The sequence below is a fragment of the Paraburkholderia adhaesiva genome, assembly GCF_021390575.1.
GTDB classification, from domain to species: Bacteria; Pseudomonadota; Gammaproteobacteria; order Burkholderiales; family Burkholderiaceae; genus Paraburkholderia; species Paraburkholderia adhaesiva.
The window spans coordinates 1-115343 of the sequence record NZ_JAJEJQ010000005.1; the positions used below are offsets into that span (position 1 = coordinate 1).

The window sequence follows — 115343 nt, forward strand, 5'->3', positions numbered from 1 at the left end:
TCCCGCTCATGGCGGTCGTGTTGGTCCAGATCCGCACGTGCCCGGTAATGCCCTCGCCAAACTGCTGCATGTCGGCGGCCAGCCGCTCCACCTGCTCCTGAACGAGCCGCGCATGACGCATGAAGCACTCGCCTGCCGGCGTGGGTGTCATGCCCTGGCTGGTCCGGTGCAGCAGCCGGAAGCCCAGGCCATCCTCGAGGTTCTTCAGACGGTTGCTCGCGGCGGGCGCCGACAGGTGGCAGCGGGTCGCGGCCCGGGCGAGATTGGCCGTCTCACCCAGCGCCGTGAGCAGTCGCAGATCGACAAAATCGAAATGCATGGAGGCAGCCGCGCTTATGCGGTGACGTTGGTTTGCGCGGCGGCTTCGTTCTCAGGGATCTTTCCCGAGACAACCTCCAGCGTCAGCCCGCCTGGCTCGACCTTGAGAAGCCCCAGTGCGACGCACAGGGCGATCATCACGCAGGCGACCATGGCCACCACGCCAGAGACACCGAAGTGCGTGTACAGCAGCACGGCCAGATAGGGTGTGCACATCGATGCAGCCCGCCCGCTGACGCCGGCGACGCCCGTGCCTCGCAGACGGTGCGTAGTCGGGAAAAGCTCCGGGATATAGACGAACAGGCCCAGCGTGCAAACCGTATAGAGCGCCGTCACGAGCGCAAACCCCATCACCGAGATCTCGACAGGCTCGCGCATCTGAACGTAGATGTAGCCGAGAACAATGGAGACGAGCGAGCTGATGATCAGGGCCTTGCGGCGGCCCAGGCGGTCAGCGATCGCGTAACCGACGACGGCACCCGCCGGCGCGCCGAACGACATGAGCACAACGAAGCCGAGCGAGCGCGTGATGCTCAGGCCTTCGTTGATGAAGAACGTCGGCAGCCACGCGACAAAACCATAGAGCGAAACGTTGACGGCAACCGCGGTGAGCGCCGCCACGCCGGTGCGGCCGATCATGCCCGGGGCAAACAGCGCGGAGAGCGGTGCGGCCGGCGTCTCGTGATCGTGAACCCCGGTGACGGCCGGCAGGTCACGGCGGGTATGGCGACGCACCTCCTCCTCGATCGCAGCGACCGTGCGTTCCGCCTCTTCACTGCGGCCGACCGTTTCGAGCCAGCGCGGCGATTCGGGCATGCGGTGACGGAGCACCCAGACGATCAGCGCCCCCACCCCCGCGATGGCGAACATGTAGCGCCAGCCGAGATGCGGAATGACCCAGTAGCCGATTGCCGTGGCGGCAAGCAGACCCGAGTTGGTAATGAGGGCCAGCAGCGAAGTCCAGCGGCCGCGGCTCGACGGCGGCACGAATTCACACAGCGTGCCGGCTGCGACAACGAGTTCGGCGCCGAGGCCGACGCCCATCACGAAGCGCAGCAGGATCAGCCAGTCAATGCTGGGCACGAAGGCGGCGATGAACGACGCTCCGCCGAAGATGGCCAGATTGGCCTGATACGAAAACCGTCGCCCGAAGCGGTCACCGAGATAGCCCGCGAGGCCGGCGCCGATCATCATGCCAAGGAATGTCGCCGAGAGAAAAAAAGACCCCGTGCGCATGTCGGTAAAGCCTGCCTTGACCATCGCGGCAAGCGCACCATTGGCCAGGTAGATGTCGAAGGCATCCAGGAAGGCCCCCGCGCTGATCAGCCCGAGGATCTTCCAGTGAAACCGGCTGATGGGCAGGCGGTCAAGACGGGCCCCGGAATTGACGATGGCCATGGTGTCTCCAATGTTCTGTCCGGCCAGGGAGAGAATCCTTCGGAATACGTGACGATGTATTCGACGGAATCCTCATCAACCGAACGCGGTTATAGATATCTGGAGACTGCCCGCAATGCAGGGTGCAGGGAATTCTTATTTCTGGAATGCGCAATTCCATCCAGACTAATGCCCCGCGCAATGGCCCGGCATTGTCAGGAAAATGATAATTCTCCCGTAAATCAAGGCGTTTTTTTCATCATCTGCATGACAAAAAAATGCCGCCCGGAAAGGCGGCAAAGAGGGGAGGCACTGCTATGGAACACCTTTTAACGTCACATTAGTCTGGCGCCAGCTCCTTTAGCAGCGCGAGCTTCTGGTTGGCCTCGAGAAAGGCCGACACCGGCATCACCCGCATCATCTCGTCGAGTGCGTTCAGCACCTCGCCAAACAGGACGTAGGTAGCGTCATCCACACGAAAAGCCCCGACTTCTGTCACCGCGTCGCGGCATCGTTCGAACCCGGCAATGGCGTCTGCAAATAACTGCCCCATATCCGCACGACGATCTTTTCCACTCATGGCACGCGCGAGGAAAATCGCCTCGTCGATCACGATGGCATGAAATGGCTCTACCGTGCCACGACGCGCCATCTCCAGCGCGAGATGGTTTGTGGTGGATATCCTGTTGCGCGTGACTGCATTGAGCGGAAGCAGCATGCTCTTCGTGCGAGGCATCCGGCTCTGTCGCAAGGCTGGCATCGGCGCTGTTGAATGAGAGGTAATCTCGTTCTTCAAGACGTTCCCGAAAGAACGGTTACGGCTTCAACGCCGCGGTCGCGATGATCTCCACGCGAATGTCCGGCGACGCCAGCGCGGCTTCGCAGGTCGCCCGAGCCGGTGCTTTCCCCTTCGGTACCCACTCTTCCCACGCCGCATTCATCAGCGCGAAATCGCGGGCCATGTCGGCCACCCAGATCTGTACGGTCAGCAGACGCTCGCGGTCGGTGCCCGCCATTTCCAGATAGCTGTCGAGCTGCTGCAGGATGTTTGCCGTTTGAACGCCTGCATCGCCATTACGCGCGGTGGCCGTAAGGCCGGCCACATAGACCGTCCCGTTGTGGATCACCACGCGCGAGAGGCGCGGCCCGGTTTCAAGACGTTGAATATCGCTCATTGTTTTCATCTCCCTGATTGAATGACCTGTCGTCGCAGCGGTCGTGCCGGGCTGCCCGCTAGTGCAGGATCTTCGCCAGAAAATCCTTCGCGCGATCCGACTTCGGGCTCGCAAAGAAGGCTTCCTTCTGATCGTCCTCGACGATGGCGCCCTTGTCCATGAAGATCACCCTGTGTGCGACCTTCTTTGCAAAGCCCATTTCGTGGGTCACGCACATCATCGTCATCCCTTCCTGCGCGAGCTCCACCATCACGTCGAGTACCTCGTTGATCATCTCCGGATCGAGCGCGGAGGTCGGCTCGTCGAACAGCATGGCAATCGGGTCCATCGACAGGGCGCGCGCGATGGCGACGCGCTGCTGCTGGCCACCCGATAGCTGGCCCGGGAACTTGTCCGCATGTGCGCGCAGTCCCACGCGCTCGAGGAGCTTGAGCCCCTTGTCCGTTGCTTCATCCCTGCTTCGGCCCAGTACCTTGATCTGCGCGAGGGTGAGGTTTTCGGTGATCGACAGATGCGGAAACAGTTCGAAGTGCTGGAACACCATGCCGACCTTCGAGCGCAGTTTCGGGAGATTGGTCTTCCTGTCGCCCACCGACTGATCGTTGACGAGGATTTCCCCCTGCTGGAATGGCTCAAGCCCGTTGACGGTCTTGATGAGCGTGGACTTGCCCGAACCCGACGGGCCGCACACAACCACCACCTCGCCCTTCTTCACCTCGGTCGTACAGTCGGTGAGCACCTGGAACTGGCCGTACCACTTCGATACGTTCTTGATGGAAATCATCTTGCAACCCTTCTCTGGAGACCTTTGGCAAAGCTCGATGCAACGAGGCAAATCACGAAATAGCCGGCGCCTGCGAACAGGACCATCTCAACCGTCGTACCGTCACGGTCGCCGATATTGGTGGCCGTACGGAAAAAGTCCGCGAGGCTGATCACATAGACGAGCGAAGTGTCCTGGAACAGCGCGATCGCCTGCGTAAGCAGAAGCGGCACCATCGCCCGAAACGCCTGCGGCAGCACGACGAAGCGCATCGCCTGCCCGTAGCTCATGCCGAGCGCGAACGAGGCGTTGACCTGCCCGCGGGGTATCGCCTGGATACCGGCGCGGATGATCTCCGAGTAGTAAGCCGCCTCGAAGAGGGAAAACGCGACCAGTCCCGATGCCAGCCGTACGTCGACATCAGGAGAGAGGCCGAGCACGTTCTGCAGCACCTGCGGCACGATCAGGAAGAACCACAGCAGAACCATCACGAGCGGGATCGAACGGAACACCGTTACATAGCCCTTCGCGAACCATGCAAGCGGTTTGACGCCAGACAGGCGCATGAGGGCGATCAGCGTGCCCCAGAGAATGCCAACGACGATGGCGCACAGCGTGATCTTGAAGGTGACGACCGCGCCGGTCCACAGTGTCGGCAGCGCGTTGGGAATGCCGCTCCAGTCGAAGTGATGCATCACTTGCCTCCGATATAGCCGGGCAGCCGGGTTCTTGACTCGACCCAGCGCATGAGCGCCATGACGACGAGATTGATGAGCACGTACGCGAGCGTGACCGAGATAAACGATTCGTAGGTCTGCGCGGTGTAGTCGACCAGCTGGCGTGCCTGCGCGGACAGATCGAGCAGGCCGATCGTCGAGGCGACGGCCGAGTTCTTGAAGATGTTCAGAAACTCGGATGTCAGCGGCGGCACGATGACGCGATACGCCACCGGAAGCAGCACGTAGCGGTACGTCTGCCACTGCGTGAACCCCATCGCGAGTCCCGCGGCACGCTGGCCGCGCGGCAACGTATTGATGCCGGAGCGAACCTGTTCACACACCCGCGCGCCGGTGAAAAGCCCCAGGCAGATGATCGATGACGAGTAGAACTGCGCGTCAGGTGGCAACTGCTTGTACCAGAGGCCGATCGATGAGGGCGCCAGATCCGGTATGACCAGATACCAGATGAAGAACTGCACGATGAGCGGGATATTGCGGAACACGGCGACGTAGACGGTACCGGCTCCTGCGGCCCATCTGTTCGGCACCGTGCGCAGCACGCCGAAGAAGGATCCGACGATGAACGCGAGTACCCAGGCCGCGAGTGACACGGTGATCGTCACCCAGAAGCCCGAGATGAGCCAGCCGAGATACGTCGTGGGCTCGCCCGTCGATACCGGACTGAACAGGATGCCCCAGTTCCAGTGATAGGACATGATGGTAAAAGTCTCCCCGCATGGGTGCCGGAGTCAGGCTGCTGATCTTCCCAGCGACCTTCTCCGGCTTCCGGGCGTTGGTGGTTATGAATTACCGGGCGGTGAAGCACAGGGACCGCAGCGCCCTGCCGGCCGTCCCTGCTCCGCGTCTTGCCGAAACGCTTAGTCGAGCGCCTGATCGTTCGGATGGGCGAACAGTGCCTTGTTCTCGGCCGACAGCGGATAGTCGAGATTGATGCCCTTGGGCGCGATCGGCTGGGTGAACCACTTCGTGTAGAGCTGCGCCGCTTCGCCCGACGTCTGCATGTTGGCAATGACGCGGTCTGCGAGCTTCTTGAAGACGGGGTCATCCTTGCGCACCATGCAGCCGTAGACTTCGGACATCGGCGGCGTACCGGTGACCACGTAGTCCTGCGGGTCCTTCTCGTTGGCCCGCGCGCCGTACAGAAGCGGCTCGTCGTTCACATAGGCTGCCGCCCGGCCGGTCTTGAGCATCAGGAAGGAATCCGCATGGTCCTTCGCGAAGATGAGCTGCATGTTCATCTTCTTCGTGTTGTTCATCTCACGCAGCAGGCGGTCTTCCGACGTGCCCGCGGTGGTCACCACGGTCTTGCCCGCGAGATCGGAGAAGTCCTTGATGCCCGAGTCCTTCTTCGTGATCAGGCGCACGCCATACTGGAAGAAGCTGTTCGTGAAGGCGACCTGATTGGCGCGCTCCTTCGTGTGCGTGGTCGATCCACACTCGATATCGATCGTGCCGTTCTGAAGCACGGGAATGCGATTCTGCGACGTGATCGGCGTTTCCTTGACGGTCAGGGTGCTGAGCTTGAGCTCCTTCTTGACCTCATCGACGATGCGCAGCGCGATTGCCTGCGAGTAGCCGACCGTGTGCTGCTGGCTGTCGTAGTAGGAAAACGGCACCGACGACTCGCGGATGCCCAGCGAGATGACGCCCGTATTCTTGATTTTCTGCAGCGTGGGACTCGTCTCCTGCGCCTGCGCGCTGGAGAAAAGTGCGCATCCCGTCGCGATCACCGACAGCATTGCCAGACGTTTCATGGTGTCTCCTTGGTTTGATGGGGCGACGCACGATGCGCCGACCGGGTTATTTCAACCTGCGAAAAGCGATACTTCCTTGTCCTACGACAACCGGTTCAACGAATAGACGCTCGCATCAACCGACGTCTGCCGTCCATGCAGTACCTCGGCCAGCAGTTTCGCGGTGCCGCACGCGAGCGTGAAACCCAGTGCCCCATGCCCCGTGTTCAGCCAGAAATTGCTGAATTTCGTGGCGCCCACGAGTGGCTTGCTGTCGGGCGTTGCTGGCCGGTGCCCACACCAGGTTTCGGCATTCGCATAGTCAGCAGCAAAGGGGAAGATCTCTTTCACGTGACGAGTCAACGTTGCGAGCCGCGCCTCGCGTTGCGACTCATCCGCCCCCGTGATTTCCACCATGCCAGCGATGCGCAACTGTTCTCCCAGCCGCGCGTACACCACCTTGCGGTGCAGGTCCGTGACATTGATCCCCGGTGACCGGTCCGGAATCGCGGCGGCCGTCAGGCTGTAGCCCGTCAGCGGATAGATCGGCAGGCGCAAACCCAACCCTTCAGCGAGATCAACGCTGGCCGTTCCAGCCGAGAGAACAAATGCGTCTGCGCGGATATCGCCCTGCTCGATTCGCGCGGCAACGATCTGTCTTCCCTGCCTCACCCAGCCGAGCACGCGGGTGCCGGTCATGATCCTGACGTGGTACCGATCGCGCAGCACATTCGCGAGCGCATTGCAAAAGCGCAGGCAATCACCTGCTTCTTCCGATGGCGTATGAATGCCGCCAACGATCGACGTCGGCGCAAAGTCCAATGACGGTTCAATCTCGATACAACCGCGGCGATCGAGCGCCGACTGGCTGGCGCCGCCCTCCGCGAGCAGGTCAACTTTCCTGCGGGCGAGTTCGAATTCGTGGGCGTCACGGTAGACGACGAGCTTGCCGTTCTGCACGTGGTCGAACTCGATCTTCTCCTGCCCGACAAGCTCATGCAGGGCCGCACGGCTCAATGCGCCGAGCTGGAGCAGCTCCAGCGCAGTCCTGTTGCTCGTCGCCGTGCGGCAGGCTCGCAGAAACGCCATGCACCAGCGCCACTGTTTCATGTCGGGACGCGGCACATAGCGCAGCGCCGAGTCACTGCTGAGGAGCCACGCCGGCAGATGCGGAAGCACGGAAGGGTCGGCCAGCGGTGCCACGTAGCTGTAGCTCAGCTGTGCACCATTTGCATGGCTGGCCCCCTGCGCGACATCGTCCCCACTCTCCAGAACCGTCACGTCATGGCCTTCGCGAGCGAGAAAATACGCTCCGGTCAAGCCCACAACGCCCGCACCCACGATACATACCTGCATATGCGACCAGCCTTCCTTCGTGAACCGTAACTGGTCAAAGTGTGCGTGCGCAACCATCCCCTCGCAAATGAATTGAGTTGGGAGTGCATAACCCCACGTTATGCGCAAATCGGGAATGTGGGCCCTGATTTCGAGATAGCATGACTACCCATGTTCTCGACGCACGCGCGCAGCATATCGACGAATGCCTTACCGGCGTTGGATTCCAGCTCACCGTCGCGCCACAGCGCATAGACGCCCATGGAGAGTGTCGGAAGAACGGGCCGGACAGAGACCTGGTCCGCACCCATGCGCGCGCTCAGCTCATCGATCAATGTCAGGCCGACGCCCCTTGCGGCCAGCGCACGCGCAACGTACCAGGTCTGGGCTTCGATCGAGGCAACGTGCCCGTCCAGCCCCAGCGTTTCAAGCTCCCGTCGAATGAACTCGCCAAGCGGATCCACGCTGCCGATGCTGATCCAGTCGCGCGTGACCACCTCCTCCATCCCGATCGGTTCAGTGCTGTCGTCTCCAGGTGGTCCGACGCAGACGAGCGCGGTGCGGCCCAGTTCGACCGCTGTGATTCCCGGACTTCTGGGCGGCTCGACGCCAACACCGATATCGAGATCCCTTGTGAAAAGCGCCGTGATCAGTTCGGTCGTGTGACGGGTCTGGATCCTGAGCGAGACCTCGGGATGCGAAAGGCGGAATTGCTGGACCGCCTCGGGGATCAGGCTCACGCCGAGACTCGGCAGGCACCCGACGCGCAGATAGCCCTGGGGCTGCGATGCCAGATTGCGCGCGAGGTTTCGAAGGCTCTCGATATTGGACTGGAGCTTGTGGGATTCGGCAAAGAGGATTTCGGCTTCACGCGTAGGCACAAGCCTGTTGTTGGTGCGCTTGAACAAGGCAAACCCGAGGCCGTGCTCGGTCTGCGCGAGTGCCTTGCTCATGGCGGGTTGCGAAATGCACATCAGTTCGGCAGCCCGAGAAATCGATCCCGTGCGCATGATCGCAAGCAGGATCTCGATATGTCTCAATCGCACGCTGTTTGTCCCCGGTTACTGGTTTCTCGCCGGCGGAAAGATGTATGGCGAGGCAGCCGATGATGGGGCGAGCTTTTCCATCCTGATCATCATCGCGCGGTCGATTTCCTGGCATTCACCCTGAACTTGCGCCATGATCGCGGCGGCGTCGCACGAGATACGCAACAGGTCTTCGGTGTGAACCTTCGGCATGTAGGGGCTTGCTGCAAGCGCTGTGGCATTGCTGGCGATGTCTGCCAGGGCCGCTGCGACACTGCCGCGATGTTCAGCCAGAAAAAGGAGCAGGTCCTCGAGTACCTTGATCTGGTCGCGCAATTTCGCCACCGTGGACTCGTGATTCGTCTCGTTCTTTTGCATGGTGCGTGATCTCGTCAAGCTTGAAGCGGCCAGGGAAGCACATGGACGATGAGCCGGGTGGTTCGCACCGACAGCCTGTGGCGCATCGTCTCACCCATAGGGACTAGCACGGGCTCGTTGCAGTGAGCACGTCGTTGACGAACACCGGCGATGGGCGCATTCGAGTGACAGGTGACGTTGTGATGCAAGGCGTGTCCTCCAGTGAACGGAAAACATGCCCGCAACCAGAGGCACTGCGAGGGGTGAGCGGGCACGAGGCAGGGCTGGAAAACCGGCGCAACACCAAACCGGCAGGTCCGAAGACCTCCCTACCACGACCCGCCCATTGACGAAACCAACAGACGTGCAGCGATAGCCGCACGCCCTTGCGGGCGTGCGGGGTGTTGCGTAACCAGGTTTCCAGGCCTGGTGCCGGTGTTTCCGGCAGATGCCAACCGCGAACAGCATGACGGCGAGCATGCCTATGCTACCGCCAAATGCGCGCCCGATCGCGGCATTTGACGTAGTTTAACTCTTTGGTGACAAATGTCTGAGCGGGTCGGCCTGACGGGGCTTCCGAGGGTGATTTTCCATATATGGAAAAATAAATCCGTCCAGGAAAATTTGTTGACCCACGAAAAAACTGCCGCTTATAGTCCTCCTCACACGCCGTGACCTGTCACGTCGAACTGAACGGAGAACGCCTACGTGCAGCACTACGAAAATTTCATCGATAACGAATTCACCGGGTCTGCAACGCAGTCCCGTATCGAGGTCATCAATCCCGCTACCGGGCAGGCTGTCGCGCTCGTTGATACGGCCAGTCCGGAAGATGCGAACCGGGCCGCGCGTCAGGCCGCTGGGGCACAGAAGTCGTGGCGCCGTCTGCCCGCTGCCGAACGGGCCAAGGTCCTGCACCGGCTTGCTGATGCACTCGTGGAACGGGCTGACCGGATCGGCGCGGCTCTCGCACTCGAATCCGGCAAGAGTCCCGCGCATGCGCGCGCTGAAGTCATCTACGCAGCGGAAGTCACGCGCTATCACGCCGAATGGGCACGCCGCATCACCGGCGAAATCATCCCGAGCGACAACCCCAACGAAAACCTTCTGCTCTATCGCGAGCCCATCGGGGTTGTCGTCTGTCTCATCCCGTTCAACTCCCCCGTGTACACGCTGATGCGCAAGCTTGCCCCGGCGCTCATCACCGGCAACACGGTGATCGTGCGCCCGAGCAGCTATACGCCGTGCTCGGCGATGGAGATTGCACACGCAGTCGTGCAGGCGAATGTGCCAGCCGGTGTGATCAACATCATGGCGATGAGCCACATGGTGGCCGAGCAGATCTGCACGCACCCCGCTGTCGGCATGATCACCCTTACCGGCAGCGTCGGCGCCGGCCGCAAGGTGCTCGAATACTCGCAGGTCAATATCGCAAAGGTGGCGCTCGAGCTGGGTGGCAAGACCCCGGCGATCATCGAGCCCGATGCCAACCTTGAACAGGCGGCCGCCGATATCGTCCGCTCGAAGACGACGAACTGTGGACAGCTCTGTACCGCCGTCGAGCGTGTCTATGTGCACGAAGAAATCGCGCCGAAGTTCATCGGCCTGCTGCGCAATCGCATGCGCGAACGCCAGTGGGGCGACCGCAGCAAGAATCACGACTGGATGGGGCCGCTGATTCACGAGAATGCGCGCCTGCATATCCACCAGATGGTCGAGCGCGCCATCGACGACGGCGCTGTCCTTGAATGCGGCGGTGTGATCCCGGATGGCAAGGGCTTCTTCTATCCGCCGACCCTGCTTACCGGGTGTCGCCAGGATATGGAGATCGTCCAGGAAGAAGTCTTCGGACCGGTGCTCGCCGTCGTCACCTACCGCACGCTCGACGAGGCGCTGGAGATGGCCAACGATCACCAGTTTGGACTCGCCTCGATGATCTACAGCGAAAACCATCGCACCATCATGCGCGTCGCCAACGAGATCGAGGCGGGCGAATGCTACGTGAACCGCGTGCCTGATGACCCATACCAGGGCCATCACTCGGGCTGGAAACGATCAGGCATTGGCGGCGACGATGGCCAGCACGGCATGCTCGCCTTCACGCAGACGCGCCTCGTGGTTGCGACCTGGTAAGCACACGACCTGGAAAAAGACACAGGAACAGGACAAATCCTGACTGGAAAGCTGCGCGGGGCGTAACACGGATTGACGTGGCCCCGCCAACGCTACATATGAACCCCTGCAAGCCGCGAATACATTTCGGATTGCTTACTAGCTGGAGAGCGCCAGACCCGGAACACGAAGAATACGCCGAGATAGTCATGCAGTACCGGTGAGACACACCGCGCATCGAGCAATAAAAATTGGAGACATCATGACTGTAACAATCGAATCCCCGGAGCAGACACTGGCGGATACATCCGCCCCCTCCCCGTTAGTCCGCTATTTTCAGCTGGCCGTGCTGACACTCGCCGCCGGCGCGCTGTATCCGCTGCTCTACCTGCGGCAGAATTTTGAAAACACGCTGCTGCAGGCGTTCCACATCACTGCCGACCAGCTCGGCGAGCTCTACTCGGTGCTGGGCATCGTCTATGTGGTCACCTACATCCCGAGTGGATGGCTCGCCGACCGCGTAAGCTCGCGCTGGCTCGTCGTGTTTTCGCTCGGCGCCGTGGGCCTGCTCGGCCTGTGGTTCGCCACCTACCCCGATCCGTCGATGCTGCGCTGGATTTTCCTCGGCTGGGGTGTGGCCGGCGGCCTGACCTTCTGGTCGGCGATCCTGCGCGCCGTCAAGCTGCTCGGCACCGACCGCGAGCAGGGCCGCTTCTTCGGCATCCTCGACGGCGGCCGCGGGCTCACGGAAGCGGTACTCGCTTCGATCGCCGTGGCGATCTTCGCGCACTACGCGAGCGAAACGCCGCAACATTCCCTGCAGCCCGTGATCCACATGTACGCGTACACATGCCTGGGCATCGGCGTGCTTGCCGGGCTGATCCTGCCGAGCGACCGGAACCGCACGCGTGAATCCGGTGTAGCGGCACAGGGCGGCAGCGCGCTTGGCGACTTCATCATGCTGATCCGTATTCCTGAGATCTGGCTCATCAGCCTCATCGTGCTGGCAGGTTATCAGCTGTTGTGGGCGACGTTCTCGTTCTCCAGTTACATCCAGGAGCACTTCTCGGCTTCTGCCGTGCTCGCCGGTGAGCTGACCGTCATCAAGCTGTGGATGCGGCCCATCGGTGCCATTGGCGGTGGGTTCCTCGGCGACCGCTTCTCCAATGTGAAGGTGCTGGGTTTCGGCATGCTCGCCGCGGCTATTGCATGGATGCTGTTTGTTCTCGTGCCCGCCTCGGTTCCCATGTGGCTGCTGGCCTGCTGCATCGTGCTTCTCGGGCTGATGACGTACTCGGTGCACGGCCTGTACTGGGCCATCATCGACCGCTGCCATGTGCCGGCACGCGTGACCGGCCTTGCGATCGGGATCATCTCGATGATCGGTCTTTCGCCCGACGTCTTCCTGCCGATGATCAACTCGGCGATCTCGCACCAGTTTCCGGGCGTGCTCGGTACGCAGCTCTACTTCGTCTATATCGGCGCCTGCTGTCTGGTCGGCAGTGGCTTGACCTGGGTATTCGCGAAGCGTACGGAGCACTACCGCTTCCCGGGCCGGTAATCTTGCGCGACACCACTCTCACACGAAAGACCCATGAAAATTACCTCGCTTGAAACCTATGTTGTTGCCGTGCCGCCGCCCTACATTGGCGGGCGCTACTGGATCTTTGTAAAACTCAAGACGGCCTGCGGTATCGAGGGCGTTGGCGAAGTCTACGCGGCGAGCTTTCACCCCTCCGTGATGGAAGCGGCGATCGGCGACGTGTACCAGCGGTACCTCGAAAACCACGATCCGCACCACGTCGAGCGCTTCTTCCGCGAAGCGTATTCGAGCGGCTTCACGCAGCGGCCCGACATCAGCATGATGGGGATCGTCAGCGGCCTGGAAATGGCGTGCTGGGACATCATCGGCAAGGCTGCCAACCGGCCTGTCTATGACCTGATCGGCGGCAAGGTGAACGAGCGCCTGCGCTCCTATACGTACCTGTATCCGAAGAACGAGGACGGCACGTACAGCCACGACTACGAGGACATCGAGCCGTCCGTGCGTTGCGCCGAGGAATACGTGAAGCAGGGCTTCACGGCGATCAAGTTCGATCCGGCCGGACCCTACACGGCGTACTGTGGCCACCAGCTCAGCCTCGACCTGCTCGAGCAGTCGGCGATGTTCTGCAAGCGCCTGCGTGAGGCGGTGGGCACGAAATGCGATCTCATCTTCGGCACGCATGGCCAGATGACGCCGTCGGCCGCCGTGCGGCTCGCGCGCTACATCGAGCCCTACGATCCCCTGTGGTTCGAGGAGCCGGTGCCGCCGGGCCAGTCCGAGGCAATGGGGCGCGTCGCGCAGAAGACCAGCATTCCGATCGCCACCGGCGAGCGCCTGACCACCAAATACGAGTTCTTCGACGTGCTGCGCAACAACGCCGCGTCGATCCTGCAGATGAACCTGGGACGCGTGGGCGGGATTCTCGAAGCCAAGAAGATCGCGAGCCTGGCTGAAGTGCATTACGCGCAGATAGCGCCGCACCTCTACAACGGCCCGATCGGCGCGGCAGCCAGCATCCAGCTCGGCGTGGCCTCGCCCAACTTCCTGATCCAGGAAAGCATCATGCGCTGGGAGGGTTTCCACGCCGAGATCCTCAAGAAGCCGATCCGCTGGGAAGACGGCTACATCATCCCGCCGACGGAGCCGGGCCTCGGCGTCGAACTCAACATGGAAGTCGTCAAGGCCAACATGCCGTACACAAGCCGCCGCCTGCATCTGACCGTCTCGACGCAACCGTTCGACGTGAAGGGGTTTTCCGACAGCTGGAAGGCGCGCTACGCAGAAGACAAGGAATAGCAGAAATGGATGCAACCACCTTCGATTACATCATCGTCGGGGCCGGCTCCGCCGGCTGCATCCTCGCCGATCGTCTGAGCGAATCGGGGAAGTATCGGGTGCTGCTGCTCGAGGCGGGCAGCGCGGACAAATCGATGTGGCTGCGCATGCCGCTCGGGTTCGCGAAACTCTTCTACCACCCGAAATACAACTGGCGCTATCAGACCGAACCGCAGCGTGAACTGGCTGGCCAGCGCGTTTATACGCCGCGTGGCAAGGTGCTGGGCGGCTCGGGCGCAATCAACGCGATGATCTACGTGCGTGGCCAGCAACAGGATTTCGATGACTGGGTCGCACAGGGCAATTCCGGCTGGGGCTGGGACGACGTGCTGCCCTGGTTCAAGCGGCTGGAGTCGCACCACGCGGGCGATACCGAATGGCACAGCAGCAGCGGCAAGATCCGCATCACGCGCGACACCGTGCATCCGATCTGCGAGTCGTTTTTCGAGGCTTGCACCGCGCTCGGCCATCGCTCCAATGACGACTTCAATGGCGCCCGGCTCGAGGGCTTCGGCGTTTATGACATCAACACGCGCGACGGGCAACGGGACTCGTCATGCACGGCCTACCTGCACCCGGCAATGAAGCGTTCGAATGTGGTCGTGCAGACGGACGCCCTCGTGGAACGCGTCCTGTTCGACCGCGAGCGGAAAGCCACTGGCGTGAATGTCCTGATCAAGGGGCACCGGCAGCACTTCGCCGCGCGCCGGGAAGTCATCCTCTCGGCCGGCGCGGTGGAGTCGCCGAAGCTGCTGCAGTGTTCGGGCGTGGGCGACGCGCAACTCCTGCAACGGCATCAGATACCGGTGATTCACCACAGTCCGGCTGTGGGCCAGAACCTGCAGGACCACCTGTGTGCGTCTTACTACTATCGCGCGAACTGCCCGACCGTGAATGACGAGGTACGCCGCCTCCCCCAGCAGGCGCGGGCCATGCTCCAGTACCTGTTCCGCCGCAAGGGAATATTCGCGACGACCGTCAAGGCGGGTGGCTTCCTGCGTACCAGTCACACGGAAAAAGCACCCAACGTGCAGCTGTACTTCAATCCGCTTTCGTATGTCCTGCCGGAATCAGGCGGCATGCCGCGGGTTGAGCCGTACTCGGGCTACACGATCTTTTTTGCGCCGTGCAGACCGACCAGCCGCGGCACGATCGAGCTGACCAGCGCCGACATTCACGCGGCGCCCCGCATCGATCCCAACTACCTGTCGACCGAACACGATCAGGCCGAAGCGATCGCCGGCAGCAGGCTCGTACGCGAGCTCGCGGCAACGCCCTGGCTCAAACGGGTGACGGCGGAAGAAGTCCGTCCGGCAGGGACCGTTTCCGACGACGCCAGCATGCTGCAGTTCTTCCGCGAGCAGAGTGGCTCGATCTACCACCTCTGTGGTTCGTGCGCGATGGGTAGCGATACGCAACGCTCGGTGGTGAACAGCCAGCTGCAGGTGCATGGCATGACGAACCTGCGCGTGGTGGACGCCTCGGTGTTTCCGAACATCACCTCGGGCAACATCAACGCGCCCACGATGATGGTGGCGGAAAAGGCGGCAGACTTGATCCTGGAGCGTGCTGCCGCCTGAAACAGCCTGCAGGAGACAATTTTTACAGGTTTGAAGACAATGAAAAAAGACTTAAAGAAATATAATTTCGTAGTACTGACTGCATTGCTCGCAGGGTCGCCCGTAGCCAGTCATGCGCAGAGCAGCGTGACGCTGTACGGGATCATCGACGGAGGCGTCACGTACGTGAGCAACTCTGGCGGCGCCCACGTCGTGAAGTTTGATGATGGCGTGTCGTGGGGCAACCGGTGGGGGCTGAAAGGTACCGAGGATCTTGGTGGCGGCCTGTCGGCGGTATTCGTGCTCGAAAACGGGTTCCACCTCGGCAACGGTGCGCTGGCCCAGGGCGGTGCCGAATTCGGGCGTCAGGCATATGTCGGCCTGAGCAATGCCTGGGGCACGCTGTCGCTGGGCGACCAGTACGACATGACGCGGGAAATCATGTCGAACTACAACATCTCCGGCTGGGCAAGTGGCTACGCCATTCACCAGGGCGACTTCGACCGCCTGAACGGGGACCGTCTGCCGAGCTCCATCAAGTTCATGTCGAAGGAGTTTGCGGGCTTCATGTTCGGCGGCGTGTACTCGTTTGGCGGGGTGGCGGGCGACTTTCACCAGAAAAGCGCATGGAGCGCGGGCGCACACTACGCAAACGGCGGCTTCACGATCGGTACCGCCTACACCCAGTTGAACGACCCGTTTGGCCTCTACGCCTTCGATCCGTATGCGATGATCGGCACCAGCACGTTCCTCGGACAGCCGACGGTCAGCTTGAATCCGTCGACGGGTGCCATCACCGACCTGTACTCGAGCACGCCCTTCCCCGTCGACAAGCAGGGAACCTTCGGCGTCGGTTCGAGCTACCAGCTCGGCACGGTCACGCTGATGGGCAACTTCACGTACACGACGATCAAGGGACTCGGTCAGACGTCGCACATGAAGGTGGCCGAAGGTGGCGCGAACTGGCAGGTCACGCCGGCGTTCAGTGCGATCGGCGGGTACCAGTACACGAACTTCGAGGGCCATCACTGGAACCAGCTCTCGGCGGGCCTGCACTATCTGCTCTCCAAGCGCACCGACGTCTATCTGTCGGCTGATTGGCTGAAGGCCTCGCGGGGCGTCGACGCGGTGATCGGCTACAGCTTCACGCCGTCGACAACCTCGACCCAGGCCGACGTACGCATCGGGATGCGTCACTCATTCTAGGTCCGAGGAGCAAAGCCGTTACAATTGACGCCGATGAAACTGATCGAGTCCCCTCCGCCCGAAAAGTCAAAGGCGCCTGCTGTAGACGGTGCCTTTGACATCATGCAGGCGCTCGTCCAGTCGACCTACCCGCTCTCGCTCACCGAGATTGCGGACCGCGTGAACATGCCGGTGGCGAGCTGCCACCGGATCATCAACGCGTTGCTGCGCCGCGGGCTGGTCGTGCAGGATCTGCAGCGCAGAAAGTCCTATTGCATGGGAGCGACGCTATTCCAGATGGCGTCGGCCGCGTATTTCCAGCAGCCCATCGTGCCGCTTTTCCACTCGATTGCCGACGTCCTGAAAAACGAACTGCACCAGGCGGTCAATCTCAGCGTGCTCGCAGGCTCGCATACGCTCGTGGTCGCGCACGTGCCGTGGCCGTTCGCGCAGAGCCATGGCATCTACGTCGGACTCTCGAATGTCCTGCACCGGACGGCGGCCGGCAAGGCGATGATGAGCATGCATCCGCTGGCAATCCAGAAACAGTACTGGGAAACGTATATCGCGGATAGCGGGCAGGAGCTGGAAGCGTGGTTGCACGAACTGGCCGAAGTCAAGCGCGTCGGCTATGCGCTGACGCAAACGGAAACGCTGGCTGGCGTCTTCACGCTTGCCGCCCCTGTACTGAACCGGCGGGGCGAGCCGCTCGCCGCGATGGCCGTGTGCTTCGATACGCAGCGCGACATCCGCGCGATGGCCACGCCGCTGATCCAGGCGACGTGGCAGTTGTCCGCGCGTCTCGGCTAGAAGGTCGGTATCGCACCATCAGGACCCTTCGGCGGTTTCAGACAGTTCGGGTGTCGTTGACAACTCGTCGCACAGCGTCGTCACGAACGCTGTCAAGGCAGGGTCATCGACGTTCACAAATGGGCGGCGTGTGCCACTGACAAGGGGTTCCGACACATCGAACCGAAGCACGGGTTGGCGAACAACTGGCATTGCCGGTATATCGCTCTGCGTCTGCTCGACGGCCCGTGGCGAGGAACCGCCCCGCCTTCCTTTTTTTCAATTTTCATTCCGGGTGGCAAAACGAATTCGCATCACCTGGCATCGAAAGCCGGTAATAGTTCACGCGCGCAATTGGGCGCTGATAGACCTGGTGCTCAATCGCTCCTGCTGCAAGGAGTTCATCTATTGCATGCCTGACGTCCGTCGTTGGCTGCCCCGTTACATGGCTGATCGACCGGAACGGTAACTGCACGTACCGTTCGAACCACAGTATCTGGACGACAGCCAGCGCCGCTATCAATGCCTGACTCGATACACCGAGGCTCGCGAGTCGCCTGATCAGCGCCCGCTTTTCTGTTGGCAGATGTGCGCACGAATCCCACAAACTTTGCAGCGGAGCCGGTTGGTTCATGCCATGTACCTCGCAGTTCCATTGGTAGTTGAGCGATCCGCGCGCCTGAGGGCCTTATAGGGATATGGCGGACAGCTACTGCTGTACGATAGTCGCCTCAAACTTCCCACCATCGGGTGTCCAGGACGCTTTCCCGTATATGTCAGTGGTACCGGTTATTACGCGCCCATTGGCCAGCCGTATGCGATAGGGCTTATTCGCGTCGACGCCCCCGCGCCTCTCATTGGCAAACGTAAAACGTCTGTCCTCTTTCCCACTGTGTGCGCCCATGCTAATCAGCAGTTCGCGCTGTTCTGCCAGCGCATTGAGTTCCAGAGATTCTGCGTTTTCGTTATCGGGAGATATATAGTTCAGGATCGTCGCTCCGTAGCGGTTCGGCGCATTCAGTGGCAATCCCGCATTTACCAGGGCCGGAATTACCTCCGTCAACTTCGCATTCAATCCGAGATAGGGCAGCAAGGTATTGCCTTCCGCATCACGCCAACGAGCATCGGCGCCGTGCGAAAGTAGTAGTTTGACCATTTTTTCGCTGGAAGCATACGCAAGCGGTGGTCGACCGTCCCGCGCGACGGGCCGCAACGTTGCACCTTTCTTGAACAGCGCAGCCGCGATGTCCGCCTGGTCTGCGAAGATTGCTTCTTCGAGAGCAGTCTTTCCGTCAGCATCTTCGGCATTCAGATGTATGCCGGGTGAGTTCGCAATGAGTTCTACAAGGGGAACGCTCGCGCTCGAAACCGCTTCTATCAACGGTGCAGATTCCACATTGTTGGGCGCCCGATTGAGATTCGCACCATGTTTGATGAGGGCAATCGCCAAATTTGGATTCTTGCCTATGATCGCAAGATGAAGAAGGCTGACATTGTCGGATTCAGCGTTGCCTGGCAGACCCGAGACAAATAACCTTTCGAGCACCGGTAATGCCTTTGAATCGTAGTCTTTTGGAGCTGATGATGAATCGGCGCTCACCAGCCTCGCGGCCATGTCCGTCACGTCTGACCTATCGGCGCGACCCGCTAACCACTCTGCATTATCGTACCTGTAATTGTACTGTGCGGTATTAAAAGCATCTTTGATCGAACATCCAGCCGGCGGCACTGGCCAGACCTCAGTCAGGAGGAAGTGCAATCCTGCCGGGTCGCTATAGTCGGCGGCCCGACACAGCACCTCACCAGATTGGGACAACGCTGAACGCAATAGAGGACTCGATTTCAGCAGCTTTCGCGCGAGACTAACGTCACTGGGCCGTCTGGGTTGCGGTTTAACCGACTCGGAATCGGGATTTTTCCCCAATGCAGATTCAAATTCGGCCACAGCTTTTTCGGTCGGCGCTGCTGCTTGCTCTGCTGCACGTTGTTGCGCCTCCTGCGCAGCGTGTACCGGTGCCATGATGCGAGCCTTGTATGGCCAGAAGTATGTGTAAAAACTCTGGACTCTGGCGGTGCACTGCGCTTTGGTCGGACGCGTTTGGTCAATCGCTTTGGTCCTCGCGGCCTGCAAGATGCCGGCGAGATCTTTAAGATAGTGCTGGACCTGCGGATCGTCATGCGCGACTTGCTCATTGAGTTCAAATTGCGGATTGCCAGTCTGTCGCGCGAGGTCTTGCCGGATCTGTTCGTTGAAGGCAGCATCGTATTGGCGAAGCTGGAAGTCCTCTTCGAAGTGGTAGAACTGCTCACAGGACTCCAATTTCTGGTGCCATGTTCCGTACTGTTGCGCGTCTGAACGGACTGTATCGACTGAAAGCGGCATCGCGCTGGCTGATGTTACTGCAAGTGCTGCAGCCAGACTTATCAAACCGCGTGACGAGAAGCGGACAAACTTTTGTAACACCATATCGTCCTCAAGGAGGTAGGCGCGAAACCCGTTATGTTTATTCACTGTCGAGGGCCGTGGTTGAATGTCCCACTAACGACAATCACGCCATCGGGAAGTGTGCGAAACAGAATATTGTTGCCCTTGAGTGTCATGCCAGACCCGTTTCGCAAGTGTAAATAGGAGAGCACGCCCCCACCGACGAAGTGCAACGTATGTGACGTCGTATCATGTACATGCGCGACATGGTGGCTCAACACGCGCGACAGATCTTCAATCTGGACGCGCCGGATGAAAGGCAGATTTCCATTGATACTGCCCGATTCCGAAACGAGAAACTTGTCACCGTCCGGTCCTTCGACCAGGTGACTGCCATCCGGAAAATCCGTTCGCACTGCACCGGGGATATGGACCACGGATTCTTCCGGAAAATCGGGCGGCGACCCGGCACCGGTGTTGCGCGATGAATCAGGTTTGTCGTTCATGGCTCGGTCTCTGGAAGGCTACGCCTTGCCTCTGGCGCTGCCGCAACGACCGGCCGGATCGTTGGCACCAGATCGTCGTTCGACTTTGCATTGATCGGCATGGGCGGCATCCAGCGTACGACAGGCTTCGGATTCTGCCGGGGACCGCGCAGGAAGGTATGCCAATGGGCTCCACGCACGTGTGGAATCGGACTGGCATTAGTATTTCCGCTTTTGGTCACCGGACGTACCTCGCCGGCGACCGCACGCCGCAGTGCTGCGCCAAGACGCACGCCGACATCCCACGGTGTCTGTCGTTCAGCGGGAAACATCCGCATGCCCTTCTTTGTTCGGCGTGGCACGGGACGTGTTGGCTGGCGAGTGCCATCTCCCACTTCCGCTGCTTCACTGGAGAGGTAAAGCAGCAGTGAGATCACGCCGGGCACAATGTGGTGCAGCGTGTTCAATTCCAGTCCGTCGATCGCCATGCCAGCGGCAGCGCGTCTGAAATAGACCGCCTCGAGCGATTCCTCGATCGTATCCTGGCCGAGCCGGATCGAAACGCCCGAGACACAGTTTTCCGCATGATCGAGATGCCCCACCAGGGTGAGTGCTTCTCCTCCGTCGGGAAGGCTGCCCACCTGCGCGAAGACACCAAGCAACGGTTCATTCGTCCAGCGCAGCCCTGGCGTTTCGATATAGACGGTCCACTCAGGCAGGCGCGAGAGCAGCCCCGTTGGCAATTTGCCCTCCATGGGCGTCGCGATCAGCGCGTCGAGAAGGGTGCGGTCGAACCGGTAAATGCCTTGGGTTGCGCGCCAGCCCGCGAGGGTGGCCAGCATGTTGACCGTTGGCCCTGGCACGGTACCAACCGTAACGCCGGCCTGAACCATCTCCTCGAGCACTTCATCGAGCACTGGCAGCACTGCATTGAACGGCAGGTACCAGTGCTCGGGCAAGTCCGCTGTGCCGTCCAGGCAGCTTGCACGCAACCGGTCAAGCCGTGGCCAGATATCCGGGAAATGCAGACCCACGCGCCGCAGACACTCAGCCGGGTTCGTTGTGACAGCCGCGGCCAGAGGATTCGCGGCCGGCGCCTGAATGCGGGGCCAGGCATCAGGCGTAATAAACAGGCGCGCGATTTTCACTGTGCGGGCCGCGTCTTTTGTGTTTCGCCGTCGGCTACGAGATCGTTGCCGACAAGTTCGAGCTTGAGCGGATCGTCTGCCGATAGCTTTTTCTTCGCAATCACGCGACGCCAGGTTGTACTGCCTGTTGCATCACGAAAAAACGCGACGACCGCGACATACTGGGTATCCGCCTTCATGGGCTGCGTGACATTCACCGCCCCGCCGGGGGAGACGACGACGCTGGCCATATCCTGGAGATCCTGGGCGAGCACAGTACGATCGTCATTGAGGAGATCATCGTACGACGCTGCATCAAATCCCTTGTGGTCCTTGAGCTGGTAGATGCGCACGGCGACCGAGAACGGTTGCGTACCCGAAGTACTGTTCAACGATGAGCGTGCACTCAGGTCAACGTTCAGCGTCTTGACCGTCTTGTGGAATACCGCGTTGTACGCACTCGCGGTGCCATCCGACACGGACTGCCACGCACCACACGCCGACAGCGTGAGGCACAAGCCTGCTGTGGCCACTACAGAAAATATCCGCACGGTTCCTCCGTGATTCAAGAGTTCAGCGAGTCGTAGCGACCCAGATTGATCGTCACCGTCTGGTTGGCCGCGGGCGTCAGCAGCGCGGTCCAGGCCAGACGCGGCCGGTGCACGCCAGCTGGCGCGGCACCGCCTGTTAACGCGAGGGTGGGCGCCGCAGAGGCAGGAATCTCCATGCGCAATACCGCGTCAGCCTTATCGCCGAGGTAAAGGCCCACGAGGCGCATCAGATCCTGATGCAGTACCTCGCCCGGCAGCAGCGCGTGTGTCTGGGCGGTATCCAATGGACGAATCGTCACGAGTATTGCCTGCGAACGGTCAAGCACACGGGAACCGAGCACGTGACCATCACCCAGACCGCTTGGAGCGGGAGCGTTTGCCCTGCGGGCACGTGGTTTTGCGGTAAGCCCCTGCTGGTGTTCAACCGGCGTCCACTGTGCGTAGAACTCACGTACGGTAACGGCAGCACCATTGAGCAGGTGGGCCACAACGCCTTGCACCCCCTCGGCCGGTCGTGTGCGCTGCATGAGGAGCCCCACCAGCGCCAGAAGTCGCGACGGCGCCAGCCCCGATTTGCCGGCCGGATCGCCGATACCGAATCCTGCGAGAGACAGGAGATATCTTGAGATTTCGTCGGTACCACCGGGGCGGAAATTGACCGGGTAGTGGTACTTGAGCCAAGCGCGATAGAGAAGCGTGACGATGCGATGGTTGAAGATGTCGAGAAAGGCTGTTGCCTTCTCGTACCCTTCCCGCCGCAGCACGATGTCGTCGATCAGGTGTGGCGGCATCGCCGCGTCGACGCCGTACAGGCCAAGAAAGGTGGTCTGTACCGATGGCGGCGCATCCTCGTTCTCGTCATCGAACGCGACGCCCGCAACTTCGGAGGTGGGAAAGCCCACACGCGCGCGCGGCTGGAACCGCACCGGTTCATGTTCCGGTGTGTCCTGTGTCCCGAAACCTGGTTTGTCCGGCGTCTGCAGTTCGAGCAGGCGCAGCAGTTGAAGCACGTTCATCTGCGGCGCAGCGGACAGGAGCGCACGAACCAGCGGCGCAAGCTTTGGCCGGCGTGCATGGACGTTGCCGCGCATGGCATCCATCCCGCTCATAGCGGCGCCCTGTCGGACTTGCTGGCCGGCCACTCGATGCGCTCCTGTGTCGGGACGCTGACGATCACGAGCTGCGTGAAGAGATTCACGTCGGCATAGAGCTCAAAAAAGCGGTGCAGCATCTCACCGAAGAGCATCATGTCGCCCTCACCGGCAAATGCGTGACTGTCGAGCGTCACCTCGATCTGCACGCCGCGCTCCACGGCGCCCTGCATGACCTTGCGCAAGCCCTTGCGCGTCACCTTCTGGATACCATTGAGCCGTCGCCGGTTCATCTCGCCATCGGTCCAGTCGTAGAGACCGAGCGTGCCGCGCAGTACTTCCGCATCAAGCAGCGACAGGTAGTTCGGCGTCAGGTGGGAAAGGATGCGCCACTGGAAGCGGTCGCCGGTAGGCGGATGGAGCGGCAGCGTAGGCGAAACGAGGTTGCGTACACGCGCGACGTTCGAGATGCCCTTGCCCATTTCGTTGATGCCGGCTTCGCGCAGGCCCTTGCGCGGCAGCATGCCGTTCGTACCCGTGACGCGCAGCGACAGCGTTTCACGCGGCAATTCCTCGGCGTTTTCCCATGCGTGGCCTCCCAGCACCAGCCACGTTTCGTAGAGTCCCTTCACGCCTTGCTGCACGCGCGTATGGTAGTAGCGCTCGGGCGCGTCGTGCCGGAGCATGCCGCCGCGGTGCTTGAAGCTCGAGAACGGCACGTATTCGACACGATCGCCTGTAACATGATCGTGCGCGTCAACCGCGTCAACCGAGTAGGTTTCGACGTGCTCGCCGTGACGCAGCCGTGGCCGCACGACATACGACGTTGCGTGATGGTCGACACGGATCGGCTCCGCGTCCATGCGGAACAGGTTGATGATCGGCGTGCAATACAACCGGATGTTTTTTTCCGAAAAACGCAGATCGGCGGGATAGGTCTTGTTCAGTACCACTTCGATCTCGAACTCGGTCACGCTCGGCGCGAGGGACGCGAGATCGATGCCGTGAAGATCAACGAAAAGGAACTTCTCGGGGAAGCTGAAATATTCGAGGAGCAACTGATAGCCGCCGAAGGCGTTATCCGGCTTGGGCCACAACCGCTCCTCGGATGCAAATCCTGCTGTCGCGAAGTAGGCGTCGGGCAGCGATTTCGGCTCGCCATCGCGCACGGAAGGTAGCCGCAACAGGATGTCGTCAACGTGACGTGTCAGTGCCAGATGCAGGGCCATCACCACCGGCCGGTCTGCGTTCAGATACAGCCTCAGGTGCGGAACATTCAGCGTGTTCTGCCGTGACTGGGCTTCGATATGAAAAGTCAGGCGGATGGTCGAGCGTCCGTCTTCGCGCATTCCGGCACTGGCCGACTTCAGATGCAGCGGCAACAGGTCGACCGGCCACGTCGTGCGGTAGGTGCAGCGGGTGCCTTCCTGACCAATGGGATCGGAGCGCACCTCGATACCGGCCGGAATCGTTTCGCGTTTCTGCAGTGTGCCAAAGTCCGGTTCGAGCTCAAGGATGGAGAGCGATGGCAGCGTGCGCAGATAGTGCGGCCACAGCAGGCTCACCAGCGCCTCGGTGATTTCCGGCAATTCGTCGTCGATTTTTTGGCGCAGGCGGCCAACCAGAAACGCGAAACCTTCGAATAGCCGCTCGACGTAGGGGTCGCGCTCGCCCACGCGCTCGAGATTGAGCATGCGTGCGCGATCCGGATGGGTATTCGCAAACTCCCGACCGGCTTCGGTCAGGTAGCGCATCTCGGCTTCGTAATAGCGCAGCGTGGAATCGTCGTTCATGCAATGTTTCCTGACTTGTCTTTCTACAGAACGGCGATGGCTCGTGCAGGATTGAGCACGGTCATTTCGTTGCCGAGCTTTTCAATCTGCCGGGAGATGGCCGGTTTGTCGGCATCCTTGCGATTCATTGATGCCTTGAGGGTTTTGAGCAGGTGGTGCTTGACCTCGAATGTCAGCGACGGCTCCCATCCGGCGAGCCGGAACTGCGGACCTCCGGTATCCAGCTCGGTCAGCAGGCGAACGCAGATCTCCGGACGTCCCGCGCCATCCGCGACACGCGCCATGACCCAGCGTTGCAGGTAGCGTTGGCGGTCAGTGCGGATTCCGGGCAGTCCGTCAATCCAGGCAAAGGCCGCTTCGATACCCTGTGACTGTGCGAGTTCGCGCGCCTGCTCCTCCATTTCCTGCCAGTTCGCGACCGCGCCATCTTCATCGTCTGTCGAGACGGGCAATGCAGCGAGTGCTTCACCCTGGTCGAGGTTGCGCACGACCGCATGGCTCGCAATCCACTCGAGCGTTGCGTCGTCGGCGAACGGCGTGCCGTCATTGAAGGCAAGCTTCTGGATACCCGGAAGGCGCTCGAGGAAAAGCGCGAAGTCCGTACGCAGGATGTCGCGCCACTCCGTGTACGGCGACCCCGCATGGTCAAGTGCGACGTGCTGGAAATACTGCAGGTCTAGCCACAGGTGATTGACGCCTTCCATGTACGCGCCTTCCACTCGTTCGAGCAGTTCCGGCCATTGCTTCTGCAGGACGAGGCGCTTGAACTGCTGACGCAGCTCGGCCCGCGGCGGTGCGAGACGCGTGCGGCCCTGGGCATCCATTGGAGGCACCTCGTGAACGGTATCCCAGCGCATGCAACGCACCAGACGGGCGGCCGGCAGGTAGCCGTGCTCGTCGTCGCGCAGATATCGGGCCAGCATGCGGGTATGCTCGAGCGCATCGCGTGTTGAGGCGATCGACGTTGTGCCGCCGCCGAGCGATCCGGATCCGCCCGACATCGCGGCGGAACCCTCCGGCACCGACCGCACCACATCTTCGCTGCCTTCGAAACGGGACACCAGCGCCTGGAGGTTCGGACGGGCCGCCTCGGGCCATTCGCCCGTTTTGCCAATCAGCAGGTTCAGCGCCGCCATTGCCCGTTCGAGCTCGGCGGACGCGAACTCGCCGTGGCGGTCAAGCTGCTCCAGAACGCGTGCCGTCGCGACCCATTCGATCGCCGAGCGTTTCGCTTCGTCGCGGCCCGGCAGCAGGGCATGGCCGAAACGGTCGACGAGTGCGGCCATGAGTTCGAGACCGTCAGCAAGGCCTACCGCGCCATCCTGACGAACCCGTGCGAACACGTAGTAACCCGCGAGGCGCAGATCCTTGCTGACCTCACAGAACATCTGCTGGCAGGACTGGACGATCAGCGCGTCGTCGATGTCGGACAGCTTGCCGATCTCTTCCTTGACCGCGATGAACGCGTCGTCATAGCCAGGGTCCCGGCCGACGCCCTTCCCGTCTGCGGGTGGCAACGGCTTGAGCCAGTCTTCCCACGCACTGAACCGCTCGCGTGCAAGCTCATCCGGGTTGCGTGCGCCGAAGAGCTGCTTGATGAAATTGGCAAACATGTTCATTCGGTGTCAGGCAAAGCGCCATGGGGAAGAGAAATCGCCGCATGGCGGGCCGCTGCCACCGCCGACGCGGGCAGCGGCGGTGGCCCGGCAGTCTTAGCTCCCGCGCCCGGAGCGGCCGCCGGGGCGAAGATTCTCGTGGGTATCGCGAAACCACGCAGGGCGAGCAGTTCCAGCGGGCCGCGTCCCGCGTCGGTGCGCATCACATAGGTGAGCGGGTGCGTAACGTTCTTTGGCACCGCAGCTTCAGGCGCCTTCGTCGTCAGCGTCGTAGGATCGCTCGCCATTGTGGGCGCCGAAGCCGAGGCCGGGGTCGACGCAACCACTGGGGCCGCCGCGGGGGTGGCCACAAGGGCCGGCGTGGCGATCCACGTCAGCTTGTATCGCGTATCCGAGAGCGGTTCGACCTGGGCCGACGCCAGCATGCGCACGAATGCCCAACGCCCCTGCTTCTCGAAGCCCTTGTTCAGGCCGGACTGCACGGTCTGCCACTCAAGGCGCGTGCCGGTGACGAGCAGATCATTGCCTGGCCAGACGAACGGCTGCCAGCGATCTGCCGAATTCAGATACTTCAGCGTCTGCCCGTCGACAGTAAGCTGCGTTTCCGTCACGTCAGCGCTCGGTTGCGGCATCAGGTCGAAGCGGTACTGGGCGGCGCCCGATGCGAGCATGTGAGACGCGATGCCCTGCAGCACATTGATGGCCTTCAGGAATGCCGGATCGAACCGCAGCCCCGCGCCGGCACTCCCCGGCACCCAGCGATCGCCGTGAAGCTCAAGCGCGCCGGCGAGCTGCTGGTTGATAAACGCTGGAACGAGGCCGGTCTGATCCCGCAGGAAACGAACGAGCTCCGGGAACGACGCATCGTCATCACTCGAGGCGAACGGATAGCGCCCCTGAAACGCGCGAGCCCATGGCTCGACGATGGTCTGCCGCCAGGCATCGTTCAGGCTTGCCTGTGCCGGCTGCATGACCGCCTGCATAGCCTGGTCAACCGGTCGCAGGAAGAGCGAGTCCCCGAGCCCGGACCACTGTTCCCCGAGGCTCGCCGCGACGAGGCTTGCGTAGGTGCGAGTGTCGGACAGTTCGGAACTCTTGCCCTGGAACTGCGCCTGCGCGACCTGCCGCGCCTGGTCATCCATGCTACCGCTGTTGGTCATGGCCTCGATCTTCAGGCGCAGCGTCGTAATAGCATCGAGGTAGCGCTGAAGGCTGATGTTCGAGTCGACCTTGCCCTGTGGCTGGGCAGCGCTCACGAGACGCAGGACCGGACCAAAGGACGCATCCAGCGGCGCTGCCGGAATGACGGCCTGAGCGGCACCTTCCACGGCACCGGCATACGAACGACTGCCGATCAGGTTCTGCGCCTTCGCGACGAGGGTGTCAGAGAGCGATGTGATGTTCTCACCTGCGCGGCCCTGATACTCGAGCGCCTTCATCAGCGCGATCATGGGTGACTGGCGGGAATCGGCGAAGAGACGTAATTGTTCAGCGATCGCGGGCAGCGTAGGAGCGCTCACCCATTGGATGGAGTTGGCGAACGCCTGCCACTGCCGGGCGTATTCGTCGAAGTACATGTCGCGCAGCGCCTTGCGAAGTGCGTCGGCCGACTGCGTCGGCTGGGTCGTTGCCGATGCGTTCAGCACCCAGTCAGTCGTTACGTTCTGGCGCTGGGCCGCTTCATCGATCGCCTGAGCGATCTGGCCGTCCCATGCCTGCCGCGTATAGACGCCAGGCACCGTGGCGCTGGTGCGGAACAATCCGCGCGCATCGGTCCCGGCCAGCAACGTAGCAAGCGACTGATCACCGTACTTGCCAGCCGCCGCGTCGAGGATCGAGTGATAGATCGTATCCGTCGAGTTGCTCGTCCCGATTAGCGCAAGCAGCACCTGTCGCGTGTTGTTCACGAGATCCGTGCGAGGCTGGATTGCCCATTCCGGGTGCGATGCGAGATGCTCCGCGAAGAACGGGAAGAACTGGTGCGCCAGATCCTGCCGCTCCCCCGTTGTCATGTCGGCATTCGTGAGCCAGTTACGCGTGAGTTCAGGCTCCATCACCTTTGCATCGGCCCGCTTCGGCTCAGCCAGCATCAGATAAGTGCGAAGAGTCTTGTGTCCAGCAAGTGCCTGCTGGCTCGTGGTCTCATCTGAAACGTCCGTACGCATCGCGGCCACGGATGTCAGCGATGATTCGAGTCCCCGCTGCGTTGGTGTTACGAGCAAACGACGACTCGCGGGCGCATAGGCGTGCCATAGCCCGGCTAGAATCGACCTATCGCGGTTCAGGCCGAAGCGCGAATACCACGGTGCGCCTGCCGACGCGCGGTACTCGAAACGCTGAATATCCTGCTGGACATCAAGCAACGCGTGCAATCCGGGACGGCCGTCAGGGGTCTGCGAGAGATGTTGCGTTAGCTGATTTGCGAACAGCAGTTCACGCGTATTTGATGCGCCTGAGAGGAACATTCCCACGATCCAGAAGGCAGCAAAAACACCCACTGCCACGGCTCCGACGGTACTTGGATGAAGGCCAACCCGACGCCCGGTGGCGCGTCGGCTGGTTGCCCCGACGTGCTGCCACAGCGGCGATGGAGGCGCATCATAGGACGGCGTCGCTTTATGCACGGGCTCCGCAGGTACAAACCACGTCCCCCTAACCTCGAGTGGCAATCGATGCGTTGAAGCGAGGCCCGAGACAAACCGCGCAAGGGGCGCTGCCCACGTCTCCAGCTGACGGGACAGCTCCGCGAAATATCGGTTCCGGTTGTCCTCGCAAAGGGCTTTCGTACCCGACACCGCGAGACGATTGCCCAGCGTGGTGAGCGCACCAAGCGTCGTGGTTTCCTCCTCCCGCCGAGGCAGAGAGCAGCCAACCACGGTATCCGCACCTCGTCCCGGAGCAGTCAACCCAGTGCCCGTTACGATATGCACGGGCGCGGACCAATGAAGCCCCAGCGCGATCTGTGAAAGCACTGATCTTCCGGCGAGCACAGATCGCTGTGACGAAGGCATGTCGGCTATTGCATCGTTGAACAACACGACACCATCAACAGGTCGACGACGGCGGAGCTTGGCAAGTTGCCTGAGCCAATCGCCATCCGGTTGACCGTTCGCATTGACCGGACAATGCAGCAGAACCGTGTCACCCTCGACGTGCCAATCCTGAGCCGTAAGGTTCGGAATGTGTGCCGCAACGGACCGCGCTGGGCCAACGAGCAGCAGCCACGATTCCCGATATTTCCAGAAGAAACCGTGTTTCAACCGCAGGCGTTTGGCAAGGTCAGCGAGCGTCATCGGTTGTAGCGTTGGCTCTCCCCCCTGCTCTCGGCCACCATTCGGAGTGCCAGAAACTACGCCAGTCGATGGGTCAACCACATCAGCGGAAAGTCGCTTCGCGACGAGATAGCAGACAATCGCGAGTAGCAGAATGCACAGAAAGCCAAGTTCAGCAATCAACAACTGGTTGTCATTCCAACCGAGTTGCTTCCCGGCGACCCAGAATACGCAAGCCGTAAAGATCAGGGCGACGACGAGCCCAAGCAGCACTCGGAAAGATGGACTCTTCTGTTCAGAAGTATTCATTGCACCACCTGCCGCAATGCAGACGACGTTGCGACTACGCTGTCGCTAGTATGTTCTCGAGAGATCGGCAATATGTTCATGCTTCGATGGCGTCGTTGGGCAGGCGACCGCCCGCGTCTTTGATGTCGCGCTCAACTCTCGTTTGCACGATCAGTGGATGAATGAACAACAACAGAATGGCGAGGAAGATCGCTACGCCGATTCCGCCAAGAATCCAGACAAACGTATTCGCAGGGTGAACGAGCACTGCGAGCAACAACGCAATCCACGGCGAAAGGCACACCAGAACAGCGCCAGCACCGAGATTACGAGTAGCCTCCCCCGGTGATTCGAGTGCCGCGGATGATTCGGTGAGTGCCGCGGCAGCAAGACGCAGCGTATTCCCCTCCTGAAGTGCGATGAGTTGCGCTCCCTGACCGTACCCAGCAAGCTCGGAGACTAGGGCCAGCGAGATCCAGGGACTAATCGGACCTACCGGGCCGATGCAGTCATCAAGAGAGATAAGCCCATTCGCCCCGCCCTTGAGCGCTAAACCGCAATCAGTGATAGCTTGCGTCAGCGCGTATTTTTCCGGCTTGCCCAGCCCACAACTCCAGCCCATACGGAATCTCGCCAGTTCAACCGCCCCAGCATCACCAAACTGGCGAAGATCCGCCCCAAGCGATTCAATCGCAGTTGGCATTGATCGGAACAGACGCACGGGCGCAATGCCGGGCCGGCGAACAGACTTAACGGGCTCGAAGAGAAGTCCAACTGCGGTTTCGCTGTATTGGTGTGCCTCATCGCCGGCGTCGTGGAGCTGTGCACAAAGCAGCACTAGCGCGCCACGCTGTTGCCGGACGTAGCGCTCGACACCTGGCCACGACACTTCGGGCACCACCTCTACCTGTGCGTGCGGAAGGATCGAAGTTGAACGCCAGCGCCTGCTAACCGCCTCTCCAAGTCCATGCGGCTCACCGCTTTTGCCGCTCCACACAAGGACGCGCAGAGTTTGCCGGGAACCCAACTGATCTAACGTTGGCTTCAGGTCTTCAAGCAGCCGTGCGAGGACGATTTCGGTACGACTAGCATGCAGATCTGCCTCGAAGCCCTGGAGAGTTTGTACCTCTATCTTGTTCTGCGGTGCATTTCCTGCGAGACCGGCAATCTTTTCGGCCAGATCCCCCTCAGGCGAAAGCGTGGCGAATGCCGTAATCGCTACATTCGCCCTCGCCCAACGGCGCCAGGCGAGATCGATGGCACGAGTCATCACATTCCAGAACGTCCGATAAAGCACATCCATCCAATGCCAGTGAAAGATAGTCATCACCAGCAGAATTGCAGCTACCGTTGGTGCCCCCACAATGCATGCCCAAAACCGCGGATTCTGGGCGGTGCTGCTCGCAGACGGCCACAGGAGCAGGGTCAGTATGGCACCGACGAGAAAGCACACGGCACACAGCCCGACAACCAGCCAGACTGAGGGTGCTTTTGCTTCGCGGACAACAGGAATACGCGGAATGGGCCATCCCATGAACTAGATCTCAAATTCGTCAGTACTTGCGAGCACCTCGGCGCCGCACGTGGTCTTGCATCGATGGACAATCAGATAACGCCCATTCTCAACGTAGCCGTCATTTCCCCCGAGGAGTTGCACCTTTCCATGCTTCGGGCAGTCTACGAAGTCGCCATCAAGTGCCGCAGCACGATTGTCGATGATAAGCGTCGACGAAGCCGTAACTACTCGACCGTTGTCTTGCCCGTTGTGTGTTGAAACGTCGTTATATCGGACAGGAGCTTTCTTCATATCCAGATCTGTAGATGGAACACAATTCGAGAAGATCGACACGTGCGTCTGGCCTTTCTTCTACCGATAAGATGCTGGCGTTGATGTTGAATTTCATATGCACCTAACCGTTATGGCCTGTGATCTCCGACGATTTTCTCTCGCTGCGAAGAGCCGCTGCGCGCGAAAAGGATGCCAACCAGAGTACCTACAATTGCGCCTAGAGGGACTATCCATTGGCAAACACAAGATCAGGTTTATGATTCCCGCAATCAGCGCCCCCGTCGCTGGTCCGATAATAATTCCGCGGAACATGTTCAAGACCTCTATCTTTTTTGAGAACGATACGAATGCGTTAGAACATTCGTTCGTTTCACGAACAAACTTCTATCAGAACTTCCGGGATCAATCCCAGCACAATGAACGACAACGCCGACAATTTAGCCACCCGATTGGATGTCGTGACCGTGGGAATGTGCGTACGCACGCCAACCGTAGTAGATGGGCGCGCCGATCGTGTAGGCTTCGGCTGAGAAGATCAGTCCGGGAACACCCGACAAGCTATTTTTTGGCGGGACAATTCCGGCATTTGGGTTGCATTGCATACGCGTCCAACCCGTATAGTCCTCAACCTTCGGCACACGATCCTTCAGGTCGCGAAAAGGTGGTTTTTCCGAATCGTTCGGAAGCACGTCACCAGGTTTCGGAGAATCGATATATACCATGCCCCAATGGTCCCCCTCCGGCAGCGAACTTTGGAGCAGACGCCCGTCTTTTGTCTCTATATATCCCCGATCATCTAAGACCACAAATTGCTTGACATCATCAACTGTAGGTATCGCTCCAATCCGCGCGGAATATCCAGGAGAAATCATTGCATCTGGTCCGAACGTCCGCCCGCCGTCTCGGGAGATTGTCAAATGTGCAAGACTATCGGACCAAGGGATAACAATGTAACGTATTGATGGATGGATAAACGGAAAGAATGGGATTCGGTAGAACTTCGACGCTACTTCAGTTCTAACGTGTTGTGCCGTATCCACGTACGTCAGCGCACCTTCGCACATCCAACCTGTCAATTCCAGCCAGCGATGCTCGTCAAATCGGTACACCACTTGGGTGGGAGGGCGTTGTACTTTTTCCGCCGCCAACGCGGGAAACAACGGAATCGCCGCGATAACGGAGAGCATAACCAGACACATCCATTGCCATCTACTCGCGAGCCGCTTTCTCTTTACCCAGAACGCTACGCAAAGCAGAAGCGCAATGCTCCACAGCGGAACCATCCACCACACCGATGACGAAAGTGATTCATCCATTGATTAGCCTCTCACATCAGGAATAGGTAGCGGCCACTGACCCGTGCCACCGCTTGGAGTTTTGATCCAGTCAATCAAATTGTCTTGCAACCCAGCCGGCGTCACTGCCTTCACGAATTTGAATACGCCAGGACCGGCAAAATCGTTCACTATTCCCTTCGGCAGGTTCGGCTTGTTCATCTGCTCCTTAACCAGCCCTGGCAAGATACCGTACGTAAAGTACTTTTGAGCGTCCTTATCGGGACTTTTATTACTTCTCCAATCCGCCTGATGAATCAAATCCCACCACAGTATTTCATCGTCAAAAGCCACGCTTAACCCAATTGCCAAGTCATACGTCATGCACTTTTCGATAGTATCGGTGCTCAGCGTTATCGCTGAGTGCTGACTCCAATCCGCTGACTGCTGCCCAAGACGCTTTAGCGCTTCATCGTTGGTTTCCGATCGCCAAACGACAATCTGGTTTGGATGCGACGCGCTGGACCAAGCAGAACGAACGAGATTGACATAAGGATAGCCAGCTGACGTTAGCTGTTGCTTTGCCGCATCAAGAGAGTACAACTGCCTCCCGTACATCTCTGAATTCAGATCCACAGGGCTGACACGTTCAACCCCAGTAGAAGCGTCAACCATCCGTGCTACAGGTTGAACGCCCCCGTCTGCCAAAGCGGTTCCCGCTAAGTGCTCTCCAAGTTTATCGCCTGTTCCCGCGCCGTTCTTGAGAATGTGGAACGTGTAAGTCTGGGGGAGCTTTGCACCATTAATCGTTCTCCCTTCGCCGGTCGGCTTGAGACCAGGCACCCCTGCTACGGGCGTGCCCCCCATTCTGCTCACGATCATGCCCGGCAAGCCAAAAGCGTCGCCGACTGCAAGTCGCGTCTTGCTCACACCGCCGAGGAGAAATTTCTCTGGACCGGCTCCGACAACATGTCCCTCTGAGAATACTCTTTGGTAGAAGTTTGGGCCGAGAGAAGACAGCGCTTCATCGTCAACTCCCTGCCAGCCAATCCCTTGGATGTTCGGCAACGCAACAACGGAATCCTGCGGACAAAAATAGTTATATACGCTCCCAAAATTGCTGCGAGAGTTTTCAGACTGACTCCACGTTGTACTACTCGCGACTCCTTTCGAAATGATGCTGTCGGCCGCTACCGGCCGGGTTTGTGCGCGCATCAACGTCGTGAAGTTCACCAGCGTTTTACGACGCGCATCGCTAGACTGATGCTTTCCCGGCATGGCTAGTTCGGCCTCGGTGGGATAAAGCCCATATGGCGAATCACACATGATGAGACAGTCTACCGGGCGATCGCCCTCAGCTGCCACCATGAAATTCGCCAACATCGAGATTTCGGTGCCTTGGCTATGCGCGATGATATTTATCGTGTCGGACCCAGCGGTAGGGTGTTTCCGGATCCGGATGATGAGATCGGCGAGTCGTCTCGCTGCATGGACGTAGTAAATCCTGTGCGGATTATCGTGCAATCGTGCGGCAGGATCGCGCTGCGCCAGTTCACCCATACCGTATGCGCCCCCGCTCGGACCGGGTCCCCACATGTCGACTAGATTCGTCGTTGCATTCGGGAACGGGCCGCCGTCCTTAGCATGGGCGCCGTTCAACCAATTACCGAGGTTGTCGCCGTTCTGTCCGGTTGAAGTGTTTGTCGCAAGACAGTAAGCGTTGTACGGCAGCTCCGGATTTCTGTTACCTGTCTTAAGTTGGTTCAAATAGCGTTGTTGCTCCTGCCGATAGGTCAGCTCATCGACTGGACGATATCCCCAATGAAATGGAATAACGGGTGAGCGACCTTCCTTGCAGATAACCGTCGACGATTGCGTTGCCGCGTCAAGCTGGGGTAGCGTCGATTCAGATCCCTTCTTCCATGGGCCCCATTCATGCGGATAAAGGTCGTCGCGGCCAAGGCGATGATTGAGGCCTTTACATATCCATTCGTCAACGATCGGGAAGCACTGGCCGTCGTCGTTCACACCGTGGATCACGATAACTGTACAAGGCATAGGACGCTTTACCGGCACTTTACACGTCAACATCGCGCCACTACCCGCTGGCATTGGCATTGCCTCTTGGCCTTGCTTGGAATTTCTCAGCGTATTGCTTGTCGTTTTTGTATCAGTCATGGCTGGATCCCAGAACCTCTATCCGCAGATTTTCGATATCGTCCCGATTGAATAGCGAGCTGGTGCCGCTAGCGTCAGTTACGCCTTCCGTCGTCGAACCATCGGGCAAATGAAGGCGGAACCGTTGACCCGAGAGCGGTGTGTCGGGATCGCCTTCAGGGTGAAGAAAGAACTTTCGTGCAAAGGATCCTTGCTGAAAGTTTGGCATCGCGCTCGAAACACTCGCTGCGCCTGCCTTTGAAATAGAGGGTGTCTTGACGGTCAAATTGCTGGTGCCGCCAACTTCCGGCACACTGCCAGCTACCTTGTAGTAAGCGCCGCCGCCGCTAGACATCAGAACCTGGTCCTGGCCGGCTAGAATGACGCGCTTTCCCTTGATAATGACGTCACCGCTCGCAGTCATCTCGATCGGTCCACCTTGCGCCTGAATCTGGATCTTCCCCTTGATCGCGAACAACAAAATGCCAAGCTTCTGAGCAAGAATCGAGACGACTTCGCCCGCGCCAACAATGAATTTCTTCGCGATGCTAAATTCAGCATTTCCGCCGGTTGTTGACGTGAGATGGCGGCCACTTGAGAGCTGGATATCCTCCGGCGTTGCGCCAACGATCCCGTGTGGCGCAGACAGCATGATGATCGACTGCTTCAGCTCTTTGTAAGCGCTCTCGAGTCGTGTTTGCTGGGATTTGACGTCTACGAGTTCCGCCTGTGCCGCTTCAGCAATCGCGCGGAGTGAGGTTGCATTATCGAGCGCCGCTTGCAACTGCTTCATGGCTTCGCGGTTATCGAGCTGCTGGCCGTTCGCGCGCGTCTGTTCATCACCTGAAATCAGCACGCCCTTAGCGCCGCGAACGGCTGCATGGTCGTCGGTGCGCAACTCGGCCCCGCTGCCACGTTTTTCGCGACCGGAGTCAACCATGTTCCCAAGATTCAGCTGGGACTTGCCACCGCCCTCGGTCGCGAGCTTGATGTGCTCTTCCCCTTCAAAATCCTCCATCTGAAGGGTATTATTCGACTGCGTATGAATGACGTTGCGAGTCATCCAGCGATCGTCGCTCGTGATGACGTCGGGGTTCACACTGTCGTGCATGATGTGCGCGACATACGGGAAATCTGGATTGCCGTTTTCGAAGGCGACTTCGACGCCCGCCCCGTCAAGATTCGGGAAATGCAGGCCTGTATTTTTAGCGCCGGCAAAGGGCTTTGCGACCCGCATCCAGCAACTCGTCAACCCCGGCGTGCGTTCGTCGCGATCGAAGTCGAACGCGACCATCACATGGCCGTCCTTGTTGACGTAGGCGTACTTGTAGCGGTCCGGCGACGTGATGCGTCCGCTGATGGTTCCGTGGATTTTGGGCCACGTGGCCTCTAACAGGGGCATACGGTAAATCAGGTCGGACGGGATCGCGGTATAGGTGTTGCGATATGACTTCTTCCGCGATCCGCTGTGCTCAACGCGCGTGATCAGCTGCCCGTACTCGGCGTCCGGCAACACCCGGTTGGTGAACCGGAAGACACGGCCGGGCGCGACACACAGCACATTGCCCTTGCCCGTATAGACGATTTTTTCGCACAGCAGTGCTTCGTGCCGCAGTTGGGCTTCCCACTCGGCCTGATCATCGCTCAGGTGGCCTGCAGCCCAGACATCTGGCGTGCCCCAGGTCGTTTTGTCATCCGGAGCGGCGTTGGCTTCACCGTCAATGGGTTGTGGTGCCTGGCGATGGTTATAGTGCCGTACGGTCACGGCCTGGGCGATCGTCTTCGCCCGGGTTTCGAACTCTTCGACCGACTCTGCACCAGTGCTTTCGAGGCCAGAGGCTGGCCTGAAGGGGGCGACGAATGTATCGCTGCGCTCGTAGTGCGTAAAGTCGTCACCGAAGTGCGTCACTTCGCCGTATTCGCCCTGGCGAATCACGAACCAGATACCTGAGCGGCGCGCGAGACGAGTGATAAACTCAAGGTCCGTCTCGTTCCATTGCATCACAAAGTCGCGTTTCGGGTACTCACGGCGAAGCGTAAACTCGAAATCGCTTGTGCCTGCGCCCAGGCCATGCTCGCGAAGCACCTGCTCCGCAATTTCGGGATCGGTCTGCCCGAGGAAAAGGCGGCAGCGTTTGACGTTTCTCAGCAGCGCAATGCGCGATTCAAGTATGACCTCGTAGGTCGTCTCATCCTTGCTGCTGGAAAGCTGGTTGAGGCCTGTGATGACACCTTGAACCTGCTTACCCGGGCCCGCGGGTAGCGCCACTCCTGCCAGGGTCGGCGGCCGGATCGAAAACACGGCTGTTTTCGTCAGGATATCGTCCACCGGCAGGTCCGCGGTCCGGTGGGTTAGCTTGATCCTGAAACGGGTGGGCACGCCCGCCTCTTCGACGCCGTCAAAGTCTACGACGTCGAAACCCGGCGCACTCTTGCTGCCCAGGATATCAAGATGATAGGCCTGCAGGCCGTCCCTTCCCAGGGCTCCAATCGCTTCGTTGACACCCACCTTCTACCCTCCGGGGGAAACCTGTCGCCGAATGCACCGGTTGACATTTCAACCGGTGCGTCGCGACTGGCAAATTGACAAAGCGGCGCCGGCGCACGTCCATGCACGCCGGCAACCGGTCTTCAGTTTTTCGCCTTGGGCATCTGCGACACCAGCGACAGGCCGATGTCCATACCCTCGATCTGGAAGTGCGGGATGATGAAGAGCTTGACGCGGAAGAAGCCCGGGTTGTCCTCGATATCCTCGACCGTGACCTTGGCATCGCGCAGCGGGTGTGAAGCCTGGAGCTCATCACCGGGGTCCTTCATCTCGGTCACGAGGCCCCTGATCCAGTTGTTGAGCTCGAGCTCCAGCACACGCCGGTCCTTGGTCGTACCGATGTTCTCGCGCTGGATCAGCTTCAGGTAGTGCGCAATGCGCGAAAGCAGGAAGATGTACGGCAGACGCGCGTTGATGCGGCTGTTGGCCGTGGCCTCCTTGGTCTCGTACAGTGACGGCTTCTGGGTCGAATTGGCAGAGAAGAAGCACGCGTAGTCGTGATTCTTGTAGAACGACAGCGGGATGAAGCCGAGGTTGGCGAACTCGAACTCGCGCGTCTCCGGAATCAGCACTTCAGTCGGGATCTTCGGCTGCACACCAGTGCCGAGGTCGTACAGATGGACCGGCAGGTCTTCGACCTTCCCACCAGCCTGCGGGCCTCGCACCTGGACACACCAGCCGTTATTCATGAAGCTGCGGGCCATGTTGGCGGAAAACGCGAACGCCGCGTTGACCCACAGGTACTTCTCGTGGTCCGGGCCCTTGACGTCTTCCTGGTAGTTGAAGCTGCGCACCGGCGTCGTGTCGGGGCCGTACGGCAAACGGCCGAGCACGCGGGGCATCGTCAAACCAATGTAGCGCGCGTCATCGGTATCGCGGAAGCTCTTCCACTTGATGTATTCGGCGCGATCGAAGTAGTTGCCGATATCCTGGATGGCGGCCACTTCTTCCATGGTTTGCTTGCCGAAGAACTTCGGACCGACCGACCCGATGAACGGCATATGGGCCGCGGCCGCCACCTTCGAGATGTTGCGAAGGAGTGCAATGTCCTGCGGCGAGTTCGTGAACTCGTAGTCAGCGATCATTGCACTGATCGGCTGGCCACCCGGCGTGTCGTACTCGTCGATATAGGTGTGACGGTAGAGACCACTCTGGATGATCTCGGCGCAGTCCTCGAAGTCGCGCAGCAGGCCTTCTTTCGACAGATCGAGCATCTCGACGCGCACGTTGCGGCGGAAGTCGATGCGGTCGATGTTGAACTTCACACCACGCCAGCGCGACTCGAGCGCCTGAAACTCGGGATGGTGCATGACCGCGTCGAGCTGCCGGCTGATCTGCTCGTCGAGCTGCCCAATATGGAAGTCGAGCAGCGACTTGTCCAGTCGCTCGACGGGTTTGTCGCCCTTGCCGACCAGTTCGAGGAACGCGCTCATGCCACGTGCGATACGCTCGCTCGCCGACGACTCGGAAAGCAGGTCGCTGTTCTGGAATGCTTCAAGCGGGCGCGCTTCGCGGACCGGCTCAAGGTTGATCTTTTCGCACAGCGCCTGATAGACGCTGTTATGCTCCGCTTCGGGAGCGTGCAGCACGACGCTTTCGCGCGCGCCGGTCTGCTGGGATTCGTTCTGTGCCATGTGATGTCCTGTCGGCCGTTTGGCGGCCAGAGAGATTCGGGAAGCGGTGAAGGCCTGTTTAGCCTTTGTCTCAGGCATGACCTTCGGGGCGCATTGCCGCGGTCGCGATCTGCGACAGTTCATCGCGCAGACGTGTGGACAATGTCGAATCCTTCAGGATCTTCTCGAACTCACGTCTGAAGGTGCCGTTGTCGAGCAGGTTGGATTTCAGATCGCGTAGCAGATTGCGCATCGCGAGCATGGCCTGCAGTTCGGGGATCTGGCGGGCGACCTGTTCCGGCTCGAAGTCTTTCATCGAACGGAAGTTCAGCGACACGGGAAGCTCAGTCCCGTCTCCAGCCACGGTGTTTTCCGCGGCGATCTTCAGTTCGGGATTGAAGTCGGCGAGGACGCTATCGAAGTTATTTTTGTTGATCGACACCTTCTTGCGTTCTGCCAGCGTGCCCGTTGCCTTGCCGGCACTGAAGTCCCCTGCTACGAGAAGCTTCAGGGGCAGTTCGATCTTCTTCTGTGCGCCGCCCGTATGCAGGTCAACGGAAATGTTAATTCTGCTTGACGGAATTTCTTTCTGGAAGCTGTCAGCCATACCTTTTCCCATAAGTGGTCACTCAAACCCACCGTAGCTGGTGCCGTCCGGCAGGCGCAGCAGGTGCCTAACCATCCCTGGCCATCAGGTACTGCATGCCAATAGGACTCCTACGCACGCTCCCGCTAACTCATCTCACGCAGGCAATTGAATTCACCCGCTATATCCGGACTGCATTAGAACCCTTATTTCTCAATTCGTCAAAGGAGATTTTTATCGAATGACTTTCAAGGCCCTGATGCTGAGTTCTAAAATCTTTATTCTTTGTTAAATTCAGACTTGTTTGATTGACATTGCCACGGAATTTTCGTAATTACGCGAATACACGGAAATGGCGATGTTGACTTGAACGCCAAGCCTGGCTTTGTTGACAGGCGTCAGACTTACTTTAGAAAACCCAATACGCATTGAATGCGCATAACCTCAGGTTATGCGGATGATTATTATTGAGATAGAACTCAGCCCGAACAGGCTTGAAGAAAGATTCTCTTCATACGCGTTATGTATGCGTGTAACATTAATTGCTGGACGACACGCAGGGGCGTGTGTTTAAAATCCGCCACCCGATGGTCAGTAAACCTCATTGATAAGAATATGCGGACATTCAAACCGGTCTGGGCAGAAGGCATTGTGCTCTCGCCACATCATTTTCAGCAGCAGGGTCGATGGTGGGAATTCGCCCTGCAACAGATCGTCCCGCTCGCCATCGCCAATCCGTGGGGTGTACTGGAAGCCGGTCTGGATGAAGAGCTATTGCCCAACGGGCGCGCAAAGCTCTCCGCGCTCAAGATGCGCTTCTCCGATGGCACGCCGATCGACACATCCATTGCTGACGTGCTGCCGCCGGCCCGTGACCTCGCGCGTGATGTTGGGGCAGATGTCCAGAGCGTGATCGTGTACGTGGGGCTTCCATTGCTCGACGCGGTTGGCAACAACTCTCGGGTTGAAGGAGAGACGGCCTCCCGGCCGCGGCGCTATTTCCGCGAATACGCACAGGTGCCTGACCTGCACGGAACGACGGACGCAGAGCTTGCTGTCGAGCGCCATGCACTCCAGTTGCTCTTCGATTTTGAATCTCACGCGGACTACCTGGTCTGCCCGATCTTCCGGCTTGTTCGTGGTCAGCGCGGAGTCTTCGAGGTCGACCACAACTGGGTGCCGCCCTGCCTTGCGCTCTCCGGCCATCCGCGCCACGAGGAACGGGTTTCACGCATTGCCGACATCCTCCAGGCGAAAAGCATTGCACTGGCCGCGCGCCGGAGCGAGCGCATCGACGATGTCGCCGAGTTCGGTGTGGCAGACGTCTCGCTTTACTGGCTGCTCAATACCATGAATACGCAATGGCCCGAACTACGCTTTCTCGCGAGCCATCCGTACCAGCCGCCGGAGCGGCTCTACCACATTCTCGCGCGGCTCACTGGCGCGCTGATGACCTTCTCGACGCGCGTGAACCTTGCCGAGATTCCGGCATACGAACATGACCGCCAGGACGAGATCTTCTCGAAGCTGGAAGACCTGATTCGTGATCTGCTCAACGCCGTCATTCCGTCGCGCGTCGTGCCAATCGGGCTGCTGAAGAAAGGCCCGACGTACTGGAGCGGACAGATCCATGACGATCGCCTGCTCGAAGGCGCCGACTGGTACCTGTCGGTCAACGCAGCGATGCCGGCTTTCGATCTGGTCGAACGGATTCCGCGACTGTGCAAGATTGGCGCGCCGGACGATGTGGCCCATATCGTCAACTCCGCGCTCCCTGGCGTGCCACTTCGCCCGGTACAACGCGTACCCGCCGCTATTCCCGTACGGCTTGAAAACCAGTACTTCGCACTCGACTCGAAGGATCCCGTGTTCGCGGGGATGCTCGCTGCGCGTACGTGCCAGATCTATCTGCCGGGAACGATTCCTGAAGCGTCGCTGGAACTCTACGCTGTATTGACATCGGCAGGCGACAAATGACAAACGGCAGCACGCTTCCGCTTTGCGCCCTGCTTCGCAACACTGCGCTCGAAATCTCGCAGCTGGCGCAGGGTGCGACGACGAACGACGTCGAGGACCTGCGGGTACAGTGCCGCAGGTTGACCGACGACTTTGCGTCGGCCCTGGATGCACGCAAGGTACCGGTTGAGGTCGCACGAGATGCGCTGTACATGCAATGCGGCCTGCTCGACGAAACGGTGCTCGCCCATCTGCCACTGGAAAGCCGTCCGCTGTGGGAAGCGAAGCCGTTGCAGGTGGAACGCTATGGCGAGCACGATGCAGGGGAACAGGTGTACAACCAGCTTGCCGTGCACATGCGCGAAGCACCGCCCAACGTGGAACTGCTCGAGTGTTATGCGACTGTGCTTGGCCTGGGCTTCCAGGGTCGGTATGCACGCGAAGGCGCATCACAGCGTGCCGCTATCATCCGGTCCCTCAATGAGCGTCTGGCAAACCTGACGCCTTCGGAAGATTCAGGCCTTATCGTCGATGCGACACGCACGCACCGCTTTGACTGGTTCTACCGGCTCTCGCCGTGGGCAATCGCCGGACTCGTGTGTGCAGCCGGCGCCATCGTCTTCGTGCTGATCGGGCAAGGCCTCGATCTGCAGGTCTCCCACTTGTTGGCGGCGAAAACCTGATGCTAGCGGGTTCCCAGGCCTCACGGCAGATTTTCCATGGCGGCTACCCCCACCGGAGGGTTGCCGGGCTGACGACCGTGCTGGTCATCGCGCTCGCGCTTGCGGTGCTGCCGGTCGACCGGGTACTCGCGTGGTGGATTGCCGCCGGGGCATTTGTCCTCGGCGCGGCAGTTGTGCTGTTCCGGACATGGCGACTGCGGGAGCGTCAGGATGAACAACAGGCGGTCATGGCCGCGCTGGGCACCACGACGGCGGACCTTCCGGCAAGCATGCGCACGCGCATGCCTGTGTTCTTCGTCATTGGCGATGGTCTCGCGCAGATTTTTGACCGGGAGCATGGGAGAGAGCAACTTGCATGGGTGGGTGAAGGCGCAATCTGGTTGCGAATTGGCAATCCGCAAAGCCTGCCGCGTATTGCGGTGGCCGTGCGGCGATGGCGCGACGGTCGTGCGCCGGAAGGGATCGTGCTGACCCTCACGCCAGCGGCATACGGAGACGACGATGCGCTTGCGCAGAAGCTGAGGTTGATCCGCCAGGCAGTGAGCGATGCAACAAGGCTCCTGGGTACGCGCCTGCCCGGCTATGTCGCGATATACCAGCGGCTCGGCTCCCGCGACGAGCAGACCCAGACTGCACGCTGGTACGGTGTTTCCAGCGCGACGCCTTTCGAGGATGCGTCACGGTTTGAGGCAGTCGTGCGTGCGGCCGAACGCGCAGCATGGCAATCAGAAAATGACAGCGCCCCAGCCTGGCGCGCCGCAGAACTTGCGGCGCTGGTTGACTGGACACAACGTGCCGTCATCGGTCCGCTGCGCGACCGGCATCATCCGGCCGCTCTCTGGAACCTGTATGGCATCGGGTGGATCAATTGCGGCCCTCAGGACACAGCGCTGAGCGCATGGAAGGCTGCCGTGGCAATGCGCACACGACTGAATCCGCCTGCTCTGGCCGCAACCCCCGCCCCGTGGCCGCTACCGCAACCCATCGTTGAAGCCGCCCCGCGAAAGCTCTGGGTTTCCCCGCGGCTGCGCGCGCTCGCACACGTGCTCAGCATTGCCGGATGCCTTGCCTTGATCGCATTCTGGGCCGCCGGCCGAAACAACCATGCGCTGCTGGATCATATCGGGGCGGATCTTGGACGCTACTCGATGATCCCGGCCGATCATGATGCCGCTCGACGGGACGCCCTCAAGGCGCTCGTGGCGGACCGGGACAGACTTCTGGAATACCAGCGCAGCGGCGTGCCCTTGCGGCTGTCGTTTGGCATGTACCGTGGCGCCCAGTTGATTCCGGCACTGAACACGGCGATCGCATCCTATCAGCCACCGCCGCCACCACCCTCAGTTGTGACGCTCGACAGCATGTCGCTCTTTGACAGCGGCAAGGCACAACTCAAGGACGGTTCCACGCGGGTCATGGTCGACGCGCTTGAAATGATCAAGGCGCATCCCGACAAACGGATCCTCGTGGCCGGCTACACCGACAACGTAGGCGATCCGGACAGCAACCTGAAACTCTCGACTGCGCGAGCCGAAGCCGTGCGTGACTGGCTGATCGAGGCCTCCGGCCTTGCGTCAACGCAGTTCGCCATTCAGGGCTACGGCGATACGCGTCCTATCGCGAGCAACGACACAGATGCAGGCCGCGCGAAGAATCGCCGCGTGGAGATCACGCTGGTGCCGGACTCGGCGCCGCAAAACTCCTCGCGCTCCGCCGGCACTTCGTCCCCTGACGCGAGCCAGGCAGATGGCAGAGCTTCGGCGAGTTAGCTTTTAGCCCCCGAAGCACTGGCTTTGGGATGATGAAGCCCGGTCACTGACTCCGGGCGATTGTCGCAGTAAGAAGAAGGGAGTAAGAAATGGCAATTCCGGCATACATGTGGCTCAAGGACGATGGTGGCGCCGACATCAAGGGCTCGGTGACGGTCCAGGGCCGCGAAGGCAGCGTCGAGGTCACTTCGTTCGACCACGACCTGCATATTCCGACCGATGGCAATACCGGCAAGCTGACGGGAACGCGTGTGCACGCGCCGATCAAGCTCGTGAAAGAAACTGACGCCTCGACGCCGTATCTCTACAAGGCCGTGACGAGCGGCCAGACGCTGAAGTCGGCTGAGATCAAGTGGTACAAGATCGACGACGCAGGCAAGGAAAAAGAGTACTTCAACACCAAGCTCGAGAACGTGAAGATCGTCGCGGTGCGTCCGAAGATGCTCGACATCAAAATCCCCGACTACGAGAAGCACAACCACCTCGAGGAAGTCGAGCTGCGCTACGAGACGATCACGTGGTCGTACAAGGACGGCAACATCATCCACAAGGACACCTGGAACGAGCGTTCCTGATTACCCGTGGTCTGAAGGCCGCCCGCGCCTCCCCGGGCGTGGTTTTTCTCTCAGGATTGCCGGCCTTCCTTTGCCAGTCCGCTCAGATCACTCTGGTGGACTGGCCTTTTTTCTTTCGAGGGGCGGGTGCGCGGGTAGCGTCCCGCCCCCTCTTCAGACGTGCGAACAGCCCGAACATGAACGTGCTCAACGACCGAAACCCGTCTTCCCGCGATACCAGCGAGCTTCTGCGTCAGCTCAATCCCTACTGCGCGAACGCGCTCGAAGCCGCGGCGAGCCTGTGCCAGACGCGGCTCGCGGACGAGATTACGGTCGAGCATTGGCTGCTCAAACTGATCGAGGCCGGGGACGGCGATATCCCGGCGATACTGAATCACTACGATCTCGACGTAGACGCGGTCTGGGATGCCCTGCTCGCGGCCATCAAACACACGCCACGCAATCTGCGCGGCCGCCCCAGTCTCTCCCAGCAGCTGGCCCACGTCCTGCGGGAAGCCTCGTTTCATGCGTCTTCCGGCACCGGCGACCCGGCCATCCGTTCGGGGCATGTCCTGCAGGCGATTGTCGATGCGCCGCATGTCCTTCGCACACCCAAGACATGGCAACTGCTGTCGCTCGGCAGTGTGCAGATCCAGCGCCTGCTCCCGCGCCTCGGGCGGCTCTCCTGTGAGAACGAGCCGGAACAGCGGGAAACACGTTCGGCAGCGACCGCAACGGCAACAGCAAGCACTAACCCCGCGCAGGAAGAAAGAATGTCGCAGCCGGTCAAGCGGAATGTGGAAGGCGACGCACTCACCCGCTTTGCGATCGACATCACGGCGAAGGCGCGCGAAGGCAAGATCGATCCCGTGTTCGGTCGGGATCGCGAGATCCAGCAGATGGTTGACGTACTCGCACGCCGGCGCAAGAACAACCCGATTCTCGTGGGCGAACCGGGCGTCGGGAAAACCGCACTCGTTGAAGGCCTCGCGCTGCGCGTCGCCGAAGGCACGGTGCCGAACGTGATCCGCGACGTGCGCATTCTTACGCTCGACTTGGGCCTCCTGCAGGCCGGCGCGGGTGTGAAAGGCGAGTTCGAGCAGCGGCTCAAGAATGTCATTGATGAAGTGCAGGCATCGGCCGAGCCGATCCTGCTTTTCATTGATGAGGCGCACACCCTGATCGGCGCGGGTAACGCCGCCGGCGGCGCCGACGCGGCCAATCTGCTCAAGCCGGCACTGGCGCGCGGCGAGCTACGCACCATCGCGGCCACCACGTGGTCGGAATACAAGGAATACTTCGAGCGCGATGCCGCGCTCGAGCGTCGTTTCCAGATGATCAAGGTCGAGGAGCCCGACGACGACGCGGCCTGCCTCATGTTGCGCGGCCTCAAGGACCGATACGCGAAGTATCATAACGTTCACATCCGCGACGAGGCGCTGGTTGCCGCCGTCAAGCTGGCGCGCCGTTACATCCCGGCACGACAGCTGCCGGACAAGGCCGTTGACCTCATCGATACGGCGGCCGCACGCGTGCGCATGGGTCTCGAATCGTCGCCGGCGGAACTGCAGCGCTCCCGCGCCGCGGTCGCTGCGATAGAGCTGGAGCTCACCACAATCGAGGATGACGCGCGTGCTGGTATCGGCGATGTCGATGGTCGTCGTGCGGCGCTCGAAACGGCGCTCACCGATGCGCAAGCCCGGATGGAAACGCTGCGGCAACGATACGAGGAGGAACTTGCCCTCGTGCAGGCAGTGCTCCAGCAGCGTGAGGCCCCAAAGGGCAACGCGACGGGCGATGACACTGCACTCGCGAAAACACATGAAGCACTCGCGCATGCGCAGGGCAAGGCACCGCTGATCTTTGCGGATGTGGACGCGCAGGCGATCGCGCGAGTGGTAGCCGAATGGACGGGTGTGCCCGTCGGCAATCTGCTCGAGGACGAACTGCAGGGACTGCTCACGCTCGAGGCCGAACTCGCGAAGCGCGTGGTCGCGCAAGACGAGGCGCTGGCCGCTCTCGCAGAAAGCCTGCGTACAGCGAAGGCAGGTCTGAAGAACGAGCATGCGCCTCTCGGCGTCTTCCTGCTTGCGGGCCCTTCCGGGGTCGGCAAGACGGAGACGGCACTGGCGCTCGCTGACCTGCTCTTCGGCGGTGAGGCCGCACTCACCACGATCAACATGTCGGAGTACCAGGAATCGCACACGGTGTCGCAGCTCAAGGGATCGCCCCCGGGCTATGTCGGCTATGGCCGCGGTGGTGTGTTGACCGAAGCGGTACGCCAGCGCCCGTACAGCGTCGTGCTGCTTGATGAGGTCGAGAAAGCCCATCGCGACGTGCTGGACATCTTCTATCAGGTATTCGATCGGGGCACGATGCGCGATGGTGAGGGACGCGAGATCGACTTCCGCAACTGCGTGATCCTGATGACGTCCAATCTCGGCAGCGCGCAGATTGATGAAGTGACCACCGACAGTTCGGATATTGCGCAGCCGGCGCTCCTCGAGGCCATCCATCCGCAACTCGTTGCACATTTCCAGCCCGCGCTCCTCGCCCGCTTCCAGACGTTGGTGTACCAGCCGCTCGATGTGGAAGCGCTCTCCGCGATCGTGCGCCTGAAGCTCGCGAAAGTTGCGGAACGCCTGCACCGGCAGCACGACGTCGAGCTGGTCTGTGACGATTCGCTCATTGGCGCGATGGCTGAGCTGTGCCTGGCGCGTGAATCCGGCGCGCGTAACGTCGATGCGTTCCTCAATCAGCGCATTCTCCCGGCGGTCTCGCGCGAGCTGTTGACGCGCATGGCCAGCGGCAAGGCACCCACGAAGATCAAACTTTCGAGCTCGGCCGAGGGCAGTCTGACGATTGATTTTTTTGACGCCGACACGCCGGTTGCCGCGGCCGCGGCGCCTGAATCGTCAATCGCCTGAGGAGACTTGACACCATGCCCGCGGGACCGTCCCTGTACGACATGCTGCTCGGCCACATCGATGGCGAAGCGCTCGAAGATCACGACGACAACACGCTCGAAATCCTGAGCGTCCAGGCGAACATCCGGCGCATTCTGAACACGCGCGCCGGCGCTCTCAAGCATGTTCCCGACTACGGTCTGCCGGATCTCACAGAGGTCTACAAGAACCTGCCGGCTTCGGTCCACGATCTGCGTAACCAGATGGAAGGCACGCTGCTGAAGTTCGAACCGCGCCTTCGTTCGGTCGGAATCGAGATCAATGACAATCCGGACCCGGGGCTGCTCGTAAGCTTCACGATGGTCTGCCATCTGAAAAAGGCGGGGCTGGTTCGGTTCGGGACCTATTTCGAGCCACCCGGGCGCATGCGTGTCGAACGGCTTATCAATCCGGACCGCAACCGGTAGCGAATCGCCGTCGCCGGCGACCACCTGATCACATCGCATCACGCCTCGTGAAAACTCACACGAAGGATGAGTCGCAACGTAGAAGCAATACCGGATAGTATGAAAAAAAATCGACTTTGGGGAAGCGTGGTACTCATCGCCCTGGCAGGTACCGCAGTGAAAGCAAGCGCGTCGTATAGCGAGCAATGGCTGAGCCCCCAGCAGTTAAAGCAGGAAGAAGCCCGAGCGCCACACAGCAAGGCGGCTTACACATGTGCGAGCCACGCCGCGCACTGCCAGCCCGCCAAACCGGCACCTCAACTGGCAGTCAAGCACGTCGCACCACGCCCACATCAGTCCGTGAAGGATGACCCGATCGCCGCTTTTGCCGCGAACGATCGAGCCCCTACCCGAACGGTTCACCATTGAGCTGACAGACACGAGCCGGCGTGGATTGCTGGCGCAGACGGGGCCCTGAGGAGATCGGCCCGAGGAATCATGAACAGGAAGCGAAAAACACCATCGTCTCGAAAGGTGGCAGGCATTCGCTCGAAAGCAATGCTTCTGCCGATGCCACGTGCCGAGGCTGCCGACCTCGTCCTGCGTACGAGAATCACGCTAGAGCGCGTGCGCCGGGGCGAAGTCACACGTGATCTTATCAACCAGCTTTCGCAGGTTGTGCTTGTGACAAATTTCGTTACGGAAGCGGGGCATGGCCTGCTCGATATGGACTTCCTTGAGCGTGTCGAGCATGGACTCGCAGACGTCCTGCTTGAAGCAGACCGGACCGGCAACTGGCAAGTTAGTGAAGCCCTGCTCGCCGATCTGGGTCCCGTAGTGAATGAATATGATCGCATGCTAACGCAAACGCGCATGTCCGAAATTGCACGCGCCAGTGACCGGCTCGAACAGCTCATTCGCGCGAACGCGCCGGCCATTGCCTGAAGTCCCGCTCCAGACGTGACTCTGGGTTTCACGCACCTGCCTGCGTGGTCCCGTGGAGATGAACGAATGAAGGTCCATGAAAACGCAAGACTGCTAATGCACTGGCTCGCGGAAAACCAGCCCGCGACAATCGCGCAGATCGCCGCAGCGGGGCTGATGACCTCGCGTGCTCTATCCGACGCAGTCGGGTACGCGACCCGCCACGGTACGATTGTACGCATCCAGTTGCCCGTGAAAAGCGGTCGCGAATGTTTTGAATTGCGCCTGACCGGGCGCGCTCTGCCCACTGGACCTGGCCTCGCGAGCCCGCCATCGTTCGACGAACTGCTCTCAGCCTGGGGGATCACGCTCAATCCTCCCAGTCTCCCGCTGGCCATTTCGCACCGGCACATGCCATCCGACTAGATCGACGAACCCGAATTTTCATCGCCATCTCCACGTCTGCGCTCCTCTTCGTCCTCTTCCTCCTTCTCTCCCTTTTCAGGTTCCTCGGGTTCGTGAGAAGTGGCCTCGCCGCGTTCTGCGCCGCTACCAAATTCAGACGGCGTCGGAGCAGTCTCGCCCTCTCCTTCGCCCGACTCCGGGCCGCCAAAGCCCCCTCCGCCACCGAAGTCCGGCATCTCACCACCGCCCATGTCACCTTCGCCACCACCGCCTCCAAAGCCGTAGTCCTCGCCGCCCGAGGTGTCCGAACTCGAGGAGTAACTGTCGGTGGCTTCTGTCGTGCTCTTGTCCTGCACGGTCTTGAACTTCTCGTTGGCCCGGTTGGTGATCGGCAGCAGCCCCTTGAAGAAGTCACCAAAAGCCTTCTGCAGCTGTTCGATGTGCTCAGTCTGCATCTTGAAAACATCGACGAGAGGCTTGCCGTCTTCATCCATCGTCGTAAGCTGCGCGAGCTCGGGCAGCATGCCGTTCTCAATCATGTACAGCCGCACGAAGTAGGCCTTCGCCACCTCCTTCAAGGTCTCGATCTTCGCCGCCACGTCGCCGGCCGTATCCACGTTGAAGAATTTCTCCGAAATCCACGCTTCGAGCCCCGCTTCTAGCGCCTTGGTGTACGTCTCGAGCGCCGTGACCTGATTTTCAAGCGTCGACGAATTCGGCCGCGGTAGCGACACCTCGACGTTCATCAGGAATTCGACCAGGATCTGCTCAACGAGATATTCCTTCTGCTGCTCTCCGACATTCTTGTCACCCGCAGGAAGCTCCGGCCTGTTGGTCACCACCGGCACCTCAGCCTTTCGATCTGGCGGGGTGTGAGAATACTGCCTCGCGTCCTGCCGGTCCTCCTTGCTGAATTTGAGCTTCGTGAAATTGTCCCGCAGGATCTGCTTCAGGTCCGCCATCGTCTCGGCGGTGTTCATAGCGTGGATGCGCATGTGCGCGGCAAGCTGCGGATGGAATTCGTCCTGCAACTGCATCACGCGCTTGGACATCAGCGTATTGCTGGTGACGATCGACGTCGCGAACTCGGGCTGGCTCGCTGTGTCGATAAGCTCCGGTGGCGTACCCACCTTCATGAGCGCGCGCTTGCGCAGGTTGTCTTCGAGATCCGTGTCAGGTTTGGCGTAGCTGGTGTTCTTCTCGCCAAAATCGATATTCACATCCGGATAGCCCGGATGCCCCTCGACCACGAAATTGAAGCCGGCGCGAGCAATAAAGTCCAGTACGTCGTAAGGCGAGCTGATCCCGACCGGCATCTGGTTTGAACGCAGACGCGCGGTCTCGTTCATGATGGTTTCCATCGTCTTCTCGGGATTCGGATCCTCCTCGTCGAGCTTGATCTTGACGTCCGTTCGCGCGATCGAATTGCGCACGCCTGCCATCACGTTCGAAAAAAGCAGCGTTGTGCGCAGGCCGTTGAGAATGCGGATCTCGTCGAGCAACGACTCGCCGATGCCGTTCTCGTTGAAGCGAAACGCGAAGTAGGTCATGAACTCCGCGGGGATGAAGAGCAACTGGCTGTTCTGTTTCGCGAGCGCCCGCGCGAACATCACGCGGTAGACTTCCTCGCGCCGGGCGATCTCCACGCCCGAACCATAGACGCCATTGCGCAGACGCGCGAGCAGATCCTGCTCGATCATGTCGCCATAGACACGCGCGCTGTAGTCGAGCGATTCCCGGTTTGTGAAGTTGAAGCCCTCCATCTGCGACTTCACCTTGTTGATCATCGCCGAGGGGAACGAGCCACCCGTATTCAGCTGCTGCGTCATCTGCTGATACGAGTCGGTGATGGCCTGCCGCACGATCGGGTGCCCCTCCATGTCGAGCAGCACAAAAAAACCGACCTGATGCTCTGGCGTGCCCGGCACGTGTACGGGAATCACCGCCTCGGAGGGGATATGCATGGTCAGCGGGCTGCCGACCGTGCGCCGCGTGAGCTGCTCCTGGGTTTTCACGCTCGCGATGGGCTGATACCCGTACTGCCGGTTGCGATACAGCACGCCCGTGAGCTCGCGGTCGTTCATCTCCGCGATCGACATCTCGCGGCCGTAGCCGACCGCTTCGAGTGCCGGTGACTTCAGCGATTCGAGAATCCGGCGCTCGCGGATCTTCTGCTTGATCTCGGGAATCTTGAGCACCGTCGGGTTGTCCGTCACGCTCAGGAACACATCTTCCTGCGGTAGTGGCTGCGTGAAGCCGAGCTCAAACCGGACCTGCCCCACATGCCGACTTTCCCAGCCGTTAAAGCGCCAGTCCGCGAACGACTCCGCCGAGATACTGGTCATTCGTTGTTCGGTGGGCGCCGACTTCTGCACCGGCCCGAGTACCCCCAGCGGCCGGATCGTGCCATCGGCATAGATATGCTCTGACAGCGCCTCCATCGACAGACGCTGCTCGCCATTGATCACTGCGTCGACCGAATTCTCGGGAATCACGGCGATGGGGTACGAGCCGGTCCTGAAGAGCGCGGCCCTCAGGATCTCGGGAATGAGCGCCTTGATCTTATGGACCTGCTCGAAATGCCGGCGGTAGCGATCGATGAGCGCGCCGCTCACGTCGGGCGGCATCAGCCCTTCCGGCGGCGTGAACGTCAGGTCGATGGACATCATGTCTTTCGGCGAGCCAATGCTGGCGACCAGCACCTGCTGCGCGAGCTCCATGTCGGGCAGCAGGCCCATCACGGTTTCCGCGTCGTTGACGTTGCGGGCAGTCTGCTCCGCGGCATTGCGGAACTCGTACAGATTGGGCTGCGTGATCTCGCGTTGCCCCTCCTGGTTGTATTGCGGAGGATTGGTCGACGGAACCAGTTTGGCAAGCATCGCGGCGGTTTCCGGGTCGCGGCGCACGAGCTGGAGGACGTGAAATTTCTTGCCTGTTGCGGCTGATTCAATCACCCGCCTGTAGGCGCTTGAGCTCATCGCTTTCCCCTTTCCCGAGGAATCCCGGAATACCAACGCCGGAGCACCGTCGTGGCATCGAGCAATTCCAACGAGTTACAGGTCTATATCAACCAGTGCATCCAGCTCGCGAGCACGCTCACCATCAAGTCTCAGGAAAGCGTGGATGGGCTGAACCAGTATGTGCAGGATTACTACGGATCAATCGCCTTCGACGAGACAGATCCGACGACGTGGAAGTACTACCTGAACGTCGCGGGCCAGTACCACGCGACGGATTCCCCAATGCAGGTGAAATCGCTCGACACCATGGAGATCATCGATTTCACCGTCGACAATCTCAAGCTCCACACCGCGACGGCGGCCGCGTACCAGTTTGGAACGTGGGAGTATCAGCAGCTCGTCACGCAATACCCGAAGCAGGTGTTCCTGATTCTCGGAATCATCTATCCCGTAGACATTCAGGCCGCAATCAACGCTGCGGACGGAGACATTCTCGGATGGCCATCGTCACTGATCGAACCCAATGAGTTCAGCCTGGTGCAAAGACTCCAGCACTGGATCAAGGCGTTCAAGGTACGGTGGTTCAATCCCCAGTATGGCATCAGTGATGAGCTCTATTTCACGGTGCAGAACTCGAATCTGTACTACGGCCTGCTCATGGCGATCATCTCGTATCGCCTTGCGGCCTGCGGCACCGCCGAAGCCCACAGCTACCACGTCAGACAGTATCTCGCCTCGCATCTGGGGCTTGATGCCTACTACGACCAGCTGACGCTGGTGCAGTCCATCTGGCTTTACCGCAACATCAATTACATCGAGCGCAACGCCGGCAAGCAGTCCACTTTCCGCACCCTCATCCAGAAGCTGCTCACTGACCGCGGCATACCGCTCGCCGCCTACGTGATGAACCATGACGTGTCGGACATGCCGGATTCGCTCTATCCGGCGATAGAGTTCGACGCGGTTCCGCTGAACCTGGGTTACAACGCCGTGGCGGACACCACGTGGACGCTCGACCAGATGCTCAATAACGAGCAGCCGATTGCCGGGGGCAACGCGCTGATCCAGCCCGACGTCGAGGCAAATATCCAGACGCGTATGGAGAATTCGCGCTCGAACACCCTGCAGACCAAGGTGTTGAATTCAGCGATGATCGACATGACGGGTTCCGCCCCGTACACGCTCGAAGACATCCTGCTCCACCACTGGGCCTTCTTCTCCAGTCGCGATCTCTACACCGCATTTCTCGTCGTCAACAACCCGGTGACGGGCGAACCCATTGTCCCCATGACCGCGAAAGACGGCTTTGCGTTCATGATTTACTGCTTCTGCCAGTCGGTCGGCTTCGATCTCACCAATGAGGCTGTCCCGAGCGTGATCGCCACGCGCGTGCAACGCATTCCGACGCCATCAGTCGCAGACGTGATGTCCGTGGTTGACGCCAGTCTTGTGACACAGGATATCGCCCTCGAAGCGTTGTCCTGGCAACCCGCAATCGTTCCGATGATTTCAGTCGATGCGTTCTGCGCCACGGCAAACGCAATCTGGCAGGCCGCCACCAACCAGTGGAAGCTGATTGCGTTTCAGGAGCACCAGGAGCGCCGCGGCATGGTCTACGGTCTCGTCGAGCGCATCTACTCCGACAACGTGATCCAGCTCGGGGATGGTACGAGCAGCGGGAATGTCAACGGAAGCGGCGAGACCTACGCGCAATGGTTCAAGCTGCGCAACATCGACATCTCGGTTTTCTCCGCTGACGACTACGGCCTCATGTACCAGTCGCTCGTCGAGGCGGCCACCGGTGTCAATCTGCAGTCGACCCAGTCTGTTGCCAACCTGCAGGCGGCCATGCTCGCCATGATGCAGAAGCTCTCGAGCTACAGCATCCAGTTCATTTCCGAGATCAACGACTCGACGATCCGCGACGTCGGCTCGGCCATCATACGAACGGGCGCCAACCTGACGTCGTCCGTTGAGGACGTCTACGACGGCTTTACCGAAGTCGATGTCATCCGTCATCGCACACGCGCGACGGTGAACTTCGATTACGACATCAATGCAGCGATGTGTAACCGGCTCGACACCTCTGCGCAACTGAACGTGAATGAGCGCGTCGGTCTTGTCGTGCGACCTGCGCGCGATCCCCTCGACGTCTATGGCTACGTCAGCATGCAGGGCATGGACGTGCGATCGACAGTGCAGGTCTCAACCGGAAGCCCGGTCATTCCGGCGCTGATCGGCATTGAGAACTGGCTCGCGCTGTCCGATGCGGATCGGGCCGCTTCGATCATCAGCATCTGGCCACCGCCATGGCAAACGCCTGGCGACCCGCTACCCCAGATCCCCAATATCTGGCCTGTCCGGAACCTCAGCGGTCTCGTCTACACGCCACCGTCTGACTAGCACGATCAGCAGCGTCTTCCGGTCGGTATTCGCCTTTCGATCAGGATGCCTAAATGGAACAGAGTCAGCGCACTGCATGGGGCGCGTATCTGCAGACGTGCCTGCTGCAGAATCTGCCCTTCACAATGATGGCGAACACCACGCTCAACGAGAAGTTTGGTGTACAGGCAGGCGTAGCGCCTTCGCCCGGCATTCTCCCTTCGCAGCGTTACTACTGTATCGGCAATGGTGGCGCGGGTGTGACGGCCGGCGCCGACAACGTCGCGCTTTCCCAGCCGCTTCAACATCAGGCAACGGATGCGGCGCTGTTTAACCACCTGCCCTTCATCATGCGCCCGGTGAGCGCGGATCTGGCCGCAGCACAGATGGCGCAATACGCGTTGCGACAGGTCATCACGTGGAACAGCGTGGTGTACGCCTGCTACTTCCTGCGCCGGATTGATTTCACAGGGGTCGGCGTCGAACTTGATATGGTGACCGTCTCCAACGGCGTGTCGACGATCACCCCCTATGTGCCGGACGCATCCAACCTCAATCCGCAGCCGCCTACGCCCGCGAACGGGTCGATCAATATCCTCTCGGGTGATTTCATCACCGCGGCCGCCATTGTCAAGCTGTCATTCAGTGCACAGGACGTCACCGAACTGCTCAACTGCGCGAACATCATCTACGGAGATCCGCGGTATGCGGTGGTCAACGAGATCGGGTTGGTCAGCGGCATCGACAAGGTCGTAAACGTGCCGGTTTCAGGCGGCTCATTCAACATGAACGAAGTAATCTGCGCCCAGATCTGCTCGTTCTTCAACACCTATCAGGCGATGAATTACCAGAACGGTGGCGTGAACATAAATCTTAGCGTCGGTGCCACCGAGCCATTGTTCGTGCTTCAGAACACCAGCAGCCAGTCGGGCACGACCACCGGCTAGGAGGCAGCCATGCTGAGCATGCCAGCTGACTCCCCGAGCGAGATCACTATCGTCGGCATCGATCCAGGCAGTGTTCATCTGGGCACGGCCGTACTGCGCGTCGATCTGGCGTCGCTGCAGATCACCGGCACGACGGCGCACACGCTAAACGCGCTCCATGTCTCGCCGCAACCGGAAACACTCTGGACCTCGCAGCTCTTTGGTGAGCGCCTGGGTCGGATTGCGTCACTCGAAGACGCGCTTCTCGCGCTCTTCGAGGACGTTGAGCCATTCATGATTGCCTGCGAGGCACCCTTCATCAATCTGCGCCGTCCCCAGGCCCACGGCGTCCTCATGGAAGTTATCTGCGGCATCCGGCGCGCCGTAATGCGCTACGACGCGTGGAAGCCGCTCTATCTCATCGATCCAGCCAGTGTCAAAAACGCCGTGGGTGCCAAGGGCAATGCCGACAAGGACGCGATGAAATGCGCGGTCCTGCGCCTGACCAATCTGCACTACGACGGCAGAGTGGCGCTCAAATCGCTCGATGAGCACAGCATCGATGCCATCGCCGTGGGCTACGCCCACTGGAAAGCCGGTCTGGAGGATGTCACATGTTCGACAAGCTGAAAGGGTACACCGCCGTCATCATTGGCACCGTGGTGTTCGCGCTCGTGGCGAGCCTGGTTGCGTACGGAGCGTATCAGGCTCACAAGGTAAAGGCCCTTAACGAAACTCTGGCAGTCGCCCAGCAGCAGGTCAGCGATCTGCAGGCAGCCAACCGCAATCTCACCCAGCAGGTGCAGCTCGCGCAAACGCTGAACAGGGTCAACGACGAGGTTGTCACCACCGCAGTGCAGGACAAGGCTGACATGACGGCCACGCAGGGCGCGATCGCCTCGTCAACGAAGATCCAGATTGAAAACGTCAAGAAGAAGTACGAGCCCGAGGCCGGCCAGATGAAGACCCAGGAGGCGGCTGACGCGCAGACCAGGGAAATCAGTGCAATCGAAATCACTGGACTGTGGCAATTATATTGTCAGGTGGATAATTGCCATTAGCTACCCTTCCGGATTATCTCTTGTATCCTCTTCGTAGCCTGTTTTTCTAGGCAAATCCGTGTCGCCGGATAGAGGTAATCTTGACTCCTTCCACCCCGCTCCCCACGTCGGGGAAGGAGTTCATCGTGAAGTACACCATTCATGATCAGGTTGTTTTCACCCGAGCACCGGACGGACCACTCGCCGATCATTTACCATCTTTTGCGAATGCGATGAGTGCTCAGGGATACTGTGCGGGCTACATTCAGCTGCAGGTCCACATCTGCGCATGCTTTAGTCAATGGCTTCAGCAGACTGGCGTCAGTGTAGGGAGCATCTGCTACGACGACACGATACGCTATTTGCGTTATCGCGCCCGGCATCGTAAGCCTTGCCGTGGGGATCAACCTGCACTCAAGCATTTCATCGACTTCTTGCGTAGCGAAGGCGTGATACCTGGCGAGAAGACAGCAACGCATCGGGCGTCGTCGGCCGAAATCTGTACACGTGAATATGCGTTGTACTTGTGTGATGCCCAGGCTCTCGCTGCAACAACGATCAGAAATTACGGACATTTCGTCCGCGATTTTCTTCGCCATTGTTTCGGTGAAGGAAAGGTCACGTTATCGCGACTACATGCTACGGATGTCGTGAGTTTTGTGCAGAACCGGGCACAGCACAAACCTTTAAGTGCGAGGCTCATGACCAGTGCCCTGCGTTCCTTTTTACGCTATGTGCGATATCGAGGCGATATTGTGCTGGATCTGGCTGCTGCCGTTCCAAGCGTTGCCCACTGGTCCATGTCTTCTATTCCACGTGCGATTTCCTCCGGACAGACGCGACAACTGCTGGCCAGCATCGATCGACGGACTGCGGTCGGTCTCCGCAACTATGCCATCCTGCTTTTGCTCGCGCGGTTAGGATTGCGGTCTGGTGAGATAGCCTTGCTCGAACTCGATGATATCGACTGGAGCGCAGGGCAGTTAAATGTGTGTGGGAAGAGTGCGCAACGGAGGGAACTACCCTTGCCCGCGGACGTCGGGAAAGCCATCGCCACATACTTGCAGCACGGGCGACCGAGAAATGACAGCCGCCGCGTATTTTTACGCGCACACGCACCCTTTACCGGCTTTCACGATTCAAGTGGCGTTGGTTCCATCGTCCGAAGCGTGATTCAGCGTGCTGGAGTCGACCCACCCACGAAGGGCGCCCATCAATTCCGCCACGGCCTGGCCACCCAGATGTTGAGCCGAGGGGCCTCGCTGGGGGAAATCGGCGAGGTGCTGGGTCATCGCCGTCCAAAGACAACGACGATCTATGCGAAGGTGGACATCAAGGCATTGCGCACACTGGCATTGCCGTGGCCAGGAGGTGTGCGATGAACACGCTTCGCCAAGCTGTTCAGGATTACCTCAATCTGAGGCGTAGCCTGGGATTCAAGTTGAAGAAGGAAGGCAGCGCCCTGCCAGATTTCGTCGCGTTCATGGAACAGCATCGGGCCTCCTACGTTACCCAAGCCCTCGCCCTCGAATGGGCTCGGCAGCCATCGAATGTCCAACCGGCGCAATGGGCACAACGATTGAGCTTCGTGCGAGTTTTTGCAAGGCATCGTAGTGCCACCGATCTTCGCACCGAGATCCCAGCGCCGGGCATGTTACCGTTTAAACCCAAGCGGGCTCACCCGTACTTGTATTCAACTGGTGAGATTCGCAAACTACTAAAAGCGGCGCTTCAACTGCAATACCGATATGAACGGGAAGCACTGCTGCCATGGACCTATCATTGTCTGTTCGGCTTGCTTAGCGTCTCAGGAATGCGTCTGGGTGAAGCCCTCAATCTCGAGATCCACGACGTCGATCTGACAGCGGGAATATTGACGGTCCGTGGAGCGAAACTGGGCCAGTCGAGACTCCTGCCTTTGCATGCATCAACCTGCAACGTGCTCGCAGACTATATCGCACGACGCGAACATCACTGGGCGGGCAGATCGGCATCTTCCTACCTGTTCGTTTCGAGCCAGGGCAACCGGTTGGACCCCGGTCAAATTTGCAGGACTTTCCATGCGTTGTCGCGGAAGATCGGCTTACGCGGTGCATTAGACAGTCACGGCCCGCGTTTGCATGACATGAGACATGTATTTGCGACGAACACACTTATACGCTGGTATCAGTCAGGGCAGGATCCCGAGCGCCTTCTGCCAATCCTGTCGACTTACCTCGGCCACGTCAGCATCGAGGGTACGCAGTGGTATTTGAACGGTTCGCCGGAACTGATGCGCGAGGCGATGCGCCGACTCGAGCAGCGCTGGGAGGACCGACCATGACTACTTCCGCCACCTTTGCTCCACTACTGGAACGCTTCTTCACGCAGCGCCTGATGCAGCAGCGCCAAGCGAGTCATCACACCATCCGTTCTTATTGCGATACCTTTCGTCAATTTTTGAAGTTTGTACAGAAACGCTTGCATAAGCCACCGTCTCGGCTGAGCCTTGAGGAAATCAATGCTCCCCTGATCGTCGCGTTCCTTGACGAGCTTGAGAAGTACAAGGGCGTTAGCGTTCGCACTCGTAATCTGCGGCTTGCAGCAATCCATTCCTTCTTTCACTATGCCGCTCTCGAAGCACCGGCTCATTCCGCGCAGATCCAGCGGGTGCTTGCCATTCCTGGCAAACGCTACACACGCACACTGGTCCACTTTCTGACGCGTGATGAAGTCGACGCCTTGCTTGCCGCTCCTGATCAACGTACCTGGTCTGGTCGACGTGATCATGCGTTTCTATTGGTCGCTGTACAGACCGGCCTACGGCTATCCGAGATGACCGGGCTCAAGCGCGAGGACCTGGTCCTTGGTGCTGGTGCTCACGTGCGGGTGAACGGAAAAGGTCGAAAAGAGCGCTGCACACCCATCGCGAAATCGACGCTCGCTGTATTGAAGGCGTGGCTGCGAGAACCGCCGCGTGGTGACGGCAAAGTACTGTTTCCCAGTGCGCGTGGCGAACAACTCAGCGTTCATGGTGTGCAATACCTGCTAAACAAGCACCGCGAGGCGGCATGCAAGGTTTGTCCTTCATTGAAGCAGAAGCAGGTCACTGTTCACCGCTTGAGACACACGATGGCCATGGACCTGCTGCAAGCAGGCGTTGATCGTTCTGTGATCGCATTATGGCTCGGACATGAATCTGTAGAAACGACACAGATCTATCTCGAAGCAACACTTGCGATGAAGGAGCAAGCACTTGAGAAGACTTCTCCACTGCGCGGCAAACCAGGACGCTACCGACCGCCAGACCAGCTCTTAAGCTTCCTCAATAGTCTGTAGGGTCGCGAATTACGTCGGGTGACGGGCTGGACACGTATGCTCTGCGAGCCATAATCTCCGAACGATCGCAGATCACTAAATCAACCTTACCCGACATAATCCGGAAGGGTAGCTAATGGCAAAGCTATTGCGCCGCGGTCCCCGCCAACACGCCCGGTTGTACGGAATTTACCTCGCCGGACCATTCTACGCCTGGTCCGCCCGCTAACAGTCCGTCAGCGGCTTCGATGCCTGGCCCAGAACCGGAGGGGTGAAACCGATGAAGCGATTCTCCGTACGATTCCATACGCTCCCGGCGGCCAGTTTGCTGGTCCTGTGTCTGGAGGGTTGTGAAAGCACCCCGGCGGTCGTCAACCACTACCAGACGATCCTTCCCGAGATTCCTGCCATTCTCCTTGCCGATTGCCCTGTGGCGCCGCCGCCGGATCGTACCCAATATCTCGCGAGCGACTGGGAGGGTAAGGAAGATCTGCTCTCACAGGCGTATATCGCCCAGACCACCAACCTCGCCGGCTGCAACATCGACAAGAAGAATCTGCGCGCCTGGTGGGCCCAGACCAGGGCGGCAGTGGACAAGGCGAACGCCGCCGGCGCGCCATCGGGTGCGAACGGTGCCAGCGATGCAAACGGAGCCTCACAATGAAGGAGGACATTGAGCAGACCATCAGGGTCGTGCTTTCTGATCTCGAAGAGTCGAAGCCGCTGAAAAGTCACGAGAGTGCACCGCGTGCCCTGCGCGACCTGCTGGTCGCCTACCAGACACTCGCCGCCGCGCGAAAGCATTTGCCGGCACTCACCGAGGAATCCACAGGTGGCGAGCTCAAGGACGCCCTTGGCCAGCTTGAGCACTCGCAGGCCATGATCCTGCTCGCGCGCTATGTGGCCGGCAAACGTGACCCGCTCGAAGCAGCGCAGTCCAGATCGGGCACGGCCATGTCGCCGGAAGTGGCAAGCCTGCAAACGCAGATCTACATACTCGCGGGCGTCCTTGCGGCATTTATCGCGTTGAGCATTGCCTGCTGCACTTACGCCACCCTCGTGCACCTCGGACTGGTGACACCCGGCGCAGTGGCGCGCGAAATGGGCAGCGTGCTACTGGACGCAATCAAGACACTCTGGGGCATCGATTGACGTCGTTTTGCCGTCAGGAGCGGCCATGTCCAGCCTGCTTAAACTGGCACTCGAAGAAGATGCATCGGGTGCGAACTTCCATGAGATCGAATACGTCTTCTACGCAAGGCTACCCGAGGTCCAGACAGAAGAGGCAGGCGCCGTCCCCACGGTTTTACCGCCGCAAGGGTTCACGTCTACCGAACGGCACGAGCAGTGGGAAATCAAGGTGCAGCAGAGCGATGCGAACGGCGGCTACGGCACGATCCGCATCCGTCGCACCACCTGGCCCAACGAACCACGCAAGGCTGCGCAGTATGTTCTCACGACCAAGGTCAAGCTGAAAGATGGCACGAACTCGGAAGTACCGATCGAGACGACCGAAGATAACTTCCGGCAGTTCAAGGTCCTCGCCGAAAGCGGGATGCTGAAAGACCGGTACACGTACCCCGTGGCCGTTGGGGCGCTTCCCGAAAGCATGGGACGTGACCTCAAATGGGAGGTGGACTTCTTCCATCGGCCGAGCGCCGATCCAGGCCACACCGCCCTGCACCCCTGGGTCAAGATCGACCTCGAAGTCAGGCGACGCATTTCCGCTCTTGCTGCCACCGAAATCGATTCGTGGCCCTTCCCTTTTGACGCCGAAGAGTGGATTGTGAACCAGCGGGGCGCACAGACACCCGAGGAGGAAGCCCGGATCGACGCCATCTATGAGCGCTGTTTTCTCACACGGAATCCGTACGCCCGAGCGCCCCGACCGCCGAATGGAGAACACGCGGGCGGCTGACCTCATTTGCGGGAGATTCCGGGTTACTCTGGAGCGCACGCATCATGTTCCATTGCGAACATTTTGGCCGGAACACGAGAGGTCGGGACTTCGCGGTGGGTGACATCCACGGCATGTTTTCCGCGCTATCCCAGCTGCTCGACATCGTCGGGTTCAATCTGGACGTCGATAGACTCTTCTGTACTGGAGATCTCGTTGACAGGGGCCCGGAGTCGCCCCGCGCACTCGAATGGCTCGCCCGCCCGTGGTTCCATCCCGTACGCGGTAACCACGACGACTTCGCCATCCGCTGGCCACAAGGCACCGTTGACGCAGCGACCTATCTCTCCAACGGCGGGGCATGGAACATCGACAATCCGCCCGAACTGCAACAACGTATCTCGGATGCGCTTGACCAGTTGCCGATCGCCATCGAGGTGGAGACCGAAGCTGGCCTGATCGGAATCATTCACGCCGACTGCCCGCTGCCTTCATGGCGGGACTTCGTGACACGCTTAAGCGAAGGACATGTTTCCGATGAGGAGCATGAACATCTCGCCAGGCTGGCCATGTGGTCCCGCGCTCGCCTCATGGCTCTCGATCCGTCCGGCGTCGGAGACATTCACGCCGTCGTCGTGGGCCATACACCAGTCAAGGGACACAGCACGCTGGGCAATGTCCATTACATCGATACGGGTGCGGTATTCGAAGACGGCTATTTCACGCTGCTCGATCTCACCAGCCTGACACCGGCTTACCCGCCATCGCGCGTACTCGACTGGCAGGTATAAGACCGTTCAAGGCCCACGGCAATAAAGAAGCACTCGGATATATATCACTGAAGGGAACAGTCATTGGGGGCGCCTCACGGCGCCCCTTTTTATTTTCCCTTCAGGAGATCCAGGCATGGGCCGTCGCAACAGAAACCAGTTTTCGATCAACGTCGACCCGCATCAGCACGCCATCGTAGAAATAATGCGTGGTCTGTTTTTGCGGCATAACCCGTACTCTGTCTTTGCGGACTTCATCGAAATGAGCGCGATCGCGCTGAGCAACCGCTTTGATTTCGCGCAGCGCGACGGCCGCGAAAAGCGCTATCTGGAAATTGCAAAAGGATACACCCCCGAAGAAGTCACAAAAATCGCAAACATGTTCGCCGAGCTATTGATGTGTTATCGGGAGCGCACCGATGAGCTCGGTTCCCCGGGACTCGGTATGCGCCATCAATTCAATAACGATGTCGATGTGCTGGGAAAGCTCTTCAGCACGCTTGAAATCGGCAACGACCGTATGGGCCAGTTCTTTACACCGGGTTGCGTCCAGAATTTCATGGCCCAAATGGCATTACACGACGAGGACAAGGTCCGCGAGCAACTCCGCGAACACGGCTTCGTCACGGTTCTCGAACCCGCATGTGGCGCGGGCGGCATGGTCGTTGCCCTTGCCGAAGCTTTCCACAATCTCGGGTTCAACTATCCCACCCAGTTTCATGCAACCTGCGTCGACAAGGACCGTCTCTGCGTGCACATGACCTATCTCCAGCTTTCCCTTCGGGGCATACCAGCTATCGTTGTGCATGGAGACTCGCTCACTTTGCAAACATGGGCTACATGGTACACACCGCCACACATTTTCCTCGGATGGAACGCCAAACTGCAAAAGCGGCGCGAAGCGGAAAGAGCCCAAAAGGCCGTCGAACAGGCTGAAAAACTGCTACAGCCAGCCCCAGTGGTATCGCCACTTCCCGAGATGCCTCCTGCCAGGGAGGCCCGTCATAACCGCAAGCGCCGACATCAGCAAGCTACTGTCAGCGCTAGCAGCCCTCAATAAGCTCCCGTCCACTGCCCTCAATTACTGGAACCAACACCATGTCATCACATCAATGCTGCCTTCGTGGCTCCCTCAATATCAAGGCAGACGCCACCGATAGCGCGCTCGCGAATGCACTTGCCCCCTTTCTCGAGGCCTGGGGTCTCGACTTCGACAAGGAACTCATCAGCGGTGCCATCGAGATACTTGACGATCGCCATCAGCTGAATCTCTCGCTGGAGTTCGAGGGCCGGGGTGGCGGCTATGTCAACATCGAGATCGAAGAGACTGTCGGACGGCTCGGTCATCTTGTCGAAGGCCACGGATATGTTGAGATGATCGACTACGACACCGCAGCCACCGAAAACATGATTACGCCATTCTTCGTCGGAGCCGAACTTCGGGAACGCAATCGCGCCCGGATCCAGTACGCGATCGACCAGGCTACGCCGTGGCTGGAATCGGCACTGGATGCCACGGCAGTACATCAGATCCGTGAGCACACCGCCTCGTTCACGCCGCTTGCTGAACCGGTCGTCAGCCACCCGGCGGGCTCGCCCAGGGCACCCGAACCTAAGGTGCCCGATGAAGACGCTCTCACGAATGCCACCGGACTCACGCTTGAGCAGCTCAATCTGATGGCCACGGAAGCGGGACTACCTGGTACCGTCCTGGATGACATTTACAACCCGGAAGGCGACGGCGAACATCCGGTAATCACGCGCGTGATGTGGCGTAAGGCCGTCGCCAGACAGGACACGGTAAGCGGCTACTGGGACTGGACCGCGCATCAGATCGCCGAAGCCACCGCGCCAGCGCTCCGGTAACCGTGCCCGGTGGTCCCCCGCTAATTGACGTTCGGCGCGTCGATATCCTCAACCGACGTCAGCTTCTGGGTCGTCGTGTTCCCCGTGATCTGCGCGTTGCCCTTGACGTTGACGTTTGCTGCAATGCTGACCTGCCCGGTGCCACCGCCTTCGGCACCGGGCGCCGTGGTCATGTCTCCGTTAAGTTGCAACGCACCGTTCTCGGTGAAATTGCCGGTGTGGCTGGTATTCGCCTGGATGTTCAGGTTCGTCGTCTTGATGTCGATCTCGGCCTGGGTCATGATGGCCAGCTTCGTCTGCATCATCTGGAACAGCGACTGGTCACCGTTTCCAATCTCCCAAAGATTCTGGGTCGAGTCGAGCACCAGGTAGTTGCCGATATCGTCCTGAATCCGCAGGTACCCTTCCTTCGTGTTCAGCTGGATACCATAGCCGTAGGGCTCGCCGTTCGCCTTCGATGTTGTCAGCGTAATCAGCCCCGTATGCGTCGAGATCTGCAGGAAATAGCTATTCGATGGATCGGGTTTTGCCGACTCGTCCTGGGTTCCGCTCCACGCGTGGGTGACAGTCTCCAGCTTCCGCAGACCTGAATCGTCTCCACATACCGTCCAGTAATACCGGTCCGAATCCGCGAACTGGTATAGCTTGACTCGAGCGCCACGCCTGACGTCAGGCGCGCTTACCCGATTGGACTCCCCCTCCCGTAGCCATTCAGCCTTGATCGTGGTGGACGAGGCAACCTGGGTGCTATACGCCGCGCCGTTCACGTCCGTGCCTGACGTCGATAGCGTTGTTCCGGTCTGGGTCAGCTCGCCATCGACAAACGGCAGTTTCTCGATCGGGGTGACCTCTATCGTGTTACTCGAAGGCAATTTATTTTCCGCCACGATACCAATCGAAATCGGTTGAAGATGCGATGGCGAGGGGTTGGCCATGATATTCCCCTGCGATTGTTTGCAAATGAAAATGAAAAAAGTACTGCATACGATCATTCTCTGAGGGGAAATTCATTAACAGGAAACTAACTTATGGAAGACAAGAAATACCGGGCGCAACGGGGTGACGTGATGCTTTTCATGGCTGCAAAGCCCTGGATCGGCGACGAAGAAATGATGTTGATGGCATGTCATTGGTCGCTGGCTCGGGTAACTGCTGTCACGCCAGACGGGGATGTGAGCGCGTACCGCACATTCGGCACGCATTTCGTTAGCCGGGACGTGGCCGGCGAGCACGCGCTTCTTTCATCGCGAAAAGTCGACGTGCAGGCTCTCGAGAATGACATGAACGCACGCGTAGCGAAGCGGCCCGACGCCAACGAGTTTGGCGCGCCGGACTACGCCTACGAGTTTGTGAAAACTTTCATGCTGGAAGAAGCAAAAAAAAAAGCGGAGTGTAAATAATGAAAAACGTCGTACTGGAAAACTACATCAAGGTTTCAGCCAACTCGATTGGCGAATTGCGCAGGGTCGATGTGTATCGCGTGATCAATAGTATCCACCCGGACAATATTGACGGCGTTACACGTGGCGCCCTTGCAACATGGATCGCGACGCATCGCCCCGACCTTGCCGATGAGATCAAGGACGTCATGCAGGACGAATTTCCCGACGAAGGCTGGACGCCGGCATCAATGGAACCGACAAACTGATGGAAAAACCGACGATGCAACACGAGGAAGGCACGGAAGTGCCTTTCATGGACAGGCCAACCAAGCCAAGACGGCGAGGTGACCTGATCGCCATTGTGATGGGCGAATTCGTGCCTACGGAAGAAGAAGAGGAGCCGACGCGCCTGTTCTGGACGCTGGGGCGTGTGACACAGGCTCAGGAGAACGGCACGGTTACGGCCTGGCGCCGATTCGGCCAGCACTTCGTCGATAAGGAAGTGCCCGCGCGAGGCGCTGGCGTTGGTGCCGATCGCATTGACATGCGCGCAGTCGAGAGCGACATGGCCGCGCGCCTGGCGAAGAACGCGAACGCCAACGAATTCGAGAACCTGGATGCGCTCAACAGCTACCTGCTCCAGTTCATGAAGGCAACCGATGGGCAGCAGATTTAAAGCAGGGTACAAGGAACAGCCAATGGAAATGAAGAAGAGCAGCTTCAGAGCCGCCCGCGGAGACCTGATCATCACGCAGACGACATCGTCGTATGTCCATCTCAAGGAAGGATCGCAGAGCCGAACGTTCTTGACACTGGGGCGCGTAACATCGGTGTCCCGCGACGGTCGGGTAAAGGCATATCGCACCTTTGGTGCCCATCATGACAGCCGGAGCACACCGTCGCATTGTCATCTGGTAACAGCACAGACGGTTGATCTCGCCGCGATCGAGCGCGACATGACCGAACTGATTGCGAGCCGGTGGAATGCCAACGAATTCGTTGACCTTGACTCCGTACGTGCTTACCTTCGGCCGTTCAAGGCCACCGCTGCCAATGGCAAATCACAACCTGGCAAGGTGGACATATGAATCAGGCACAGATTCACACCCAACCTGATGCGCATGCACGTGCATTCTCCCTGTGCGCGGCGGCCCGGTTTTCGCCAGCCCAGGCCCTCGTGATGGCGCGAGGGTTCGCAGCCAGAGGAAAGATCGATGCCAGCGAAGGTTGCACCCATTACGTCATGCGCCTGATGATTCAAGCACAGGCAGATCGCGATGCGTATCACAGCGTTGATCCTTAAGGGCTTCAAACGCTTCGCCCTTACCCAGGTGGAGACATTCACGATCCAGCCGTCCGAGACAATCCAGCTGATTCTCGGCACCAACGGTTCTGGCAAATCTTGTCTGCTGCGCGAGCTCACTCCCCTCCCAGCAAGTTCCGCCGACTATCACAAGGACGGATCCAGGGAGATCCATATCACCGACGGCGGCCACCAGTACCGACTCACCAGTTCGTTTGGGTCGACCAACCGCCACAGCTTCCTGAAGGACGACGAAGAGCTCAATCCTGGTGGCACTGGCGTCGTGCAGCGGGAGCTCGTCAAACACACCTTTGGTATCACCCCAGAGACGCATGAGCTTGCGCTGGGAGCGGAACGATTCACCACCATGGGACCGGCGCGCCGGCGCGAGTGGTTCACGAAGCTCTCGGATGTGAACTACGACTACGCCATTACCGTCTACAACCGCCTGAAAGACGACTGGCGCAACGTATCCGGATCGCTCAAGCTTGACAGAAAGCAGCTGGTGCTTGAGCAGGCGAAAATTATTACCCAGGAGGAACAGGCCAAGCTTCACGAAGAGGTCAAGGGTCTGCATACCGACCTGACAAGACTGATTGGACTCCACACACCTCTTGAACGCGAGGTCGAAGCAATCGATACCGACCGGCGTGCCCGGGAGAGCGAGCTTCACGCAATGAGCCGACAGTTGCTCGCGATGCGCGCGCAGGCTCCGATCGATCAGCTTCCCGAAGAATCCGGCTTCCCGAAAAAGCTCACCTTTGAAAATACCGACGCTGTCGACCGTCATGTTGAGGTGATCCGCCACCGGATCACAGCACAGGAAGCGGTCCTCACGCGCTGCGTCGCAGAACACGAGAAACTCAGGGAGACGGTCGACATCCTGAAGCGTCGCGGGACAGCCGACCTGGCAACGCTGCGCGGCCGGATCAAGCGACTGCAGGAGGCGCGCCTGAAACTGCTTGGGCAGCGACGACTGGGGTTCGAAGGCTTTGATGCGGCCGCAGCCATGCAGTCGTTCACGTCGATAGGCGAGACGCTCACCGAGAAGCTTTCGGCGCTGCCCGCGAATGAAGAGGGACTGTACAGCTCCGTGCGGCTGAAAGACGAACGTGAACGCCTGCTCAGGACCCGACAGATCAGCACGCAGACTACACGGCGGCTTGCGGAGTTGCAGGCGCAGAAGCTGCACGTCGAGCGGCATCGTGCGAACGGCAGCGTTACCTGCCCCCGATGTCGTCATGTATTCACGCAGGGCGCCAGCGAGGAGACACTCCAGCAACTGGTGAAGGATATCGGCGCGACCACGGATGCGCTCGCGCGTCTGCAGAAGCAGGCTACGCAGACCGAGGAAACGGTCACTGCTATCCAGGCGTATGGCGACCTCTACCGGGAAATCCAGCAGATTATCCGCATGGCACCGGCGCTCAAGCCGTTCTGGGATCAGTTGGCCGATACGAATGATCTCAGGCTCGCCCCAGTGAAGGTTGTCGGCAAGCTCGCCCTTCTCGGTGAAGATCTCAGACTCGAGGTCAAGGCGGCCGCGTACGAAGCTGAACTCGCAGAGGTCGTGAAGTTGCTGGCCCAATCCGAGCGTCTGGGGGACGCGACACTGGGCGAATCTTCGCAGAAACTGCGCGAATCGGGGCGCATCATCGAGGGACTAACCGCAGCGCTTTGCGCACAGCGCAAAACTCTGGCCGAGTTCGTCCAGTACCGCAAGAAACTCGCGGAAGCGCTGGCGCTCAGCGCACGTATCGAAGCTGCGTGTCGCGATTTCGAAAAGCTCACGCATGATCAGGTGGAGATGCTTTACCGCACAAGCATTCACCAGTGTATCCGTCAGGTGCAAAGCACCCTCGCGCGCAAGGAAGAAATCCTCTCAACCCTCAACCAGCAGAAGGCGATCGTTGCGAATCTCGAAACGACGATTGCCAGACGCGCCCTCGAGGAAGCGGCGATCGTTGCGGCCATGCAGGAGCTTTCGCCAACCGATGGCCTGATCGCGCAGGGGCTTACCGGTTTCATCCGGGTGTTCACACGGGAAATGAACCAGCTGATCCGGAAGATCTGGGTCTATCCGCTTGAGATCCTGCCCTGCGGACTCGGTGGCGATGGAGGTACCGAGCTCGACTACCGGTTCCCGCTGAAGGTGCTCTCGAAGGATAACGCGCCAGATGTCAGCAAGGGCAGCACCGGCATGCAGGAAATCATTGATCTGGCTTTCATGGTCGTCGCCATGATGTACCTCCATCTTGACGATGGCCCGCTGCTTCTCGATGAATTTGGCGCCGTCTTTGACGCCGAACACCGGAACAACATGGTCAAGGCCGTCAAGCAGCTGACGGAAACCCGGCCCTTCAGCCAGTTGTTCATGATTTCCCACTATGCCGCAACCTACGGCGCGTTCAGCAATGTCCAGACGTGCGTGCTGGACGAGCGCAACATCGCTGTACCAAAGGTCTACAACACGCACGTCACCATGACCTGATGCACATGACATGAGGGGCATGACATGACCGGCGATGAAATTGCCGAGGCACTCGCCTCGATCGGCCAGCATCACACCCGCGCGCAGCGCGAACTCCTGCAGCTCTCTTTGCGCCTGCAGAACGAGGGACGGACGGAACACACGCAATGCGCCCCCCTAACCCAGTACGTAATGCCGGAGCCCGCACAGGAAGATCTCCTCCCCGTCGTGCCGCCGACGCCAGCAGTCAATGGTGCGCGACCGACACGTGAACAGGCGCTCTCCACAGCAAAGGAGGTACTCAGACACGAGCTTCACAACAACCATCAATCTCATCTGGTGCATCTCGTTGACCAGGTATCGCAATCGGATATCGACGCAATGCACCAGGTCGCCGCGATGCCATCTCCCGCGTTTCCAACGCCGGTACGCGATCTGACGAACATGGAATTCTTCCGGGGCTTTTTCAATGCCCAGACAATTGAGGGAGGCAGAGGCCAGATTGGTCGCGGCTCGTTTGGCCTGACGCAGTACGAAGAAGATGTACGCGTGGCAAAACAGGCCGATCTGACAGGCTGGCCGAGCGGATTCTATACGGATCACACAAACCAGGCGACGCAGTTTCTGCTCAATCAGGTGCCACCGGGAAGGGCGATCCTCGTCGAGGGCCTCCCGCGTGGTGACATTCGCGTTTCCACACTGAACTATAACGAAGGAGAACATGCCTCGTTTACCCCCATGGCGCCAGCGAGGCTCGATAAAGGCGCAAAGCAGTTCTTGACGGTGTGCTTCCGTCAGGCATTCCGGATGTGACACGCCACGGGATCGTCCCCCGGTCCCGAACGGAAACTGGTTCACATCAATCCCCCTTCAACTACACGATAAGCACTACATATGGACTCCATCACCATCGGAAGATGGGAACACATCGAACATTTCGGTATCAAGGTACTCACAGGCGAGTCCTGCGCCTACAACATGCGGCTGCTATGCGACGTCAATGAAGATGGGCGACTCGCCATGATCGACTTTCTCGCGTTGCCCGTCGATAGCGTATTCGCTAGCCCGTGGAACAGTCAGGTTCACGAAAAGCCGAGCGTCGGCAGCATCATGCTGCATCGTGATGCCCTGCCTGCCCTCGCCGAATTCATGCTGCGACGTGCGGGCGCAAAGGCCCTAGTCCGACTCTCCTCTTCTGGTGCGGTTGTCGGGCTGTTCACCGACAAGCGCGTCGAGGAATATGAGCAGCTTCTGCGAGATCTACCCAATTCCACGCATAACTGGCAGGTCCAACGCATCGTCGGGAGTGTCCAACCCTGTGTCGGTTCGAGAAACGTTCATGCAGCGACTGGCCGGGCTCTGTGATTCCATGACCGGAAAGGAAATTGAAACGGCAGCACGGCATTTCATGGCCGCGGCGATCTGGATCGATGGCCCCGAACGAACCGCTATCAAATGCACCCGCGAAACCGGCGCCATCGCCCGAACCTTTGTAAAGGAATTCGCGTGCGCCCACCCGGCCGAATGCGCCGCAATCCTTGCGAGCGCTGGATATGGCTCGCACCATGACGCGGGCTCGCCGGCAGCCGCGTTTGGTCAAGACCTCTATCTCACCTGTGCCGGCCATGGCTCCGGCTTCTGGGACCGCCGCGAACTGGGAGAAACGGGCGAACTCGTCAGTAATCGTATTCGCACCGAATGGCGTCGCTGGTACATCGAAGCGTATTGCTACAGGCAACGGCTGTACTTCTGCGTTTCACCCGACATGTTTGCGCTGGCAAAACACCATGAAAATTAATGAAGCTACGCCCGAGGAACCGTCCCTTGATATCGACGGCAGAGCACTGCTCGTCAGATCCCGCTGCACGATCGCAGCCGTCCACCACCCCGCATTTTCCGCAGACATAGGAAAAAAGGTCGTCATTGCAAAGCTTTCGGGCCAGCAAGCCTGGGTCTATGCAGACAAACCGGTTAGCTACCGGATCAACCGTGCTGGCCGGACCGTTGTCGCTCATGATCCAAGAACCATACAGACAGTGGTCTCGACGGCGTACCTTCGCCTCACAACCGCCAGTCCGGCCGGCGACCCATGGAGAACACCGTGATTGAAATCAGGCAGACGGGCTTGCCGGAGAGCGGAAACCACTGGAGCTATGGACCGCGACACATGCGAAAAATCTCGGCTCGTAGCGCGGCGGCACTCTGCGGCATGTACCCGACGCCACGCATGGGCTATGAGACAACCGTCGCCGTAGCGAATGACGGCTATGGTGGAAAGTACCTGCTCTGTGTACAGAACGTCTCCGGATCCTTCTACCTCGCGAGCACATCTGTCCAGGTGGACGACTGGCCGGATACTTTTCAGGTGAGGATCATCGAACCATCCAGGGGCAAAGCGAATGAAGAGCACACCCAGCTGGACTGAAACGTATCGCGGGCACGAGATCCGTTGCTTTCTCGTGGACGACACCGAGCAGATCGAGGCAGTGCTTCGTGATGCCGAGGGCCCCGGCGCGACTGTCGTACCCTGCAGCAGTCTTGCTGTTGCCAGGGCCAAGATTGGTCGTCACGTCGGACGCCGAACGCCACGGTTCGACGAACTCATCCGCATCAGCGCATGGCATGCCCGTAATGTCAGCATCGATGTTAACGAGAGCATGCCGATTGTTGCCATCGGAGAAAACGTCTTTTTACAAGGAGAAGAAGCAGACAATTTCATCGAGGCCGCGAGAAAGCTCTACAAGCAGGCCCAAACCGTCACGATGGACGACTGTTACGCGTGCGTCGCTCATCCCTATGTCGAAAACTGTGAGACGTGAAATCCATCCCAGCAATTGTCCCAACACGCACCCAGTATTCGCTTTACTACGACGCCGTTCGCACGGCTGGCGAGGTCAATCTGCTATTCCTTGAGCTTGCAGAAGAAGGCCTCACACGCGAGGAACTCGCGATAAACATTCAACGGCGACCATGTCTGTGGCAACGCTTCGCGACCTGGCTCGACCATCTCCCCTCTTCCCCGAAAACGCAATTCAGCAAATGAATCTTCAGAACATGAATCAGGCTGCCCTGAACCGGCATGCCGATGCGCTCAATGTACAGGAAGGCGGCGCATGCAATCTGAGCGGTGTCGCGCGTTCCCTGGTACGAGCGATCAATCAGTGTCACGGTGAAAACCTCGGCACCGATGGAATCCGCAACGATCCCGCGATCCGCCTTATCGTCCATCAGATGGGGCACCTGTGCAACATCGGCGAAATCGACCGGGACCTCAGTGTCTACGACTCACTGGAGAAGGCCTGCAAGGAGAAAAATGCCGAGCGAAGAGCCGAACTCAAGGCGCTCGAGCGAGCGTAACCTTTCACCGGAGACGCCCGCATGACATTGCATCAACCCGACACGGTGATTCTCGACCTGGGTTCGGCGATTACCGAATACGAACGCGAAATCAAAGACCTGGATAATGTCCTCGAGACTGACCCAGGCGAAATGGTGAGCTGGCTGTCGTGCTATGTGGGCTCCCGCGAGTACGCTGAAGACCAGCTCGACGTGGCTATCATGGACGCCGTGGGCTGTGCGAGCTGTAACAACGATATATCGGACGCGGCGCTCGGGAAATTCTCGGACGCAGCGCTCGGACTCGGCCTCTCCTTGATAAAGAAGCTCGAAGAGTCAGGCCTGTTCGCACACGAGGACGGTGAATTCCCCTACACCTACTCCAGCCTGCTCGGCAAGGCGGCTGTTTTCAGACGGACCGGATCTCTTACGGACAACCACTGACGCTGGTATTACTGCCCTTCAGGCCGATGTCGCAGCCGATCTGAAGGAAGTACGCAGGACTCAGGCCCGTCGCATGCATGGGATTGCGGTTATTCGAGAGCCCCGTCTGAGCCTTCGCGTCGACGGTCCTGTAGATGTAGTTGTTCCTGAAGTTATCTTCCACCCTTAGCGACCACTGCCTGTCCTCCGGGACAGGCCAGTATTCCGCGATTTTTCCGCACCCGGTGACAAGCGGCCAGATCGGCTCAACGTAGCTGATGTAGGCACAGGGCCAGCGCGGCGCCTCAACGCCCACGAATTCCGCCCAGAGTTCGGCGTTGTCGACGAGCACGACGAAGGACTGGCTGAGCGTGAGATAAGCCTCAATAAAGGCGTCCGAGATCATATCGGCCACCGTGAAGGCATGCGGGTTGTCGGGCCACGGTGTCAGCGGCAAGGCCGAAAGATCGATGAAGCGCTTCGATTCGTAGTAGCGGTCGAAGAGCGGCAGGTTGTTGAAGTCGATCATGATCGAATCGGTACCCACCAGCGTGACGGTCTTCGGATCGAGCACGTGAAGGTAACCCCCGATGACCACCATCACGGTGTAGCCGGTCAGGTCCCGGCCCAGATTCAGGTACGCGTGATTGCCCAGATTCTGTGTGTCGGTCTGCTTGAAGAGCATGGCGGGCGTGATCGGGATGTAGGTAAGCGTGCCCAGATCCTGAAAGTCCACGATGCCTACCTTATTTTTTTTGGCGTGAATCACGGATTTCATGCCATCGATCACCCAGATCCCGTTCTCGTTGTCGGTGTCGATCAGATGGAAGAACCCGTTGACGCTCACCATGCAGCTCTGGAAGAACGACGTGTAGGAGGTGCGAGCCCGTGTCAAAAAGAGATCGGTCTTGTCTGCCGTGGGCAGCGGACTGGACAAGGAAGCGCCCGGGCTGATCGGCTCGATATCATAGCCGGCCCGGGTCGCGTCCTGATAGCGCGCATAGCTGGTGTCGAGCGTGAAGATATTGCTGGAGGTCGGCAACGCCGCGTCACCGAGGGCCGCAAGGTACTGGTTGAAGGTCTGTTGCTGGTTACTGGCGGTGCCGAGAATGTCGTTGAGATTCAGGCTGACGGGACCTTCAAGAAAGGGATTGGTGAGTTCCGCATAGACCGTCGAGTAGCTCTGGATGATGGTTGAAAAAGTCATGTCCCCGAGATCGATGGCGCTCCAGTCCTGCCCACCGCTCAGGGATTTGCCGATCGCAGATACCAGGGCATACATCGCTTTCTCCTGAAACGGTCGCTTGCAATCGTATGGTCCTTTGTACTCCTCGTACAGACATACGATGAGCGACGCGTTTTCAGGAGTGCGAACAGTATGTCCACCATGCCCTCGTACCCGTTCGACCCAACAGGTTCGCTCGCCTCGAACCTGATTACCGGAGAGCAGCAGGTACTGGTCGCACAGAACTTTCGCGACCAGCACCTGATCATTCCGGCGGCCGCGCCCTATTTTGCCGACACACTCCAGATCCAGTTCAAGGATACGAGCGGACAGATCACGACGCTTAAGGAGGGTACGGACTACTTCTGCACGCACTGGTTTATTTCAGCGAGCCGCTCGTGCGCGATGCGGGTCTACGGCTCGATCAGCTTCATCAATACCGCCCTCTCGGGGGTGGTGCAGCTGCGGTATCAGACCATTGGTGGCATCTGGGTGCTCGACGCGGCCACGATCGCCGAGATTCTCGCCAGCGCGATGAACAACGCGCGTGTGACCTCGTGGGAAGAAGTCAGCGGAACGCCTTACGCTTTTCCTCCCGAGGCGCACACCTGGGACGTCTACGACATGGTAGGTATGGATGCGGTAGTGGCCGCACTCGCCGACATCCAGAGTACGTTGCAGGAAACGGGCGGTGCGGGTCTCGCCGCGCACGAGGCCGATCACGACAATCCCCACGTGGTCACCGCGGCACAGGTTGGGCTCGGTAACGTCCAGAACTACGGCGTTGCAGCCAACAGCGACGCCGCCGCAGGCACGTCAACCACGCTCTACATGACGCCGGCGACGACCGCAGCTGCGATCCAGACACAGGTTCTGGGGCCCTTCCTGATTCATGCAAGCAATTTCAGCAACCCGCACCAGGTCACGGCCGCCCAGGTAGGCCTTGGCAACGTCAAGAATTACGGCGTCGCGGCGCCAGCTGACGGGGTAGCCGGCACCTCGAACACGCTCTACATGACGCCGGCCACCACTGCCGCGGCGATCAATGGCACGGTCGGCATCACGATCAACCAGCACCTGCTCAATTTCAGCAATCCGCACCAGGTCAGCGCCGCCCAGGTGGGCCTGGGTAACGTGCGAAACCTGTCGACGGCGACGACGGCGGACGCGATAGCCGGTACCAGCGACGATCTCTACATGACGCCGGCGGCCACCGCGGCCGCCATCGCACAGACCGGCGCCATGGGGCAGCTGAATAGCCACATCACAAACTACAACAACCCTCACCAGGTGACGGCCGCGCAGGTCGGCGCAGTTACCGCTGGCGACGTCAATAACCTCCTGCAGAACTACCTGACGATCACGGGAACGGCAGCCGACACCACACTGGCGTATGGCATGACCCTCAGTGAGCTTACCGCTTCGATCCTCGACGGCACCGCCTCGAATGCAACCATGGTCGGCGGGATGACACCGCAGGATCTGCTCAACTACCTTTCGAGTGGCATCTCGGACGATGCAGCCACGTTCGGCGGCATGTCGCCAACCGACTGGCAGAACTATATCGCCAACGCGACCGTTGCGAACTCGAACCTTGCCTACGGCCTGACACAACAGGCGCTGACGGCGGCCATCCTGTCCGGCACCGCAGCCAACGCCAACCAGCTTGCCGGCATGTCGGTCTCGGAGCTGACCGCAAGCATTCTCGCGGGCACGGCGGCAAACAGCGACCTCGTCTATGGGTTGACGCAAACGCAACTCGCGAGCGTGATTCTTCAGGGCACGGCGGCAAACGCCGCAGAGCTGAACGGGATGACGTCGAATGTCCTCATCCAGACGGCCGTGAATGCGGTCAGCGCTGTCGTCGCGGCCCAGGAGACCATCGCCGCCAACACCGATGCCGTCGCCAACGTCTGGACGCCACTGGGTCAGGTCGCCATGCCCGGCGCGGCCCAGACGCAAGCGGTTTTTCCCGACGTGCAATGGATTGTCACCGGGGGCGACGCCACCACGGACACCGGCAGCGGCGTGTGGCTCGTGCGCATTTCCGTACGAGCATCCGGCCAGCCAAACAACGCCCTGCTCAGCGTGGTGAGCCTCAATGGCGTGAACATGACCACGGTCGCGTTCGGCTTCACCGTGGACAGCACGACCACACCGGGCGCGCCCGTCCTCACCGTCTGGATGAAGACCCCCGGCGAAACCAACCAGATGTCCGTGACCTCCCTGTCCGAGAACACGACCCAGCTCACTGGCAACGTCGTTCAGGTGACAGCAGAGCCCGCAGGCATCGCGTACTGGACAGCCGACGTTTTTGCCACCGTTTCGCAGATGGCAAATCTGGTGAGCCAGATGTATTACGCGTTCACGACCTTCTCCAATTCGCTCAGTTCCACCACATAGCGAGACGTCGCGCGCATGACGTAACTGGATAGAGCTGTGGGAGGGTTCATGTCTACGCCACTGGTTTCGCCCCCTGTTTCGTCCACCCTGTCGCTTCCGGTTTCACTACCCTTTGACCCGAGTGGCAGTGCAGGCAGCAACCTGGTCGAGGATGAAATCCAGGTCATCGGGTTACGCAGTATCCGTGCCTTTCCAGTGAACTACGGTCTCTTCTTTGCGGATTCGGTCGTGGTCACCGATGATGCCACCGACCTCCCCCTGACGTCCGGAACGCAGTACTACCTCACGCAGATGGATGTCGCGGCATCCATGCGATGTGGCAGCGAGATCGACGAGGTCGTGGTGATCACCGACCTCACCGTGAGTCAGCGTGTCCGCGTGACCTATCAGGCGCTGGGAGGTGTCAACAATGTGGCACTCGGTGCCTTGCAGATCGCGATCGATAACCTGCACATCAATGACGGTCCCGTGAGCTGGTCCGATGTCACGGCCAAACCCTCCGCGTACCCGCCTGTGCCTCACCACCCCCACATTGCCGACGACATTTACGGCGCCGAGTACATCGTTGTGGCGCTCGAGCGCCTGAGCGCCTCGCTCCTGCAGGGTCAGGGCGCTGCACAGGACGAGCTGATGGCTTACGCGCAAAGCTGCGTGAACGAAGTGCTCGACTCCATTGCAGGAGCTGTCTCGGCGCTCGATACACACGAATCGGATTTCGGCAATCCGCATCAGGACACCGCCCATCTGATCGGTGGCTATACGAAGGAAGAGACCACCGCGGCCATTGAAGTCGAAACCGTGAACCAGGAGGCTGCCGACGCCGTCATCCAGGCTGCCCTTGACACACACATCGCGGATTACGGCAATCCGCACGAGGTGACGGCCAACCAGATCGGTGGCTGGTCGACAGCCCAGTCCGATGCGGCCATGGCCACGATGCAGGCAACGCTCATGCAGTCGATCACGGCGACCGAGGCCGTGGAGAACGCGCACTTCGTGAACTACAGCAACCCTCACCAGGACACTGCGGCCAATATCGGCACACTCACGAGCGGACAGATCAACAGTGCGGCGACTGCGGCGGCCGCATCGCCCGGCTCACAGGCCTCTGGGCTCGCAACGTCGGTCAACAACCATGTCACGAACACGAGCAATCCTCATCAGGACACGGCGGCCAACGTTGGCACGTGGACCTACACCGCGATCCAGAACAGCATCGTCAATCCGCTGACCTCGCACATCAACAATCTGGGCAACCCCCACCAGGTAACCGTCGCCCAGCTCGGCACCTACTCGTCGACCACCATCAACAACAACATCTCGGCCGCCCTAAACCAGGTCATCGGTGATGTGAATTCGCTAAATGGCTATATCTCGGCCCATACGGAAAACATGAACAACCCGCATCAGGACACGCTTGCGAATACCGGTGCAGGAGGCTACTCCGCCGGGGCGCTGCAGAACGCGATCAACCAGTTGCAGGGTCCGGGAGGGAGCGCCGGCAACGCCATAGCAGCACTTCCCTGAGCACCCCGCCGGGCACGTCCCTGCGCACCTCGCCGAGCCCGCCCCGCGCCATTCCTGTGCAGACCACGGGGGCCGCATGATACCCAACCTTTATCGCTATCCGCTCGATCTGTCGGGCGTGAGCCGGAACAACTTTGTGACTGGCGAGCCCCATGCGATCGGGACCATGCCAGTGCGCGTGATCGCACCCCGCCAGGGGCTCTTCTTCGCGCAGTCCGTACAGGTCGTGGACGCCTTCACGCAGCACACGTTGCTGCCGCTTCAGTACCGCTTCCAGTTCCTGCACGAACATGCGACGCGCCTGACCGGCAAGGAAGTCGACGCCGTCATCGTGATCACCGATCCGGGCGTGAATCCCAATGTGTTGATCACCTACCAGGCGCTGGGCGGCGACTACAGCCAGCCGCTTGCTGCAATCGCAGACGAAATCACGGCCCTGTCCGACGACACGCGCGGTGTCGCCTTCCCGGACATCACGAACAAGCCGGACACGTATCCGCCCGTGCCCCACCTGCACGCGATCGGCGACACCTACGATTGGGACTATATCGTCACGGCGATCGAGATGCTGATGGCGATCGTGACACTGTCGGAGACAGCGTCATACGACACCGTGCTGGGCTTCATCGACCAGCAGGTGAATCTGCGCAACGGGGACATTGCCAATCTGGCGCAGCAACTCTCGGCGCATATCACGAACTACAACAACCCGCATCAGACCACCCTCACGCAGGTCGACATGTATTCGGCTGCGCAGGTTGCGGCGCTGATCGCGAGCCAGACCACTGTGCGTGAAGCGGGCGACACCGCCCTGCTCGCCAGCATCGCAACCCACGCAGGGGACCAGACCAATCCGCATCGGGATACGGCGGCCGACATTGGCGGCTATACGACCGAAGAGGCCACTGCAAACCTGAACGCAATCGTGAATGCGCTTGATGCGATTCTCGCGAAGGATGCCGCCGCGATGTCCGCGCACATCGCCGAAACCGACAATCCTCACGAGGTCACCCTCGCGCAGATTGACGGGCTGACAACGGCCCAGATCAACAGCGTGATATCCACGGCGATGCAGCCGGCGACCACACAACTCACGGCCACCGAAGGCCAGTTGAATAACCACATCACCAACTACAATAACCCGCACCAGACGACGCTTTCCCAGATCAGCGGCTGGGACAGCGGCAGCATCGGCACGGTCAACACACAGGCCACCAATCACATCAACAACAAAAGCAATCCGCATCAGCTCACGGCCTCGCAGGTCGGCACGCTCACGAGTGCGCAGATCAACAGCAACATCACCAACAACATGGTGAACCCGGCGAACAACTCGTATCTGACGCCGCAAGCCAACAACATCAATGCCCACACGGGCAATTTTAATAATCCCCATAACACCACAGTGGCGATGCTCGGCGGCTGGACGTATGCGCAGTGGCAGGCAGCGCTCCAGGCCGCGATCAACAATCTTTCTTACCATTGAGCGCGACGTTCAGGAGAACTTCATATGTCTGAAGTTATGAGTTTGCCACTGGACGTAACAGGCGAGGCCCCATCGAACCACATCACCGATGAACACTACGCGCCTGGATCGGCCAACATCCGGGCGATTGCGACGAACTACGGCGGATTTTACGCTTCGAGCCTCATCATCCGGGACGTTGCAACAGGGACTCCACTCGGCCTCGGTCAGTATTTCCTGTCGGGAATCATGGACCTCGCCACCGCCAAATACGGAGCGGCCAACAACACGCAGATCGTGTCGATCGTCGTTGTTACGGATCCGGCGGTTTCTCCCAGTCTCGAGCTCGACTATCAGGCGCTCGGCGCCCAGTACGCCACGCCGCAAACAGCAATCGCCAATGCGATCGAAACCTATGAGCCCGACACGCGCTCCACGCTGTGGCCGTCCGTCATCGATAACGTTGCGGATCTCCCGCCCTCTCAGGCTCTGCACGATGCCGGGCAGGAAGGCCTGATTACGTTCGAGTACGTGGTTCATGCGATTGACCGTCTGCAGCAGTTGGCCCTGATGGGTGATCCCGTTGCGCAGACCGAGGTGAAGGCGTATGCCGACGGTGCCGACACAGCTCAAACGCAAGCCGTGGCCGCACAGCTCGATCTGCTCGCGCAACACGAAGCGGATCACGACAACCCCCACCAGCTTGTGCCCGCCCAGCTACAGGCGTTGACCGAGCCCCAGCAGGACGCAGCCATCCAGGTCGAAACATCGGCTCGCACGGCAGCCGATGTGGGAGTCAATGAGACGCTGGACAACCACGTCACCGATTACGGAAATCCGCACCAGACCACGCTTGCTCAGGTCGATATGTTTTCGGTCGCGCAGGCCAACGACCAGATCAGCACGGCTCAAAGTCAGACCAACGCGACTCTCGCGTCAAACGTGGTGGTGATGAACACCCACATCAACAACACGAACAACCCCCACCAGACAACGCCCGCCGAACTCGGCACCATGAGTTCGGGCGACATATCCGCGGCAATTGCTGCGGCGGCAAGCGCAATCACGTCTGGAGCGAGCAGTGCGCTGGCAACCCTCAATAGCCACATCGGCAATACCGCGAACCCGCACGAGCTAACGCCAGCACAGCTGGGAACATGGACCGCGGCGCAGCTTCAAAGTCTCTCGAGTACCGTGTCGGCGCACACGGCGAACTACTCGAATCCGCACACAGATACCGTCGCCATGATCAGTGGGATGGCGAGTGCTGCGATCGACAGCGCCATCAACAGCGCACTCTCGAGCCTGCTCTCGTATTACAACAATAACAATGCCGTGATGGTCGGGCATGTCAATAATTTCGGCAACCCGCATCAGGTAAGCGCACAGGCGATCGGTTGTGTCGGTCCCTGGAACAACCTCGCAGGGGATCTCAACAACGCACAGGCGCAGATCAATGCGAGCGGCCACCCTGTTACGGAGTCGACGACGCAGTATTTCGACATCAACTATTCCGGTGCAATGGGAGGCAACTTCGGTCGCACCCTGGAAATCGCCTACGCGATCCAATCGGGGACCGCGTATTACCGCTCCTCGGGCGGGGACACCACGGTGACGGGCATCTTTCCGTTCTTCTCCGTGACGGGCGGAGCACAGGTTCAGGGATTTTTCCGCTCGGGCAGCGTGGTCTCGATCTATGTGGCCAACGGCAGCCTCGACGGGATGACGTTCACGTCCTCGATTGGTGACAACGTACCTCTGTCCAACGCGCGGTCATACAGTTTCACGCAAACGCAGAATGGCCTGTTCACGGTTTATTGTGGGACCTCCTCGGTAGGTCAGGCGGGCTCAGCCCGTTCGTACGCGGTCAACATCGTCGGCTCTCCGCAGGGTGCGCAACCTCCATACGGGTACATCAACAATCAGCCGCCACAGCCACCTGCATGAGCAGAACGGCACGTGCACAACGCAACGCCAAATCTCGCGAGTCGATTCCGATGAAACCGCCATACTCCATCTATCACAGGACGTCTCGCGAGATTCTTCGCGACCTGGTCTATTTTACTTCTGGTTTTCTGCTGCCTGAGCAGGGGGTGATCTACGGGAAGCCTGTTGCAAAAGGGCCGATTCAAGGGGATGAGGTCAAACGGGATACAGTGATCGAAATAGGGATAGAGAGAGGAGGCGCCTGCAACCCACGCATCCGCGGCAGGAAGTCGTTCTGGTACAGGCGATTCGATTTCGGTCTGCTGGATTCCCCCGAAGCGGGCCGCGAGCCGATTCCCATAGCGGGTTACCCATTCGATACGTACAGCATCCTGCCTGCGATCAATGCCTACTACGGGCTCATACTCCGGCGTGACGATGTCGAAAACCAGGTATGCGGGCCCACAGATGTCGCTTATCTCGTGGCCAGCAACGGGTCGCTCGCGTTTTCGGGGTGCAGGAAACTCCAGCTGGCCCTGCCGGATATCACGAGCCTGGTCGAGACGGCGAGCATCGGAAAGTTTGAAGCCGGTCCGTAGCAGTCCCCGGCAGAGTACTCGCATCAACTCCCCGAAACAGAACCGGCCTCCGTGTTCCAGGGACTGTAGCCGCCCGGCATCGGGTTCACAAACGCGCTGCTACCCGGATTGAAGGTCGCCTGATCGGCGACCTGCCATGTTGAAGCGGCGGGAAACACCTGGGCGGCCTGGCCGTTATGCCTGCAGATGCTCTGGATGGAGATTCCGCCGATATTGCCAACCGGGTTCTGGTTGTTCGGCGCATCTCCGTTCCATTGCTGGGTGATCGGGTTGTAAAACCAGATCAGCGCGTCGACCAGATTGACCGCCATCCCCACCGTGATGCCCTGCGACGGCGGCTGCGCGCCGATCGAATTCACCACGGCGCCCAGATAGTAGACGCCGCTCGTCGCCTTCGCCACGTTGCTGAACATCATGATGCTGTTGGCATCGGCCCCCAGCTCCCCTACGGGCGCGCCAAACTGGTTCGTCAGGCCAAACCCCACTGCCCCTGTTAAACGATCGTAGGTCGCTTCGGCGTAAAAGTAACCTGAAACCTGCCCGTAGGTCGTACGCGCGGTGAGCCATTCGTTGACGCTCGCCATCACGGTCATGTTGCTGTCCGCGAGACCCATGCCATCTGGCAGCAGCGCGGGGTCGAACGTCGCGGTCACGGTCGGCAGGATCTCTGTGCCGCCCCCGCCTCCTCCGGGAATGTCGCCACCGGGAATCGTTCCGTCGTCGATGAGGCTCTGGATGTACTGTGAGAGCGCGGCGATCTGCTGCTGCAGCGTGGCGATCTGGGCTCGCGCGGCAATAAGCTGGGCAGTTGGCGTGCCGTTGCGACCGATGAGCGCCTGGCGGCTCGCCGTGATCGCGGCGTCTTCCTGCGGACTGATCAGGGTCTTCGAGGTGACAGCAAGCGAAGTCACCGCAGTCGGGACGACACCGATTGCATCCTGCACGGCGGCGCTTACCTGTGACTTCACGTAGGTGAGGTCCAGCGAATCCGGCAACGCTCCCAGATTCACCCCAAGCACAATCCCACGGTACGGAATGTTGTTCGCATTCGGCATCTGGCTGATGTACGTGTTCGGTACATAGACCCAGTTGCCTCCTGTCGCCTGCAATGAAACGATCGCCGTGCCCGTAGCGACATCATTCTGGTACTCATTCTGGGTAAGGCCCTGCGGCTGGTAGTACAGCGAGAACGGGTCGCCACCGGCCGCGATGATGTCGGATAGCAGGCGTACCGCCACGCAGCTGTACGCCACATTTGGCGAGATGAGCTGGTCGAATGGCGCAACCAGAGACCAAAGACCCGATGCGCCGATATTCGGATTCAAGGGTGTCGTCATGGCAGCCAGTTTTACGAAGTCGTGGAAACGGCATCACCGGTCTGCACCGGAGCCGGAACCCCGGCGAGGGGAAAGTTCGACTGCGTGACCATCAGCCAGCTGATGTTTTCGTAGTTGGCCACCAGGTACAGGATGTTGTTACGCATGAGCTTGGTCATCCCTGCCGGGACGCTGGCGAATTGCGTTAGCGTCTCGGCAGTCTTAAGCATGTCCACGAGCAGTAGCAGGAAGTTTTGCGTTTCCACCGCCATGCGGTTGAAATCCACGCTTTGCGAAGGCACAGACAGGATATCCGGGAACACATTGACGATCTGGAATTCGCCGTTCCTGTTGTTGGGTGACCCGCAGCTCACGAGCGCAACGCATTTGTACGGCACCGTCTGCACACAGGCGTTCGAATTAATATGATTCGTACCGTAGGAGGCGACCGCGCTGATCACAGCGTTTGCGCGGCTCAGGTTTGCGACCGGTGAATAGATCCCACGCTGCTGGCTGCGATCGGGAATGGCAAACTGGTCGTACATCGGCACAAGCGTAAATTCCGTGCGCCTGAAGATGTCCGGCAGGATCGTCTCCCAGTCGGACTGACTGTGCGTGCTGTTGCTGAGAATGAAGTTGATGATCGCATTCGCGATCGAATCGATGTTGTTGCCCGCGAGACCGTAAATCAGGATCGTCCAGTTGGTCGGTATCGTATTGTCCGGGTTGTTTGGATCAATGTAGTTGAAGCTCTGGGCTTCAATCATCGTTTCCGGGTTATTGCCTCTTGCCGTATTGACCAGCGCGATCGTATCGGTATAGGTCTGGGCCGCTACCAGTGCTGCCACGTTGGACGAGGTCGTGAAGAAGTCGTCGAGATGCTGGATCGGAGGAACCACGAGGATCGTGTAGTCGTCATACTGCGCAGCAAAAGACGCGTCAACGAACCAGATCTGGATGAGGCAGAGACTGCCGGTCGTGAGTGATCCGTACACCGGATCCGTGATGTTCTCCCATTCCAGCCATTCCGGCACCCAGTACGTGCCATCAGTCACCATGTTGCCGCATGTGAAGTTCTGCGCCTCAGTCTGGAACGCACTGAGCAAACCATCAAGCAAGGTTTGCGCAAAGATCTCACCGGGATTCGGAATCGCCTGGGTCTGCGCATACACCCACGCCGCAAATTTCAGCACCTGTGCAGCAATGCCAGCCGGCGCCTGAACCGGACCCGTATCGTCCTGGCTGGTAAAGCTCACGAAGAAGAGGTCCGGACTTGTCTCCTCGAAAAACATCGCTTTCGTGATGGCGTACGTGCTCGAGATCTCCGAAAGCGCGCCAATGGTTGCGAGCGTGCCGGCAGGAGCCGCGCTCGCGAGCTTCGAATTGTTGATGAAACCTTTGAGCAGATACATCGCGTTCGCGCTCCCGCCAGGGTGACGTTAATGGTGCAAAAGGGGCATCCAGCGTCCCGCCTTTCCAGGACCATAAAATTCAGAGGTGCTGCATGCCCGTTTTCCAGTACGTCACAAAGCTTTTTACCGTGACATGGTCGACCGTGCGGGAGATGGTGCTCAACGGTCAGTCCTTTACAGAGGTTCTCAGGGTGAACCGGCGACGCGCGATTTTCAGCATCGTTGTGATGGGAAGCTTCATTTTTAGTGTGATCAGTCTTGGCGCAGATGTGAGATTTGTGTCGATCCTGATCAGCTATGTGAAACTGCAGCGTCAGGTTCAGGAACGCGAAGCGCAATACCAGAAGGAGCACATCGAGCATCAGACCATCGAGGAAGCCTCTGGTTTGCAGACCCCGGATGCCCGACGACCTGCTCACATCGACATCCCGGCCTCCGCTGCAACGCCTGATCCGGTCATCAACAACCTGCGCTCGGCACTCACCGACTGGACACCTGAGAATTGACACGGGGCCCAACCATGTACCAGCACAAATGGTTTGCCATTGGCGCGACGCTCGTCCTGACATCCGGTTGCGTCACGATCAATCCCGCCAGTACTCCGCCTGCTGCCTCCACGCCCGTCGTCCTGTATGTGTTCAACGTGCCACCGTCTGCCACCACCGATGAATCTCGCGCCTTGCAGCCACAGCGGGCTGGCAAAGCACACGGGGCGACCCCGAGGCGCGCACTGCCGATCGCACAGACCAGCTCACGCACTGGCACGACAGTCAGTTCGCCGGTCGACTGCGCCGGCTTCGTGATGCCGGACTTTCCGGAAGTACCCAGGGCACCACTCAAGGAGCTTGACGCTGTCCCCAGGGGAGATACCGCGGCCGCGCTCGTGATCGCCGAAAAACACATCATCGATCTGCATCACTACATTCTTCGCGCTCGACGCACACTCGACACGGCATACCAGGACTACCGGAGCCGCTGTCACCAGACTGCACCTTTCACACCGCCGCCGTAAAACGTTACCGGCGCCGCTCATGGTGTAGTTCGAGCCCGAGGTGGCCCGATGGGGAGTCGCGATGTATGCAGATAACGAGGTACTCGAGAAAGAAGCCAGGGAAGTTGACACGGCAGGCGTGACAAGTGCACCTGCTGCCGTTTCTTCCCGTCGCGCCGGGGGCGACGATCCCGGCAGCATTGCGAGCGAGGTCACAACGGGTCTCGTGCTCTATACGGACGCGGGCAGCAATCCGAATCCGGGCCCGACAGGCTGGGGCGTGCACGGGTACCTGTACGCCGATGCAATACCATCGAAAGGCAGCGGCAACAGCAGATGGCTGTTGACCCGCAAGGGCTACGTGGAAAAGTACGATGCAGCAAAACGGGTGGGGGTCACCGAGGTTACACCGATCCACTACATCGACGGTTATGGCTCGATTCTCGCCAATGGCGAAAGAAAGCCGACCAACAACGTCGGCGAGCTGATGGCGGCCGTCCGGGCGCTCGAGTATGCGCAGGAATTCGATGTGAAGCGCGTCATTGTCCGGGTCGACAGCGAATACGTGCGCCGCGGCATGGAGAGCTGGGTGGCGACCTGGGAGCGCAACGGCTGGATGAAACGCGGCGGCGAGCCCGTGCCCAACGTCGAACTATGGAAGGAATTGACGGGAGCCCGTGCACGCCTGATCGACCGGGGCGCCGATGTCAGATTTGTCTGGGTCAAGAGCCACAGCCACCACCTGGGCAACGTGATCGCCGACAAGCTCGCCACCATCGGTGTCGCGCTGTCCGCCCAGGGGGTTCTCAAAAACGAAATCAGTTCGGCCGCCGCGCAGGGGTACTGGAAGTACGATACGGGCCGGCATCCGATGCTCGCCAACCGGTGCCTGTACTTCAACTCCGTCGCGCAATACCAGCAGCCAGGTGAGTACTATCTCGGCGATCACGGCAAGGAAGACGAACTGCTCGGCAAGCGAATCAGCGACGGCGCGCATACCGTCGCCAGGCTCGCGCAGCCCGATCCGGCAATCGAGCTCGTGCGCAACTACACCACCGAGCTGGCAGCCGGGCTCGACTCGATTGTCATTGTGCGTCTGGACCAGCTCTTTAGCGCGACCACCCATCGGGAGCTGCTCACATGGGGCACCTCAGCGCTACTGCGACCGAACGCCTGGCGGCTGGACCTGAACTGCCTCGACGAGGAGCCCGGCGGACACACCCACAAGCCGCTCTCGCGCGAATGCCGCCCCCCGCGCATCGCCATGCGCGCGATCGAGGCGATCTTCAGCCTCATTGAGCGCCTGCGCCTGTATGAAGCACAGGATCCGTCCATCACCGCGACCGATCTGACGGCGCAGCTCTATGAGACGAAGGAAAAGGCCACCGGGAAGAAAGGCGAGACACTCACCGTCACGGAACTGCGGCCAGAGTATGGCGTGGGTTTTGCTGCGATGACCGTTCCGGCAAACTACCGGATCAACGCAGACACAGGAGACGGCACAGCAACCATTCCGGTGACTCTGACGCTCGGCATCGACCTGCTCAACCGCAACTCGCTCAAGCGGCTGGAGAAGTCCGGCCCGCGCGTCACGTTGATCACGTGGCCCGAATCCACGCGTTCCTTCCGCTATGCGACGGTGATCCGGGCAGGCGAGGATATCTGCATCAGCGCCGGCACGTACTCGAACCTGCGAGTGATACCATGATTCACAGATTCTCCGGCGTGCGCAATGCCTCTGACTTCAGGCGAACCTTTCTTTCAGGAACGCCGCCAGGTATGGCGTAGCGGCAGCCGACAAGGTAGACGCGATGGAAGGGTCAATGCCCATTCTCTCGGCCAGCGACTCGGCCACCCGTCCGGTCAGAACGCCTTGACCGCCATCCATCAGCGACTTCAACAATCCGTCCCCTCGGGTGAGGCCCGCTGCGAAGGCGGAGAAAAAATTCCCGCCGGCATGCTCGCCCAGCAGGCCGCCACTGCCTTCACCCTGCGCGTGCGCGGTCGCAGCCGCCTGGCTCAGAATCTTCTGTGCATCGTCAGCGCCGATACCTTGAGCCGAGAGCGCCTGGGTAGCCTGGCTGCCATGCTCCGAAGCCAGAAATTCAGACACAAGTTGCTGTACATCCATTAGAACACCTTCGTGTGACGTTATGATTCAGTGGGGAAAGAGAAAAGCCTGGTACCTCGTCAGCCCGTGGATAACGGTGGCTCGACGCCGTGGCCCCCAGGGCCGGAAATCACGGCTGTCCATCCCGCGGCGCGACACAGCCTTAGCCAGTCAGCCAGCTCCCAGGGCAGGAGAAATCAGCACATCAGGTACAGGAAACTCTTAAGGATAACAGGCAATAAATTTGCGGTGCCGGGCCATGACGTTTCTTGACAGAATTCGCTCGGCGGTCTGGCTACCGGCCAGCTTTTTCTCCGCCGCTGAATGCGCGAAGCACCACCTCGGTGCTGAAGTTCACCGCCGTGACAAACGTCTGCACCTTGTACCAGACCGTGCTGTACATCTCGAGCTGCGACGCCATCTGGTATGCACCTTCCGAGAGCTCGGTGATGACACCGGGCGAGACAGCCTCAAGCTCGCTGCGCGCGATCTTCTTCTCGATGATGTCGAGCAGATGCACAGCCTCCTCGACTTTCTTCACGATGACGGTGCGATCGATCCGGTTGATCTCCGCTGCCAGCCGGTTAGCCACCTCGAACACGGCTTTCCAGTCGGCGTTACGTGAAACGACATCCGCGTAGGTACGCTCTGTTCTCGTTGATCCTGTCTGAAAGCACTTTCCGAGCGTCTCATTGTCTTCGTCACGCCGATGCTGGAGCTCCTGATAATAGCCGGGGTTGTACTCCGCGCTGTACTGGAAATCGTGGCTCGTCACGAGCTTACCGAGAAACAGCGTGTAGCGCGCGAGCTCATCGAGGATCTGTGCTGCGTGGGCTACCGCATCCGAAAGTTCTTCAGCGTAGACCAGATACGGAACCTTCAGACCCTGTGGAACGCGCGCCGGCAGTGGAGAAAGTGTGACGTAGTTGTGGCCAGCAAGCAGCTCGAGGAACTGCTTCTGGTCCGCACTGAAAGCCACCGGCCGCTCGGCCGGTGAGACGAGACCGAGGAGATCCTCAAATCCCTTCCTGATCGCTGGAAAGGCACGGCGCAACAGTCCGGCGATGTCGTGAAGCGTGAACGCCTCCAGCGCCACCACCTTGCGCTGATTCTCAAGCAGGGTTGTCATCGCGCTATTCCCCTCATGGCTGATGCCCGTTTTCCGGCATCCGGCACGCCCGGCGGGCGGCTATAAAATTTAACCTCGTCAGGCCATCGTCTGTAAGCAGTTCTGACAATTACCTTCATTCAGGATCGGAGGTGAGATGGCCCAGGACATTGATCTTCGGTCCCGGATGACGCCCGCACCCAACATCAAGCTCATGGTCAACCTCGGTGCGTGTCTGGACATTCCGACGGGACACTATATCGAGGGCCGGCGCGGCGAATCGCTCCTCAATGGAGGGCTCGGATTTATCACCGGTATTGTCGGGATCGGCAACAATTTCAAGTCAACCATCGAGCGCTTCATGATGTTTACGGCCATGGCGCGCATGATGCATTCGACCGCCAAAACCTACGACACCGAGACCAACATCCACGAAGAGCACGAGATGAAGGTGGCTGCGAACATCAGCGACTTTCATTGCGAGAACATCCTGCACAACGGTCGATGGGTCATTACCGACAAGACCGTCTATGTCGGGGACGAGTGGTACCGGATCCACAAGGAGGAGTTAGAGGAAAAGGGAAAGCGTCGCGACATCACGGTCAACACGCCGTACTGGAACCGCGGACGCACCGGGCCCTTCCAGATGCTCATCCCCACCTTCACCGAAATCGATTCCTTCAGCGAGTTCGAGACTAGCAACGTCATCGTCATGCAGGACGATATCGAACTCGGGGAGGCGAAGGGCAACACCATCGACATGCAACAGGGGCGCGTGAAGAACCGCATCCTGATGGAAGTGCCACGTACCCATACCAGCGTCTACGACTATCTTCTGATGACCGCTCATATCGGCAAGGTCATCGACCTGCAGGGTGGGCCGCCGGGCGTCAGCATGCCGGCTACGCTCCTGAAGTACCTGAGGAACGGCGACAAGATCAAGGGCGTTCCCCCGAAGTTCACGTTTCTCACGCACAACTGCTGGCATGCATTCAATGCCGCGCCACTTGTGAACCAGGGCACGAAGGGCCCGGAGTATCCGCGTGACAGCACCGACGACCTCGCGCACGACACCGACCTGAATGCCGTGCAGCTGCGCAACCTGCGCGGCAAGGCGGGTCCCTCTGGCATGCCCGTCACGCTCATCGTGTCACAGGCGGACGGCGTGCTGCCCTCGCTCACCGAGTTTCATCACATCCGGGAAAACGGCCACTACGGACTGGAAGGCAGCAACACCAGTTACGCGCTCGCACTCTATCCCGACGTCAGACTGCAACGCACCACGATTCGCGCAAAGATCGACTCCGATCCGCTTTTGCGACGGGCGCTCGCAATCACATCCGAGATGTGTCAGATGGGCTATCTCTGGCACAGCCAGCCGGAGAGATACCGGATCAGTCCGAAGGCGTTGTACGAGAACCTGAAGGCGCAGGGCTACGACTGGAATGTGCTGCTGAGGACGCGCGGATGGTGGACACATGAGGTGGGCGAAGCACGGGAGTTGCCTTATCTCTCAACCATGGACCTGCTCCGCATGAGCCTTCCAGTTGATGACCCCAAACGTTATGTGCCGTACTGGCTCGAGGACGACAGGAAGACGGTCAGACCACGATATCAGGCATGCATCGAGCAGTATCGCGCGCGAGATGAAGCACACGATTCTGCGCACGCGTAAAAGGTGAACCCGATTGCAGGCTGGATGAAACATATATCACTGGAGAGAGCGCTTATCATGGGTCACTCGACCGAAACCTCCGGCAGCGCAAACGCGACACCGGAAAATCTCGCCGCGTTCGTCACGGCCCTGCTGGCTGAAAACCATCATCCGGACCCGCTGGCCTGGCTCCGATTTCTCCAGCCCGGCGTCGATACGCTATCCGACCCTGACTATCAGCGCTTCGCCATCAACCGTGCATGGCGCCTTATCTTCGCTAAACTGAATCAACGTGAACGCATTGACACCATCGACGTACGGTACTGTCTGGTGGACAAGGAAGGGAGTATTCAGGATTGGAAAAAACTTTTCGAAACGGGCGTACTGCCATTCATTCTGGAGCATCAGCTACCCGCCGACCTATGAGTCCCAGGCTTGCGCCTGCCCCGCGGATCATGCTGCCGCCCCTGATGATTGGGCACACCGCGCTCAGCCACACAGCGATTCGTTCATTCGACGAAGCCGTCGTCGTCGCTGGCAGCCGTGCCTTTAACGACTACGCCGTGTTTAGTGACCTGCTCGAGTCGTGGATCGCACGTAATGTGCCAGAAGCCTCGGTGATCTTCATCTCGGGCAAGGCACCAAGCGGCCCCGATGAAATGATCATCCGCTGGTGCCGCGCGCACGGCCGGGCGTGGACTGAATTTGCCGCCGACTGGGAGAACCTGGGTGCGCCGAACGCATACATAAAGAGAAGTGCCGTCACTGGCCAACTCTACAACGCGCGCGCCGGCCATCAACGCAACCGCGAGATGGCGCGCGTAGGCACGCGTGTCGTCTGCTTCTGGGACGGAGTCTCGCCCGGCACGCGCAACATGATCGAGGAGGCGGAAGACCACCACATCAAACCATCCATTTTTCTCATCAACCGCGATCCGGAGCGACGTCATGGACAGGCCCCGCGGAAAGAGAAGGGAGACAGAGAAGTTCCTTCTTGAATATATCGGCAAGCTTATTCCCGGGTCAGACAGAAATGTGAAGATCTACCGGGCACTTTTTGCCGGCATGGACGATGAGGCATTCCACGCATTCATGGGCAGACTCGAGCGCCGTGAAATCCGGCTTGCCATCGTGGCACCCAATCTTTCAAAGGAGAAAGTGACCATCGCCAACAACCTGGCGATCGCCGACGAACTCGGCCACAATTTTTTCGAGCGTATCTGGATCGATCCCGGCAACGACACCCCTCCCTACCTCTCGCCGGTCCGCTATCTGGTATGCGATCTCACGCTGTGCCGCCAGGCTCAGCTGCTCGTGAAGAAGATCTCTATCCCCGAGGACAACCGCAGCGTCGATGATCTCACCGGCCAGCCCTCGGGAAAATCCGAAGCAAGCAAGATCTCCTTTCCCGAGAACCAGGTACTCGCCGCTTTCCATCTCGACAAGACCCTGCACGAGCTGATTACCCTGCGCGGCGGCGACACTCAGGGCTTCAATGCCATGAACGAGAGTTTCGCCCGCACGGGTGGCGCCTCGCAGAAGGCCATCGAACCGTTTCGCGGTGGTGTGAAGTCGACGCAGGCGCTGCGCGTCATGCTGTTGTCCATGCACCTCGATGCCGAGGGACTGTAACAACGCCATCCCGGGAGCAGGAGGAAACTGAGCCATGCCTCTCACGAGCGATGAATGGCGGGACACCGCTGCAGTCTTCACCGAAAGTGTGGAATTCGTCCTGAACAACGTCACCGGGCCCCTTGAGGAACTGCGCGACAAGCTCACCGACTTCCTGACGGCGCTGATTCTCGCCGAAAAGCCCTACATGCTCGCAAGCGCCCGCGGACTCGACCGTGCCATTGACCTGGTATTTGCTGATCCGGAGATATGCGACTTCGTGCTGATGATCGTCTTCGTGTTTTTTTCGCGCTGGGGAGCCTCACCTGATCGATACGCGAGTCTCGTCGAATCACTCGCCTTTGGCGTCACTGCGGATGATTACCCACGGTCGGGCCCGACTCCGGGACTCGTTGCGATGCCTCCCGAAATTCGCGAATCCCTGCCTGATCCGGCCCATGCCCAGGACTTCCTGCTGCGCAACAAGTGGCTCAGCGTACTCCTGCTCATCCATCTCTTTGTGGTGATCCCGCGCGCAAAGCGTAGTCCGAAGGCTGCGCGCAGTGAGGCCCTGACATGAAGCCCTGAGATGAACATGCGATGAAGGATGGAACGAACCTTGCAAACGTCCTGATCTTCCTCGACTGTCTGCTTGACACGCGTCTGGGCACGCTCGCGCGCATGAGCGATGCACTCGCACGCCGTGTGCTCTCGGCAGGCAAATCAGGCAACTATCTCGAGCGCGAAGAAGATGCCTTCGAAGGCGTGGACAATGAGGAATTTCGCCGTCTGTACCGGGCACGTGATGTCGAAACACTCAAACACTCGACGATCACGACCCTCACCACCCTGCTCGGCGATTTTACGCGCACGCTTTCCCGGATCGTGCGCAACCGGCCCTGGCTCCACGGTGTACGCATACTCGTCAATACATGGCCCTACCGGCTCGATGTGTCCACGCTTGCAGCACTGCGGGACGCCATCACGTTATGGGCTGGTGGGTTCACGCCAGTCGAAATGGTCGATTACGCCCCGGACCAACTGACACCGCTCTTCGTGAAATCGAGCTTTGACATTCTCTTCATGTATGACTATGAAGAGTGGCTGCACATGCATGGCGAGGCTTTCAGCAAAACCTCTCTGGCTGACGTCAACGTCATAGTCCCCGCGATCTATTTCAACCGCAGACCAGACGAGAAAACGTTTGATGAGCTCGTGCGCGATGGCGCGCACCCGTTTGCCGCCATCACGATGTTGACCTCGGGCTTTGTCGGTCTGGAACTGATCGACGTCAAGTACTTCAGTATCGCCGATCCGGGCGCAGCTCCGACGGCATAGTCCGCCTCCTGCCCGGCATGGCGAACCGGGCAGGAGGCGGACGTGAGCAAGGCTCCAGCAACAACCGTTCAGATGACATCACTCACCCAGTCGTTCCGAAACCAGCCATGAACGTATCGACGTTCATCTGCGCGGCCTCGATGTCCGCTTCCCCTGGCACCAGCACAGGCTCAGGTACGCCCGGCGGCAACATCGGAATAGCGCCCTGCAGTGCATCGGCTTGTTGCGCTGGTCTCTGCCCAGCCTGTCCGATGCCCGGTGCTCCGAGGATTCTGGCAATCATCGCGGCGGCCGCAGCCTGGTTGGCGAGCGCGATGTTTTCGGACTTCAGGCGCTTTCGGCCGAGTGCCACGCGATCCATGCCGTCGAGTGCGGCGAGCACCACGTCGAGCTCTCGCGGCGACAGACCCTTGAGATCTTCACCCTCTTCACCCGTCATTGACACGATGATCGCCTGACGCTGGCGCAAGGTGTAATCGAGGACCCTGTCCTCATCATTGGGCACCTCGAATACCAGCCCGTTATGTTCGGGCCCGGCATCCTGGTCCGACCGCAACCCGGGATTTGACATGGCATTCTCCACGATTCTCATTACGGCGACTATCATAGAAATGGACGATTGCACAAAATAATCCAGGCGTATGAGGTACTCCATGCAATCGTGGCGTTTTCCACGCGGCTTTCAATTCAGTCGCTGGTTTCATCGCCAGCACACTGGCCGCCGGATTACCAGACTGATCCGTGAGGAGCGCTCGCTGTCCAGTCATGAAGCTGGCCGCGCGACACTCGAAGCGCTTTGCCATTGTCTGGACATTGAGGCGTTCCGGAACTTCCATCTATCCGATTCGTTCGGCTTCGGCATTGAGCCACTCTACACAACGATCGGACAGTATTGCGTTGAACTGAAGACCATCAATGCAAGGCTTGCATCTGGCGTGCCACTTTCGACGCAATGGGCAATGCTTGAGGGAAACGCCACCACCCTTGACCGGTTTTTCGAATCGAAGGAGGGCTTCTACATCGATGTTCCGGATCATCTCGCCCGGTTCAAAAGTGAAATCCTGATTTTATGCACGCTGATGTGTGAGAGCGACGGCGCGGAAACCGGCATTCATCAATACAACCTGCGCATGCTCACACGGGTATTTGTCAACCTCAGACGGCTTGTCATCGTGCTCATTGAAATGAGTCACGAAATAGGACATTGAACGGGCGCTGAGCGCTCGGCACTCCGGACTCGCAACCCGCCCATCACAAACCGCTCTACCCCTGGCTCATACGCAGCACAACACGTCTGCCCACACGTTTTCTCACAAGTCTTTTACAAGGAAGGCGATCATGGCTTCCCAACAGCTCGGTCACATCCTCAAATCCAGCGACAAGGACGTTCACCGCACTGCTGGCCCCAATGGAATCCTGGCCAACCTCTACCGCAAGATGCTGGTCGAACTTAATGTCGGCCCGGGGCGCTTCAGCGATTTTCTGCGCGAGTACGTGATCGACCCACGACATGGCATCCCGCAGACCCAGAAAGACCTCACCACCGCGCGCGGCAACCTGATGAAGGAGCTTTCGCGCTCAGGCATGACGTTCAAGGTCTTCCTCAAGGGCCTGCGCTTCCTGCAGGTCAGAAAGCTCGACTTTTGCGTCAAGTGTTACTACTACCCCGGCACCACATCAATCCACCAGACCCTGATCGACTTTGGCAGCAGGAAAGAGCACCGCACGATTTCGCCCAACGGGATCCTCGCTGATCTCTACCGCCAGATGCTGGTCGATCTTGATATCGGGCCCGGACGCTTCAGCGAGCTGCTGGGCGACTATGTCACCGATCCCCGAAATGGTATTTCCCAGACACCGAAAGATTTCACCACTGCGCGTGGCAATCTGACGAAGGAGCTGTCAAGGGAAGGGATGACGTTCAAGGTCTTCCTCAAAGGCCTGCGCTTCCTGCAGGTCATGAAGGCTGAGGTCTCGGTCAGGTGCCATTACTACAGTGGCCGCGTCTCGATTCATGGAACCACGGTCGAATTCGCAAGACCCACTGAGCCCCCTGATCATTCTGACAAGCCCGATCGGGAAGAGGAAGGGATGGAGGAGCCGCAGCCGCCACTACCCGATACGATGCAGCCGTTCACTTTTGCACCTGCGGGAGACGTGGCATAAAACGCGCCTGATACACGACACATCCCCGTCTGAGATCGAGTCATGACTACGGCACTCCATGAAACCGCCTTGCCGGCTACCCTCGTAACTTCGGCCATCTTTGCTGGCATGAAACCCGAAGATGACGGTGTTACCCACATCAACATTTCGACAAGCGGCCAGACAGCGCTCGGCAGAAAACTTGCTCACTACAGCATCACCCCCTTTGTGCATCCTGTCTATGGACCATTTCGCTCGATGGAGGGATTCTGGTACTACATCAAGTGCGAAACACCCGATGACGAGTTTCGCAATCTGTGCGGCAGCCGCGTGAAGGCACATGCAAAAAACAGAAAGATGGTCTGGCGGGAGCATTTCAGCCAGATCATCAATGAGGCGAACTTTTATCGCATCGTGCAGAACGACGATATCCGCGAAGCGATGATCGCTTCGACACTTCCATTCGGCTATTACTACCTGCACGGGCCGCAGCAGATACAGATCCACAGCCCGATCTCGGTGTGGCTTTGCGACGGCATGGAGGAGATTCGCCGTCGCCTGAAGGCGGGCCTTCCCTGGCCGCCGGTGCCCGTTGTGAAGTTTGACGCAGCCTGACGCGGGCAGGATCAAAGCAGGAGTCAACCATGTCATCCGGCGCACTGGCCAATCCGGGCTTCCTGACCGGGCCCGGAGACAATCTGGCGACTGTCGATGTCTATAGCGGTACGGCAGCGGGCATCATCAACTCGATCCAGAGCCTGGCCGCCAGGTACGACGTCAACCTGATCGGCATGCTACGTGCAGGCGCGGCGGCCGCCCAGTTGCTCCCGCTAGTCCAGGGCGTCGCCAACGGTCAGCTTCTCATGAACCCGCAGGCCACGATCGCGCGCATTCTTACGGCGTCGAACACCCTCGTACAGGCGGCAACGGGTGGCACCATCAACAGCGCCTTTGCTGCGCTCTCTCCCTCCATTCAAAGCAGCATCGGATCGTCCGCCCAGGTGGTTGGCAGTGTGCAGACGAGCGTGGGCGGCGTCGTCAGCAGTATCGCGAACGGTGCGATTGGCGACATCCAGAGTCTGGGCAAGCTCATCAACAGCTTCTCGGCGTCCTCGCCGTTCCTGATGATCGACAACCAGGCGCTCGGCGGCACCGCCGCCGGCGTGATCAATCAGTGTGCGAATCTCGGCGTCTCCGGCGTCTTCCAGTCCATGGTGAGCCAGATTACCAGTCCAACCGTCCTCTCCGCGATCGTCAAACAAACCCTTCCGAACCTCGTGCGTGCGGGTGACCTCGCGAGCCTGCAAAGTCTCGCCAGCGTTGCCGGTCCCGCCGGTATCGCTGCGGTCAATCCTGGCGTGATCTCGCAGTTCGTGCAGACCTACAACCGCACGACGTCGGGCAACGTCACCCAGGCGACACCCGCACTTGACTCGACCACGTACACGCAGATGATGTCCGTCTTCAACACCGCCGCGCCGTCGTGGAACGTCTGCGCCCGCACGAGCTCCGGCACGAACGACAACGCGGTCGATCTCTCGTCAATGATTGGTGGCACGAGTGACTTCAACAGCGTGCTCGCCGCGGGCGTCGCGAACACCGCAGATCCTGACGAGCAGCTCTACGGACTGGCCACGACCTGCCCCGCCACGGATGTCGATACGCTGCTCAAGAACATGTATCCTGGCGCGTATATCGATCCGGCGCTGCGCACCAGCAGCATGCCCGTCGACCCCTCCCAGGTCGGTACTGCCACTGGCGTGAGCGCCGCCACGAGCACCACCGCCATCCAGTTGACATCGTCGGGCACTGTCGCCACCACTCCATCAAACGATCCCGTGAGCAGCCAGCCCAATGCCGCGACATTCAGCCTGCTTTCGGCCGGTGGCGAGTCAGCGTCCGACATGACGAACACGCAGATCAACTGGCTTGCTGGCTGACCTGGCGGTTTGACACGGCGATACGGGCAGAGATTCGACTTGCCAATGAATTCGCGTGAGCGCTTTCGCGCGCGCTAAAGCAGCCACCTTTCTTTTTTGGCTAGAACAGTGACTTATGGAGAACCGCAACATCAAAGTGCCATTCCTCCGGTTGGCTGTGATATCTTAGATTGCTCACAATCAGCGCGGAACATTGTTTCAGCGGAAGAGGTGTAATGGCATTGCAGCTTTGGGACCAACTGTCATATCTCGATGAGAAGGCTCCGCCCTACGAGCCGGTGACACAGGACGAGAAAAAATATCAGGGGATGCAATGGCGCCTGATCCGCGTAACCGATCCGCAGAGGGTCTTACCGGAAGCCGGCATGCCGAGAAGTGCGCAAGGACGGCCAGGGTCTGTCGTCGTTGCAATAGGCACCCGCGAGGTGTCTCTATACGACGGGCCCGGGTTCGAGCTGGTAGCGCGTACGTCAGATGGAAGACTGGTCTGCGAGATGGGCGCAAGAATGACCGGATGGCAAAGCGTGAAGCTGACGAACGGCCACGTCATCGTAGAACAGGCTTCACTTCGAGGGTGGCGTATCGGAGCATTCTGCTTTAACCTGGTGGTACGCTGGGCGAAGCGCCATTGCCCGGACTACGAAGTATTCCCGATCAAACTTCTTGCGAGCGATGCCAACGGCGTCAATCGCCTGAGACGCAATGCGTTCTATGAAAAGTTCGGGATCAACTTCACCTATGCGGTGGTCGACGGCGTAGCTGACGCCGCGGGCGAATCGTTACCCGTGAAGGCAGAATCGCTGATTGAGCTGAAGCCGGCTGATTGCCCGAACATCCTCGAACTGGATTTGTCACACGCGCTCGGAGCAGCTACACACTGGCTCCCACAAAGTCAGAAGCGCGCGAGCGATCTGAGAAAGTCTATCGTGGAACTTCGCGACCAACGAGCCCGGACCGGCAGAGTCTTTCTTTCCTGGATTCGTTATCTCAACTGGCCCGGGTATTTCCTTGCCTTTGGTGTCGGGGCGCTATTGATGCGGATGTGGTGCTTGCGCTGATGGCACATCACGGATTCTGAAGATCACGGTGCCCACCTTTGAACGACCAGGATCAGATTCAGATATTTTTATCGATACCCGTGAAGAATCCGGAGATTAACCGGGCTGGCATCAGGTCCCCGGCGAAGCTCGCCCAGTGCGCGGGAGAGAGCCACGATTTCCACTGCGCCATCTGCATCGTGAGATTCAGCTTTAATCGCCGGAACACATAGATCTGGTCGGCGAGGCCAAGCCCACCCAGCACGGCCATATAGTCTGTGAACGGATTGTCGCCATCGAAGATGTTATCGAGCGAGCTCGCCACATTCGATACGGTATCCACCACAGTCCCAAGCGCGGCACCCGCGGCCGATGCAGCTGCCGCCACAGGTAACGCCGCCGCTGCCGCTCCTGCTCCGCCTGCTACCGCCCCCACAGGCCCCGCCGCAACGCCACCACCGACTGCGCCAGCGACCGCTGCCGCGCCTTCCGTCACCGCAAATCCCAGACTCGCCCCTGTCTGCGCCGCCGCCGTGCTCAAACCCTGGCTGATCGGCAGATAGACCAGCGACGAAAGATCGGCGATCGTAAAGGTCACGTCGATCGCCAATGCCCTCCCCTCGTTATTGAATCCAAGGTTCCCTGTCCCGCGCGTCACCGACAGGCTGTCAATGAGTCCGAGCCGGACCTGGCAGCGGCCCCGGTCGTACAGTTCGCAGATGAATGGCGCGGTGTAGGACTGTCGACCGGTGGCGAGTGGCAGTGCGCCCGCGATAAGCATCGCGAGCGGGATGTAAAGGTTGATGAGCTGCGAGACAGGATTGCCATAGGGGCTCACCAGGTTGACCGTATAGCTCGTGCGCGCCAAAGACGCGGAGGCCGACTGCCAGTGGCGCGGGATATCGACAAACGCCGAGCCCCCGAGCGCGGCGAGACCCGAGAGACCCATACCGCCCGCGATACCGGCAGCAAAGTCCATCGCATCGTTCACTGCACTGCCGACGAGCCCCAGCACCCCACCACTCGCGAGATTGCCGCCCGCCGCATCGAAGCGCGTTGTGCGGGCCTGGCTCGACATGCTGTTGATCTTGTTGGCGATCTCGGAATCCGCCGTCTGGTTCTGGAACGAGTCGGTAACCGATCCCGTTGCATTCACGCGGAAACTGACGAAGGACCCGCCGTCATTGAGCTCGGCGTTCAGAAAGTCGAAAAAGCCGGCGTTGTCGCTCTGCGACTGCGAGAAATTCTCGGTGACGGAATCCAGCGTCGCGTTATCCTGCGTCTGGGTCAGCGTTGTGGCTGCTCCTGTTGTCGACGTGCCGGATGTATCTGTGCTGGTCGTGCCGGTGGAATCAGCAGACGCGCTCGTACCCGGCGCGTTATCGTCGCCACCGCCTGCGGGCTTGACCTGTGCATTGGCGACCGTGCCGAACCACTGCGAGATATAGTCGCTGAAAGAACGCGCACCCGTATCGTCCAGCTTGTTGCCTGGACCGAAAATGTTCTGGATGACCGACGCAAGACTGCCGCTCGTAAGCGCACCGGTATCCATGGCCGCCTGATACATGGCGATCTGTTTCGCTTCGAGCCGCCGCGCACGCGTTGACATCTTGTAGACGTCGATGCCGCCGCCATTGAAAAAGATGTCCGGCCACGCTGCCTGCATTTGTGCAATAGCTGCTGCATCAAACTGGTACTGATCGCCAAGTCCTGGAATGTTCGTGACGTCTGCACCCACCACCGCGTCGCCTGCGCGCGGAATGACACCGAGGTTCACGGCGATCTGGTTGACGATGGTCTGCACGATCTGCCAGTACACCGGCATCGTGCGTTTGAGGTAATAGAATTTCGAGGAAGGCTTGTTCATCAGGAAATTCAGCCCCACCCCCGCCAGATGGAACGCGAGCAGCCTCCAGCTCATGAGGGAGACCACGAACCCGGCTGCCTTGCCGAGTGTGTAGAAGAAGGTCGTACCACGCCCGGTTCTTGCGAGCACGCCCGCGCCGCTGTTGTAGAAGCTGGTAAAGAATTGCGTGAGCGAATTGAACTGCGGCACGCCAAAGCTCATGTGGATGACCTGAGCGTTGTCATCAATCGCCTCGCTGTAATAGATGCCGAGGCCATTGCTGCCGTTCAGCCGCGATGCGGCCTTGGGATCCGCGTAGCGGGTGAACTGCGGCGGCGGATTGATGGCGATGTTGCCGCCCGGTCGCGTGTCGACGTACTTGCGCGTGGCGCTCGTATCGAAGCGGTTCGACACATCCGGGCTCCCTGTTGCAAAATACGATGAAGGCACGAGGAACGACTGTCTGACCCAGCTGACGTCACTGCCCTGGGTGTCGAGTGTGTTGAGATTGGTAATCACAAAGGACTCCTGAATTCATGGCTGGGCGCCGGGAGGAACATGCTCCTCCTCCCGGCGTCCGCCCGCGGTCCGGAACTACGCCATCCGGGCCATCGAGACAGGTGGGGTAGGCATCGGCCGCGCCGTCCCCCGCTGCAGCGCCTGGACCGAGTCGGCACCGCCGGGTGTCGTGCCCGCTGCATTGCCAACTGAGCCAGAGCCCTGGTTCGAAGCCTGACTGGCAGCCTGTCCAACGGCCTGACGCACCAGGTCGTACATGGCCTTGAGAACATCGAGCGCCTGCTCGTGAACCTTGAGCGAGCGGTCGAGCGTTTCTCCCACTCCGCCGAGCGCGTCCATGTGCTCATCGTGCTGGGCTTGCTGGACGGCCATGATGGACTTCGACCCCTGGTCGAGCGGCCTGGCCGATGCTGGCCCAAAACCAAAGGATGCGAAGGGGGAGCCGCCTGCAGCAGATTTCGACACCACGCCACCGATCGCACCGCCGGGTCCGGGCACAGCCGTGGCCAATCCGGTCTTTGAAAACGCGGCATCGATCAGGCTGGATGCAGCGCCCTGCGCCGTCATTCGTGATGCTGCAGGTGACGCTGCTGGTGCCATTGCAGGTACCGCAGTGGATGCGGCAGCACCCGGCGAGCTGATCGACACGGGAAGCGCGGCGGCCGCGGTCGATGGCCGGGTCACCGGCACCGCAGTTGACACAGCAGCCGGTGTGGTCACCCCGGCACTGCTTACGCCGCTGGTACCCTGTGCCCCCGGTGCTGCAGGCACAGTTGTGGCTGTCGTTACGCCCGAACCTTGCGTCGCCGCTGCCGGTTTTGGCTGGGGCGTCGCCGGTAGAGTGTTAGTTGCGTTTATCCCCGAACTGCCCGGCGCACCCGGCGCCTTGCCCGCACCCGTCTTCACCGGCGCGGACGCCACATCGGCCGCGCTGCCGCTGGTGCCAGTCACGCCGGTCTGCTTGAGCCCGAGCTGCACGCGCCGGCCGATCTCCGCATAGACCTCCTTGACCGTGCGGTGCGAGCCGTCCCTGTTGAAGAAGATCGACCGGTTGGCGGCCGCGGGCCCCGGCATCAGCGCGACGGCGTCCGTGCCCGGATCCGCCTTGAGCAACTGCCTCGCTCCGCCTGGCCCCAGGAAGTGCGCAAGGTAGACGTCAGTCGGCGTGATGTCGGCTTTCACCCCCTTGAGCGCCGCGACGTTTTCCTTGATGAACTCCGCACCCATCAGGGCGCTCGCACGCGGATCTGTCTGCGGCGTGCCCGCCGGGATGTCGTACTTCGGACCATACTTCCTCAGCATGGTCTGCCAGGTGCTGTTGATGAACTGGAAGAGCCCCGATGCGCTGCTCGTGGGTGCCTTCGCCGTCGGGTTGAACGCCGATTCGATCGCGCCGATGGCAGCGAGCAGGATCGGATCGACACCCACCATCGACGCGGCCTTGCCGATCAGGTCCTTGACCGCCCCCCACCCCTTGCCAATGGGCAGCGGCAACTGGCCGATCTTGCCGCCGAGCGCCTGAAGCCCCGTTTTGATCGCACCGCCCGCGGCGCCCAGCGCACCGGCGGCGCCGGTCACGGTCTCCCGCACGCCCGATACCACCTTGCCCGCGACACTGGACACACCACCGGCCACGGCTGTGCCGGCCTGCTTCGCCGTCTCCCACGCCCCCTTTGCCGCGCTCACGACACCGGACTCGACCCTGCCGGCGATGTCTTTGGCTCCCCCCCACATTCCGGCGATCAGCCCCGAGACCGAGCCCATACCCGCTTCGACCTTGTCGGTGAGCAGGTCGGTCCAGCCCTTGCCCTGATCCTTCGCAGGTGTGGAGGCGCTCGCCGTTTGCGACTTCTTCGCGTCATCCTCCTTCTTCGCCGCAGTCTTCGCGGCCGCGGCCGTCGCCACTGTGGCAACCGCACCGGCCTTCTTCATCCCGGATTGGGCGTCGGCCGGCTGGCCGGCCGGCATCCGGTCGATTTGCGCCTGCGCCGCGGCCACGTACGCGGCCACTTCCTTCGGGCCCGCGTCGAGCGTGAGGCTGCGATGCAGCGTGAGGATCGAGCCGTGGAACGGCGAGCGCATTTCGTTGTACGGACCATCGGACCAGGCGACCGTCTTCAGGTACTGCTGCCGGTCCTCCTTTTTCCTGAGCTTGTCATCGACCTCGGCCAGACTGATGGACTGACCCATCGACCTGAGCGCGGTGAGGTGTGTGCAGAAGACGGGCTTGAAGCGGCGCAGATACCAGGCGGCGAAGTTCGCGACCTCGCCCTTGTTGGCCGGATCGATATCGAAGGGCGCAACGACCTCCCGGAAATTGATCGACTTGCCGCTCACATCGGCCTGGAGGCCGCTGGCATTGCCACCTCTGCCACCCTGGCCACTTCGGTAGTACACGCCCTTCATGAGGGTGTCTTCAAGGGTGAGGAGCGCCTTCACACTCTCGGTATCGTCGGGCAGGAAGCCATACTGCGCGATACGCACGCGCGCGAGCGGTCCCGGTTTTTTCTCAAGCAGCTTTTTGATACCGCGGTAAGCAAGATATCCGGCGCCGGCGAGCGCGGCGGCACCCAGCACCACTGGCAGGGAGAGGAACCCGCCCACTGCGGCGAGACCCGCGCCGGCAATTTCCCCCGCTGCGGCAAGGCCGCCCCCAATCAGACTGCCTGCTGTCCCCAACCCGGCGCCGAGCCCCGCCGTGAGCCCCCCGGTAATCCCGCCACCGAGCCCCATGCCCCCTGCCGCGGCAGCAACGCCTTCGCCCGCAAGAGCTTCTGCGCCTTCGGCCACGGCCGCGCGACCCAGCATCCCGCCCACACCGCGCCCCAGCAACTTCCTGCCGCCACCGGCGAGGGTCCTGAGTCCCCGGCCGGCCCATCTGGCTCCCTTCAGGACTTTCCCGCCGCCCCACCGACCGAGCTTCTTTTCCACCCAGTCTTCTGCGACGCCTGTGAGGCCGCTCCTGCCCTCGTCATCGTCGGACTCACTCGCACCCTTGCCGCGGCCCCTGAGCCTGCTGATGAGCCCTCCCAGCCCTGCCAGCAACCCTTTGGTCTGCCCGCCTTCCTGAGTGGCGGTCCCGGTGGCCTGATCCTTGCCGGCCAGGCGCCGCTTGCGCTCCATGTCCTGCCACGAATGGGTGATGAGCCCCGTTCCCTCCTCATCGCCCACGAGCCGCTTCTTCTGTTTTGGCAGACGCTCGAGCAGGATGTCGCGGATCTCGGTGAGGCGCTGCGTGATGGTCTTCGAGCCGGCAAAGACGATGCCGTCTGGCCCCATGAGCTTGTTGAACCATTCGCTCAAACCCCGGAACGGCGAGAGCGCGAGATCCTTGATGGCCCCTGCACCCTTCCTGACCGCCCCAAAGAACCCCTTCACTGGAGCCAGGATCAGCGACGCAAGTTTCATCAGCGGCGTGCGGATGGGATGGCCCTGCGCGTCGACGATCCCGCGGGCGAGATCCTCTTTCCTGAGCACGACCTTCGGATTGCCGGGCTCGCTCACATCGACCACTGGACCGTCGATCATGCCCGGACGCAAGATGACCTTGTCCTCATGCATCTGCGAGCGGTAGGCGCCCGCGCGCATCATGATGGCCAGCAGCCGCGGCTCGCGCTCGCCCTTCACGTAGATATCCACGGGCGGGTCGAGATACTCGAGGCCTCTTTTCGCGAGCGCCATGCCGGTTCTGGCAACACCCGCCGCCATGGTGAAGACGTCACCGGCCACGAATTGCGCGGCGCGCCCAACGAGCTTGCGCCCCGCACCCAACGCCGAGATCAGCTTCGCCTTCAACCGCCCTTTGGCATAGGCCCGCTTGATGTCCTTTGCCTGCAGCACCACGTTGTTGTTGTCTGCAACATCGATCACGTCACCCTTGATATCCCTGTACGAGCGGATGACCGCGCCAGTTGCCTTGTCACGGTAGTGGCCCAGGCGCATCTTCCAGGCAAGCAGCACCGGTTCGCTGGACTCGGGTAGATAAACGTCTTTCAGGCTCGCGAGATAGTCGAGCCCCTTCTGGCCGCCCTCCTTCGCAAGATCAAGACCGCCCCGGATCGCGCGCGCACCCAGATGCTCGGACTTCGTCACCCAGTCCCAGCCGGTGCGCACGGCCGACGTCGCGGCTTGCCGCGCGCCCCGCAGCGTGTCGATACCCGCGCTCGCGAGATCACGCACGGTCCAGTCTGCAAAACGCTTGCCCCAGCGTGAGCTCTTGAGTTTCTCCCTGAGCTCGCCCAGCTTGCCTGCGGCACCGCCTGCTGCACGACCCGCGGCACCCTTGATGCGCTCGCCAATACCGGAGACGTCCGGCACGTGGAAAAGCCCCTGCTCAACTTTCTTCTGGATGGCGAGCACCGACTCGTAGATCTTCGCAACGAGCGGCTTGCTGCTGTGCTCCCGCACTGCATTGATCACAGCACCCAACGGTCCATGCGCACCAGCTGCGCCATCAGCCGGCGTGAAGAGGCGACCGGCCCCAAACGCTGGCGCTGCTGCAGACGGCAACGACCTGCCCCACCTTTGCTGCAGGAAGCGATCGACATCGCGCGCGGCACTGCCGTGCCGCTCCGTATGGTCCCGCTCCTCCTGCGGTGCATCGAATTCAGCCTGTGGCTGCGCTGGCGCCTGAATGCCTGTGACACCGGAGACACCTGCGGCAGCGCCCGGTACGACGTTGGGAACAACCCGGCGAGCACCGCCTGTGAACGGATGGCGAGTGCCGTCACGGGCGCGACGCGGCGGCACTCGCCCCTTCGCGCGCGGTGGCACACGCATGAACGTCCGGATCGGCCGCGGCGCTCGCCTGCGTGCAGCCATGGGCCCGACGCCCGAGACCGGCCCCTGGTCCGCCGCTGGTGCTGCACCACGCAGGCCGTGAGATAGCCCACCCGCTGCATGCTCAACGCCCGGGGTGTACTCCTGCGACAGGTAGTAATCAATCAGGCGGTTCTGGTCGATATAGCCGTTCTTGACAATGCCGGCTTCCTCCGCGAACTCGAGCATGCCGGCATTGATGAGGCTCTGGACCGTCTCGCGCGGATCGGCAATGCCCCCGCCAAGATTTGCGAACCGCGCATGAAAAGCCTTCTGCCGCTCCTCATGATCCTGCGCACCATAGTTCTGGAACAGCTGGGCAAATGTGCCAGCGTGCTTCGCTTCGTCCCCGGCATAGTTCCACAGGTCGCCATAACGCTTCAGCGAGCCGGTACGATTGAGAAAATTGTCACGCACCAGCCGCCGGATGAGCATCTGCCGCTGCTCGGGGGTCAGCTTCACGCCACTGTTTTTTTCCAGATCGTCGATCAGCGAGCCGGCATGTTCCTGGACGTACTGCCGGTCGCGGGGCCGCACAATGGATTCGAATGCCTGTTTGAAGCTCTGCGAGCGTTCACGGAAGCGATTGCCCGACCAGTCGAATGACGTGAGCTCGACCTTCGTGTCGCCCGTGCGCAGGATCTGCAGCTCGCGATAGATCCGCGCGAGAAAGCCCGGGATGATTTCCGTGATCGACTTTCGTACCAGATGTGTGAAGGGCGCGGGCTCCTGCAGGTTGCGCAGATTGTCGACCTGCACACCCGTCTGCACTGCACCCGCGCGAATGATCTGGTTCTTCAGCCACTGCACAGCCGAGCCCACCACTGGCGTGTCATTGAGCCGGTCCGAATACGCGAATTCGGTCAGATGCTGCGGCAGGCTCTGCGCAACGTGTCCAGCCGTATGGCCGTGCCGCTCGATCAGGTTGCCGATGCGCGTGCCCTTGATGTGCTTCGCAATGCGTGAACCCAGCGCCGATGCAAGACCGCTGGCTGCGGCACCGCCTGCCATCCCTCCAGCAATCTCCGCCTTACTGGGCCCGAATTCCTCCATGCCCGGCATGCTTCCGCCCGCATCGGCGATCCCGCTCATGGAGAGGCCCATCTGCGCGCTGCCTACCAGGTTACGCAGAGACGAGGTCAGCGACGATTTGATCTGCCCGGTCAGCGCGCGCATGAAGTTGCTACGCTGGCCAAGAAACCAGCTTCCCGCGTTGCCCATGAACTTGTTCCTGAGCAGCGTCGGCCAGTCTTCACGCATCCGGACCTTGAGCAGGTCGGGCAGCGCCGTGTTCTTCTGGATGTTTTCGAGCAGCTCGCGCGTGGCCACGCCCTGCTTTCGCTGCTCCATGAGCGCATCCATCGCCACGAAATAGTGACGCAGCTGGATTTCAAGCGATTTGCGCTGGTAATTGACCGTCACGCGGTCCTGGTAATCTGCGAGACGCTGCAGCGCGAGACGGATGGAATTCAGGTGCCCGAGCTGGCTGTTCGTGCGATCGGTTTCGATCTGCTTGTGGATGTCGGCCTCAGCCTTGTCCTCGGCGCGCTGCTGCGCCTGCGTCTGTGCCTGGTAGCTGAAGATTTCGCCGAGCGTCGCCTGCAATGAGGCATGACGCGCGGCTTCGGCCGACAGACCCGTGGTGCCAGTATCGGCGGATTCCGCCCATGATTTCAGGCGGTCCTGCGCGCTTTTCGGCAAAAACTTGCCGCCAGTCGGCAACAATTTTCCGACGGCGCGCTTGAGTTCATTCTGGATCGGTTTTACTTCGCGTACCGAAGCATTGTATAGATCCCGGATTGACGACGCGGCTTCATCTGCCTTGTCCAGCGCGTGTCCATAGCCGGTGGGCAGCGCCTCGCGCAGCGTCCTGTTGACGAACGACTTGCTACGCACACCCTCCCAGACACCGCCGGCACCACCCTTGACGAACTCCTTCGCGTGCTTCGCAACCGGCACACGATCATCCCGTTTTGCTTTCTCCCGGTAGTTGAATTCCGGAATATCCAGATCCGCATCGAAGCCGAAATCGTCATCGGCCTTGAACGACTTCTTTCTGAACATGATTGTTTCCAGTGTCGACTGAAACCATCGCCTTTACGTCATTGGCGCGCTCATAGGTTTTGTTCGCCACAGGTTCTGTTCCTGTCTGCCAGATCAGTGGAGGGCATCCGCATGCCCGAGCGCTCCGCCATTCCCTTCAATATCCGCCTGCTCGACCTCACCCCGGCACGACTGCAGAATATCCGCCCCGTTACCTCGCTGGAGTTCTTCGATGGCAACAGCCAGAACTTCCATCCCGAAGGGCTTTTTTCGACGCTGATCTTTGGCCGGGTGGGTGACGAAAAACGCTCGCTGCGGTTTTCGTATATCGACATACGGGTACCGGTCTTTCACCCCGTGATCTGGCGCGCGCTGACCAGTCTCAAGCAGCTCTACAAGGATGTGATCGCTGGCACACAGTACGCTGTATGGAATGAAGAATCGAAGGACTTCGATCGCAGCGACGCGCTGAACGGGCAAACCGGATTTCATTTTTTTGTCTCTCACTGGAAAGACATCCAGTTTGCCGAGTCAAAAAGCGACGAGCGCCAGGCGAAGCTCCAGCTTCTCCAGAAGTATCGCGACCGCGCGATGACCTCCAGGATCGTCGTCATGCCAGCGGGCATGCGCGATCTCGAATTCAGCGATGACGGGCGCATTCGCGAAGACGAAACCAACACGATCTACCGCTCGATCATCGCGCGCTCGAACAGCGTCAACGAGAACACCGTCAAGCGTAATCCCGAACTCATCGACACCGTCCGCTACAGCCTGCAGACCACCTTCAATCAACTCTACGACCACCTCGAGAGCATGGTCGAAGGCAAGCACAAGCTGCTGCTGGGCAAGTGGGCGAGCCGCCGCATCTTCGACGGCACCCGCAATGTCGTCACCGCCATGGATGCTTCACAGGGCTATCTCGGCTCGCCCGGCGCCATTGGCCTGAACGACCATGTGGCGGGCCTGTACCAGACGCTGAAGGCGGCCCGGCCGCTTGCGGTCTACCATATCCGCACCGGGTTTCTGCAATCGGTCTTTCCGGGTCCCAATGTTCCCGCGCGTCTCGTCAACACGAAGACGCTCGAGACCGAGCCTGTGCAGCTCAAGCCCGAGTACTACGACCGATGGGCCACCATCGAGGGCGTCGAGAAGCTGCTCACGCTCTTTGGCGAAGAGAGTTTGCGCCATCGCGTCATCGAGATCGATGGGCGATATCTGGGCCTCATCTACAAGGGCCCGGACATGACCTTCAGGCTCATGAACGGCATCGACGAATTGCCCGGCGACCTCGACCGGCGCTTCGACCGCAAGCACGTCTTTCCCCTCACGTTCTGCGAGCTACTCTACTGCTCGACTTACCGGCACATGAACAAGGTGGCGGCGTTTCTGACGCGCTATCCCATCACCGGGCTGGGCTCCGTCGTGCCCGGCAAGATCCATATGCGCACGACGATCCGCAACGAGGTGCGACGCGAACTCGGCGCGGACTGGACACCGCTTGGCGAGGACTACGTCGCACACGAGTTTCCCGTTCGGGGCGGTGAATTCATCAACAGCATTGTGGTCGCGCCGGCGCTCCTTGGCGAGCTCGGCATGGATTTCGATGGCGATACGGGGTCGCTCAATCTTGCCTACACAGACGACTCCATTGCCGAAGTCAATGCGTTCCTGAAGAGCCGCAAGGCCTATATCGGACCGGACGGCAGGCCGCTCAAGAGCTGTGCCGTCTCGACGGTCAACCTCGTGCTGCACAACATGACCGGCGACGCCTGAAGCGCTGCTTATGCCGGCACCGCCCAGACGATCGCCATTACCAGAAGAACCAGTACACCGGGCAGACACAGCAGGGCGTGAAGGCCGATCGCGAGATACGCTGGAACGCAGCTCGCATTCGGTGGGCGGTGGTTTGCACGCATTGCATGGATCGCCCATCCGAGCCCGCACACGGAGAGCGCTGCGCACACCAGCATGAGGCCAGCCACCCCTTCAAGATGTCCGCCATCGAACGCCCCGCCAAAACTCCCCGGGTTGCGCGAAGCCCCGGCGATTGCGATGAACGCACCGACACACTCAATGATCGCGAGCAATGCAGGGCCAACTCCCACCATTTCTCTCGAGGTGCTCTCGACTTTGTACATGACGCCCCGGGTTTCCGAAAACCCCGATTTTCGCACTGTCTGGCTGTATCCGATGCCGATTTTCCCCGGCGAGATACGAGTCGCCGGGCTCCCCGTGTGGAGCGATCAACATGGCCGTCCTGTTCGAGACGTGGTACCGGCAGTTTGGCGTACGCCGCACCAACCAGCTGGTCCAGCCGCCCCTGTCTGGCATGGACCGGCTTATCCTCCCTCGCCGCAGCCTCTTTCACTACCCGGGCGCGAGCCCGCTCGATGACGGGCCCGACGCGAACCAGCTCGAATTCCGGGGCATCACCAGGCCTATCCTCGTACACCACGTGGTCAAGCAAACCGTGAATCTCGGCAATCCCCGGCCGTTACCCACGCCCGTCACTACCCTCGCCTCACGTTTCTTCCAGAAGAAGCGTCGCTACAAGAAGCTGGTGAATTTCGCGACGGCCACGCGCGATGACAACACGCTGTGCGTTTTCAACTATGCGTTTCTGTGGCGTACGTACCGCTATCCGCGCTCGATCTATGCCGGTACATATCAGTGGCACAACATCAACGAGACCCTCTGGATGCAGGTCACGGAAGTCGCCAACCGTTCCAGCCGCAACCAGTTCATTCCCGTCGCGCTGCCCGCCATCCTGCCGTGTCTCACTGACCTGAAGCTAGGCGAGATGGGGCAGCTCAGTCACCAGCCCAGCCAGCGTCTTGTGAAGCGCTTTGCCGCCCACGAATCGCTCATGATCCTCGAGATCTGGAAGTGGCTAGGCGAAAACCGCAAGGCCTCCATCCTCTCCCACGTGCCCGATGACAAGCTCGGCCGCGTGAACCTGATCTTCGAAGAAAGCGGCCGATGGTTCGTGGTCAATCTTGGCACACTCAACGGCTGGCGTGTGGCGACAAAGGAAGAGCTCGAGGCCAATCCCGACGCCAACCAGCATGGCTTCGAGCCGAACCGAATCCAGCGCTACTTTCTGCGCATGCTCATGACGCTCATGGAAGTACGCACCGCGGCCGCACCCGAAGTCAGCGCACAGAGCGGCGCCGCACAGGAGCCCTCCGCGACGTCGCCTGAAGAGCCCGTGAACGTGGTGGATGAAGCGAGTGCCGAAAACGGTCCTGAAACCGGTCATCCCACGCAAACCGTCCAGCAGCCTGTCGGGTTCACCGCGCCGTCTCCCGCGCTACCCGAAACGCCGGCGTTCTATGCGACACACCCGCGGCCGGACGAAGAAGATCAGGATGACGAACGTGACGAGGATAACGCGAAGGTAGGTCGTGTTACGGCACGTCTGGCCGAGGCCCAGCACGAACCTGATGAACGCGGCGTCGACATCCACCCCAACGAAGAGCTGGAGCGACAGATCGAGGCGGACCTCCAGCAGCTCGAACATATCGCGAGCCTTACCGACTCCGATGCGGACACCACGACTGGGGAACCCGGTGTCCCTAACGGATCCGCCGGACCGGCCAAGCCGGCCGAGCCAGAACACGCCGTGATGAAGATCGCTGACCGGCTCGCCGCGCAGGGCATGATGAGCGCCGGCGAGCACCGGCGCTACCAGGCGCTCTCGCAGGCCTACAGGAAGATCGTCGCACCGGATGGCAGGACAACGCTGGGGGCTTTCGTCAAGATCCCTCCTGAGGAAATCCGAATCACTGATTCTCCCGCGATCGCCGACATTCCGACGGTCCTCGACAAGACGATGCTCAGATCGTCACTGCTCACGTTCGACCCGAAGTACATCCGCAACATCATGCAGAAGGACATCGCCGGCATGGTGATGAACCTGCAGCAGGCGGGCCTGTGCGTGACCGGCTACGACGTCGAGGACGTCGACGATGTCATGGGTGCGTACCGGATCTATACCGCGCGTGTGGTGCCTATCGAGGGCGCGGCTTCGACCCTGCGTTTCCGGCTGCCGGTCGTCGATGAGGATGGCACTTTCACGAGCAATGGCGTCAAGTACTGCATGCGCAAGCAGAAGGGCGACCTGCCCATTCGCAAGATCGCACCAGACCGTGTCGCGCTCACGAGCTATTACGGCAAGGTGTTCGTCTCGCGCTCGACCAAACGGGTCAACGACTACGGCACATGGCTCACGAACGCCATCATGGCGGCCGGCCTCGATGCACAGGGCGGGCTCGTCACGCAGATGCATACAGCACCGGTGTTCGACAATCTGCTGGTCTGCCCACGCCTTTACAGCACGCTCGCCATGTCGTTCAGAAGTTTCCAGCTGGCTGGCTTCGAGTGGAATTTCGATCACACGCGGCGCGAAACCCTGTTCGGCGCCGATACCGTGAAGCGTTACGAACGCGACGGCGCCATCCTCTGCGGCCAGTCGCTGACTGATCCTGCGGTGCTCGCCATCATGGACCGGCACGGCTCGCTCTACGACGTGAAAGGCAGCAAGCCCGAACCGATGCCAGGCTTCGAAACCATGCTTCAGCTTGATCCCACCAAGGCGCCGGTCGACTTCGCAGAGGTGATGGTGCTCGGGCGCACGATCCCGCTGGGTATGGTGCTGGGTTATGAAATGGGACTGGAGCGTCTCATGAAGCTGCTGCGCGTCGTTCCGCGCCGCGTGCCCGCGGGCCAGCGCGTGAATCTGCAGCCCGAAGAATACGCCCTGGTGTTCGCCGACGAAACGCTCGTCTTCCCGAAATCAAACGCTTTCGCATCGATGGTGCTTGCGGGCTTCAACGAGTACCACCGCGCGATCCGCACCTTCAACGTTCACGAGTTCGATCGCCGCGGCGTCTGGCTGAATGTGCTCGAATCCGGTGGCCAGTCGCAGCGCTACCTGCGTGAGATCGACCTGCAGTACCAGCTCTTTATCGATCCGATCACGCGCGAACTGCTTGTCGACATGAAGGAGCCGACCGACTACCAGGGCCTGCTGCTGCGCGCCTGCACGATGCTGCTCTCCGATCATCATCCCGACGAACTGGACTCGGCCTGGATGCGTATCAAGGGCTACGAGCGGATGGCCGGGGCCGTGTATTCGGAAATGGTGCGCGCGATCCGCGTGCACCACGGTCGCCCGGGCAGGAACCGGCTGCCTATTGACCTGAATCCGTTCCAGGTCTGGAAGAATGTCACGCAGGACCCCGCGAAGCTCCAGAGTGTGGAGATCAACCCGATCCAGAACCTCAAGGAGATCGAAGCCGTCACCTATGCGGGTGTCGGCGGGCGCGGCGCGCGCAGCATGACGAAGCACACCCGCGCCTACCATGCGAACGACATGGGCACGATTTCGGAATCGACGACCGACTCAAGCGATGTCGGAATCAATACGTACACCAGCGCCGATCCGCAGTTCACGTCGCTGCGTGGTCTCTCGCGTCGCTACGAAATAGGCAAGACCGGCGCGGCCGCCCTCTTCTCGACTTCGGCGCTGCTCGCCCCGGCCGCGGACCGTGACGATCCCAAGCGGGTGAATTTCATCAGTATCCAGTCGAGCCACAAGATCGCTTGCCGCGGCTATCACCAGCCGGCGCTGCGCACCGGCTACGAGCAGGTGATCGCTCACCGCACCGGTGACATGTTCGCCGTGACCGCGAAGAAGCCTGGCCGGGTGATCTCGGTCGGCCCTGATGGGATGAAGGTCCAGTACGACGATGGCGATGCGCAGGGCATCGAGCTCGGCCGGCGCTTTGGCAAGGCGGCAGGTCTCGTCGTCCCGCACCAGATCCGCACTGCCATGAGCGCGGGACAGACCTTCAGGCCCGGCGATGTGATCGCTTACAACGAGGGATTTTTCGAGCCGGACATCCTCAACCCCGCGAATGTCCTCATGAAGACCGGCGTCTCCATCAAGACGGTGTTCATGGAGAACCCGATGACGCTGGAAGATTCATCGGTCATCTCGAAGGAAACCGCTGCCCTGCTGATGACGAAGCAGACGAAGGTCAGAACCATCGTCATCAATTTCGACCAGGAAGTCCACAAACTCCGCAAGGTTGGAGACGACGTCGGGTCCGACGATATTTTATGCGTCATCGAGGACGCGCTCACGGCGGGTAACCGCCTTTTTGACGAAGCGTCGCTGGACACGCTTAGGGTTCTGAGCGCGCAGACACCGCAGGCGAAAGCTAAAGGCGTAATCGAGCGGGTGGAAGTGTTCTATCACGGCGAAGTCGAGGACATGTCACCGACGCTCGCGAAAATCGTGGCGGCCACCGATGCACAGATGATCCGCCGCGCGCGCGCAAGCGGAAAGAAGGCATTCACGGGCAGCGTGGACGAAGCGTTCCGGGTCGAAGGCAATCCGCTGCAGCTCGACACCGCAGCGATCCAGATCTACATCACCTCGGACGTGCCCGCAGGCGTGGGCGACAAGGGCGTGTTCGGCAACCAGCTCAAGACCGTCTTCGGCGAGGTGATGGAGCGCGACATGTTCACCGAATCGGGCGTGAAGATCGGTGCAGTATTCGGCGCCAAATCGGTCGCAGACCGGATCGTCACCTCGCCCGAACTCATCGGCACGACGTCCACGGTCCTCGACGTAATTGGAGCGAA

101 protein-coding genes (1 of these 101 running past the window's edge) are annotated in these 115343 nt (G+C 60.1%); 62 read left to right on the forward strand and 39 right to left on the reverse strand.

Going from position 1 to position 115343, the window contains the following annotated elements:
* From L0U80_RS30100 to L0U80_RS30150, 11 genes are all read right to left on the reverse strand, one after another.
* Positions 1–319 (reverse strand): LysR family transcriptional regulator (locus L0U80_RS30100; protein WP_233874839.1); only part of this gene is annotated, 319 nt, incomplete at its 3' end.
* Positions 320–333: 14 nt separating this feature from the next.
* The gene (locus tag L0U80_RS30105; protein ID WP_233874841.1) at positions 334–1716 is read right to left on the reverse strand and encodes an MFS transporter; all 1383 of its coding nucleotides are present in this window, start codon (positions 1714–1716) and stop codon (positions 334–336) included.
* Between the two features lie 319 nt (positions 1717–2035).
* Positions 2036–2413, reverse strand: a complete 378-nt coding sequence (locus L0U80_RS30110; protein WP_233874842.1) for a hypothetical protein — start codon at positions 2411–2413, stop codon at positions 2036–2038.
* A gap of 97 nt (positions 2414–2510) precedes the next feature.
* A complete protein-coding gene (locus tag L0U80_RS30115; RefSeq protein WP_233874843.1) occupies positions 2511–2870 on the reverse strand; it encodes a RidA family protein in 360 nt (119 codons plus the stop codon).
* Positions 2871–2928: 58 nt separating this feature from the next.
* On the reverse strand, positions 2929–3654 hold the full coding sequence (locus L0U80_RS30120) for an amino acid ABC transporter ATP-binding protein (RefSeq protein WP_233874844.1): 726 nt from the start codon (positions 3652–3654) through the stop codon (positions 2929–2931).
* Positions 3651–4328: a glutamate/aspartate ABC transporter permease GltK gene (gene gltK / locus L0U80_RS30125; protein ID WP_233874845.1), complete on the reverse strand. Its 678-nt coding sequence runs from the start codon at positions 4326–4328 to the stop codon at positions 3651–3653. Before gltK ends, L0U80_RS30120 begins: the two co-directional genes overlap by 4 nt.
* Positions 4328–5068 carry an amino acid ABC transporter permease gene (locus tag L0U80_RS30130; RefSeq protein ID WP_233874846.1) on the reverse strand — a complete coding sequence of 247 codons (741 nt, stop codon included), beginning with the start codon at positions 5066–5068 and terminating at the stop codon, positions 4328–4330. Before L0U80_RS30130 ends, gltK begins: the two co-directional genes overlap by 1 nt.
* Positions 5069–5230: 162 nt before the next feature.
* Positions 5231–6127, reverse strand: coding sequence for a transporter substrate-binding domain-containing protein (locus L0U80_RS30135; protein ID WP_233874847.1), 897 nt, complete (start codon positions 6125–6127; stop codon positions 5231–5233).
* Between the two features lie 81 nt (positions 6128–6208).
* Positions 6209–7462, reverse strand: a complete 1254-nt coding sequence (locus L0U80_RS30140; protein WP_233874849.1) for a D-amino acid dehydrogenase — start codon at positions 7460–7462, stop codon at positions 6209–6211.
* Positions 7463–7560: 98 nt separating this feature from the next.
* Entirely contained in the window at positions 7561–8487 is a 927-nt protein-coding gene (locus L0U80_RS30145; protein ID WP_308444904.1) for a LysR family transcriptional regulator, read from the reverse strand.
* A 15-nt stretch (positions 8488–8502) separates the two neighbouring features.
* Positions 8503–8844 carry a hypothetical protein gene (locus L0U80_RS30150; protein ID WP_233874852.1) on the reverse strand — a complete coding sequence of 114 codons (342 nt, stop codon included), beginning with the start codon at positions 8842–8844 and terminating at the stop codon, positions 8503–8505.
* Between the two features lie 687 nt (positions 8845–9531).
* On the opposite strand from L0U80_RS30150, the gene aldA reads away from it, so the two are divergent.
* From aldA to L0U80_RS30180, 6 genes are all read left to right on the forward strand, one after another.
* A complete protein-coding gene (gene aldA / locus L0U80_RS30155) occupies positions 9532–10956 on the forward strand; it encodes an aldehyde dehydrogenase (protein ID WP_233874854.1) in 1425 nt (474 codons plus the stop codon).
* Between the two features lie 199 nt (positions 10957–11155).
* Positions 11156–12496, forward strand: a complete 1341-nt coding sequence (locus L0U80_RS30160; RefSeq protein ID WP_233874856.1) for an MFS transporter — start codon at positions 11156–11158, stop codon at positions 12494–12496.
* A 33-nt stretch (positions 12497–12529) separates the two neighbouring features.
* Positions 12530–13777, forward strand: coding sequence for a mandelate racemase/muconate lactonizing enzyme family protein (locus tag L0U80_RS30165; protein WP_233874860.1), 1248 nt, complete (start codon positions 12530–12532; stop codon positions 13775–13777).
* 5 nt (positions 13778–13782) lie between these two features.
* Positions 13783–15396: a GMC family oxidoreductase gene (locus L0U80_RS30170; RefSeq protein ID WP_233874862.1), complete on the forward strand. Its 1614-nt coding sequence runs from the start codon at positions 13783–13785 to the stop codon at positions 15394–15396.
* Positions 15397–15435: 39 nt separating this feature from the next.
* The gene (locus L0U80_RS30175; protein WP_233874864.1) at positions 15436–16581 is read left to right on the forward strand and encodes a porin; all 1146 of its coding nucleotides are present in this window, start codon (positions 15436–15438) and stop codon (positions 16579–16581) included.
* Between the two features lie 33 nt (positions 16582–16614).
* The gene (locus tag L0U80_RS30180) at positions 16615–17370 is read left to right on the forward strand and encodes an IclR family transcriptional regulator (protein WP_233874866.1); all 756 of its coding nucleotides are present in this window, start codon (positions 16615–16617) and stop codon (positions 17368–17370) included.
* A gap of 265 nt (positions 17371–17635) precedes the next feature.
* Here L0U80_RS30180 and L0U80_RS30185 read toward each other — a convergent pair whose 3' ends face one another.
* The 16 genes from L0U80_RS30185 to tssB all read right to left on the reverse strand — a co-directional run bounded on the left by L0U80_RS30185 (position 17636) and on the right by tssB (position 39985).
* Positions 17636–17983 (reverse strand): hypothetical protein, encoded by a 348-nt coding sequence (locus L0U80_RS30185; protein ID WP_233874868.1) that lies wholly within the window; start codon positions 17981–17983, stop codon positions 17636–17638.
* Between the two features lie 75 nt (positions 17984–18058).
* The gene (locus tag L0U80_RS30190; RefSeq protein ID WP_233874869.1) at positions 18059–19861 is read right to left on the reverse strand and encodes an ankyrin repeat domain-containing protein; all 1803 of its coding nucleotides are present in this window, start codon (positions 19859–19861) and stop codon (positions 18059–18061) included.
* Entirely contained in the window at positions 19858–20280 is a 423-nt protein-coding gene (locus tag L0U80_RS30195) for a hypothetical protein (RefSeq protein WP_233874870.1), read from the reverse strand. The genes L0U80_RS30190 and L0U80_RS30195 overlap by 4 nt, the downstream gene beginning before the upstream one ends.
* Positions 20277–21293 (reverse strand): AcrVA2 family anti-CRISPR protein, encoded by a 1017-nt coding sequence (locus L0U80_RS30200; RefSeq protein WP_233874871.1) that lies wholly within the window; start codon positions 21291–21293, stop codon positions 20277–20279. The genes L0U80_RS30195 and L0U80_RS30200 overlap by 4 nt, the downstream gene beginning before the upstream one ends.
* Before the next feature lie 110 nt (positions 21294–21403).
* Positions 21404–21937, reverse strand: coding sequence for a type VI secretion system lipoprotein TssJ (tssJ, locus tag L0U80_RS30205; RefSeq protein WP_233874873.1), 534 nt, complete (start codon positions 21935–21937; stop codon positions 21404–21406).
* 14 nt (positions 21938–21951) lie between these two features.
* Positions 21952–23079, reverse strand: coding sequence for a type VI secretion system baseplate subunit TssG (gene tssG, locus L0U80_RS30210; protein ID WP_233874874.1), 1128 nt, complete (start codon positions 23077–23079; stop codon positions 21952–21954).
* Entirely contained in the window at positions 23043–24821 is a 1779-nt protein-coding gene (tssF, locus tag L0U80_RS30215; RefSeq protein ID WP_233874875.1) for a type VI secretion system baseplate subunit TssF, read from the reverse strand. Before tssF ends, tssG begins: the two co-directional genes overlap by 37 nt.
* Before the next feature lie 23 nt (positions 24822–24844).
* Positions 24845–26434, reverse strand: a complete 1590-nt coding sequence (gene tssA / locus L0U80_RS30220; RefSeq protein ID WP_233875729.1) for a type VI secretion system protein TssA — start codon at positions 26432–26434, stop codon at positions 24845–24847.
* A gap of 2 nt (positions 26435–26436) precedes the next feature.
* Entirely contained in the window at positions 26437–28935 is a 2499-nt protein-coding gene (locus L0U80_RS30225) for an ImcF-related family protein (protein WP_233874876.1), read from the reverse strand.
* Positions 28936–30094: 1159 nt separating this feature from the next.
* Positions 30095–31531 carry a KPHS_23130 family T6SS system protein gene (locus tag L0U80_RS30230; protein ID WP_505880166.1) on the reverse strand — a complete coding sequence of 479 codons (1437 nt, stop codon included), beginning with the start codon at positions 31529–31531 and terminating at the stop codon, positions 30095–30097.
* 3 nt (positions 31532–31534) lie between these two features.
* The gene (locus L0U80_RS31905; RefSeq protein ID WP_373322343.1) at positions 31535–31804 is read right to left on the reverse strand and encodes a PAAR domain-containing protein; all 270 of its coding nucleotides are present in this window, start codon (positions 31802–31804) and stop codon (positions 31535–31537) included.
* A 419-nt stretch (positions 31805–32223) separates the two neighbouring features.
* Positions 32224–33102, reverse strand: coding sequence for a T6SS immunity protein Tli3 family protein (locus L0U80_RS30235; protein ID WP_233874878.1), 879 nt, complete (start codon positions 33100–33102; stop codon positions 32224–32226).
* Positions 33103–33105: 3 nt separating this feature from the next.
* Positions 33106–35238, reverse strand: coding sequence for a T6SS effector phospholipase Tle3 domain-containing protein (locus L0U80_RS30240; protein ID WP_233874879.1), 2133 nt, complete (start codon positions 35236–35238; stop codon positions 33106–33108).
* Positions 35231–37726 (reverse strand): type VI secretion system Vgr family protein, encoded by a 2496-nt coding sequence (locus L0U80_RS30245; RefSeq protein ID WP_233874881.1) that lies wholly within the window; start codon positions 37724–37726, stop codon positions 35231–35233. Before L0U80_RS30245 ends, L0U80_RS30240 begins: the two co-directional genes overlap by 8 nt.
* A gap of 122 nt (positions 37727–37848) precedes the next feature.
* Entirely contained in the window at positions 37849–39399 is a 1551-nt protein-coding gene (gene tssC, locus L0U80_RS30250; RefSeq protein ID WP_233874884.1) for a type VI secretion system contractile sheath large subunit, read from the reverse strand.
* A gap of 70 nt (positions 39400–39469) precedes the next feature.
* On the reverse strand, positions 39470–39985 hold the full coding sequence (gene tssB, locus L0U80_RS30255; protein WP_233874886.1) for a type VI secretion system contractile sheath small subunit: 516 nt from the start codon (positions 39983–39985) through the stop codon (positions 39470–39472).
* Between the two features lie 594 nt (positions 39986–40579).
* Between tssB and tssK the strand changes: the two genes are divergently transcribed.
* Positions 40580–41941, forward strand: coding sequence for a type VI secretion system baseplate subunit TssK (gene tssK / locus L0U80_RS30260; RefSeq protein ID WP_233874889.1), 1362 nt, complete (start codon positions 40580–40582; stop codon positions 41939–41941).
* Positions 41938–42603 carry a DotU family type IV/VI secretion system protein gene (locus L0U80_RS30265; protein WP_233874892.1) on the forward strand — a complete coding sequence of 222 codons (666 nt, stop codon included), beginning with the start codon at positions 41938–41940 and terminating at the stop codon, positions 42601–42603. Before tssK ends, L0U80_RS30265 begins: the two co-directional genes overlap by 4 nt.
* A gap of 20 nt (positions 42604–42623) precedes the next feature.
* On the opposite strand, the gene L0U80_RS31745 is transcribed toward L0U80_RS30265, so the two are convergent.
* On the reverse strand, positions 42624–42821 hold the full coding sequence (locus L0U80_RS31745; protein ID WP_308444905.1) for a hypothetical protein: 198 nt from the start codon (positions 42819–42821) through the stop codon (positions 42624–42626).
* A 9-nt stretch (positions 42822–42830) separates the two neighbouring features.
* Here L0U80_RS31745 and L0U80_RS30270 point away from each other — a divergent pair, with 9 nt between their 5' ends.
* The 6 genes from L0U80_RS30270 to L0U80_RS30295 all read left to right on the forward strand — a co-directional run bounded on the left by L0U80_RS30270 (position 42831) and on the right by L0U80_RS30295 (position 49628).
* A complete protein-coding gene (locus L0U80_RS30270; RefSeq protein ID WP_308444906.1) occupies positions 42831–44372 on the forward strand; it encodes an OmpA family protein in 1542 nt (513 codons plus the stop codon).
* Between the two features lie 89 nt (positions 44373–44461).
* Positions 44462–44947 (forward strand): Hcp family type VI secretion system effector, encoded by a 486-nt coding sequence (locus tag L0U80_RS30275; RefSeq protein WP_233874895.1) that lies wholly within the window; start codon positions 44462–44464, stop codon positions 44945–44947.
* Positions 44948–45123: 176 nt separating this feature from the next.
* Entirely contained in the window at positions 45124–47853 is a 2730-nt protein-coding gene (gene tssH, locus L0U80_RS30280; protein ID WP_233874897.1) for a type VI secretion system ATPase TssH, read from the forward strand.
* A 14-nt stretch (positions 47854–47867) separates the two neighbouring features.
* The gene (gene tssE / locus L0U80_RS30285; RefSeq protein WP_233874899.1) at positions 47868–48299 is read left to right on the forward strand and encodes a type VI secretion system baseplate subunit TssE; all 432 of its coding nucleotides are present in this window, start codon (positions 47868–47870) and stop codon (positions 48297–48299) included.
* Positions 48300–48836: 537 nt separating this feature from the next.
* Positions 48837–49223 carry a hypothetical protein gene (locus tag L0U80_RS30290; protein WP_233874902.1) on the forward strand — a complete coding sequence of 129 codons (387 nt, stop codon included), beginning with the start codon at positions 48837–48839 and terminating at the stop codon, positions 49221–49223.
* A gap of 66 nt (positions 49224–49289) precedes the next feature.
* Positions 49290–49628 (forward strand): hypothetical protein, encoded by a 339-nt coding sequence (locus L0U80_RS30295; RefSeq protein ID WP_233874905.1) that lies wholly within the window; start codon positions 49290–49292, stop codon positions 49626–49628.
* On the opposite strand, the gene L0U80_RS30300 is transcribed toward L0U80_RS30295, so the two are convergent.
* A complete protein-coding gene (locus L0U80_RS30300; protein WP_233874908.1) occupies positions 49625–52585 on the reverse strand; it encodes a hypothetical protein in 2961 nt (986 codons plus the stop codon). The genes L0U80_RS30295 and L0U80_RS30300 overlap by 4 nt on opposite strands.
* 51 nt (positions 52586–52636) lie before the next feature.
* Between L0U80_RS30300 and L0U80_RS30305 the strand changes: the two genes are divergently transcribed.
* From L0U80_RS30305 to L0U80_RS30365, 13 genes are all read left to right on the forward strand, one after another.
* Positions 52637–54970 carry a hypothetical protein gene (locus L0U80_RS30305; protein ID WP_233874910.1) on the forward strand — a complete coding sequence of 778 codons (2334 nt, stop codon included), beginning with the start codon at positions 52637–52639 and terminating at the stop codon, positions 54968–54970.
* 53 nt (positions 54971–55023) lie between these two features.
* Entirely contained in the window at positions 55024–55896 is an 873-nt protein-coding gene (locus L0U80_RS30310) for a DUF7208 family protein (protein ID WP_233874912.1), read from the forward strand.
* Between the two features lie 9 nt (positions 55897–55905).
* Positions 55906–56505 carry a RuvC family protein gene (locus L0U80_RS30315; protein ID WP_233874914.1) on the forward strand — a complete coding sequence of 200 codons (600 nt, stop codon included), beginning with the start codon at positions 55906–55908 and terminating at the stop codon, positions 56503–56505.
* Entirely contained in the window at positions 56490–56936 is a 447-nt protein-coding gene (locus L0U80_RS30320; RefSeq protein WP_233874915.1) for a SlyX family protein, read from the forward strand. Before L0U80_RS30315 ends, L0U80_RS30320 begins: the two co-directional genes overlap by 16 nt.
* 125 nt (positions 56937–57061) lie before the next feature.
* Positions 57062–58297, forward strand: a complete 1236-nt coding sequence (locus L0U80_RS30325; protein WP_233874916.1) for a site-specific integrase — start codon at positions 57062–57064, stop codon at positions 58295–58297.
* Positions 58294–59238, forward strand: a complete 945-nt coding sequence (locus L0U80_RS30330; protein ID WP_233874917.1) for a tyrosine-type recombinase/integrase — start codon at positions 58294–58296, stop codon at positions 59236–59238. Before L0U80_RS30325 ends, L0U80_RS30330 begins: the two co-directional genes overlap by 4 nt.
* Positions 59235–60233 carry a site-specific integrase gene (locus tag L0U80_RS30335; protein ID WP_233874918.1) on the forward strand — a complete coding sequence of 333 codons (999 nt, stop codon included), beginning with the start codon at positions 59235–59237 and terminating at the stop codon, positions 60231–60233. The genes L0U80_RS30330 and L0U80_RS30335 overlap by 4 nt, the downstream gene beginning before the upstream one ends.
* A gap of 259 nt (positions 60234–60492) precedes the next feature.
* A complete protein-coding gene (gene lysC, locus L0U80_RS30340; RefSeq protein ID WP_233874920.1) occupies positions 60493–60876 on the forward strand; it encodes an Rz1-like lysis system protein LysC in 384 nt (127 codons plus the stop codon).
* Positions 60873–61364 carry a hypothetical protein gene (locus L0U80_RS30345; RefSeq protein WP_233874922.1) on the forward strand — a complete coding sequence of 164 codons (492 nt, stop codon included), beginning with the start codon at positions 60873–60875 and terminating at the stop codon, positions 61362–61364. Before lysC ends, L0U80_RS30345 begins: the two co-directional genes overlap by 4 nt.
* A 25-nt stretch (positions 61365–61389) precedes the next feature.
* A complete protein-coding gene (locus L0U80_RS30350; RefSeq protein ID WP_233874925.1) occupies positions 61390–62130 on the forward strand; it encodes a CYTH domain-containing protein in 741 nt (246 codons plus the stop codon).
* A gap of 95 nt (positions 62131–62225) precedes the next feature.
* Positions 62226–62900, forward strand: coding sequence for a metallophosphoesterase (locus L0U80_RS30355; protein WP_373322346.1), 675 nt, complete (start codon positions 62226–62228; stop codon positions 62898–62900).
* Between the two features lie 115 nt (positions 62901–63015).
* A complete protein-coding gene (locus tag L0U80_RS30360) occupies positions 63016–63939 on the forward strand; it encodes an N-6 DNA methylase (RefSeq protein WP_233874930.1) in 924 nt (307 codons plus the stop codon).
* A gap of 38 nt (positions 63940–63977) precedes the next feature.
* Positions 63978–64745 (forward strand): hypothetical protein, encoded by a 768-nt coding sequence (locus L0U80_RS30365; protein ID WP_233874933.1) that lies wholly within the window; start codon positions 63978–63980, stop codon positions 64743–64745.
* A gap of 20 nt (positions 64746–64765) precedes the next feature.
* Here L0U80_RS30365 and L0U80_RS30370 read toward each other — a convergent pair whose 3' ends face one another.
* A complete protein-coding gene (locus L0U80_RS30370) occupies positions 64766–65617 on the reverse strand; it encodes a hypothetical protein (RefSeq protein WP_233874935.1) in 852 nt (283 codons plus the stop codon).
* Positions 65618–65773: 156 nt separating this feature from the next.
* Here L0U80_RS30370 and L0U80_RS30375 point away from each other — a divergent pair, with 156 nt between their 5' ends.
* From L0U80_RS30375 to L0U80_RS30435, 14 genes are all read left to right on the forward strand, one after another.
* Positions 65774–66145: a hypothetical protein gene (locus L0U80_RS30375; RefSeq protein WP_233874936.1), complete on the forward strand. Its 372-nt coding sequence runs from the start codon at positions 65774–65776 to the stop codon at positions 66143–66145.
* Positions 66145–66393 (forward strand): hypothetical protein, encoded by a 249-nt coding sequence (locus L0U80_RS30380; RefSeq protein WP_233874937.1) that lies wholly within the window; start codon positions 66145–66147, stop codon positions 66391–66393. The genes L0U80_RS30375 and L0U80_RS30380 overlap by 1 nt, the downstream gene beginning before the upstream one ends.
* Entirely contained in the window at positions 66393–66803 is a 411-nt protein-coding gene (locus L0U80_RS30385; protein ID WP_233874938.1) for a hypothetical protein, read from the forward strand. The genes L0U80_RS30380 and L0U80_RS30385 overlap by 1 nt, the downstream gene beginning before the upstream one ends.
* 22 nt (positions 66804–66825) lie before the next feature.
* Positions 66826–67215, forward strand: a complete 390-nt coding sequence (locus L0U80_RS30390) for a hypothetical protein (RefSeq protein ID WP_233874939.1) — start codon at positions 66826–66828, stop codon at positions 67213–67215.
* The gene (locus L0U80_RS30395; RefSeq protein ID WP_233874940.1) at positions 67212–67430 is read left to right on the forward strand and encodes a hypothetical protein; all 219 of its coding nucleotides are present in this window, start codon (positions 67212–67214) and stop codon (positions 67428–67430) included. Before L0U80_RS30390 ends, L0U80_RS30395 begins: the two co-directional genes overlap by 4 nt.
* Positions 67405–69921 carry a sbcc family protein gene (locus L0U80_RS30400; RefSeq protein WP_233874942.1) on the forward strand — a complete coding sequence of 839 codons (2517 nt, stop codon included), beginning with the start codon at positions 67405–67407 and terminating at the stop codon, positions 69919–69921. The genes L0U80_RS30395 and L0U80_RS30400 overlap by 26 nt, the downstream gene beginning before the upstream one ends.
* A gap of 24 nt (positions 69922–69945) precedes the next feature.
* Positions 69946–70713, forward strand: coding sequence for a hypothetical protein (locus L0U80_RS30405; protein ID WP_233874944.1), 768 nt, complete (start codon positions 69946–69948; stop codon positions 70711–70713).
* Between the two features lie 81 nt (positions 70714–70794).
* A complete protein-coding gene (locus tag L0U80_RS30410; RefSeq protein WP_233874945.1) occupies positions 70795–71265 on the forward strand; it encodes a hypothetical protein in 471 nt (156 codons plus the stop codon).
* Positions 71240–71698: a hypothetical protein gene (locus L0U80_RS30415; protein WP_233874946.1), complete on the forward strand. Its 459-nt coding sequence runs from the start codon at positions 71240–71242 to the stop codon at positions 71696–71698. The genes L0U80_RS30410 and L0U80_RS30415 overlap by 26 nt, the downstream gene beginning before the upstream one ends.
* Positions 71688–72005, forward strand: coding sequence for a hypothetical protein (locus tag L0U80_RS31995; RefSeq protein ID WP_505880167.1), 318 nt, complete (start codon positions 71688–71690; stop codon positions 72003–72005). The genes L0U80_RS30415 and L0U80_RS31995 overlap by 11 nt, the downstream gene beginning before the upstream one ends.
* The gene (locus L0U80_RS30420; RefSeq protein WP_233874947.1) at positions 71990–72325 is read left to right on the forward strand and encodes a hypothetical protein; all 336 of its coding nucleotides are present in this window, start codon (positions 71990–71992) and stop codon (positions 72323–72325) included. Before L0U80_RS31995 ends, L0U80_RS30420 begins: the two co-directional genes overlap by 16 nt.
* A complete protein-coding gene (locus L0U80_RS30425) occupies positions 72300–72719 on the forward strand; it encodes a hypothetical protein (protein ID WP_233874948.1) in 420 nt (139 codons plus the stop codon). Before L0U80_RS30420 ends, L0U80_RS30425 begins: the two co-directional genes overlap by 26 nt.
* Before the next feature lie 157 nt (positions 72720–72876).
* The gene (locus L0U80_RS30430; RefSeq protein ID WP_233874949.1) at positions 72877–73257 is read left to right on the forward strand and encodes a hypothetical protein; all 381 of its coding nucleotides are present in this window, start codon (positions 72877–72879) and stop codon (positions 73255–73257) included.
* Positions 73258–73278: 21 nt separating this feature from the next.
* Positions 73279–73680: a hypothetical protein gene (locus tag L0U80_RS30435; RefSeq protein WP_233874951.1), complete on the forward strand. Its 402-nt coding sequence runs from the start codon at positions 73279–73281 to the stop codon at positions 73678–73680.
* On the opposite strand, the gene L0U80_RS30440 is transcribed toward L0U80_RS30435, so the two are convergent.
* Complete coding sequence (locus tag L0U80_RS30440; protein ID WP_233874953.1) at positions 73664–74941, reverse strand: hypothetical protein; 1278 nt, start codon at positions 74939–74941, stop codon at positions 73664–73666. The genes L0U80_RS30435 and L0U80_RS30440 overlap by 17 nt on opposite strands.
* A 96-nt stretch (positions 74942–75037) precedes the next feature.
* Here L0U80_RS30440 and L0U80_RS30445 point away from each other — a divergent pair, with 96 nt between their 5' ends.
* The 5 genes from L0U80_RS30445 (at position 75038) to L0U80_RS30465 (ending at position 82804) form a co-directional block, all read left to right on the forward strand.
* Positions 75038–77287 carry a hypothetical protein gene (locus L0U80_RS30445; protein ID WP_233874954.1) on the forward strand — a complete coding sequence of 750 codons (2250 nt, stop codon included), beginning with the start codon at positions 75038–75040 and terminating at the stop codon, positions 77285–77287.
* 48 nt (positions 77288–77335) lie between these two features.
* Entirely contained in the window at positions 77336–78814 is a 1479-nt protein-coding gene (locus L0U80_RS30450; RefSeq protein WP_233874957.1) for a hypothetical protein, read from the forward strand.
* Between the two features lie 76 nt (positions 78815–78890).
* On the forward strand, positions 78891–80300 hold the full coding sequence (locus L0U80_RS30455; protein WP_233874958.1) for a hypothetical protein: 1410 nt from the start codon (positions 78891–78893) through the stop codon (positions 80298–80300).
* 24 nt (positions 80301–80324) lie between these two features.
* On the forward strand, positions 80325–82226 hold the full coding sequence (locus L0U80_RS30460) for a hypothetical protein (RefSeq protein ID WP_233874959.1): 1902 nt from the start codon (positions 80325–80327) through the stop codon (positions 82224–82226).
* A gap of 50 nt (positions 82227–82276) precedes the next feature.
* Positions 82277–82804, forward strand: coding sequence for a DUF7941 domain-family protein (locus L0U80_RS30465; protein ID WP_233874960.1), 528 nt, complete (start codon positions 82277–82279; stop codon positions 82802–82804).
* Positions 82805–82827: 23 nt separating this feature from the next.
* On the opposite strand, the gene L0U80_RS30470 is transcribed toward L0U80_RS30465, so the two are convergent.
* Together L0U80_RS30470 and L0U80_RS30475 are read right to left on the reverse strand one after the other, a co-directional pair.
* Positions 82828–84141 (reverse strand): DUF7194 family protein, encoded by a 1314-nt coding sequence (locus L0U80_RS30470; RefSeq protein WP_233874961.1) that lies wholly within the window; start codon positions 84139–84141, stop codon positions 82828–82830.
* 11 nt (positions 84142–84152) lie between these two features.
* Positions 84153–85532, reverse strand: a complete 1380-nt coding sequence (locus tag L0U80_RS30475; RefSeq protein ID WP_233874962.1) for a hypothetical protein — start codon at positions 85530–85532, stop codon at positions 84153–84155.
* A gap of 92 nt (positions 85533–85624) precedes the next feature.
* On the opposite strand from L0U80_RS30475, the gene L0U80_RS30480 reads away from it, so the two are divergent.
* From L0U80_RS30480 to L0U80_RS30490, 3 genes are all read left to right on the forward strand, one after another.
* Entirely contained in the window at positions 85625–86038 is a 414-nt protein-coding gene (locus tag L0U80_RS30480; protein ID WP_233874963.1) for a hypothetical protein, read from the forward strand.
* A 14-nt stretch (positions 86039–86052) separates the two neighbouring features.
* The gene (locus L0U80_RS30485) at positions 86053–86544 is read left to right on the forward strand and encodes a hypothetical protein (RefSeq protein ID WP_233874964.1); all 492 of its coding nucleotides are present in this window, start codon (positions 86053–86055) and stop codon (positions 86542–86544) included.
* A gap of 322 nt (positions 86545–86866) precedes the next feature.
* Positions 86867–88231 carry a ribonuclease H family protein gene (locus L0U80_RS30490; RefSeq protein WP_233874966.1) on the forward strand — a complete coding sequence of 455 codons (1365 nt, stop codon included), beginning with the start codon at positions 86867–86869 and terminating at the stop codon, positions 88229–88231.
* Positions 88232–88267: 36 nt separating this feature from the next.
* Here the strand turns inward: L0U80_RS30490 and L0U80_RS30495 are convergent, their stop codons facing one another.
* A complete protein-coding gene (locus L0U80_RS30495) occupies positions 88268–88654 on the reverse strand; it encodes a hypothetical protein (protein WP_233874967.1) in 387 nt (128 codons plus the stop codon).
* Between the two features lie 274 nt (positions 88655–88928).
* The gene (locus L0U80_RS30500) at positions 88929–89762 is read right to left on the reverse strand and encodes a hypothetical protein (RefSeq protein WP_233874968.1); all 834 of its coding nucleotides are present in this window, start codon (positions 89760–89762) and stop codon (positions 88929–88931) included.
* Positions 89763–89898: 136 nt separating this feature from the next.
* On the opposite strand from L0U80_RS30500, the gene L0U80_RS30505 reads away from it, so the two are divergent.
* The 6 genes from L0U80_RS30505 to L0U80_RS30530 are packed head-to-tail and all read left to right on the forward strand — an operon-like array spanning position 89899 to position 94344.
* Positions 89899–91416, forward strand: a complete 1518-nt coding sequence (locus tag L0U80_RS30505) for a hypothetical protein (RefSeq protein ID WP_233874969.1) — start codon at positions 89899–89901, stop codon at positions 91414–91416.
* A gap of 57 nt (positions 91417–91473) precedes the next feature.
* Positions 91474–91821: a hypothetical protein gene (locus L0U80_RS30510; RefSeq protein WP_233874970.1), complete on the forward strand. Its 348-nt coding sequence runs from the start codon at positions 91474–91476 to the stop codon at positions 91819–91821.
* 29 nt (positions 91822–91850) lie between these two features.
* Positions 91851–92393, forward strand: a complete 543-nt coding sequence (locus L0U80_RS30515) for an SLOG family protein (RefSeq protein ID WP_233874971.1) — start codon at positions 91851–91853, stop codon at positions 92391–92393.
* Positions 92344–93027, forward strand: a complete 684-nt coding sequence (locus tag L0U80_RS30520) for a hypothetical protein (RefSeq protein WP_233874972.1) — start codon at positions 92344–92346, stop codon at positions 93025–93027. Before L0U80_RS30515 ends, L0U80_RS30520 begins: the two co-directional genes overlap by 50 nt.
* 34 nt (positions 93028–93061) lie before the next feature.
* Positions 93062–93586: a hypothetical protein gene (locus L0U80_RS30525; protein WP_233874973.1), complete on the forward strand. Its 525-nt coding sequence runs from the start codon at positions 93062–93064 to the stop codon at positions 93584–93586.
* A gap of 20 nt (positions 93587–93606) precedes the next feature.
* On the forward strand, positions 93607–94344 hold the full coding sequence (locus L0U80_RS30530; protein WP_233874975.1) for a hypothetical protein: 738 nt from the start codon (positions 93607–93609) through the stop codon (positions 94342–94344).
* An 82-nt stretch (positions 94345–94426) separates the two neighbouring features.
* On the opposite strand, the gene L0U80_RS30535 is transcribed toward L0U80_RS30530, so the two are convergent.
* A complete protein-coding gene (locus tag L0U80_RS30535) occupies positions 94427–94936 on the reverse strand; it encodes a hypothetical protein (protein ID WP_233874976.1) in 510 nt (169 codons plus the stop codon).
* Positions 94937–94997: 61 nt separating this feature from the next.
* Here L0U80_RS30535 and L0U80_RS30540 point away from each other — a divergent pair, with 61 nt between their 5' ends.
* The 5 genes from L0U80_RS30540 (at position 94998) to L0U80_RS30560 (ending at position 99487) form a co-directional block, all read left to right on the forward strand.
* Positions 94998–95552 (forward strand): hypothetical protein, encoded by a 555-nt coding sequence (locus tag L0U80_RS30540; protein ID WP_233874977.1) that lies wholly within the window; start codon positions 94998–95000, stop codon positions 95550–95552.
* A gap of 130 nt (positions 95553–95682) precedes the next feature.
* Positions 95683–96510, forward strand: a complete 828-nt coding sequence (locus tag L0U80_RS30545) for a hypothetical protein (protein WP_233874978.1) — start codon at positions 95683–95685, stop codon at positions 96508–96510.
* A gap of 42 nt (positions 96511–96552) precedes the next feature.
* Positions 96553–97104: a hypothetical protein gene (locus tag L0U80_RS30550; protein WP_233874979.1), complete on the forward strand. Its 552-nt coding sequence runs from the start codon at positions 96553–96555 to the stop codon at positions 97102–97104.
* Positions 97105–97133: 29 nt separating this feature from the next.
* Positions 97134–98429, forward strand: coding sequence for a hypothetical protein (locus L0U80_RS30555; RefSeq protein WP_233874980.1), 1296 nt, complete (start codon positions 97134–97136; stop codon positions 98427–98429).
* A gap of 215 nt (positions 98430–98644) precedes the next feature.
* Entirely contained in the window at positions 98645–99487 is an 843-nt protein-coding gene (locus L0U80_RS30560) for a hypothetical protein (RefSeq protein WP_233874981.1), read from the forward strand.
* 58 nt (positions 99488–99545) lie between these two features.
* Here the strand turns inward: L0U80_RS30560 and L0U80_RS30565 are convergent, their stop codons facing one another.
* Positions 99546–101831 carry a DUF8550 family phage structural protein gene (locus tag L0U80_RS30565; RefSeq protein WP_233874984.1) on the reverse strand — a complete coding sequence of 762 codons (2286 nt, stop codon included), beginning with the start codon at positions 101829–101831 and terminating at the stop codon, positions 99546–99548.
* 75 nt (positions 101832–101906) lie between these two features.
* Entirely contained in the window at positions 101907–108713 is a 6807-nt protein-coding gene (locus L0U80_RS30570) for a transglycosylase SLT domain-containing protein (protein WP_233874985.1), read from the reverse strand.
* A gap of 111 nt (positions 108714–108824) precedes the next feature.
* On the opposite strand from L0U80_RS30570, the gene L0U80_RS30575 reads away from it, so the two are divergent.
* Positions 108825–110465, forward strand: coding sequence for a hypothetical protein (locus L0U80_RS30575; RefSeq protein WP_233874987.1), 1641 nt, complete (start codon positions 108825–108827; stop codon positions 110463–110465).
* An 8-nt stretch (positions 110466–110473) separates the two neighbouring features.
* On the opposite strand, the gene L0U80_RS30580 is transcribed toward L0U80_RS30575, so the two are convergent.
* Positions 110474–110830: a hypothetical protein gene (locus L0U80_RS30580; RefSeq protein WP_233874989.1), complete on the reverse strand. Its 357-nt coding sequence runs from the start codon at positions 110828–110830 to the stop codon at positions 110474–110476.
* A 110-nt stretch (positions 110831–110940) separates the two neighbouring features.
* Here L0U80_RS30580 and L0U80_RS30585 point away from each other — a divergent pair, with 110 nt between their 5' ends.
* Positions 110941–115343: the 5' portion of a hypothetical protein gene (locus L0U80_RS30585; protein ID WP_233874992.1), read on the forward strand. The gene runs 25 nt beyond the window's last position; only the first 4403 of its 4428 coding nucleotides appear in the window; the start codon lies at positions 110941–110943; the stop codon falls past the right edge of the window.

Bases quoted from the DNA above. Each gene is read 5' to 3' on its own strand.
- L0U80_RS30345 (WP_233874922.1), top strand. From the start codon at position 60,873: ATGAAGGAGGACATTGAGCAGACCATCAGGGTCGTGCTTTCTGATCTC.
- L0U80_RS30360 (WP_233874930.1), top strand. From the start codon at position 63,016: ATGGGCCGTCGCAACAGAAACCAGTTTTCGATCAACGTCGACCCGCAT.
- L0U80_RS30530 (WP_233874975.1), top strand. From the start codon at position 93,607: ATGAAGGATGGAACGAACCTTGCAAACGTCCTGATCTTCCTCGACTGT.
- L0U80_RS30580 (WP_233874989.1), bottom strand. From the start codon at position 110,830: ATGTACAAAGTCGAGAGCACCTCGAGAGAAATGGTGGGAGTTGGCCCT.
- tssB (WP_233874886.1), bottom strand. From the start codon at position 39,985: ATGGCTGACAGCTTCCAGAAAGAAATTCCGTCAAGCAGAATTAACATT.
- L0U80_RS30295 (WP_233874905.1), top strand. From the start codon at position 49,290: ATGAAGGTCCATGAAAACGCAAGACTGCTAATGCACTGGCTCGCGGAA.
- L0U80_RS30375 (WP_233874936.1), top strand. From the start codon at position 65,774: ATGGAAGACAAGAAATACCGGGCGCAACGGGGTGACGTGATGCTTTTC.
- L0U80_RS30570 (WP_233874985.1), bottom strand. From the start codon at position 108,713: ATGTTCAGAAAGAAGTCGTTCAAGGCCGATGACGATTTCGGCTTCGAT.
- L0U80_RS30170 (WP_233874862.1), top strand. From the start codon at position 13,783: ATGGATGCAACCACCTTCGATTACATCATCGTCGGGGCCGGCTCCGCC.
- L0U80_RS30230 (WP_505880166.1), bottom strand. From the start codon at position 31,531: ATGGGATGGCCCATTCCGCGTATTCCTGTTGTCCGCGAAGCAAAAGCA.
- L0U80_RS30510 (WP_233874970.1), top strand. From the start codon at position 91,474: ATGGGTCACTCGACCGAAACCTCCGGCAGCGCAAACGCGACACCGGAA.
- L0U80_RS30435 (WP_233874951.1), top strand. From the start codon at position 73,279: ATGACATTGCATCAACCCGACACGGTGATTCTCGACCTGGGTTCGGCG.
- tssF (WP_233874875.1), bottom strand. From the start codon at position 24,821: ATGAACGACGATTCCACGCTGCGCTATTACGAAGCCGAGATGCGCTAC.
- L0U80_RS30405 (WP_233874944.1), top strand. From the start codon at position 69,946: ATGACCGGCGATGAAATTGCCGAGGCACTCGCCTCGATCGGCCAGCAT.
- L0U80_RS30445 (WP_233874954.1), top strand. From the start codon at position 75,038: ATGTCCACCATGCCCTCGTACCCGTTCGACCCAACAGGTTCGCTCGCC.
- L0U80_RS30545 (WP_233874978.1), top strand. From the start codon at position 95,683: ATGGCTTCCCAACAGCTCGGTCACATCCTCAAATCCAGCGACAAGGAC.
- lysC (WP_233874920.1), top strand. From the start codon at position 60,493: ATGAAGCGATTCTCCGTACGATTCCATACGCTCCCGGCGGCCAGTTTG.
- L0U80_RS30485 (WP_233874964.1), top strand. From the start codon at position 86,053: ATGTACCAGCACAAATGGTTTGCCATTGGCGCGACGCTCGTCCTGACA.
- L0U80_RS30135 (WP_233874847.1), bottom strand. From the start codon at position 6,127: ATGAAACGTCTGGCAATGCTGTCGGTGATCGCGACGGGATGCGCACTT.
- L0U80_RS30185 (WP_233874868.1), bottom strand. From the start codon at position 17,983: ATGAACCAACCGGCTCCGCTGCAAAGTTTGTGGGATTCGTGCGCACAT.
- L0U80_RS30520 (WP_233874972.1), top strand. From the start codon at position 92,344: ATGGACAGGCCCCGCGGAAAGAGAAGGGAGACAGAGAAGTTCCTTCTT.
- L0U80_RS30320 (WP_233874915.1), top strand. From the start codon at position 56,490: ATGTTCGACAAGCTGAAAGGGTACACCGCCGTCATCATTGGCACCGTG.
- L0U80_RS30400 (WP_233874942.1), top strand. From the start codon at position 67,405: ATGCGTATCACAGCGTTGATCCTTAAGGGCTTCAAACGCTTCGCCCTT.
- L0U80_RS30455 (WP_233874958.1), top strand. From the start codon at position 78,891: ATGATACCCAACCTTTATCGCTATCCGCTCGATCTGTCGGGCGTGAGC.
- L0U80_RS30150 (WP_233874852.1), bottom strand. From the start codon at position 8,844: ATGCAAAAGAACGAGACGAATCACGAGTCCACGGTGGCGAAATTGCGC.
- L0U80_RS30385 (WP_233874938.1), top strand. From the start codon at position 66,393: ATGGAAAAACCGACGATGCAACACGAGGAAGGCACGGAAGTGCCTTTC.
- tssH (WP_233874897.1), top strand. From the start codon at position 45,124: ATGAACGTGCTCAACGACCGAAACCCGTCTTCCCGCGATACCAGCGAG.
- L0U80_RS30440 (WP_233874953.1), bottom strand. From the start codon at position 74,941: ATGTATGCCCTGGTATCTGCGATCGGCAAATCCCTGAGCGGTGGGCAG.
- L0U80_RS30560 (WP_233874981.1), top strand. From the start codon at position 98,645: ATGGCATTGCAGCTTTGGGACCAACTGTCATATCTCGATGAGAAGGCT.
- L0U80_RS30420 (WP_233874947.1), top strand. From the start codon at position 71,990: ATGGAGAACACCGTGATTGAAATCAGGCAGACGGGCTTGCCGGAGAGC.
- L0U80_RS30480 (WP_233874963.1), top strand. From the start codon at position 85,625: ATGCCCGTTTTCCAGTACGTCACAAAGCTTTTTACCGTGACATGGTCG.
- L0U80_RS31905 (WP_373322343.1), bottom strand. From the start codon at position 31,804: ATGAAGAAAGCTCCTGTCCGATATAACGACGTTTCAACACACAACGGG.
- L0U80_RS30195 (WP_233874870.1), bottom strand. From the start codon at position 20,280: ATGAACGACAAACCTGATTCATCGCGCAACACCGGTGCCGGGTCGCCG.
- L0U80_RS30240 (WP_233874879.1), bottom strand. From the start codon at position 35,238: ATGACTGATACAAAAACGACAAGCAATACGCTGAGAAATTCCAAGCAA.
- L0U80_RS30300 (WP_233874908.1), bottom strand. From the start codon at position 52,585: ATGAGCTCAAGCGCCTACAGGCGGGTGATTGAATCAGCCGCAACAGGC.
- L0U80_RS30105 (WP_233874841.1), bottom strand. From the start codon at position 1,716: ATGGCCATCGTCAATTCCGGGGCCCGTCTTGACCGCCTGCCCATCAGC.
- L0U80_RS30515 (WP_233874971.1), top strand. From the start codon at position 91,851: ATGCTGCCGCCCCTGATGATTGGGCACACCGCGCTCAGCCACACAGCG.
- L0U80_RS30110 (WP_233874842.1), bottom strand. From the start codon at position 2,413: ATGCTGCTTCCGCTCAATGCAGTCACGCGCAACAGGATATCCACCACA.
- L0U80_RS30380 (WP_233874937.1), top strand. From the start codon at position 66,145: ATGAAAAACGTCGTACTGGAAAACTACATCAAGGTTTCAGCCAACTCG.
- L0U80_RS30415 (WP_233874946.1), top strand. From the start codon at position 71,240: ATGCAGCGACTGGCCGGGCTCTGTGATTCCATGACCGGAAAGGAAATT.
- L0U80_RS30335 (WP_233874918.1), top strand. From the start codon at position 59,235: ATGACTACTTCCGCCACCTTTGCTCCACTACTGGAACGCTTCTTCACG.
- L0U80_RS30540 (WP_233874977.1), top strand. From the start codon at position 94,998: ATGCAATCGTGGCGTTTTCCACGCGGCTTTCAATTCAGTCGCTGGTTT.
- L0U80_RS30395 (WP_233874940.1), top strand. From the start codon at position 67,212: ATGAATCAGGCACAGATTCACACCCAACCTGATGCGCATGCACGTGCA.
- L0U80_RS30535 (WP_233874976.1), bottom strand. From the start codon at position 94,936: ATGAGAATCGTGGAGAATGCCATGTCAAATCCCGGGTTGCGGTCGGAC.
- L0U80_RS30450 (WP_233874957.1), top strand. From the start codon at position 77,336: ATGTCTACGCCACTGGTTTCGCCCCCTGTTTCGTCCACCCTGTCGCTT.
- gltK (WP_233874845.1), bottom strand. From the start codon at position 4,328: ATGCATCACTTCGACTGGAGCGGCATTCCCAACGCGCTGCCGACACTG.
- L0U80_RS30115 (WP_233874843.1), bottom strand. From the start codon at position 2,870: ATGAGCGATATTCAACGTCTTGAAACCGGGCCGCGCCTCTCGCGCGTG.
- L0U80_RS30275 (WP_233874895.1), top strand. From the start codon at position 44,462: ATGGCAATTCCGGCATACATGTGGCTCAAGGACGATGGTGGCGCCGAC.
- L0U80_RS30175 (WP_233874864.1), top strand. From the start codon at position 15,436: ATGAAAAAAGACTTAAAGAAATATAATTTCGTAGTACTGACTGCATTG.
- L0U80_RS30575 (WP_233874987.1), top strand. From the start codon at position 108,825: ATGCCCGAGCGCTCCGCCATTCCCTTCAATATCCGCCTGCTCGACCTC.
- tssC (WP_233874884.1), bottom strand. From the start codon at position 39,399: ATGGCACAGAACGAATCCCAGCAGACCGGCGCGCGCGAAAGCGTCGTG.
- L0U80_RS30470 (WP_233874961.1), bottom strand. From the start codon at position 84,141: ATGACGACACCCTTGAATCCGAATATCGGCGCATCGGGTCTTTGGTCT.
- L0U80_RS30505 (WP_233874969.1), top strand. From the start codon at position 89,899: ATGGCCCAGGACATTGATCTTCGGTCCCGGATGACGCCCGCACCCAAC.
- L0U80_RS30315 (WP_233874914.1), top strand. From the start codon at position 55,906: ATGCTGAGCATGCCAGCTGACTCCCCGAGCGAGATCACTATCGTCGGC.
- L0U80_RS30460 (WP_233874959.1), top strand. From the start codon at position 80,325: ATGTCTGAAGTTATGAGTTTGCCACTGGACGTAACAGGCGAGGCCCCA.
- L0U80_RS30180 (WP_233874866.1), top strand. From the start codon at position 16,615: ATGAAACTGATCGAGTCCCCTCCGCCCGAAAAGTCAAAGGCGCCTGCT.
- L0U80_RS30555 (WP_233874980.1), top strand. From the start codon at position 97,134: ATGTCATCCGGCGCACTGGCCAATCCGGGCTTCCTGACCGGGCCCGGA.
- L0U80_RS30365 (WP_233874933.1), top strand. From the start codon at position 63,978: ATGTCATCACATCAATGCTGCCTTCGTGGCTCCCTCAATATCAAGGCA.
- L0U80_RS31995 (WP_505880167.1), top strand. From the start codon at position 71,688: ATGAAAATTAATGAAGCTACGCCCGAGGAACCGTCCCTTGATATCGAC.
- tssE (WP_233874899.1), top strand. From the start codon at position 47,868: ATGCCCGCGGGACCGTCCCTGTACGACATGCTGCTCGGCCACATCGAT.
- L0U80_RS30330 (WP_233874917.1), top strand. From the start codon at position 58,294: ATGAACACGCTTCGCCAAGCTGTTCAGGATTACCTCAATCTGAGGCGT.
- L0U80_RS30500 (WP_233874968.1), bottom strand. From the start codon at position 89,762: ATGACAACCCTGCTTGAGAATCAGCGCAAGGTGGTGGCGCTGGAGGCG.
- L0U80_RS30165 (WP_233874860.1), top strand. From the start codon at position 12,530: ATGAAAATTACCTCGCTTGAAACCTATGTTGTTGCCGTGCCGCCGCCC.
- L0U80_RS30350 (WP_233874925.1), top strand. From the start codon at position 61,390: ATGTCCAGCCTGCTTAAACTGGCACTCGAAGAAGATGCATCGGGTGCG.
- tssA (WP_233875729.1), bottom strand. From the start codon at position 26,434: ATGTTTGCCAATTTCATCAAGCAGCTCTTCGGCGCACGCAACCCGGAT.
- L0U80_RS30390 (WP_233874939.1), top strand. From the start codon at position 66,826: ATGGAAATGAAGAAGAGCAGCTTCAGAGCCGCCCGCGGAGACCTGATC.
- L0U80_RS30235 (WP_233874878.1), bottom strand. From the start codon at position 33,102: ATGGATGAATCACTTTCGTCATCGGTGTGGTGGATGGTTCCGCTGTGG.
- L0U80_RS30425 (WP_233874948.1), top strand. From the start codon at position 72,300: ATGAAGAGCACACCCAGCTGGACTGAAACGTATCGCGGGCACGAGATC.
- tssK (WP_233874889.1), top strand. From the start codon at position 40,580: ATGCGGACATTCAAACCGGTCTGGGCAGAAGGCATTGTGCTCTCGCCA.
- L0U80_RS30130 (WP_233874846.1), bottom strand. From the start codon at position 5,068: ATGTCCTATCACTGGAACTGGGGCATCCTGTTCAGTCCGGTATCGACG.
- L0U80_RS30495 (WP_233874967.1), bottom strand. From the start codon at position 88,654: ATGGATGTACAGCAACTTGTGTCTGAATTTCTGGCTTCGGAGCATGGC.
- L0U80_RS30140 (WP_233874849.1), bottom strand. From the start codon at position 7,462: ATGCAGGTATGTATCGTGGGTGCGGGCGTTGTGGGCTTGACCGGAGCG.
- L0U80_RS30475 (WP_233874962.1), bottom strand. From the start codon at position 85,532: ATGTATCTGCTCAAAGGTTTCATCAACAATTCGAAGCTCGCGAGCGCG.
- L0U80_RS30550 (WP_233874979.1), top strand. From the start codon at position 96,553: ATGACTACGGCACTCCATGAAACCGCCTTGCCGGCTACCCTCGTAACT.
- L0U80_RS30265 (WP_233874892.1), top strand. From the start codon at position 41,938: ATGACAAACGGCAGCACGCTTCCGCTTTGCGCCCTGCTTCGCAACACT.
- L0U80_RS30270 (WP_308444906.1), top strand. From the start codon at position 42,831: ATGGCCGCGCTGGGCACCACGACGGCGGACCTTCCGGCAAGCATGCGC.
- L0U80_RS30290 (WP_233874902.1), top strand. From the start codon at position 48,837: ATGCTTCTGCCGATGCCACGTGCCGAGGCTGCCGACCTCGTCCTGCGT.
- L0U80_RS30310 (WP_233874912.1), top strand. From the start codon at position 55,024: ATGGAACAGAGTCAGCGCACTGCATGGGGCGCGTATCTGCAGACGTGC.
- L0U80_RS30410 (WP_233874945.1), top strand. From the start codon at position 70,795: ATGGACTCCATCACCATCGGAAGATGGGAACACATCGAACATTTCGGT.
- L0U80_RS30525 (WP_233874973.1), top strand. From the start codon at position 93,062: ATGCCTCTCACGAGCGATGAATGGCGGGACACCGCTGCAGTCTTCACC.
- L0U80_RS30120 (WP_233874844.1), bottom strand. From the start codon at position 3,654: ATGATTTCCATCAAGAACGTATCGAAGTGGTACGGCCAGTTCCAGGTG.
- L0U80_RS30465 (WP_233874960.1), top strand. From the start codon at position 82,277: ATGAAACCGCCATACTCCATCTATCACAGGACGTCTCGCGAGATTCTT.